The organism is Paenibacillus sp. ACRRY, from assembly GCF_022346995.1.
Lineage (GTDB): Bacteria > Bacillota > Bacilli > Paenibacillales > Paenibacillaceae > Paenibacillus.
Genome location: NZ_JAKRNM010000002.1, coordinates 519,044 through 633,596, shown reverse-complemented (window position 1 = coordinate 633,596; position 114,553 = coordinate 519,044). Strand labels below are relative to the sequence as shown.

Here is a 114,553-nt window from a genome sequence, read left to right as displayed (position 1 = left end):
GCGCCCCTCACCCAGATACCTTCCGTTATTCATCTGCGTTGCATAATCGCAAGCCTTCCGTTTATTCATCGTTATGCGCAGACATGTGCACAAAATCCATATACGGTGCAACAGTACGATCCGCAAACCCGCGCCCCGCCTACGTTCACGAGCGTTGCATAATCACGCGTTATACATCGCATATACATTTCCAGTTATTAACGCGTACAACCCGCAGTACTATGCGGATTATGCCCGTTAGTAGCTGGAAGAGTATACGGTCATTTCCCGTACCCTTCCGCGCACTATATACGGCCGTTATACAGCGGTAAATTAGCGTCATGCATAAAACTTCGTACGCTAACGTAGTGAAGACGAAAAGATTCGGAGAGGCTGCGCGTCAGGAGCGCGTTGTAGGTAAAACGCAGTCCCAGTCGGAACCCGTCGCCTACCCTCGCGCATTTCCCTACATATAATGGCGCACTATTCCGCCTCATCCGACTTTACCCGTTTGATCGTACTAATCCGCTGCATCAACGCATCCAGATCGGTAGCTCCGTTGTCCTTCGTTTCCACTTCGACCTTATCCGTAAGCAATCCGTTAATCTGTAGCGCAAGCTTCGCCATTGCTGCGTTACCATCCCGTATAGCAATCGTAGATAACGACTCGATTAGATCCGGTAGCTTATCCTGGCTATTGCGGACCATCTGACGTTTTAACTCCGCTTCGAATACGGGGTTCTTCTTCCACTCGAATAACGTAGATCGGTGTACTCCGATTATCTCCGCAAGCTCATCGTATGTCTTACCACCGCGCTTAGGTTGTGCCATCCAAGCGATAGCATCGTACTGTTCCTGCGTTAATTGCTTCGCCAATATTACGTCCTCCTTCCGTGTAATTAACGTTAATAACGCGCCTTCCTACGCTCAGGCAAGGCGTAAGATAGACGCGCTAATACTACGGTGATTCTAAGTGTTTCCTGCGTTCTCTTCCGCCTTCATCCGCGCTAGATAATCCGCTTTGTTAGCGTCTATATAAGCGATCGTGTCCGCTAAAGTATGCGTATCGTCTTCCTCGAAGTTTAACGTGTGTTCTACGTAACCACACGGAATTAGCGTTACTGTTACGTCCATATTAACGTTCTACCTCCGCTCACTTAGCGTTCGCTTAACGTAATTGAATCCGCGTTATTTTGTACTACATGAGATACTTCGAAGAGTATGCTTCATGTTTCTTACAAGCAAAGGTTTGAGCTCTAAACATTGACTTCGGCCGGCGGCCTTGCCACCTTCGCCTATTCGGCTCAGGGAAATGTAATTGATGACGCGCTATTCCTTTACCTTAATGATCCCGCGAGGTTTAGTTTGCGAAGCAAAATCAACCGAAGCGGTAGTAAGTTACGATCTCGATTGGTATCGATTTGGTCACATAGCTTCGTAAATAACCCCTTTAGTAACTGCGCGGACACTACAAGACTAAGATATAATTTAACCCCTAAAACGCCGGAAAGCCGCGCCACTCTAAGGTGGAACGGCATTTTCCGATGTACGAATAAGGTTACCTTTTTCGCTAAAATGTACGAATAAGGCTACCTTTTTACGCAGCCTCACCGTTAAACATGGCGATGAGCAACGCGCTTGGCTCCTTCGTACTACGGTAGAATACGAACGGATTGAACACGAACTTGCCCGCCTCGCCCTGCACTTTTACGCGCGCAACGATCGGAACACCACCCACGTTGATAGCCGGTAGCCGTTTCGATAGCGTCTTTTCGTGAACTCCGATAGCCTCCGCCAGTTGTTTAACGTTAAACCACCGTATACACCGCGCGTCTCTTTCGAAAGGATTTGCGCACAGCGCATTACTCTCGAAGTGGACAAACTGTAACATGCGATATATTAAGCCGAGGTCAGCCGCCTTGTTCTCGCGATATGACCGTTTTATCATCGTTGAATACGTTCGGACAACGCTGCGATTATTAGTTGCTCCGCGGAAGTGATAGCGCGGATTAACGTAGTAAACTCCGTCATCGTCACGTGTAATTATCGAGTTTTCTTCGCATTTGCCCATGAAATCGTAGAATGTCTGACGTTTACGCTTAAGGCGTAGAACTTCGAGTATTTCCGCGGTTTTCATGGCGTCACCTTTTGCGTTAACGAGCTTACCGTTATCAAAGTCAACGTAGCACTGAAGTAGGAGTAGATATCCGCATTGTGCCGTAGTAAGAACGTCGATGATCTCGTGTAGCTCATGCATATCAGCGAAAGTAAACTCCGCTTGGCGACCGATGAAGTCTTGCCGTTTGCTATGCGAATCGTATTGCGCAATACTTACGACTTTGTGCGTATCAGCTCGCCCATATACGAGTGCCTCGCCCGTTTCCGGATCGTAAGCGGAGCCTGTTCCGGTAAACGCAATGTGCTCAGCGGTACTCATCGTTCAGCCACCGCCTTTTGCGCCTGTTCAAGCTCACGCAATGCCTGCGTAGCCTTCTTAGCCTCGCGTTGAATCGCTTTGAGACCGGTTAATGCCTCCGATACGTCTACGTTGATGCGCGCGCTGATTTCGTTAATAGCCGCCATAATCACGTCACTCCTTCGAGTAAAATATTCGGAGAAAAGTACCTTAAACCTCCGGTTGTAACGTATAGCCGTAAAACAGACCAAAAAACAACCTTCCCGGAAGGATTTTACGCTAATTTGCCGAGTTATTTTCGTGCCCAAAGCGGAGACACGAAAAAGACCGGATTAGCTCCGGCCCCTCTTAAATATTATCCGCAATATCTCGCGCCACCTACGCCTAATTCCTGTCTGCCTAACGATCTTCCGAACATCAACGCGCTTTTTCATCCGTCACCGCCGCTTTTACCTCGACCCACTCACCGCCTGCCGCCCGTACATAACTCCGCCCACCCATCCGTTTTCCTACCGCAAGCATCCTCTTATTCATCCGCAAGTACCTCCTTACGCGCGTCATTGAGATTACGTATCTTCGTTATTTTCTGCGTGGCTGTGTAATCTGCGTCATTTACGATCGATTCAACCATGCCGACGAATGTTGCGTGGATCAGCGCCCGGCGTCGGTCAGGCGCGTCATCCTCCGTGTAACTGTTGCGTAATATTGACGCGTATGTCGCTTTGCTCATCTGCGCGGCACCTCCCGGAAATATTCGTTAACCTGGCGCTCAAGTAACGTATGGCCGCGGATAATCCAGCGAGTTTCGTCCGTGTAAGCAGACGGCGTTGTCATGCGCGCGATTCCGTAACTACCTCGGCGGAAGTTAAACTTTGCGAAAGGCTTAACGCATTGTACGCGCTTGGTCGGTGTGTTAGCGTTGCCCGTGCCGGCACATCCGAAACAAGTGTACGTGGAGTTATATCGGCCGGTTCCGTCGCAGCGTTCGCACGTCTTCGTATCAGTCAAGTGGCAACCCTCCTTAGACTCGTTTAGCGTGTCTTTTGTTGAACTAAAGATACCACAGACTCGTTTAGAGTGTCAACAACAATTTGACACGTTTTTCGAGTCGCGATAAAATCGCATTATAAACGGAGGTGTAACGATGCAAATACGCTCAAATCTGCGCCAAATTATCGATCAGCGCGACATTAAAATAAAAGAGCTCGCGCGAGCAATTGACTACCGCTTCGAATCGGTACGGATGATGTACCACGACGAAATGGAGCGCTATCCGCGCGAGCTATTAACGAAGATATGCGTTTACCTAAACGTTAATATTGACGAACTCCTTACGCTGCGAGAGGCGGAGTAATTTCCGTCTCCCTTGCGTAATATTCCGCTACAATTCGATCCTGCCACGTAAAGTCAAACGAAGACTCTCCGTTAATCTCACCGCCGCGTCCTAGCGTAAGCACGTTCCAATACGCCATGTTTCCTACCTTTTCGTTCCATTTCTCATGCTCCGGAATCTTTACGTTAAACGCGTGGAATAAATCCGCGGACTTCTCAATACCGTCAAACGGTCCGACGGGATCGGTATTCTCGCGCATTAACGTATTCTCGAACGCTTCAATTAACTCGTCGAGCTGCGTTTGACCGTCGCCCCATTTATCAGTAGAATTGCCGTCCTTGTCGTATCCAATATCATTAATCTGCGCTTGGAGTACCGGCATTTGTCCTTCGAACCAGAACGTATCAGACACGCCCTCCTCCGCTTGTTTAACGATGTCTAACGGGCACCTAGAACTGCCTATCTGCGAATACTTTACGTATACTTTACGCGTGTTAGGTGTAGTCTTGCGTAAGATGTGTATATCCGTCGGAATTGATGTACCGGTTAACGCGAACGTCGTGCCCGGAAGTTCTATGCTAGCGATGTGCCAACATGTTTCACGCATTAGTTCGCGTATTTTAACCATCAGAGAAGTTTGCCCGATCCCTTTTGGAAGCACGAACGCAATGTACCCGCCTGGCTTAGCGGCTTTAATCGCCAGCTCGATAAACGCGGATTCCGACTTCCCTTTCGCGCGTCCTTTCGTAATCCTCAACGTCTCGTATTCATCCGGAAGATCCTCTGCCGCGATATCAATCGACACGCCATACGGAGGATTACCGATCACGTAATCGTAATAGTCTCGTAGGACATGACGGAAAGCGTCGCCCTGTATAACATTAGCGTGCGGATAGATTAGCGACGTAACCTTTGCGCTAGTCTCATCGAGTTCTAGCGCGGTTATCTCGGCGTCTTGCGGCATATGCTCGATAAAGACTCCGGAGCCGGCCGAAGGTTCGAGAAAGCGCGAGCCTGGCGCAAATTCTCCGCCAGAAAGCCCGCGTAAAGCATCGATAACAAACCGCGCAACGTGAGTCGGAGTATAAAACGCGCCGCCCGCGTATGCATTCGGGAGAAGTCCGCCTGTTGATGTGTAGTTTTCGCGTAGAAATGCGACGTCCTCTTCCGTAATTTCATCGCGCGGTTTCGCTACAATCGCCATCGATTTAACGTTGCCGTCCCACCGCTTACGATCCGCTTTTCCCATTAAGCCGCCTCCTGTACGTAAATTTCGGTTTCCTCGCGTACAATCTCCGTTTCATTCATCGCACCCATCTCGTTAGCCCAACGCTTGCCAATTCCGACGCAATTAACGAAGGGCTCCGTAAGCTCGCCGCCATTTTCGTAAAGGTTATACGTAACGACTGCGCCGGGAGATGTATCACGTTTGTATTGCGCCTTACGTGCTGCATTTTTTGTACGAATACCACGGTCCATATATGCGTTTTCCCATTTACTACGCATACGCTTTTTCCGCGGCTTATGATCAATTCCGTCTGCGCCCATGTTCTCTGCTACCCATAATGAAACTTCTTTGTCGTGCCGTCGCTCAAACTGGCGATCACTCAGAAAAGGGTACTCGTTGTGCTGAATCTTGTGTGCGTCCATGTCTGACAGTTCCTCTTTTAGGATCAGGTTAGTCAGGCGCTCAAGTGCGTCAATATCCGGACGCTCTCCGTTAGCTTCTATATACGAATCGGTTAGCGCTTCAACCGCGGCCATTCGCTCACCGCGATCCTCGATATTTGCTTCCGACAACTCTGTAATAACTTCGTGAAATGCCCATTTATAGTTCTCCATTAGGCCGCAACCCCTTCCGATTCGTGTTCACTATCTTCCGTATATTCAACGCTAACCTCACCGTACTCCCACCGCTTATAAACCTCCGCCATCTTCTCCGCCGCATCATTGATCAACTTCGCGACGCCCTGCTGCGTGATCCCCATCTGACGCGCCGCCTCCGCCTGTGTAACGTCAATTCCGTATACGAACGCAATGGCCTCCGTCTGCCTATCCGTTAAGCTTGCGCTGTTAATTGCGCTGTGTAAATCGACGAGGATGTCACAGGCGGCATAATCTCCGCGAAAGCGCGCGGAACTAATCCGGTGGCGATCGCGTAAAAGCGCCTTAACTCCGACCGCGTCGTTTAGCGAGTATTTAACGTTGTAGCTGTGTGAACCCTTTTCGATATCAATTTTGACCGAACCCATACGCAAATCCGCTCCCTTTTTACGATGAGAAGGCGCAGGCCATACGGATAATCTCGCGTTCACAAGACACCGTCGAAGCCTGCCGCAACTCTATCGTGAATTATTTGAATACTTACGTTTTCATACAATTAAGCGGACTTTTTCTGACGCTGCTTAACTACGCCTACTCCGTCAAATACGCACGGCTTCCATTCGATGACGTCTTCTAGGCGGTCAAGCACGGCCTCTTCGGTCTTTTCCGTAATAATTCCAAATCCGTTTAGCTCATCGAGCAATTCACGCCGCTGATCCTCGGGCATCTCTGCGATAAGAACGCGTGCGAATCCGAGCTGGAACAGCATCGAGCGGTATACTTTCGGAAACGTTGTCCGCAAGTACCGGAGATATCCGCGCTTAATCGGAATTGGACACGCCATACATCCAGTACGCGGCATGAATACGTTGTAACCTTTCGCGACCAGGTACTCCGCAGTCACACGGTCAACAACAACGTCCTTACCCGTGTAAGAATCGTCGATCACCGCGTTCATATCGTAAATCTCGTTGTACGGCATATCGTGCTTGCGAACGTAATTCCAAACGTCCTCTTGGCGGTTGTTTCCGTAGTTGAACGAGTCTGATAGCGCGGTCCACCACAGTATCGGGCGGCAGACCCACGTTTTCCACGTATGAGACGAGTAAAAGAGATCACCGTCGCGGCGTGCGCTCATCCAACGTTGGCGAGATTCACCGGCGCGAACTCCGTTAAACATAATGTGCCATCCGTTTTCCTTAATCGCCTTCTTCATCGGCTTGTGTTTGAGCGCGCCGCAACACTTCTCTACGACCGGTTCCTTCTCACCTTTGCCGCCGCTGCGGTCACCTTTACGTTTGAATAGCGAGTCGACTCCGTTTTCTTCGTAAATCTTGCGTAGAGTCGTCGTCGGGCGCGCCTCAATTAAGTTAAGCGCCCACTCTTCCGTCATGCGCTTTGCGTACGCGCGGGTTTGCGGATATTCGTTGAGCGTGTTATTCCAAACGACGTCGAACGAGATGCCCAGCTCTTGGGAGACACGTCGAACGAGATGGAGCGTTAACATCGAGTCAATTCCAAACGAGCACGATACGACTACTTTTAACTCGGCCCCATATCGTTCGCGCCCAGCGAGCAGTGCCTCTCTTATTAGGTTGAGTGCGCGCTGTTCTTTCCAATCTAAGCTCGCTGTTTTGTGCCACTCCTCCGCCTCAACGATTCTCTCTTTAGGAATTCGCGTGTTAGATGTCGTTAGATCACCGTAATATGTCTGCATTAAACCGCTCCTCTCGTTATCCCCAACTCGTTCTCTACGTACTGAACCTCGCAAAATCCGTCATGTGTCTGCGCACCGCTTGCGTAAGATGTAACGGAATGGCAGCGCTCAATCGGCTCGCCGCAGTAGGCGCAATAACCGACGATCTCCACACGCTCATCTGGCGGCTGGAACCGGTCATAGTTCGTGCTCATCATCAGCCGCCACCTCCTCTTTCCGCTTCTGCAGCGGAGTCCGATCGTCATATTCACGTCCTTCTAACGCGTCGATCCGTCCGTTTACGTAGCCGGCCTCGTACCCTTTACGCCACTCTTCCGCGATGTTAAGCGTCGTTTCGGTACTCATTCCGGCCAGTCACCGCCCAGGAACGCGCTCTTATCCGGCGAGCGCAGTGAGTCGATGATATCGTCAATCTGCGCATAAAGCTCCGACAGCCCTGCGTCATTCGTAACGGTAAAGTCTGCCGCGTAATCATCAAGCGCCGTTTCCGTGCCGTGCGCGAGGTCACGCAGGTTAAAGCGGTCGCCGGACGAGACGGCGCGCTGGATACGGAGGGCTTCCGGTGCTTCTACGCGGATGAGGACGTAATTACTACGTTTGAGTGCGCCATATTCGTTGGGCTGGCGAACGTCCGTGATTGCGTAGCCTGCCGGACTCTTGTACTGTGCGAGTACGTTTCCGTCTTTGTCGTGAAACGCCCAACTGTTAAGCGCGTGTATCTTCGCTGTTTTCGCGATCCTATCGAGGCACTTCCGTACCCATACGTCAGGATCACGCTCCCGAATCGCCTGGCCGAACCATTGGTAGCCTTCGCGTGGCTTTGCGTCAGTCTCGCCGAACAATTCGTGATAATAACGTTTTAGTTCGTCACCGAATGCGAAGCGCGAGTATCCGTACTTTGATGCGAGATAATCGGCCGCTGTGTCCTTTCCGCTACGAAGACGTCCAATTAAACCGATGTTAGGTAGCGTAGTCATTCCGCAATCACCTCGTTTTCAGGATGCAGATCAAACGCATCAAGAACGGAGCTCATATTCGTTTGAGAACGTTGCGCTACCGTACCTTGCGTAAGATTCTCCGCGCTGTACCACGACGCATATACGCCGCCTCCTGACGCGCCTGCCATCGCCTTCATTACGGTGCTGAACCGGACTCGATCGCCAATGAGCCAATCTGCGAATGTTTCTGCGCGTGTCTTACGTTTGATTCCGGTGATTACATAAACTTCGCTATGCAATCGGATCATATTACGCCACCTCCTTCCGCGGCTCTGCGCTGTCTGATTCGCGCGAGTCGTCTAGAACAGTTAACGTACATTTGTCGTCGAAATATCCGTCGGACAGCCAGCATTGGTCGCCTTCGATCTTTGTTAACGTTAATACTTCCGTATGATCGTCTCTGTATGCGTTCGTCCACCTAACGACATCCCCAACGCGAACCTCAGTCGGATTTGGCGCTTCGAAATACTCCGGAGGAATTGGTTGATTGAGCGCTTTTCTTAGCGAAATTGCGCGTCCGAGGTGTACGTTAAACACGTCATCCGGACTGCAGACCGCCCGACCAACCGCGTACACTTTCCGAGAGTTTACACCGCGTAGAATAGCTGTAACTTTGCGCTTATCTCGAGTAACAACGAACTCTACATCACAGATACGACCGAGACGTGTGCGCGGCTCTCTAAAGATGTAATTTCCGTATCCGTTCGATAGTTCGTTTAGGTCCTGCTTCGCACGCTTAACGATGTCATCGCGTCTTCTCTGGCGCGCTTCCTTCGCACGTTGCGCAAGGTCCGCGGTAACTTCCGCAACTGTTACGGACGTCCGTTCATTTATACTCTGCGCAGCCTTAGCGAACGCGTCCGCAGCTTCCTGCGCTCTAACTCCTACGCCAGAGAACCGCGGAGCAATAGGCGGAGTCTCCAACGCTGCCACGCGTTTCTCAAGCGAAGCCACTCGCGTCGTCAACTTCGCGATAAGTTCGGCCGCTTGGTCCGGCGCGGTCTTATCGGAGAGGAGCGGCGCAGGTTCGGCGGAAGTCACCGGTTCGAGTACGCGAAACTTAGCGCCTACGGTTCCGTACTCTCCGTCTAAATAGTTGATCACGAGGTCCGACGCATATTCTGCGCGTTTATGAAACGGGATCACCGAGCCTTTTTCGTAGAATTCGCTACCTTCCGTAATAAGTACGGAGTCGCCCACCGCAGCTCTCCGATCGACCATGCGGAACCTTTCGCCGTTGATGCGGATGATGTCGGTCTGTTCGAGCGTTACGTACTCATGCTGCTCAACGTACATCTCGCTATCTTCCGTTCCATCTGGACGGATGTTAATTTCATGCATGCCGTCCGAGGAAATAACCGTATGGATTTCGCCATTATCGTAGCCCCACGTGCCACCATTAATGTCGTACTCTGCGGCTACGATCTTAATCCGCTCACCAGCACGGGCCTTCCGCTTAACCTCGCGATACTCACGTTCGATCCCGCCGAGGCTTTCGTCTTTCAGTACGGTAATGTTACCCAAGCTTCGCAACCCCTCTTCGATAATAAGATAACGTTCATTGTGCGCGGTCTCAACGACCCAGATCGGTTCAGGATATATGCCGTTCTCGTGGTGTCCAGTAGCTAGAAGTTTTACAATATCGCCGTTAACAAGTCTTCTACGCGTATCTTCGTCATCGTACTTCACAGCCGCGTCCGGATATCCGAGCTTGTGCGCCAGCCCTACGTATGACGAGAACGCTTTTCCTTTATGGGTAACTACCGCTTGGCTTCCGATCACAAAATTCGTCATATACAAATCCGCTCCCTTACCGTTTAGTTTTCGATTTTAACGCGTACTTTCTGGCGGCCGAACTGGCGCGCTTCCTTTTCCGTCGCGACTAATACGTCAAGCTTGCGGCCTTTAATCAAACCTCCGGTGTCCTCCGCGATTGCCGCGATCTCCGTTCCGTCTGCCAAACGGATTGTGAGCGGTGTATGCAGCGGAATCACGCGAGGATCTACGGCTACGACGCGGCGCCCTTCGTATGTGATCGTGTTGCGTACGTCTAGTTCCGTAAAAGTAAAGCCGGTGCAACCTTCGGAACACAGTGCGATATAAGCGGTCGCTTCGAACGTTGTCCATGCGTTCGACTCCGTCTCACTTATCGCTTTACTCTCCGCCTGTTCCTTCGCAGATTTGCCTGTTACCTGCGAAGTTTTGGCGGGTGGTTGCGGCGATTCGTTCGGTGGGATTCCGTTAATAGCGCTGATTCCAATTGACATTGCGATGATGATTTGCGCGATAGTATTTAGCGAGATTACTCCGCCTCCTGTCTGCCGAAATGTGCGTCAATCTTAGCGATGAGTAAAGCGCGGGCTTCGGTTGGCGTGATTTTGGTTAGCGATGCAACCGCGAACCATTCGCCTTTGTCGCCTAAAACGCTGTCTCCACAGAGAGGGTAGTTCGTATCGTTCTTGATCCGCATTATTTTAACGATGTCACCTTCGTCGAAATCATCGACTGACGTAATATCTGTAACCCGCGCATAATCTCCGACTGTCAACCGCGATTCCTCGGCGAGCTGCGCTTCGAGTTGCGCGATTTCGGACGTGAGAGTTGCGAGTTGGGTGCGTTTGGCTGCGAGGGTGTCTGACGATGCTACAACCTTACGAAATAGTACGTTCTCGTCGGAGTCGTAATCGTGGTAGTCTCCGTCTTCGTCGCAAAGTCTTCCGCTTCCGTTAAGCACGTAGTAAGCACCTTCGGGAAGAAACGTGTAATTCTCGACATTCCTTACGATATCTCCTTCTTTAGGCTGCGGATAAAAATCGGTTTCCTTCTCATAACGCGCCCCACCGTACTCGATAACGTCCTCCGATACCGTCAAAACACCGTTCAATTTAGCCATTTAATCCGCTCCTTTATCGTTAATTCACGATGTTAAATGTCGTAATCATAAAAGCCAACCTCGCGCATCTCTTCGATCAATAGCGTCCGTTCCCGCGTGTTTAAGTTCATGTACTCCGCCATGATCTCGCCGGTAATTACGTTATCCTTCGTCTTAGCTGCGATAATGACGCCGGTAACTTCGCCAGCTCGCGCCAGTTCCGCGTAACGTTCCAGGAGCGTAATGACGGCGGCCTGCGCCTCTTGTTCCGGAGTTGGACGCGGTACGAACGGGAGGACATCGGCGAGCTTGCGTTGGTCATCCGTTTTGACTTCGCTCATCTGCGATCACCTCCGCCGTAATTTGTTTCGCGAGAATCCATCCGAGAGTATACGCGATAAATCCTTCCGCCGGCGTTGCGTCAAACATGTGTAGCGCTAGCTGTTGCGCAATTAGTCCGCCGATCAACTCTCCTATAAGTCTCATTCTGCGTCCTCCTCTACAAACTCTCCGGTTAGGATACGGACCGGCTTGAGTATCTTTCCGGGGAAATTGCGCTTGACAGCGTTGATTCCATTACGGCATTCTGCGAGGCTCATGTAGACGCGGTAAGTCATCGGCCTGCCGGACATTACGTAGTTGTCTATCGTTCCGTCTTCGTCTGTAATCGCGAGCATATACAAGTCGATCGAGACGTCCTCCGTTACGTAAGGAGACAACGTTACTATCCGCCACTTTTTACCTTGCATGCGCATCTATGCGTCCTCCTTTTTCGTAAGTAATTCGCCAATCGATACGGGGAATCGCGCTTCAATCAGCGTGAGAACCGTTTTGGCGTACGCTTGAATTTCGGCCTGAGCATCATGTTCGAGACGTTGCGCCAGGAAGTGCGCGATACTCTGTAGGCTCGCGGTCCAATACCAGCGGACGTACATTCCGTAGGCCGGCAGGAATAGGCGCGCTTGTTCTGCGCAGACTCCGTTCTCTATCGCGTAAGTGTAGGCGGCCAATCCCTCTTTTACGTGTAACTCAAGTGCTTCGGTAGCTCTCCGTCCAAAATGCGTGTCGATCGGCTCGCCGCTACCTTGCTTCGAGTTCTCCGGAGCACTACGCCATTCTCCCGCGGCCGGCACGTAGAATACCGGTTCCTCCGTAATATAGCGGCGGCTACTTTCGTTCCATGCGTCAAGACTATCACCAGTACCTTCTTGATGCGCGGACCCTACGATGTACTTCCACCATTGACGCGCAACCATTAATGGCGCATAGATTTCGAATTGAGCGATCGCATGGCGGAATGGACTCGTATGTCCTTCGCGCGCCAGGAACTTAATGAGGCGTACGTCGCGTTCCGTGAGTTCCTGCGATTCCTTTGCGTAAGAGACGCGGGCGGCATTAACCGGAGTCAGGTCCGTTCCCATTACGTCGACCAGGCGAACATATCCGTTGTCGAGTACGTTGATTTTATCGTTCAATTAGCGTCATCTCCCTTACGTGTAATTTTCGCTTTAATTCCGCCGAACAGAACGAGCGGCAACCATAGTAGCGCGACTATCAACAAGAACATCCGTTGCAATTGCGGAGACCTTTCGAGTTCCCGCGCACCTTCCTGATCCGGGTCAATTACGCCGAACCGGGCGAAGGCAATCGCGATAATCATTCCTATCGCTAGATAAACGCTGATTACGATCATGTGCGACCTCCTATCGTATAATCGTCCGGATCGCGACTCCGACCCAAAACGTCGTACAGTATGCGGTGATGATTGCGTAGGTAATACGTTTGATCAAATTACGTTCACTCCTTATTGCGCGATACCAATTCGTTGTATTCTGCGATCCATTCGAGCGGAATCGGATGATCCGCGCAGATGAATCGGTTGATTGCCTTGTGAATTTCGTCAATACGGTGACATTCGTGGATGTAGCGCGGCTGTATACCGAGCGGTGGTTTAGGCGCTGGTTTCATTGCGCATTCACCTCGCTCATCTGACGGTCAATCTCCGCCTGCAGTAACGGTTCCGGCCGGATAAATGTTGGCGGCTTAACGACTTTATTCGTAATGGGATCGTAATGGACCGTACCGTCCGGCCACACCTTCGACATGTTCGCGTCATGTACGATATCGAATAGCGCGGTAGGTTTGACGCCGATTTCTACGAGAGTGCCGAGCGCCAGGTATATAAGATCGATCATCGCGTCCGCCTGGTCGACGACCGTTTCCGCTTCGTCAAATTCGTTCAACTCTTCGGACATATACAGATATCGTTCCGTGCGGCGTTGTGCCGACATAACTACGGGCTTATCCGCATGTGGTACGCCGAACTTATCGTGAAACTCGCGCACCTTTTCGTGTTGTACGTTCACTTAACCGCCTCCAATATCGTTTTAATCGCGTAGTATTCCGGATTGAATATCGACATGATTGCGTCAGGAGTCGTTACTGCACACGCGATGAATATCCCTCCGCAGACTACTCCGCCTAATATCCATATAAGGACTGCGTAAAACTCATTGTCATCCGAATACCAATCGTCCCATCGATCTCGTGAGTAGCGCCAACCTTTTCGGAATGCTACGTAAATCGCGATCATAATAAGAACCTGCACCACCGTGTTAACAATTCCGCTAATCACCGTTTGTCTTATTACGACTTCGTATACGTGAGACGCGGCGACTCCGAGCTTTGCGGCCATCTGGTCGATATACTTCGTTAACTCTTCGTTCAAATACGATCACTCCTTCGTTTAAATTAGCGTCCACACTACGATTAATCCCGCAACCACTATCGCCATTGCCGCCCAATCACGCGCAGCCTGTTCGCGTTCGATACGTTCGGCTGGCGCTGTCTTAACGGAATAGCCAGTCGGCGTGCGTTCTAGTTTATACGCCATCGGTTGCGCCTCCTTTACCACGTCAACTTATCCGCATGTGTTGCGATCTGGCCGCGGAAATTAACGGTTAATTCGCAAACATTTACGTACGGCTCCGTCCGGAAGTGTTCGATGTACGGGACGAATCCGGATTTCTTCGGATCGGGCAGATCGCATTGGCCGGCGTGGCCCTCGACGATAACGGTGCAGTCGTCGTGCAAACGCGTAAGAACCTTTTTGAGCTCGCCGCGTGTAAAGTTTTGCGCCTCCGAAATGATTACCGTTTTCCCTTTAACGTTAGAGCCGCGGATATATACGTGAGATTTCGGATAGACCCATACGTCGCCGCGCTTCTGAGCTTCGATGTTCTCTTCGTTGAATATCGCTTTGCGCGGGTCTTCGCCGATCTCATATAGCGCGTCTTCCAACGGAGTGAAGTAAACGGACTCTTTCGCTTTGACTCCGCCGGGTAGATAGCCCATGCGCTTCTCTTCGACCGGACTTATAACGTAGACGAGCGGCTTGTTGAGAAGCTTTGCAACTGCGACGGCCATCGTAGTCTTACCGGTTCCTGCCGCGGCGTTAACGAACGTGATGCGGTTATCGAAAATGCTATCGACATATATGCGTTGCTCAGGCGTTAACTTTTCGCGGAATCCGAAGAACATCGTATCTTTGGGTAGCGGCATGGCTTGCGGCCTCCTTAGCGTTATTTGTCTTCCGTTTGTTCGCGTTCCTCAATTACGTAGATTGCGCCGCGCTGATCGATAACTTCGTACTTAACCGCGTCAATAACGTGGCCTGGGCGAAGAGTAACTTCGTGGCGGATCGGAGCTTTCTGGTTCACCATTACAAGACCAAGTACGATGCTGATTACTGCGCATACCCAAAACACGATTCCGAAGAAGTAGAATCCGTCATTTATCGCGTCGAAGGCGCTGTATATCACGTAGGCCGCGAGTCCGAAAAGCATTATCCCGAGCACAACTACGGCCCACTCGGTACCGCCGCCGTACGTATTCAACACGTCCATTTACGCGCCCACCTCCTCGATTATGATCTGACCTGCGCCAACCTCGCGAAGTTGAATATCCGTTGTTAAACGCTGTCCTTGCGGCCGCCATACGAGTATTTGCGCATCACCGGGCATTTCTGAACGTTGGAGCAGCGTTATGAGATCCGCTTTATTCACGCGGCCTCACCGGCTTCCTGCGCATAGTCTGCGTCTGTGTCGTCGATTACTGTTCCGCGAATGCCTGTGTACGATAAGATAGTCGCGGTGTTATCGTCAATTACGAGTTCGTCTCTAGTAACGAGTTTATACGGATGTCCGGAACGGTTAACGATCATTCCCGCAACTTTTTCCGTAGGCTTTGGCGCATTCACGAACGCATCCGTCAGCGTCAGGCCGAGGGCACGTTCAGCCGCGATTGCCTTGCCGATGTCTGCGTTAAACACGTCGTCCGGCGCGCACTTTGCGATGCCTACTGCGTCGGGCTTGCGGTGTTTGCGAGCGTATGAGAAGCCGTTGAGTTCGTACACTAGCGCGGTGACTGCGCGTTTATCTCGGTTAACTACGAAGTCAATCTCGTACCAAGACCCGCGGAATTTAGCGCTGCCTTCTAATCTCTCGTCATCATCACGCCCGATCCGCTCCAACTCCGCCACCCTTTCGCGAGCCATTTCGATAACCTTGGCGCGTGTTAACGGGGCTGGCTGCGTGGATTCTACGACTGCCTCCGCGCTCTCAACCGGATCAATTTCCGCCAGGTAACTGCGCACGGCCGGCGCATTGTCACGGATGAATTGCGCGAAGAGGTCCGGGAGATTAGCGGTTGTTGGCGTGGGAGCTGCGGTAGGTTCGAGGACTACGTATTCATCAAGTCCCGCGAACATGATACCGTCCGGATTATCAGTCCGTTTCTCTACCGGGAAGTACGCGTCACCATTCGAATCAGTACGGGTTACTTGCAGTACGTCACCATTGCGGTAGTGACCGAAAGTGCAGCGCTCCTTAACGATCTTAATGCGCTCACCTGCGTTGGCTTTACGTTTGACTTCGCGGTACGATTGAGTTGCGTTGGACATCGTATCATCTCCGTTTCGTTTAGTGTGTTGCGACCTTACACTATATATAGGGACACAAAAACGCGAAGTTGGGACATCGTTACGAAAAAAAATTTTAAAAAAAAAAATAACGGAGCAGCCCGAAGGCCCTCCGTCAGTGTCCGTTTTATACCGCGAAATCCGCGTCAGTAAGGGGTACGATATTGACCGCCTTCTGATATCCGTTACCTTTCTTCGAAAAGAAATCGTGTATCTTCGTTTGCGTATTGATCCCGTTAAGTACGATCGGATTGATATCCTCGTCGGGAAAATGCGTGGGCCGTCCGAGGTTCATTAACGCACGGTTAAAGTTATAACGTAGGAACCGCAGCACGTCCTCCTCAAGTCCGATTGGCGCGTATAAATCAACGGTGTAGCCCGCCTCGTTATCGTAGAGTCTCCGCAACAATGTCGCTACCTCACGATCAAGCTCCGCCTGCGTCTCCGTTGGCAGCTCCGCATATACTTCGCGCGCCAACGTTCCGATATACTGACCATGTACCGCCTCGTCACGCATGATCAAATCGATAATCTCGCCACTGGCTGTCATCTTTCCGCGTCCTGCGAGTAATAGCGGATAGTAGAATCCGGAATAGAACAGCGCGGATTCCAAGAACACCGACGCAACCATCGCCATGTATAAGCGTTCGGGCGACGTGATGGAACGGTAGTATCCGCTGATGATTTCGCCCTTGCGCCGCAGGAACGGATTGGCTACGGTCCATTCGAATACGCGGTCGGATTCCTCCGTTGATGTTAGCGTTGCGAAGATCGCGCTATATGACTTCGCGTGGATGTGCTCCATCATGCCCATGAACGACAACACCGCCTTCTTCTGCGCAGATTCTACGTGCTGCATGATTAGCGGCATCCCTTCGGAACCTTGCTCCGTATCCAGGAACGTCAGGCCGCCGAGCACCTTCTTGTATATGTCGCGTTCCGTATCACTCAGCGCCATCCACGCCATCTTATCGTCATCGAGCGGGATTTCATGTTCGCGCCAAATCTGCATAAAGTTCTGATCGAGGAAATCCTCGGAGTAGTCATCGTCAGGTCGGTTCCAGTTAACAGCGCGGATAATGTTCGTCATATATTCGTCTCCCTTCGATTAGACAGCGCAAGATGTGCATTCAGCTACGGACAGCAATTTGTTACGCGTATAGTACAGCGACTTAAGCCCGAGTTTGTGCGCGGTCAGGTAATAACGGACGAGCTCGTTAGTCGGCGTTTTGGAGTCTACGTAAAGGATCGTCGATATACCTTGGTCAACGTGGCGCTGAATTGTCGCAACCATTTCGAGTATCTTACGCTGATCCATATTGAACGCGCTGGTATACGAAATCATGTTATCGCGCGCCAGAAATGGAGCCGGATAATATGTCGTTGAGTTTCCGTATGTCCGCGTCTCCATTACGTCTGAAATCGGCAATACGGAGCTCGTTGCGTTTTGCACGTACGAGATGCTTTGCGTTGGTGCGATCGCAAGTCTATACGCGTGCCACAATCCGTATTGTTCAACGTCAGCCGCCAAACGTTCCCACAAGTCCGGCCCCGGCAATTCGATGCCTGCAGCCGCGAATAAATCCGCTACCTTTTCGAACTTCGGACGGAAGTCACTTTCGATATACTGCGTAAAGTACTCGCCACTCGCGTAATCAGAACGGTCGAATCCGTAGAACGTACCGCCGCGCTCCTTAGCGATCTGCATCGACCGTTCAATCGAATAGTAGTTAATCGCGGCAAAGAATGCATCGGCAAAGTCGCGTCCGATTTCGGATTGATACGAGATACGGTTCTTCATCAAATATCCGTGAAGGTTCATTGCGCCGAGCCCTACGCTATGCATCAAATCGTTAGCCTTACGGACGCCAGGCGCATTCTCAATAGCGGTCATATCGGATACGGCGGTCAACGAATCCATTGCGGAATGAACTGCGCGGCGGAGGTCTCCGGATGCCATTGCGGTAACGATATTTAATGACGCGAGATTACATGAGATGTCGAGGCCGATTTCGTCCGGTTGTCCGTAGTCGTTGATAACGCTGGTTTCTTGTAATTGGAATATTTCGGTCTTTACCTTCGCGTGGATTCGCTAGGTCCACACCGCCTTTCGGCTGCTGCATATCGCTATGCAGAAGAGACTATATCTTCGACCACGAGGGCCGCCCACCGTTTCGAGCGCCAATCGCTTGCGCCCTACTCTACTCCCTTCCGCGCTAGGCGTGGTTTCGATAGTCGTTCGGCATTTCTTCGTCAACGTAGATCCACGTTTTGTACTTATCTGACTCAGCCTTAAGTCGGTAACTCACCGTTGAAATTTTGACCCCAAGTGCGGCAGAGGCTTCCGTTAAGCTTCCGTAAATAATTCCGTTGATGGAAACTTTCTTGGAGTTAGCTTCCTTGACACTCGCGATCATGCGCTCCGACTTTTCTTTTCCGAACATGGGATTTCCTTCACCGCTGAATATCCTGCTTTTGAGTTCTCGTATCTCCTCTCGCCGAGGGTTGTGCGTAAATGTGTCTCCTCCCAATGTTGAATTAGCGATGTTATACGATACTCCTCGGGTGTAGTCTATGAGTTTCTGCTCTTTTTCTAAAGATTCTTGATAGTCTGAGCAGAGTTCGATAACCTCAAAAACAAAGGCGTCCTCCCCGAACAGGTTCCAGTCGAGTTGCAGCTCGGAGTTACTGTGGCTATTTTTGCGCAGCATATTACGATGAGAACGCCAACGCTTAACTACCTCTTGGCTTCTTCCGTAATACGTACGGTCATTTGACTTGCACGTGATCTTGTAAATTGTGTACATTTAGCATCGCCTCCGCATTTAGATTCGGGGCTACGCTGACGAAGTTTTAGCACGGGATTGTCTCCGAAGAGGGTTTCCCCGTTTAGGTGGGTTTGCGCTCCTGGATCGCTCCAAGAGGGTGCTATATCAACACAGGTTAGACATTTTTACTTGGCCGACGCCTTTCAGCGCATGGCCGTCATTCGCGTTATCTTTGAACATGAGATACGGATATCCCGATTCGAGTTGCGTCGTCGCAATTTTCGTTAACATCTCGCGCGCATTTAGCTCACGCTTCTTAACGGATGGATTCGCAACCAACTCGTCATACATCGCGCTAATATCCATATCGTCCAGGTGCGTTCCGTACGCTTTGTACACGGTATACGGAGCGAATACGTAGTACGGCTCGTTAGTCTCCGCAAGCTCGATAAACTTGGACGGAACGATCAGTCCAATGGACAACGTTTTAAGACGCGACCGTTCATCCGCGTTAATCTTCTTCGCGTCAAGCAGCTCCATTACGTCCCATCCGAAGATGTTGTAATAGACCGCGCCGCTACCTTTCCGCTGTCCCATTTGATCCGCGTAAGAGAACGCCATTTCGAGTTGTTTGGCGACCGGTAGAATACCTTTCGCTACTCCTTCCTCTTCTTTAATCGCCTCGCCACGTCCGCGCAGTTTCGATAAGTTAAGCGCAACGCCGCCGCCAATCTTCGAAAGCTGCATTGCAGTAGTATGCGCGTGTCCGATCGCGTTAAGACTGTCGTCTACTTCCGTAAGGAAACACGATACCATTTCGCCTCGTCTCGCTTTCCCTGCGTTAAGGAACGTAGGCGTGGCCGGCTGAACTCCGTTAAGGTAACCCCATAGTAGCTCGCGCGCCATATCGTAGTTACCTTGCGCCAGATAAAGCGCAGTGATTGCGTAACGTTCTTCCGGCGACTCCAAGTACGTTTTCTTGTCGCGTGTCTTAAGCGCGTAGTCCGTATAATACTTGAACGCGGCCATATACGATGCAAATCGCAGGTTAGCGTCGTCGGCCATTCGGTGAATCTCCGCAATCTGTTCCGGAGTATACTGCGTCAGTACTTCCGGATAGTAGTATCCGTTGTCAACCATGTATTGAACGCGATCCATTGCGGAGTCGAATCGCATCTTGTTGTCGCGGATGAAACGCATGAACTCCTCGACTGCCTCCGTATCCTTTTCGAGCTGATAAAATCCGTCCTTCATTACGGTAACTTCGTTATTGAGTTCGATATATTTATACGTTTGTGACAAGCGCGCTCACTCCTTCGGTGAATTTTTGTATGTCGGTAGGCGTGCCCGCCAGTTCGAACTTGCAAACGATCGGCACTCCGTATTGCTTCGCTATTTGATCCGCGGCGAGTGCGTAAGCCGGTCCGAAATTACGGTTGCCGGACGCAGCCACGCCGCGTAAGTATTCGTTGTTATACGTGAGGAAAGCGCGCGTCTTGGACGGAACCTCACCGATCTTATCCGTATATGTTACGAGGATAAACGGTTCGGCTACGCGCAGGTCTGCTGTAAGCTTAAGCGTAGGATACGGGAGTCGCCGCGCGAATAGGCCGACGTTTCCTGTACGTGATGCATAAACGACTAACATTCGCGCTCGCTCCTTTCGTATAGTGCGCGTGCTTCGGTAAGTCGGCGTTCATACTTATCCGCGAGCCCTCGGTAGATCATGACGGACCGTTCGAGAGCTGCGATTTCCTGGCGTTGGTGGGCGACGAGGCGTGCGGCTAATTCGCTCATGCGGCGGCCACTTCCGTATCAATTAAGTTCTCGCGTATCAAGTACGCCAGAATGACAGCTAACGCATCGCTGTCATCGTAACCGGCCGCGAACTTATAATCCGGTCCGAGACGCAATATCCTCCGCACGGCCTCCGCAACTACGTCCTTTTCCGCGCGTCCATTTCCGGTGACCAGCTTCTTCACGTTTGGCGGTGTTAGGTTGTCGGCTACCTCGTAGCCTAAGCGCGAGAGTGCGCGGTCGACCGCCGACCATGCTCCGTGAACCTTATCGTTCTGATCGTAGTTTCGCGCCGGCGGCCATACCTCGCGGATGATTTCGGAATCTGGCTTATGTTCGCGGAAGAATAACAGCGCGTGAGCTTCGATAACTTCGTAACGTAAGGGGCGCGCCTCTCCTGCGTCAGTCTTAACGATGGATGTCGCGACTAGCGTAGGGACGCGATTCTTTACGTCCACTACTGCGAAGCCTGGACTAGTCAAACTAAGATCCAACCCTGCGTACCTCTTCGGCTTTGCGCGTTTCCTTTCCACGACACCACTCCTCAAATTGTTCTCTAGTGTTTCCTCCGTATCCGTACGTGAGGTGAAAATCTTTATGGCAATCTGTACAAAGCGTCACGCCATTTTCCGGGTCTAGTCTACGTTCAATGCACCAATCGTAGCCATCAAGGTGGTGTGAAACAAGGTTTCCGCCGCGTCGATCCCCACACATGACGCATGTAAATTTGTCCTTAAATTTGACTGAGATGGACCAGTCCTTATTCTCTTGTGTGTCTCTTCGCAATACTCGTGTTTCATTTGTGAGTTTGGGATTCCAATTATAGTGATTAGGTCCGGCGTAGCGGCGTGTTCCACAATACCGGCACCGCTGACCGAGTCTGAATCTGTGAAAAGTAATTTTACTACTAAGCCCACATGAGCAGATATAGTCTAAATGTGTTCTTGAGTCTTTGTACGTTGTGCTTGTTAGAACACATCCGTTGCTTAAAAAGTAGTCTCTAACGTAGTTGAAATCGAATGTTCTCTCCTTGCGGAAATTATAACCGCATCGCTTACATCTTTGTCCTTTCAACACTCGTTTAACTGTGATTAACCCTAGAGAACCGCAAGAGCAAACGTAATTTAGTGGTTGGGTGTTATTCAGATACTCGGTTGAGAGTAAGGCCATTCCTCTCGATTCAAATATCTCCCTCACTTCCTCCAACGTGTATCTCGTGTTACGTTTCACTTACGCAGCCTCCTTCGTTTGGCTCTCCGCTCTAATCCGTTCAATATCCGCTAACGCCTCCGCAGGTCCGCGCTTCTTCCAGTCCGGCAAACTCGATCGCATCAATGCGCTGACCTTACGTTGTAGCAATTCGAGCTCGCCTTCCGTCAGAGATAGCGCGATTGTCCGTTTGAAGTCGTTGAATGTCCACTTATCGAGATCCGGAAGAGGCGCGTTCCCTTCCGCTGCATTTTCGATAATCTCCGCGAAGTCATCCAGGATCTCACCGCGCATTGCCTCCGTAATGTGCAGGCCGAACGCCGCAATGTCCGGATACTTTTCGATATCCGCGTCAGGCATACCCCACGCCTTCTTACTCGCATTAACGTAGAGAATTACGTAATAGTCGACGTCATACATGATCGAATAGCACACGCACTGTTTAACGTGATCCTCCTTCGCACCGTTCCTCATGGAATAGCCGGATGTCGCGGAGTACGTTCCTTGCTTCGATTTAATTTCGAGTCCGACGCGTACGGTACGTCCGAGCTCCGGTACATATACGTTCATGATTCCATCGCAGGTACCGTATAACGCGAATGTCTGACCGTTGTGATTAACGATATGGCCGCGTTTAGCGAAGTCTTCGAATACCGGCTCGCCGCGTTCATTACGATCGAATGAGAAGCTCGGATTCTCTCCGTAATAACGTGCGTAATGTTTCTCCGCGAACAGAATATCGCGCTGAATCACGTCGCCAATTGCGGTACCTATCCGTACCCAGCGTCCTTGGTGCGCAGGCCGATCGGATGACTCACGCTTGGCGCCGCGCATCTTTTCGTAAAGGCCGCGTGCGTCGGAGTTGGCGGAGCTTGGCGAGAAGTACGGAATGCCTCGCGGCGGCCACACTTTGCGTGATTTGTCCGTAAGTACGTTTTGATACCAGCCGTGAATCTGCGCATCCAGAGCGTCGTCGTACACTTCTGGCGCGGAATGCCATGCGTTGAGTTCTTCCGTAAATTGCTCCGCGATTCTATTTGCGATTAATTGGTTAGTATCCGTAATTTAAACCGCCTCCTTAGTTTTTGCTGCCTTGATAACGCGTGCTCCTATTGGGATGAAAGTTAGCGGACGTTCTTCGCTATCGACAACCACGCAGCTATAATCAAACTCTGTTGCCTCAGCTCGGTCTCGTAGGATAGCATATAACTTAAGCGTCGCTTCAACGTCATTCATCGCGCGGTGATGCCCATTGAGTGGGGTGCCATATCGTAAACAGGTTGACGCTAAGCTTGCGGACTCTTTCGGATCAAGAACACGCGTCATAGCCCGCGTACATGCAAACGATCTAGGAACAAACCCTTCCCGTGTACAACTTGCTAAGAAAGAGAAATCAAACGGAGCATTATGCGCAACTACTCGTGACCCGCGGATAAAATTACATAGCGCAAGATAAGCATTGTGGATCGCAGCCCCACCGTACAAATCGTCGTCCTTAATTCCGGTCAACTTCGTAATCTCTTCCGGAATACTCTTTCTATATGGAAGGGCAACGTACGTCTGGAATCGTCCAATCTCGCGAATGTAACCACCAGGTCCAACTTCCGCACGGATGGCGGCGATTTCCGTAATGTGATCGTTTTGCGGGTCTAGTCCGGTCGTTTCGATGTCAATTACCGTTACGATTTCGTTCATTTACGCAGCCTCCTTTTGTTTGAACCAGTCCTCCGGCGTCATGCCTTTGCCCCAACGTTTCATGATCGCGATATCCGTTCCGTTGGCAACCGTTCCCCATGCGTAAGATTGCGTCATAATACGCTCGATGACCGCGATATCCTCCTGCGTAAAGTCTTCCGGAATCTCGAATACGAGCTCGTCATGGATCGTTCCCCACAGCGCCCACCCTTCACGCTGTTTACACTCTTCATGAGCGCGGATCATCGTTACCTTCGTCTGGATCGCGGAGCTTCCTTGGACGCGTGCATTCGTTCCCTGACGCATCGCGCGGTTAATCTTACCGTTATGCTTGCGGTGCTCTTCATAGCGCGGATCCTTCCACTTGCCGAACGGAATTTCCTTGCGCCTAAGCTTACCGTCAGGTAGGCGCCGTTTACGTTGTTGTTTATCCGCCCACACAAATCCGTACTTGGCAACGTGCTCCTCGTTCTCTTTGAGCCACGCGCTAAGCTTCGGCATTCCGGCGAACAACTCTTCTTTAAACGCGGTCGCTTCCGGTTTCTTCAATCCGAGCATATCCGCAAGGGAGAAATCGCTCATACCGTACAATGTCGCGAGCCATACGACTTTCATCGCCTTACGTTCAGGCGTATCCTCTCCGTTGGGCAACTTATTGACTTCGTGGTACGGGCGCTTGTAATACATGCTCGCCATGTTTGCATACGGATCGATTCCCTTTTCGAACGCTTCGATCAGTACGGGCTCTCCGGATAAATACGCGGTACACCGTATCTCTTGCGCTTTAAAGTCCGCCGATACGAGTACCTTTCCCGGAGGAGCAACGAACATTTTACGCGCATCCTCCGGCTGGTTTTGAACATTGAATTGATTGGAATCCGCAGCCTCTTCGTCCTTACCGGAACTGAAACGCCCCGTAACGGTTCCGATCGGATTGAAGCGTGAGTGCCAGCGTTTAGTCGTCGGATTCTGTTTCGTTGGAAGCGCGTCGATATACGTTCCGCTGAGTTTGGTAATCTTCCGGTATTCCAGGAGATCCGAGATAACTTCGAAATCCCGCGCCATTGGCTTAAGCGTCTTCTTAGCGTCCATGTTTGGGAGCTCTTTTCCGATCTCTTTGGAAAGCGCTGCCTTCATTTGTGGACCGGAGTTGAGGTTAAGTTCCGCGTCTCCTACGTGATGTTTCGATAGGACTCCGATGAGCTTGGCGTGAAGCTCTTTTGCACGCGCCGCTAATTGCTCTCCGTATTCTTTTGCGAAGTCCAGATCGAGGATGTATCCGTTAGCCTCCATCTCAACGATTACGTACAGCAGCGGAACTTCGACCGTCTGGAAGTATTCAAGCACCGTCGGCATCTGCGCAAAGTGCTCGTACTGGAACTGATATAACTGCCACGTTAAATCGGTATCCTTGCCCGCGTAAGCCAGCGCAATATCTAGCTTGATCTCATTAAACGGTGTCTTACCGAATAACTCCGCGAATGTGTCGGACTCAACTCCGAGATATTTAGGCGCGAGGTCTTTCAAGCGGAACGACGGTTCATTCTCGTTTAGCAAGTGCATCGCGACCATCGTATCCCAAGTAACTCCGCGCAGATCGTAGCCGTGGCGTCTGAACATCGCTATATCGAATATTGCGTTATGGAGGACCTTGCCGATGCCTTCGTCGTATAGGAATCCGCGCAATTCGGACAATACGTAATCACGCGAAAGTTGCTCGCCCTCATCGTGCTGCACCGGAATATATACGTGCATTCCTTTTTCGGCTAGTGGCGGAATACTTACGGACGGCAACGTTAGCGATATGCCGACGATCACATCCGTATAAACATCTACGCCTGTTGTCTCCGTATCGACCGCTACTTCTGTCTGCTCACATAACCTTTCGATTAGCCGCGCCAACAGCTTCTCGTTAGTGATGAGGAAATAATTGCGCGGAGTCTTCTCGACCATTTCGCGTAACGTCTTCTCCCGTAGCATTACGCGCAGATCGTTGTAGATGCGGAGAGCTTCCGCTTTGCTGAACCGCTTGCCGACGCCGGACGGATGTCTGCCTGTTACACCCGTCTCCATGGCGTCCTTAACCGCAAGCAACTTTTCGGTATCCGAATCGCTATTCTTCATCGCAAGTATGCGTACCCACGCGTCCTCTACCGTTTCCTGCGCCGCCTTCTTCCGTTTAGTCGCGTCGGCCACCCGTTCGGCGGCTCCGTCATCCGCAGGCGGACGTAAGTTAAGCGTTAATTTTGGCGCGATAATACGTCACTCCTTCCCTCGCGTATTACTCGTGTATTTGCGCTGGATTGCGTGAAGCTAGCGCTTATGCGGCGTCCACCTCCTTCGTATCGAAGCGTTGTTCTACCGGTACGATTAATTTAACGAAATGGTAAAACGTCATCTTTCCGTCTACTTTAACTTCGATGGACGAAGCATCTCCGCTACGAGACGCGATTCCTACGGTTCCGACCGGATGTCCACACTCCTCCTTGTACGTTTGAACAACGTCACCCGCTTTAATCTCGTTAACCTTACGTCCGATCGCCGCCCATTTCGCCTCTTCCGCTTGCTTACGTTCGATTTCCGCGACTTCCTCTGCGGTGAGTTTCGTAAGTTCCGTTGGGTCCGCCATCCATGCGTCATGTGTCGGGAAGTCTACGATGATTTTATCCCCGCTAGTACGCGTGACTTTACCGATATCTCCGTTACTTACACTGGCGTAGCCAAAGCGCGGACGTTTACCGTCTTCTACCGTCAATTTAACGCTATCGCCTACGCTGAATTGCGCGATGAGAGCTGCGCGTTTAGCGGCCGCCACCTCTTGTTCTGTTGCGTGGACTAATTTAACCGCTTGCGTCCACGCCTCCGCCCCATCAGCCAGACGCTTAGTTCGATAGGGAACGTCGCTCGAGTCAACCACAAGAATTTCTACGATATCTCCGGTCCGCATTACGGTGGCTCCGTCTCTTACAAACCGCGCATAATCTCCGACGGCCAGGCGTTCCGCTTTCTTCGTAGGCTCCGCGTTTACCGGTTCAAGTACGACGTATTCGCGGTGGAATAATCCTGCGCCGACTTCCTTAACGGATACTCCCGTCCCATCACCCCAACGATCCGCATTGATGACGGTGAGCTGTGTACCGATATGGTAGTCTCCGTGCTGCTCCTCTACCGTCTTAATCCGCTCGCCTACGTTAGCTTTCCGCTTAACCTCACGATATTGAGGCGTAGAAACCGCAACCTTTTCGTAGACTTCGTAATCATCACTACCTGCGTCGTAATCGTCACCATCATCGTCCGATACTTCCGGATCTCCGAGACTGTCTACGTAATTTACAACGTACAGCTCCGATTCTGTCACGTAGCTAGAACGGTCCTCATCCGTAAACTTAATCGCATCTCCTTCACGGACATCGCGATCGACTTTGCGCCATTTTGCGCCCTGAAACGTGATAGTTTCCGGTGTTGATTCGTTGACTGGCGCGTAGACATCGAAGTCTTCTCCGGCGGTATCGTAATCGTCGTCGCCGTAATCGTCAGTAATCCGCGCGTCACCGAAACTGTCAATTCTATTAACCGCGTAAAATCCTCCGCTTGTGATTTCCTCTACATCAGTTTCGCTATCGAACCGGATAATATCGCCCGCTTGAGCCTTACGTTCAACCTTACGATAAGTCACGTCGCCCACCGTTACTTCTACTGCCGGAATTACCACGTTAAGTTTCGCCATCTTTTACGTTCTCCTTCGCTTGGGCTGCCGTTTGGCCTCCGCCCGGTCTTGCGTTAATATATGGTCGATTCCGCTTAAGCCGCCGCAATAACTTCGCGATCCAGCGTAAGAGATAGCTCGACCCAACGTTCGGTCGCGCTTGCCTCTTTGCACCAGTACTCGCCGATCATGCGGTTCTCGAACATGAATACACGCGGTCCGGCTTCCGTAACCCAAACGCCTACTATGAAGTCTGCCTCGGATAAATCATACGTTGTGCCGTTACCTTTCTTCGCGTAGACTACGAGGTCGCCGCCGCGGTCTATGCGCTGTCTTACCGTCTTCACCTGAATCTTCGCGTAATCACCCGTTAGAGGATCGCGCGCCAGGATATCGTAGGCTTCGTCCGTTTCCGCTTGATGCACGGTCCATCCGTTAGCTAACAGCGCAAGACGCGCCGCCAGCTCCGAATACTTGCCCGTTATTTCTGATTGGTGTGCGATATCAATCACTCTCCCTTTCCGGTGTAAATACGATTTCAAATTCGCTTTCTTCCGGCGGCATCTCCGCAGCGCCGAACGCCGTATATTGCGTAGGCTCCACGCTGAGCGCAACCTCTACGGTAAACAATCCGTGATCCTTCGTGAGCGCCGTAAGAAACTTCGCGAGATCGCCACCGACCTGCGGAAGCCTCTTCGCGTCTGGTACGTTGATTAAGACGGTTACCTTGCGTGTTTCCGGTCCGGCTACGTTCATGTTACCGCCTCCTTAACGTTTAATTAGAACGGTAAGTCCTCTTCCGTGATATCGAGTGGCGCGTCATTATCGGATGGAGTTTGCGCGTTACTTGCGCTGGCACCGATCGAGAGACCGAGACGTCCGATATCGAATCCGGCGATTACGAGATTCTTCGTTTGCTCCTCTTCGTCAGCTACATACAAGCACGTTTCGAATGCCGCGAAGTCAAATTCTGCATCCGCCAGCTTAGCGAAGTTCTTACGCTCCTCTTCCGTCAGGTCTTCGTCCATATCGATGATAGGAGATAGCGCGACGACTGCGTTGGTGCCTGCGCCGGTCTTCGTAAGTTCGAACGCGATAGTGCCGAGTTTCTTCGCGTACTTCTCGATGACCGCTTTAAGCGTCTTCTCTTGTTTCGGCGACAAGTCGACTACTATGTCCTTTCCGGTAGTCAAATCGAAGAATGCGCGGAGGAAACGTTGCTTACCGCGATACAGATACGCCTCGTCCGTAATCTTCTTGACCGCATCTTCGGTAGCGCCGGCTTTTTTCGCTTTGTCAGCATCCGCGTAAAGTAACGATGCAGCTTCGTCCCATACCGTAGGGTTTGCGTCGATGTAGCCGCGGGCATTACGTGTTGGCGGATTCTTCGGTACGAACGTGTTCACTTTTTTGTAGATGCTGTAACCGTAGTACTCCGCGACGTTGAATACGGATTTGACACCGACTTTGAACGTACTTCCGGATTTGAACGATACGATCGGACTTTCCTGCGCGCCTCCGTCGTTATTAGTTGCTGCCGCTGCTGCTTCGCCGACTTTAGTGAAAATGCTCATTCAATCACGTTCCTTTACGGTTTATTTGTTCGAACGGGGATTGCGCTACTGGATACGTGTGCACTCCGTATCGTTCGCGGCTTACTCTTCGCTTGTGCTAAGCGGATCATTGTCCGCTCCTGTTCCACAAGTCCCACGCCCGCTGCACGGCACTAACCGGAAGTTTCCGCAGCTAATACCGCGCAGCCGACGCAGGGCCGACTTGTTACGCCATTTAAATAGGAAATGATACGGTTCAAATTACCGCGGCATAACTCTCGGCCGCCTTCAAAACGTCACGTCTCACACGGTTTATATCGCGTTCCACCTCTGTTATACGCATAGTCAAAGCGTTAACTCTCGCATGGTATGCGTTTCGCTTCGCTTCGGATCTCGCACCTAAAGCCGCCGTCCGTAATTCGCATACCTCCGTTTCCATCCGCGTACGCATATCGAGCAGCTTGCGTTCTTCCTGCAGAGCCCGCCGCTTATGCTTGCGCAACTCCTTATCCGCCAGCTTTTCGATAACGCCGCGCCATTCACGTTGTACGCTCGCCTCACGAACGGTGATTACAGCGTTATCCGCAATGGCGACGAAGATAACGACCTTGCCGGAAGTGTATGCGCGGCGCATCTTGCCGGAGTCATCCGGAATACATCCGATAAACGACGCGGTATCAAGTTTCTGCGCAATCCATTCGTTGATTTGCGTATCGCTTCCGCGGACATTGAACCGTTCACGGACGCGTTTAATTGCGTGAGAAGTTGCGGACCATCTTAGCGGAGTTTTCACGCGATCACCCGGCCTTTCATAACTGCGCGGACATCGACGTAATCGGCTGCGTCTTCGTATTCGCGCACGCCTCCACGGTACTCTACGTCAGGGTAACGGCGAGTCGGCGGGTAAATTTCGTTAAAAAAGCGTGAAACTTCGTTGTTAGACGAACGTATATTTTTAGTAAGAGCGCGTTTCATACGGCGCACCTCCGGGTATAATATAGTTAGATAGCGTTGACAAGCGTTATCAACCATGGTAATATGCTAATTGTGAGTTGGACATGTTACCAAAGATTTACAACATACATATTGTCAATTTGTTAAGAAAGTATGATATACTCTTTTTGAGAAAAGGTCGGGCTTCGTGCCTGAAACTCCGACCGAACTCAAAGTGAGAACTACAATTATTAAGTCAGATTGCGTGTGCTAACACTTTCTGGCAGTCTTTTCTTAATCTTTGGATAAACTTGCGGTGTGTGTCTACATTCTTACCGTCCTGCTGCGCCAACAGCCGTGCGGTACTAGACTCACTGTAACCGGGGTCAATCATAAAGGTTAAGACTCTCATTTTTCTTTGGTCACCGGCCGCCAAGCTGGTGATCTTTTCTTTAGTTAGGAAGTTATCGTCTACGATCGCCAAATCGTCTACGAACTCCATTTCAACAAAACCATCTTCTGACTCTCTGCAAGGTAGCGACACCGTCTCTATCCCTTTACATTTAACAGAGTGCCTTTTTTTCGTTCTCCCGAGCCTTCGCTTTATGTTGTGCACAACAAGTTGGGAGAAGTCTCCGAGAGTGCCATCGAAATCCATTATCGTTTCATCAATTAAGTCGAAGCATTGTTCTTCGAAATGCTCTTGCTTGACTCTATTCCTGTTCGCTTCCGAGAGACTATGTATCATCTTTTGAAAGTGTGCTTTCACTTCCCAAAGTGCTGCGTCATCTCCATTGCGAGCTGCGATAGCCATTGTATTCAATTGTTGCTTATTCACCATTTACCATCTCCTTATTGTTGTCTACACTATATATAGGGACAAAAAAATCAAAAGTTGGGACATCATTTCAAAATCTTTTTTTATTCTTGTTGTTGGAGGGTTTTATGTATGAAGTCGGTAAGTGCCGACTTCGGGAGATACTTAAGTCCAAAAGGATGACGCAAGTTAAGTTGGCTGAACTTACTGGTATAAGTAAGCAGCAGATCAACAACTATATTAATCGTCAGCATATTGTCGGTGTAATGGGCTTAGGCACCCTACGCACCATAGCGGAAGCACTTAACCTTGATTCCCCTTATGAGCTGTACGAAATGAAGAGAGTTGCGCGTTCTCCCGAAGAGGCTGCAAGCGATTAGTTCGCTTGTACCGACGAATAGTACACAGGTTTGTGTACTGCCTAATATTACATTATTTGACGATACGTGTCGATACTATGTTGCGCTCTCTTGAAAATATTTCTTCTAACAGCGCAAGCAACCGTATTCCTCACCGTTTCTTCATCGCCAACCTCATTCGCATCCTTCGCGCCATCCGGCCACCTTACGTCGTACAACTCGCAATATCCGCGCATCTTAGCCGCAGCTTCCTCACGCAGCTTCTCGCCCGCCGCATCGTTATCCGTACCGATCACAAGCGCAGTTACCGGAGACATCCGCAGCATTTCCGCCTGGGCATCTGTAAACGTAGAACCGCCGACTGCCACCGCAGGTATACCGCAGCTCCATAGATACATCGCGTCTGTTTCGGATTCGACGATAACAATCCGGTTTATCCTCCGCGCGTAAACGAGGTGGATACCGTATAACATGTTACGGACAGGCGCGCCGCCCTTAGCATACCAAAACGCCTTAGACCAAGTCGCACGCCACTTCACGTTTATTACAGTACCGTCCGGCGCATGCCACGGCATTACAACCGCGTTCTTCTCGCCGTCGTACCCGCAATCGAATGCGCGTTGTACTTCCGGATCGACTCCGCGGCCTGTTAGATACGGAACGACTACGGTCTGATATGCGCTAACATCGATCGGCTGCGGTTTAGGCGGGGGTCCTGGCGGAACAAGTTTGATGCGTAGTTTAGGCGGACCATCTTCCGCTACGTCTCCGGTCAGTAGTTCCTCGCGCGCCTCTTCGTACGTGATATTTCGAAGGAACGCGTAGAGCTTAACGGGTCCACCGCGCGCCCATTCCGGATCGTTTGCGCCTGAGTCACGCCAGCAACCGAAGTCCGGCGAGTCGGGGTCAGTAATTACGCTAAAGGACGGCGTCTTATCTACGCGATTACCAAACGGGGATGAGGCGTTGAGGCGGCCGCGAGTATTCGGTTGAATATTACGCCAGTCATGCGCTTCGATTGCGGCTAAGAACGTGTCAACGTTTATGACATTGCGGATAGAGTTGTCCTCCTTTCCTATTGAACACTTCTCCAAAACGTGCTATAGTGGATAAAAATACCGATTCACGTTTTGTGTATCCCCATCCTAATACACGATTCGTGAATAGTCAAGGAGAAATTTGCATGAGTTATGAAGAGATTGTTGCCCGAAATATCCGACTTCTTATCGAACAAAACAACGTAGAGCAAAAGGAGCTTTCCGCCGCACTCGGTATCACACCGCAGAGCCTTAGCAACTACCTCTCAGGAACTCGTAAGTTTCCAATCGGACTTATTCCAGTGGTCGCTGATTACTTTGGCGTTACTATCGATCACTTGTACGGACGGAGCGACGAGCGGTAATTAAAAACCGCTCACGTCCGCAAACTGTGCCGCCTGCCCTTGCGCATCCAACTCGCGTACCACGCCGTAATTCGGCAGATATACGATTTCAACACGCGTGTCCTCGCCGCCATTACGGCCCTTACCCAATTCGATAACTCCGCGTCCTTCCTGCGCAAGTGTATCGATTCCGAATACGTTAGCCGCGTCCTCAAGTATCGCCTTCGACTTCTTAATACCGGCTCTCGGCGGAGGGCTAAGTTCTCGCGTTCCGTCTTCGTTCTTCTCTTTCGCGTCTTCTTCCGCTTGCGTCACGACATGTATTACGGTTTTCGTTTGGCCGGCTAACCGCTTGAGCTTGACGCTAGTCGCCGCGACATCTCCGCCCGCCACATGCGACGTATTCTTCTCGTAGTCCATCAGATAAATCGGATCGATTATGACGACATCCGCATCGATCTCGTTAATGTCCGCTTCAAGCTGCGAGATCGAACGTTGCGAAAACCCTTCGCTATCTGCCGCACGCAATACGATACGTCCCGGTATAATCTCGCTGAGCATTTCGATAAACGCTACAAGTCCGCGTTCATACGCTTCGTCCAGCTTACCCATGAGCATCGCGCGGTTATCGAAGCCAACCGTATAGTCCACGCCTTCAATTCGCTTAACCGTTTCGCTGATCCTGGCGCTGATCGACGAGTATGCGCGCGCCATCCATTCGTACTCCGACATTTCGAGCGCCCATACGAGGACTACAGCACCCTGGAACGCCGATTCAATACCGTCTTCCATGACCATTACGGATTTACCGCGGCCAGATCGCGCATACCAGGCGTATGTGTTTCCTGAAAAATAGCCGCCGATCTGTGTGTTAATTGTACCGAATTTGCTGCGCCATATTTTAAAAGAAGTGCCTGCTTTTCGTGCGCGGAACTCTTCTAAAAATCGCTCACCCGATGTGGAAATATCAGTCATCTTCGGAACACTCGTTCGTGTTTTAATCTTAATCTCATTTGCTCGCGTGGTCAAGCTATTAATGAAGGATTCTGTCGACATTTGGCCGAAGTCCCGCTCTAGGTCCGGACTATTCAGCAACGCCGCCAATTCCCGCTTACCTGTCGCATCTTTTAGCTGCCCCGCAAGGTACTCGAACGAATCCGTAACCTCCGGAATGTACGTCACGTTTCGTACATTTGCGACAAAGGTTGCGAGTGAAGGCGTAGCACCTCCGTTCTCCTTCGCGTAGCTTTCAATAAAGTCGTATGCGCTCTGCTCAGGTAGCGTAGGAAAGTCCGATCGCTTAACGTTATACTTCGTGAGTGCCTGCGTAGAGCCTGCGTCAATCAACTTAGATAGCAATTGCTGACCTGTAACTGCCATTGTACTATACACCTCCTGTTTTACACTGCATGTTATATTACGTCAACTCGCGTTTAGGTCAAAATTCCCATGTGCGCCATTCGACACCAGTTCCAGTAAACGTAAATTTTTGGACACATTTAGGTAAATAATCCGCAAAAATGTGAGCTATATCACTGCGGTCAAGTCGCAATTTGTCGAAGATGAACCACTTTATTTATCCCCATCTCCCGAATACTCCCGAATGCTCACTTTTTCGTTTTTACGCTCGTTTTAATCCGCGATGACTTATTCCGACAAACTCGCGCTCGATACAGAGATCCCGCATCCGGTCGACGAGTCGCGGCTTCATTTCGCGAAACACCGTATTTAAGTCACGCAGCGGAATATTACTCGTATACACCGTGACCATTCCGTTAGTCACGCGGTGATTAATAATCGTGTGCAAATCTCCGCGGAAACCTTCCGTCACGTCACGTACTCCGATATCGTCAAGGACCGCAAAGGGTGCCACCTCTGCTGCCGTCATCCATGCGTAATATTGGCGTGATGCTGGCTCCGCAACGTCGGCGGGTACCGTTGGTCGATTGAACTTGTTATATAGCGTCTGCCACGCGTTCACATCGAGGAAATACGCCGGTCGATCAAGCGCTTGCCTGTTGCGCAGGATTGATCCGATATAATGCCGCGTAATGTATTCCGTAAGGACTGCGCTTGCCGTCGTTGTCTTACCGGTGCCTGGCGAGTCGCTATAAAAGTACAGCGATTTGATCGGCTTTTCCGGATGCTCCTCGAATTGGCGCGCAAACGTCGGTACGTAGCCTTCTAGAACGCGGTATATGGACGCCTGTTCTTCGCGTGCTGGCGAGTTGGCAAGCGTTACTCCGCGGTATTCTAACGGTAGGTTTGCCGCGCCTACCCGTCCGCCTGCGCCATTCAGTCCGTGGTTTGCGATATAGCTCGGACATAGCTTCGTACATTGCGCGCCACCTGCCAGCGAACAGTGCTGCGCGAGTATGCAGTTTTTAGCGTTCGACAATTGCGTTCCTCCTTACTGTATCGCGTTTATAATTATCATGCGGATGATTTACGGCTGTTTTTCGGATGATTTTCGTCTGATGTTTTCGGGCTCTAATTTACACCCTCATGGTCATCCTATCTGTTTGCGCAAAACTTATGACGCGTTAGAATAAATCGATAATCTCATCGTCAGTCAGCGCGTTGTTATCCGAATTATCACCGCAATACTCCGCCTGTTTCGATGCCCGCGCCTGTTCCGCCAGCACTTGCGGCATGATCCTCGGCAATAGATACGCGATCAAAAATCCGGCCGTCAATTGCGGATACTGTGGCGTCACCCGGTGCTCCCGAAATGCTCGCGTAATTGTCTCGCGTAAGGCTTCCGCTCCGTATTGCGTAAGTGCGCGTTTGATGACGCCTTGCTCGAACGCCCAGCCACGCAGAGGAATGTACGTCTCGACTCCGTATTGCTCGCGGTTGAGATCGGAAATCATGGCGTGTACGGTCGGCGTCTTCCATTCGGTGAGCGGAATGTTGCGCCAGTCCTTACGTTGGTCTGCGGTGATTTTCGGTTTAGGCGGTTTCTTAGCGCGAGGCATCGGCGGACACCTCCGTTAGTACTAATAGCGCCTCTCTGACGCGTTCCTCTCGTAAATAATAGATCGCTTGATGTACGGCGGACGAGTAGGAATCCCGCGCTTTGTTCACTTCTAACGCCCGCGAGAACATCGATTGATACCTCGCGTCTAAACGTTCGACCTCCGCCTCAGCCGCAATCGCCCTGCACAAAGCTTCCGGCCACCCTTCTCGTGATTCTGCGATGAACTCTTCGTCTTCACACGCAATACTTACGTAAGCTAGCTCGCTTCCACGCGCGGTTACTACCGACTCCCGCTCAGCGACTATCGGACGCTCATCCTCTCCCGATGCGAACCAAGGTCCCGCTGTTGCAGCCTCACATAGCGCAAGATCCGCCTGCAGATCCCGCTTCGTCTCCGTTGTCATATCGTTGACACCTCCGTAGTATAAGTGGACTAGCGTATTTTGGTAAAACGCCATATTCGGCGATTACGTGGTTGAATGTCGATTTACAAATATTGTTTAAAAGCAGGTTAATGTGTGCATCAAGTTAGTTTTTGTCGACATTGTGCTGATTTTCGTCAACATTAAGCCCAATTAATTCAACATTAACCGATTTTCCAAATAAAACGTTATCTACGATTATCTCCATAATTCTCCCGTTTCCTTACAAATTCATTCCCGGAATTGTTCCGTTGACAAACGCGTAAAACCATAGTGCTACGAGAAGCGGCCAGATGATAACGATTACCCAAAACGCATCATCCGGGAACGAAAACCACACGCATAGTACCGTTGCGAACACTAGCCCGACTAATGCATGCTGGACGTATAAGTTCCGTACTAAACGATGGACGAGCTCCTTTATCACGCGTTCACTCCTTCGATTTTGATGCTTAGCGTATCAAGTGCGTAGCGCATTCCGTTCGCAAAGCTGATCTCTTCACTACTCCCGTCAAACAGGCAAACCTGATACTCATCGCGTATGTTTCGATATGCCTTCGCTAAACGCTCCTCCCCCGTCAACTCACGCTCATACCCGTTAACCAACGCGGCCAGCAACGTGTCGAACGGGATTAAACGTAACGCTTCCGCTGCTCTTACACGGCACTCCGCCTTTCCGCCGGTAGCACGCAGCAGCAAGATATTCTCGTTACTATGTGGGACCTCGTCTTCGCGTAGTATCTCGATCGCGTCCGCAACCTCTACGGGAATAACCGGTTTGTTTACGTTACTCATTCGCGTCAATCCTCCCGTCCCAGCGCTCGAACTCCGCGTAAGATTGTTCGCGTTCGATACCGCTCATCGTCTCCTCCTCAACACGCCTTACAAGAGCTATTGCACGCTCGACCACGTTGGTAACTTGATGCTCCCAGTAGTTATCCGATTGCATCAGAGTTCGCCGTTGCTTAATTCTTCCGAACAAACTCACGTACGACTCGCGCTTATATATCCGGAAACGCAAACCCATATTGCCTAATCCCGCGTATCTGCGTACTACTTCGACCTCATACTCACGCCCACTACCCGCGGTTACCGGAAATTTACGTAGCCTCATTCGCGTCATCTCCTTCGTTTTGTTTGCGATACCATTCGATGATATCGTCAGGTGTTTCGAATGTTACGTCGTTCATGTGTAATCCTCCGTTTAATATCGTTCCTTACGTCATCCACCGTAATAATGCCGCTCCTAAGTAACTCGATCCGGCTCGAATACGATTGGAATCCGCATAGGTGCTGCGTTTCTTCCGATTCGATTGCGCGGATAATTTCGATGTCAGTATCGTTGAAGCCGAAGCTGCGGAGATACTCGTTGTCCTTCCGCTCAACTTTCGCGAGGTACTCTTCTGCGCGTTGAATCTCTTCCGGCGTTGGTGCGAATGCTCTGCGGAAATCTGCGAACATGGCGCTCAGTCCTCCCGAGCTAATTTCGCTACGATAGCCGCAAGTCCAATTGCTTCTGGCGCTGTATCCGCGTTTATATTCTGAGCCACAATCGGATCGTTTTCGTGGTCCAGGTCAACGAACCATCCGTATGGAGTCGCATCCGATAGATACAGGAAATGATCTTTTCGAAGTTCCTCGACGACGAGCCATGCCGCAGATATATCGGTAGTATATTTCGGGACTAATACGCGCACATCGTTAACTAACCGGAACTCGTCGTATGTAGCTCCTCCAAACACTGCCTCTTCTACCCACGCGTCTCTTTCTCGCGCAGACATCGCATGCCACTTTATGATGACTTCTGAGAGTTTCATACCGCGCCTCCTTCATAAGACATTACGTAATCAACTACGCTAGTTGCGATATCCTCCGGATCAACAATGGAACATCTACGCGCGTCAATCTCAAACGTAGGCTCCGAGCATCGGTCGCAGTCCAAATGCTCAAGCTCTTTCGGCAGCCGTAAATATAGTTTCCGCGTATAAAATTCCTGGCCGATGCAGGCAAACATCTTGCGTCCGTCCACCTTTACGATCTTGCCGCGGTAATCATCCATACGTATCCCTCCCGTAATTTAACCGTGATATAAGCGCCTTTCATCCGTACCCTACCGAATACCCTCCGCTCGCCCTTACGCGCCTATATTGACGCTAAATCCAGGCGCTAAGCCCGCGTTAACAGCCGCAATAATCTCCGCCGTCGTCTCACGTATAGCCTGCGCCAGGTCCGCGATGCTTGCGTACTCCGAATCGGTTGCCTCGCGCAATCTGACGTTATCGATTAGCGCGGCTAGGTTGGCGCTCGTTAGCGGGTAATATGCGATTTCGTCCCACCGTTCTTTTAACGCGGGAAGTTCGGCGCCTTCAACCGGTTTATATCCGGGCGCCTTCGTAGGGTCAACGAGTTTGCGTTGCAGGACGATGAAGTTGTGCGCGTCCGTTTTGATTGCGTAATTTTGCGTGAGTTTCACGTGGTTTTTCACTTCGGAAACACCTCCGGTATATTTGTGACTAGCGCGCTGTAATCGGCGGAAATACACGCAATTATTACGGCAGCAGCAAGGAGATAAACGGTAATGACAGCGTAATACATGCGCCCTTTGCATCTCATAGGCGGCCGTCCCACGCTTGGAATGCGTCGATGGCGGCGGACTTGCGTTGTATCCGCGGTAGAATGTCGTCCGTGAAATCTCCGCACACTTTCCGCGCAATTGAGATGTAGTCCGGATAGTCAGCTTTGTACACTCCGTATCCGTCGTAAAACTTACCGTGAGCTACACCAGCAAATCCGAAAATCTTGCGCCGCACGAACAGTCTTACGAAAACGTACTTACCGTCAACGTCCTCTCCGCGCTTTATCGTAACGCGGTACTGCGTGCCGTCTGCGGCAATGACGGGAAATTTCGTGAGCTTGCGGTTAGACATAACGTGATTCCTCCGTTTCTTTTATAAGTGCGTATATGCTCGCGATTCGCTACGCTCATACTCGCCGTCGCCTTTGGCTCCGTATAACTTTCTGCGCGCAATCAATTAGGTTAGTAATTAATCGTCCCGCGAAGTTTAGTTTGCGAAGCAAAATCAACTGAGCGGTAATGTTTAATCTAGTTATAAAGATGGTTCTAGTTATTACTGGTTCTTCTTAGTGTGATGCCGAGCCTTGTAAGCTCCAAGCTATGTGGCGTTAACGTCACCTGGCTCACTTATCGAATATCCGCAAGCCGCTGACCGGCAGGATTTTGTACACGGTGTTCTCCCACTTCTTACTATCCGGATGGCGCGTCCGCTCCCGTAACATTAGCGGTTGTCCTTTCCACCGGTAGTCTGCGAGTGCCTTAACGCGCCTGGCCGCCGTCTCCCGCGCCACTCCGAGACTGTTAGCGATCTGCCATTGCGTAGGGTAACACGTTCCATCCGCGCCCATATACGAGGCGAGGACGATAAGCGTCTGCAGACGCTCCGGTCCGAGATCCGCAATCATCCCGGAGCGTACAGCCTCAACGTAGAATTTAACGAAGATGCGCGTTTCGGTTGCGCCGGACGTAACGGAGTATTCCGTTTGGGATTCGACGGAGACTAAGCGTTGAGTATCCGACATTATGCAGCGTCCTCCTTTCGCGAAATTTCGTTGTTAAGTGTCGTATTGCCAAAGTCTATTGCGAATGGAAACGGTAACCCCGTCTGTTCGCGCCATATTTCAAGCGATGACTTTTTGTAACCGTAGCGTGCGTTATCGGCCGCAATCTGTTCGACGGTGCGTGGGTTATCGAAGCACCAATACGTAAATTTGCGAAACTCTTCCGGAGTCAATCCGTTCTGTGCCGCCAGTTTGCTGACTAGCGCATCGAAACGGACTTGATCGAGTTCAAAGCGTTGCCTGTTCGCTTCGAACCATTCGAAAGGGTTTGCGGCGCTCTTATTAGCGTTCAGCCACGAAGCTAACGGGCGCATGTTGCCGAGATATGTTCCGCAATGTCCGGTCGCTATCGGAATGAAGTGGTCGTCGTCACATTCGGTTTCATCCGTAAGATCGCACGTACCACCTCCGTCGAGTCGCATTGCTAGTCGGTGAGTGCGTTCCCAATTCGTAGGGAGACTTAGCAATAGCGTTCGCCTACGATTTGCTGCGGCTCTTACTACGTCATCGTTACGCTGATCTGACGTGCACTCCCTGCAACGCGAACTTACTCCGAGCAGACAGTGACTCTTTTGTGTAAATTGTGTAAGCGATAGGAACTGCCCACAACCTGTGCATACCTTTAAAAATTGGGCTCGAAGACGGGTTATACCTCTCTTCCGTATCCATCCGACTACTCCGTCATAATTCTCTCCAAGATACTGATACAACTTCGTAGTTACCGTGCTGTTTCGATTTGGAGGTGGGACATATACCTCCTCACCGTTGAAGGCGGTTCTCCACCAGTCGTCCAATAGATCCTCTATATCCCAATCCGTCAATTTCGGGATATCCATTTCGACGTCTTCATCGTAAGCAACGTACAACTCTACGTGTCCGCGGTGAATCTCTCTACGGATAACTTGGTGATGGACGTTAAATGCACGAGCTACAACCGCTATTGAAGCTCCGCTATCTAACGCGTCTTGTAAAAGCTCGACGTTCAGTTTAGGACTACGCGTCATTAATCATTCTCCTTTCCGTTTTGCTTCTCGTATTATATAGGGACACAAAATTGCGGAATTGGGACATCGTAAATAAAAAAAAAATAACGCACATCCCCGAAGAGACATGCGTCAGTGTTTTCGTTATAATTTCGTATTCCGTTTCGCTTTAGGCTTCGAGAGTAACCGGTCGATCGGACTGGCCTTCGCATGTTCCGCTTTTAAGTCGTTGTTAACTAGCGATACATATCTGCGCGTCATTTCCATTGTAGAGTGTCCCAACGATTTCTGGACCGCAAATGAGTTCGCGCCATTACGCAGGAACTCCAACGCGAATACATGCCGCAAATCATACGGGCGGATATGTACGCCGATCTTCTTGCAATATATCTCCATGCGGTCGCCCCACGTATGCCGATTGAGTGGACGCCCTTCATACGAACAAAATATCGGAGTATCCGGACCCCACTCGTCATCTCGAACGGAAATTAGCTTGCGTAATGATTTCGTAGTCATATCCGACAGCGGCAATGTCCGCGCACTACGATTCTTTGCGACCTGCGCCGGTATATGAATCTCCTTCAACGATAGCTTAAAATCCTGCGGTATTAACTTCATCGCCTCGGACGGACGGATGCCAGTATCGAGCGTCAATACGATTAACGTGTAATCGCGTAGGCCGACAAATGTACGCTGATCCGGCGCCGCTAGTAACGCCTGAAGCACTTCGGTCTCAACAGCTACTGCGCGGTTGCCTGTCCTCCGTTTCTTCGTATGCTCAAGCGGATTGACTGTTATATAACCTTCGCCGACGCAGTATTTAAAGAATGCGCGGAGATAGACCAGACGGTTATTGAACGTAGACGGCGACATCTCACCGGACATATGCGCTAGGCACCCGTCCTTTAACGCAGCCTCCGTATCCCACGCGTCCGGATACCGCTTAAACAGCAGCTCTACGGCGCGCGTATAGTCCGTTAATGTTTGCTCCCCTATTCCGTCATCAAGCCGCTTATGCGCCAGAAAATCCGCCATTATCTCGCTCCAACCTGGACGCGCATTTCCGTAACTCTTTTTAATTTCGCGTAATCGCGCCAATGCAAAAAGCACCCCTTCCGTTAGGTGAACGGTGGGATGCTCCGATGTGTTTGCGCGGCTCCTGTGTACCTGCGGATTACTCCGAGACAAGTACGCAGGACCCATCGCATTTTGACGCTCATTTAACGCTGTGTTTGCGGGTAAAACCGCTAGGATGCCGAGGACCGGGATCGAACCGGTACGGTAGTCACCTACCGCAGGATTTTAAGTCCTGTGCGTCTGCCAATTCCGCCACCCCGGCATATGTATGTATTACTTTATCACTTGAGGCGACAAGAAATATCTTATCATAGGATTGAACATTATGCAACATATAATTTAATTTTTTAATACGACTACTATAAAAATGTGAAAAGGCACTACCAGCGTCAGCTGGCAGTGCCTAGAAAGTCCGAGTTGCGGTCCCGGACTTTCTATAAACCATCTATATTAAGGGAGGTGTGAGATCATAATACCGCCCCAACATTAAAGAAACCTAAAATCAGGCTTAAATTAAACTAAAAAGTTGCAAGAATCCTGTTCTATGCATCTTTCTCCTTCACAATGGGTGCAATGCGGGCAGCATCTTCCTCACTACATTCCACCACGATAAGGAAGTGATCCTGAAGAAGCCACTGCTCATAGTACTGGGCATCTTCTTCGGCAATGCCGGCTTCTGCCAGAGTAAGGACGAGATCATCCGTTTCTCCTCCAATTTCATTACCAGCCAATCGGCGAACCGCTTTGCCCGCAGAGATCGTCTGGTCCATGCGTTTTCCCAATGCTGCGAGCACACCCTTAAAGACACCAAGTGCACCATCTGATCCCGCACCCTTCAACGGTTTGTCCAAGCCAGCTTTTTCGCTGATCAAATCGAGATCCAAATGCTCCTTCGCCACAACCCCCATCGCATCCGTTTCCACCCCTGCTTCCTTGAGCTTGTTAAGCATGATAATCGCCTCGTTCTCTGTTTGAACCAGTCCAACCAGTAATTGTGTCATTCCGTTCCCTCCCTAATAGCACATGTTATAACCCAAAATGTTTAATACCTATTGGATCAAGACTAAAAAAAAAAAAAAAATCTATTCCATAAGTCAATTCACCTAAACCTGAAGGATTTAATTCTTTCTGGAAATCCATACCTAGTTCTGATAGACTAGATAAAGAAGCCAAATTAACCATTGAAATTATTGACATATTAAGCAACCATCTCATAACCAGGAGCAATGTCTTATGAAAAAAGAGGTAGAAATTGCCATTCGTCGTAATCAACAAATTGTAGTTCGCAATACCAGTGGTCAAACGGTGACCGGATTTCCCGAGCGTTCTGCTGACTCATCCATTCTTACCCTGCGTACGGTCCAGGGAAACCTTTGGATTCCTTTTGATGAGGTTGAGCAGGTTACTCGCATACTGAGTATCCGTTCTCATCATATGAAGGGCCTGCAGTTGAGTATTGCAGATCTGTAGCTCCATCGCTGACCAAACCAAAAACCAGACCCTCACAGGTCTGGTTTTTGGTTTGGTCTATGGTCTGAATGTTCAAGCTACTTCACAACAAACTTCACCCGTGTTCCATCCGGATATGTACTCAGCTGATTACCAACCCATGAACCCGCTCCACGGTTGTCCTTGGGCGTAATGTACTCGATATCTGCATTTGACCCGCCTTCAGCACACATGGCCATTGGCCACTCATCCCGATCCTTCCCTTTCTTCACGGGTACACCCTTGAGTGACAGATCGCGATTGGCGTCTGCGCCTTCACGATCAATCGTGCATACATCCGAGTGCCCTGCCTTGATGGCGTCCTTGATATGCTTCGCCGTCTCCGGATACCGAGCAGAGGGAAAGGTGATAGTATGATCCACGCCCTGACTGCTCCCATTAAACGGCGATGGCAGATCGAGCGGCAATTCTCCCTCGAACCAGGCAAAGACAGCCAGAACCATCAGCGTTACCAGCGTAATAAACGATTTCTTAAGATTGCTCCAACCTTTGTTTTTCTTCTTCCTTGTGCGCTTTCTCTTCATGCTGTCTCCCCCGTTCCCTCTTGCATTATACCAGAACGTTCGTTCGTGAAACAATACCAAAAAGACAGTCCGCATCACCCCGAACTGTCTTCTTTCCGTTTATTCTTATTAACCGCTTGTTATCCCACATTTGGGATAACCTGCTGCCTTAAAAGCGGTAGTGTCACATGGAAGTGCGTTCCCTCCCCTGGTACACTCTCTACAGCAATATCCCCCTGCATCAATTCAAGCAGTTCCTTACAGATGGTCAATCCCAGTCCACTACCACCAAATCTGCGGGCATGAGAGACATCTGTCTGGGTAAAAGCCTCAAATAACTGATGTAACTTCTCTTCGGGAATACCGATTCCCGTATCACTTACGGAGAACAACAAGGTAACGGTGTCCCCGTGTTGTTCCTTCACATCAAGCTGCAATAACACTTCACCTTGCTCCGTGAACTTAATTGCATTGCTTAACAAGTTATCCAGTACCTGACGCAAACGTAACGGATCTCCGACCAAAACGTCCGGTACCTGCATGTCAGCCTGACAGCGCAGTTGAACCTTTTTCTGTTCAGCCGCAGGCTCGTGTGTTCTAACGATCTGTTGAATGAGCTTAAGGGGCTGGAATTCGACCTGCTCAACTTGCATCTTGCCGCGGCCCAGCTTCGCCATGTCAAGGCTGTTATTCACAATATTCAGCAAGGCTTCACCGGACTGACGGGCAAGGTCCAAATATTCTTTTTGCTCCTCACTGATCTCACCCATGCTCGTTAACTCGATCATGCCCATTATTCCATTCAGCGGTGTGCGCAGTTCATGATTTAATTTCCCGATAAACTCCAGATGTCCCCTGCTGTTCATCTCCGCCATCCTGGCCGCCCTGCGAAGCTGCTCTTCGGCATATTTCCGTTCAGAAATGTCATATTGGATGCCAACAAAGAAGAGACACTGTCCTTCATCATCAAATATGGGATCAATGTTCAATTCGTTCCAGAATTGTTGACCACTTTTGGTATAGTTTAAAATATCGATTTTAATGGACTCCTGCCGATTAAGAGCCTTACGGATTTTGCTTACAGTCTCGGAATTCGTATCCCTGCCCTGAAGGAATCGGCAGTTCTGTCCAACCACTTCTTCGGAGGTATATCCTGTCAGAGCAGTGAACTGTTCATTGACATAGATCAATGGTTGCTCTGGTGAAGTTGCATCGACCACAGTTACGGAAGATTTAAGCTTGGATATTAAAAACTCCCACTGAATGGGTATGGAGTGCTTATTTTGGATGCTCATGCTTCCCCTCCTGTTTCTTATGGTCCGTATCGTCAAATGCATATAAAATTAAAATGATAACAATTGGGTATTGGATCAACCGAAATCAATATATTTAATTGTAACACAGTTATTCAAATGATGTGGTTTGTGGGTAAAATACGCTTAACTCACACTAATCCGTCAGGAGGAAAACATCATGAAATTTCTGTTGATTGTTATTATTGTTATTCTGGTATTGTATTTCTTCACTAGACGCAGACGTCGTTAATTTCGATTCGGGTCATGCAAACAAGGAAGGAAGATTGGGCATGAGAACCCTCTTTTTTATTTTCATGACACTTTGCATTATCAATCTCTGCTTTCCCAAGTTCGGATGGTATCTCCGTTATGGATGGATTTCCAGGGGAGAGTCCGAACCCAGTAAGCCTTATATGACATTCACCCGAATGACCAGTTTGGTTATGCTGTTTATTGCTTTTGCACTCGCATCAGCTTGAAGAGCATATACTTATGAAGCAGTTGTCTATCCGGATAACTGCTTTTTGAGCTATCAATGAACAGAAAATGATAATTTTATTTGTGGTGCATTGCCCTCCATCCCTTTACTATTAGTATTGTTATTCAGCAAGTACTGAATATATATGAACCTAGAAAGGGCATCTATGCATGAACATCATTTTCTATCCATACTGGGCTGCGAAGACACTCCTATCCTTTATTCATGTATTATATATCATGGTTATCACTTTACTGGTCTATGGACAGACCGGATCGGTACTCTATGCCGCACTATTTCCGTTCATTCAGATGACGACACGAATTGTGGCAGCATTAACCTCTCCCTGGCTTGTGAGACGTTTCGCTGTGGCCAAACTGCTTATCGGCATTCCAGTAGCTAAGACGCTTATGTTCACCGGAATTGCCATAACGCTTACTTACCTGACTTTACATATCCAGGTCTTACTGGCCGTTATCACCGTTCTTTCCTTACTGGAGGGCTGGGAATCGCTGGTGCTTGACACAATCACCCCCCGCCTTGTACAACACGAAGAGCTCGCAAAAACGAAACGCCTGTTATCCTTCTCCAGCCAGACCGCAACCATAGTTGGTTATGCGATAGCCGGTTTCGTTGTCAGTCACTGGGGAGCTTCACAGATATTCTGGGCGGCTGCAGCCATGTCATGGGCTAGCTTGACGCTTATGTTCGCCATCACTTTACTTTTGGACGACACTACTGAAAAGAAGGACCCTAGATATCCTAAACGCCCTAAACGAAATATCCTTCGGGAGGGCTTGCTAATGACTGCAGCCTTCAGCGTGTCTGCGATCTTGTTTGGGTGGGTTGCAGATGAGTCGGGGATCTGGCTGGTCTATCTCATCGGAGGAGCCATGGTCATTCTTTCATCCATGTTCTCATCCGGACTGATTCAAGCACGCCAGCAGCGCCGTTCTATCCGAGCATAGGCATTTTTAACTATAAAAAAACGAGCAGATCTCTGCTCGTTCCAGGCTGTTCCGAACATTGGCGGAACAGCCCTATTTTTGTAAACCATATGCACAGTCGTATCGTTACTTAATCTAACGGGTAATCGGTTAGCGGCTTGCCTTGCTTGTAATATAAAGTCGGTGACAGGATGTTGAAGAAAATATGAGCATCAGAAAGACCTTCGTCTGCCAGAATACCATGAATGGAAGATGCGATGCGGTTATGAATCTCCTGATCACGCTGGAACATCAAGATCTCAACCGAGGCGGGAGATGGAGTAAGGGCTTGTACATCATAACGCTCTGCCTTCAATCTTTCTCGTGGAATATTACATATGAGAGCCATCTGCTCAGTAATCCGGGGGACAGTTTCCTCCAATTGGTGACCTGTGAATCCTCTAAAGCGAATAAACGGCATTACGATCCCTTCAATCTCTAATTTAGTGTCTTATGTGATTTTAAGCACATTGTTTTCGCTTGTCAAATGTAAGGCTCGCTGCTGCTTACTTCTCTAATCCATAGGAAAGGCCCTGCCGAGTTCTCAGCAGAGCCTTGAATGATTCTTCCGTTTCATTACCAGATACGAATTAACACCAGAACGATTTTGTGATGATAACGAGCAGAATGAAGAGTACCAGAATTGCCGCAGTAGAAGTACACATACCGTATCCTACTCCACCAACATTGTTACAACCGTATCCGACTTGACTCATTTGATTGGCCTCCTTTGAATTTCAAGATATGCCATAACATATGCCAAATCAGTACAAATGACCGGGCATATCCCCAATCTGCTACGCCCAAAACAAATTAACTATTCCAGGCAAAATACACTGATATTCAAGTCAGCCGCCTTCCAGTCCTGCCCTTTCCCCACTGACTTCAGCTCAATAACGCGTGAGCGAGTATCATTTCTCGATTCGATCAGAATATCGCCATTCGGAGCAACGCAGTAGGCTATTGGAATACTGATGTCCGAGTCCCGATAAGCTCCGTCAGCATGGCTTGTCCCCATGATCACACACTGCTCCGCAATCGCAATCTGCCGCGCCTCTTCCAGCCATTCCGTATATTGCTCCTCACTGAACATCCCAACACCAATGGAATGCATGATCAGATGCACCTGCCCATCAAATTCCTTACGAAAACCTTGCCGCACCAATTCGTCACACAACAAAGTACTGATTAACCAGCCAGCCTCCTCAACCGTAGTGGCAGGTGTGTATTTAGCCTTTTCAAGCACGATGTCTCCAGCCTTATTCATAATAATCGCTCGATCCTTGGGTCTCTCATCCAATCTGCGGTGTCCGGATACAATTATCGTTTCATACTTCGCGGCCAACCTGCGTGCCTCTTCCACATTCTGATTCAGATAACCCTCTGGGTACAGCACAATATCTACTTCAGGATTGAAACTAAGCTCTCTTTCCAATTGGTCAAGGGCTTGCTCCAGTTTCGGTTGTCCAATCAGGATTTTCATCTCATGTGGTCCCCCGTTCATGAATAAAAGAATAACGATCAGCTTTCCAAACTTTGAAGCAACGAACGCGCTTCTTCATGATCAGGCTCCATCACAAGTACTTCTCGGGTGTAATTCAAGGCTTCGTTTTCAAGCTCCAGTTCATAACAGCATACGGCCAAATCATACAATACTGCCGTGCTGCGCTTCACTTCATCTGCGTCCAGAGCGAGTTCAAGAAAATGTTTCGCGTCCTCATACATTTCCATTTCATTCAACAATTGCCCTGCTACAAATGCAATATCCCCCATCTGTTCCATGGTGTAATAGGAGGACCACATGATCTGAATTCCATGCTGGATATCCAACATCTCTTCATCACTTGCCTCAGGAAGGAGATCAGATATTCTCTGGGCACTATGTATCAAAAATTCGGCATCATACCCGCCCAAACGCCAAAAGGGCAAGAGCTGCTTAAGTTCCATTCTGCTTAGCTGATGGTCGAACCATTCTTTTATACTGAAGAAGTCATCTGGTCCAAAACGCTCAATCTCTCGCAGGTATGCCAGTCTTATATTTACGTAGGTCATTGGCTCTTCTACCATCAACATACATCCGATATTCAGATCTTTGTAATGATGTGATGTAAAACGAACATGAGCTCCTCGCTGCTCATAAACATGTTGAATGGCATGATAGTTCGCCGTTAATGAGAAGCTGCCATGAAGAACAAATTCAGGTGGCTCTGCAAACTTCCAATTATCCAGTCGATGATCCCCTTTATCAGCTGTGATTAGCACAAACCCGGATTGGGATAATGTCTCCAGTCGTTCCAGGCAAGCAAGTCCCGCGACCGGAAACAAAATATGAGAGTCTTCCAGTTCTTCCTGGTATATTGAGATAACATCTCGATACGGAAAGTCCGGTTTACTGTACTCCGGTGCAGGACGATACACATAACTCAGCTCCATGTTTTTCAACATTTCATTAGGTTGAAGGTTCGTGGAGATATCGGCGTTCGAGATCATAACATCACATTCAAAGATCTGTCCTTCACCGACATATATTAATTCTTGAGGAATGCTGTCAAAGAAGTAGTTGGCAATAATCAGTATTGGCTGACTCAGCTCACCCGGGCGAATAACCGTATCAGCTACCGTCAAATTTAATTCCGTGTCCTGCATGGCATCAAATTGCGCAAAATCAAGCAATCCTTGCTGAATCAACGGCTGCATGGACGGATGATTCCTCCACCCCGTAACATTGTCAGCGGCAAGATCCGTCATTACATAACGGAAGGATGGCAGCGTTGTTGCAGCATAGTCCCTGAGCTCGCATAGTTTGGTCAGAATTTGAAAAGCCAAGCGTCCTACGCCAGCACCTAACTCTAGTATGGTTACCGTCTCTGATATCTGTCCCTTGGCAGCCAAGTCTTGAAGAAAGCCAAAGATCATTTCCGCGTATGCAGTCGCAATCATGGGATTGCTTGTAATATATTGTGGAACCTGATTATCCGTCCAAGCCTGCAACCCCTGTTGTTCGTAATACGCTCGCTGCCATTCCCATACGGGAGCCTCACTGAAGCGGAAGCGCTGTCCATCGTTTTCAATCATGTCATCTAAAACCCGCTTTCTATCCATGAATTCATTGGTTTTCATTATATCATAAGCGTGCCACAACCCAAGAAACTCAGTCCTCCCCCAACTATAAAAAAGCCTGCCTTATCAGGCAGGCAGTGATAACCCCAAACTACTTCGATCTCGGTCATCATTTTGATAGCTCTTTTGAACCTCAGCAAGCAGGTACGCGATTAGTCGGAGTACAATGCTCCATCAAAGTTCTCAGGGCCTACACGAACCGTACCCAGCAAGTTCGAGCTGATAAAAGCAGTGTACGTCAGTTGCGGAAGAACCGGTGGGTTGTAGTCATCCGCGGAGAACGTAATAACCTGAGGTGCCAGAACGCTCAAGCTGAATGTAGACGTTGCGGAGTATACAATCGGATCCGTTGGAGCGGTACCACGCACTACCGTAATCGTGATTCCAACGAGTGCCAATGGAAGTTGCACGGATACCGTACCTTTCATCTGCACACGCGGATTCGCTCCCATGCCAGCCGTCGTTACCAAGCCAATCTGTCCAAACAATTGCGGCGTATTTGCTACAAGAATAGGAACAGCAATGGAGTTAGCCAAACTGGCATTCTGCGAGGTTCTCGCATCAATAAATTGACTCATGAAATCTACCTCCTATAGTTGGAATAGGATAGTATATGCGAGATACTAGAGATGGCATGGACAGACAAGGATATCCGAAAAAAAAGGGCACCTCATCATCTGCTGCTTCCATTTTGATTAGACCCGCTCTGAAACTGTGCAGGAGGATCTGCCTTCATCGTTCTGAGCGAGGATCAGACAACCGTCCGGCTCATCTAATTTTTACCGTGTTTAATCCCTCAATAGTATGATTAAATATGGTAATGACCGTTTAGGAGGTGATTCGTATGTGTGGCAGATTTACTATAACTGACCCTCTAGAGGAATTAATGGACAGGTACATGGCTTCCATAAGTGATGACTACGAGTACCAACCCAATTATAATGCTGCACCCATGCAGCATATCCCAGCCATCATTGGAAGCTCCCAAGGAAACCGTCTGGGTTCCCTTCGCTGGGGCCTCGTCCCTACGTGGGCCAAAGACGACAAGATCGGAAATAAGATGATCAACGCACGTGCAGAGACATTAGACACGAAACCTTCGTTCAAACGCCTCATCAGCTCCAGACGCTGCATCATTCCCACGAATGGCTTCTATGAGTGGAAGAAGGAAGGGACGCATAATCAGCCTCTCCGTATTCTGCTGAAGGACGAACGAATCTTCTCCCTCGCTGGATTATACGACATTTGGGCAGACTCGGAAGGCAACAAATTGAGTACATGCACCATTATCACTACTGAACCTAACGAATTGATGACAGACATACACAATCGGATGCCGGTTATTCTACACCCACAGGATGAAGAAGAATGGCTGGATCGAAATCATAACGATGTTCCTTCCCTGCTCGCGCTTCTGAAGCCGTATAAAGCTTCTGAAATGAGGGCCTATAAGGTCTCCAGGGATGTGGGGAATGTCAGAAACAATTCGGAAGAACTGTTGAAGGAAGTGGATTAGCAATAGCGACCATTATTCCATAAGTTAAACGCCATATATAAAAAAGGACAGAAAAAAACCCTTGCTGCGCAAGGGTTTTAAGAGAATGGGCCCTGAGGGACTCGAACCCCCGACCAATCGGTTATGAGCCGACCGCTCTAACCAACTGAGCTAAGGGCCCTAGACATAATGTATAACGTGCAGATGATGGCTGTGAATCATCCAAGTGAAACTAAATTGCGGGGGCAGGATTTGAACCTGCGGCCTTCGGGTTATGAGCCCGACGAGCTACCGGGCTGCTCCACCCCGCGTCAGTAAAAAATATTAAAACAGCGACTTAATTAATATACACCATGCTACCCTAATAAGTCAAGGGGTAATGTCAGGGAATAAAACGAACGCCATATCTTCCTCTTTTTGAACGATATACTTCTACTTCTGCTGGTTCATTATGACCGTAAATCCACCCATCCTGCTCCATACGTTTGGCAAGACATCCTGCCTGAAATTTAGTTGCATATAGCTTGCTGAAATATACCCAGCGCATCCTTCTCTTCCTTTCCGGAGTTATAATTCATCTCTGCTTGTTGTAGAATACCCCATTTCCCAAAAAAATAGCCGCCAGAGGTTGAAAACTCCAGCGACTATTTTGTGCTATGCCAATATCGAACCTGTCTATTTCCTTGTTAAAGCTTAAAACGTGGCCTTTGGATCTTTCTTCAACTTCTCTAACATTTCATTACCTTTGGCTGCCCACTCACCAAGCGCTTCTTTTGGCGTCTTCTTGTTCTCAAGCACCTGAGTGAAGTATTCCATGCCTTTCTCGCTCACTTGCCAGAGGCTCGGCATTTTTTGGTACAGTTTATCCAGGTTAGTATTGGTAGGAGGCACAGGCTTCAACGTATAGAACGCCTGGATATTGTAATCCAAACCGTCCTTCGGTTTAATGAAGCTCTTGCGGGATACCATCTCGTAGCTGCTGCGTGCCTTAATCTTAGCCCAATCTTCGCTGTTCATATATTTGATCAATTCCCAGGCATCATCCGGATTTTGAGCGGAACTATTGATCGCCATTAGGCTGCTGAGATAGATATTGCCACCAATTTCAGGCGCTTCCGGATGTACCGGTGGTGTTACCACGTCCCAGTCCACCTTGGTGAAGCCTTCCATTTTATCTGCATTTTTGTTTGCGTCAATTAATTGGTTGATGTAGCTGTAATCCCCAATAACCATAGCTGCCTTGCTGCTGAGGAACAGATCGCCTTGAAGCGGGTTATAACGTCCGTTCGGATCCTGATCCTGTGGTTCGTCTCCTTTAGGGATGACTTTATCGATAGCAAGTTTGCTGATGGTACTCCATACTTTCTCCCATTGCGGCGAATCTACGGTCATTTTCTCTGCTTTGTCATCGAAGATCTTCAATTGCAGAGCACTGTAATATTGCTGCATGGTGTAGTAAGGCGAACCACCCTGGTACGTAGAGAATGAGAATCCGAACTCGTGATCTTTTCCTTCACCTTTGGTCAGACGTGTTGCCAGGTTGAAAATATCATCCCACGTCATGTTATCTGTAGGTGGCTCTACGCCTGCTTTTTGGAACATCGCTTTGTTATAGAACAGCGCAGACGAGGAGAAGGTCGGTGTCAGTGCATAGATGCTCTGATCTCCCAGATCCTTGATTCCTTCGATAACACTTGGCACAATATCACTGGTATCGAATTTATCCTCCTGCATCAGTGGGTCCAGCTGTTTCACCATATTCTCCTGGATGAGCGATTTGATTGTAGCCGTGTCAGCCACAACGACATCCACAGGATTATCGCCAGTCATGATTTTCTTCAGGTTTTCCAGGCTATCCGGCATTTCCTGCTGTTCTTCCTGATTGCCATAGCCATACATGCTGCCCTGATCTACTGCAGCCACCACTTCAATCGTTACATTTGGGTGTGTCAATTCAAATGCATCCGTAAACTGCTGACGGAAATAGCTGTCATCCTGGCTTCCCCACAATGTAGCCACACGCAATACACGCTGCTCTGTGTCCTTCGCCTCACTTGCTGTACAACCCGCAATCAGAGGCAATGCCAGACTGGCTGTAGCCAGCACAGCAAGCACACGTTTTCCCCAAAACCTGTTCTTCATCTCCCAATTCCCCCTCAAATTTATCTTGGCGGTGTAATCACAATACGCTCACCGTCAAATTCCAATGTTGCCCTGTTGTCAATGGCCAAGGCCTCCAAATACTCTTTGGGTACCTGAAGGCGTCCCGCCCGGTCAATAATGACAAAGGCTTCATGAATATCCGGTGCTCCCGCTTCAGATAATCCATGTTCATCATCCAGGTTCGGATTCCGTTTTACAAACTCGGTACTGGTCAAGCCATCACGTATCGCTACAATACGATCCACCTTGCCTGCAAGCGTTAGATCATGGGTAACAATAACGATCGTTACGCCCAGTTCCTTGTTCATTTTGCGAAAAATGTTCATGATCGTATCACAAGTCTCGGAATCGACCGAGCCTGTTGGTTCATCTGCAAGCAGAATCTTGGGACGATTGGAAAGCGAGATGGCGATAGCCACCCGCTGCTGCTCCCCTCCGGATAATTGATGCAGCTTGTTGTGCATCCGATCCTTCAGTCCAACCCATTCCAGCAGCTGCATCGCGTATGCGCGATCCCGCTTGCCCCCAAGAATCATGGGTGTTTCCACATTCTCCAGTGCCGTTAGATACGGCAGCAGGTTACGTCCGTTATTTTGCCAGATAAAGCCTACGGTATGACGTTTGTACTCTACTAGCTGGGCATCTGTCATTTTCAACAAATCCCAGTCTCCAACAACCGCAGTACCGGCCGTTGGACGGTCCAGTCCCCCCAGAATGTTGAGTAATGTGGATTTACCGCTGCCGCTATTGCCGATGATCGCCATCATTTCACCTTGATTAACAGTCAGGTTGAGACCTTGAAGGGCAACGACTTCCACATCACTGGATTTAAAAATTTTCACAAGTCCTTCGCATTGGATCACGTTTACCTCTCCTCTCCCATTTTGACCGCTTGGTGAACCCGCAATCTGCGAATCTGCCACAGCAGCATCGTTGCTCCAACAATCAGCATGACCACGGTTACGCCGTACAGCTGCAGCATGTCTTGTTGTTCAAATACAATCCGGAACGGAGGTACCTGTGCAGATACATTATCTGTCGTTTGCAGGAATGGCAGGAACAGACGACTGGATACCTGACCGATCCCGATACCGAGCAGAATGGAAAGACCTGCTGTGAACACTTGCTCCAGGAGCAGCATTCCGCTCAGCTGTGCACGTGATAATCCCATGGCTCTTAATACACCGAACTGTACAACACGTCCTGACAGGTTAAAGAACCAATACAGGATGTACCCAATCAGGGATATGATGACCGAGACCAGGAAGCCCAGACTCAGGATCCCGAACACACCGCCACGAGACGGATGTTTGCCCTGGGATACCAATTCTGTACGTACATCGCGTACGGAGGATAACTCAATGCCCTCTGCTGCCAGCTTCTCCATTAATGGAGCCACCTTGGCATCAGGTTCCATTTTCAGCCAGACCTCATATGGAATCAGCGGCACCTGATCATAGATATAGTCCAGATTGGCCACGAAGAATGGCGTCTGATCCGGATACTGTGCAGGCCAGTATGGGATAATGCCGAAAACCACGAATTCTATGGCCTGACCCTGAACGCCAATAGAGAGCAGATCTCCAGTTTTGAGTTTGAACTTATCTGCAAATTTGGATGAGATCAGCACTGCCCCTTCATACTTGCCTAACAAGTCAAGATACTTATATGGATGTGCCGGGAACAGGTCGTTACGGAACCACGCCACCTTAGCAAAATCCACATTATCAATCCCGACCAGCATACCCTGGCCGCCGGATTTGCCGGATACAATGATATTCCCTTTCGTCTGCAGCACTCTCGCTGCATGTTCCACACCGTCCAGTCTGCGGAATACTTCAAATGGAGGTTCGGAGTAAATGACTTTGGAGGGTTGTGAATTCCCACCGCCCCCACCTGGAGCACCTCCACCGCCATTGCCGCCTCCGGCAGCACCACCGCCACCAGAACCTCCGCCACCGTTTCCACCGCCTTGCTGACCTCCGCCTGAACCACCGTTCTGACCGGAACCGCCGGGCTTAACTTCAGGTGTTCCTTCCCATACCGTCTGCATAATGACATCGGAACCGTACCGGTACAGCGTACGCTCAGTGGAGTTCAGATCAATTGTCCGAGCTGCAGCCGAGTTGTACACGCCAAGCCCCAGTGTCAAAACAAGCAAGATCATCAACGGGTAGTAAGATGATGATGACCGCGACAACTGTGTCAGGGTCAAGTAGAGTGGAACCGGCAGGAATTTGCGCCCTATCCACTGAATGACCTTCAGAATCCACGGGAACAACCGCAGGAAGAACAAACCCAAGGCAAAGATCGCAAGCGCAGGTACAAAGAATAGAAACGGCTGCACCTGCAGCTGATCTGTCGTCATGCCCGTCTGGAACGTCAGCATCTGACGTTCATAGAACAGGTAGTATCCATATCCTGCAAGACCCAGCAGCAGGATATCCAGGAACCAACGCTGCCATACGGGAGCACGATCCGTACGTGCCTGGCGGCGCTTGGCCGAAACAATTGTCGCTCGTGCATAGGTTATTGCCGGAATAAGTGAAGCAATAATGGCTACAAGTACGGCGACAAGACCCAGCAGGATGGCTTCTTTGGACACACCGATCGGAATCGACTTGCGATCCACGAAGGACAGGAACCCACTGGCTGATCCGATGCTTTTGGCCATAAACCAGCCAAGCAATGGACCAATCACGAGCGCAATTGCCCCCAGAAAGATACCCTCCAGCAGATATAGGGAGAAAATTTGCCGTGCTGAAGCTCCGCGACTTCGCAATACCGCAATGTCACTTTCCTGCTTCTGCAGGGACTGCCTTGCATTCATCGCGATAAAATAAAAAACCATCGCAATCATCGGTGCTGCCAGTGTAAACAGCATCGTCTGCAGCTGCAGACTCTGACTGCGGAATTGCTTCAACAGATCACCAAAGGTGATATCTACCTTCGTATCCTTGAGCCGCTGGTACAGATCAATATCCAAACGTTCCAGCATGGAAGTCAGACCCGGCAGCTGACTGGTTTGGATTTCCTTCAGATCATACGCATAATACCAGCGCGAATTCTGAAGCGGGATTCCTTTTTCCTTCAGCAACACATCATTGAACACGGACTCATCCACATACAGTCCATTCATCATGCCGTCGAATCCCTGAACCCAATACAGACTGTTCAGATCATCTGCCTTGAAGGAACCGGTAATTTTGACACGCAGTGTTATATCAAGCCCGCTGTACACGGGGTATTCCAGAATATCACCGACATGCAGATCGTTCCGGTACATACCTTCTTCCAGCATAACCGCTTCAATAATGTCATCCTTCACTTGATTGCCTGGCTTCACGCCGGCAGTATAATTCACCTGTGCATCCAGCCCGCTCATCGTTCCGAGCGTCATGCTCCGAACCCGGCTGGCATCCACCTTGGTGGGATCCTCCGGATTCACCTCGGTGCTCCGAATGGATCTGGAATTCACATACGTATGAAATGGAAAACCGATATCGCGAGGCACATCCTCCCGAATATAGCGATCCACCTCATCTAGTCCACGCGTGTCGGTCTTAACCCCGCCCGGAGCTTGATAACTCATAAGTAACGAACCTGCAGGCAGCCCCTCACTGTTATCCTGCAGGGTCTGTGCCACCACCCGTTTCAGTGCACCGTCGGCATACATTGGAATACTGACGGTGAATGCTACCGCCACAATCAGTCCGATCAGTGTACTGAATGTCATCCAACGGGTGTTCCACATTTTCCGGAACAACAGTCTGAGCAATGGCAGCCCCATTAGCGGCCCACCACTTTCTGTCCAACGGTCAGACCCTTCAGAATCTCAACATCCGTAGACGTCTGCTGCCCCACTTCAACGTCCACTTCGCGCTTGCTGCCATCACTTTCAACGACCTGCACGTATGTTCGTGAACCGATGGAGCGCAGCGCCGATACAGGAATGACAACGGCATCCTCCGTACGCTGGGTTACAATCGACACTGACAGAGGGGTCCCGCGTTCCACACCCTTGGGCATTTTCGTCAGGGAGACGATAACATACTGGTCGAGGGTTTCTTTGACTGGCGGGGTGCCACCTTCACCTGAACCTCCACCGTTTCCACTTCCACTTCCAGCAGCCTCAGCAACAGGCATCACTTTAACTCTGCCGGATACCTTCCCCGCTCCATTGATGTCCACATCTGCCTTCATGCCAGCCGAGAATTTCTCCAGATCTTCCTTGGCAAATGTCGCTGCAACAACCAGATTTGACGTATCCGCGATCGTTGCAATCGGATCATAGGCTTTGACTGCTGCACCTTTCTCCACCTGAACCGCAATAATCGTACCTCCGAATGGAGCGGTCAGCGTCGCTTTACCTAACTGTTCCTCCAGATCAGCCAGTTCCTGGCGCAGTTCTTCAAATGCAATGGTGGCCTCTTCGAACTCCACCGGATCCATCTCATCTCGTTTACGAAGCGTTTCTTTCATTTGTACTTCAGATTTGCGAATCTGCAGCTTTTTGGCTCGAATTTCTTTTTCTACACTCTCCACGTCGAGCTCGGCTAGGAGCTGGCCTTTCTTCACTTTATCCCCCGGTTTCACGTTCAGTTCCTTGATGTGCATGCCGTCCAGCGTGAAATACACCTTCTCTTCCCGCTGACTCATCATTTTACCGCTGCCGCTAACCTTTTTTTCCAGCGTTTCTGTCCGGACTTCATATTCCGGCTTTTTGGAAATCGTAGGCGGCGTAATCGGCGGAAGTACTTCTTCCTCTGTTTCTGCCGGCAGCAAAGAGCAGCCTGACATCGTTGCAGCCATAATTGCACCAATCACAATAAGCGCTGCACGTTTCCCCCTTTTCGGAGCGGCCTCTTTACTTGATAAATCTGCCGTCCGCCATTTCATAAACATGGTCCGCAACCTCCAAAATCGTAGGATCGTGTGTTGTCATACATATCGTTACTTGTTCTACTTCAATAATATTGCGAAATACGGACATAACCTGTGCTCCCATCTTGGAGTCCAGCTCAGCTGTTGGCTCATCCGCAAGCAGCAGTCTGGGTCTATGCGCAATGGCCTTGGCGATCGCGACCCGTTGCTGCTCCCCCCCGGACATCTCAAACGGCCTGTGCTTCACCCGTTTGGTCAATCCGACCAGATCCAGGCAATGACCTACCCGGTCCTTCCATTCCGAGCGGGGCACATCTGCCATCCGCAATGACAGCTCCACATTTTCCCAAGCCGACAGCAAGGGCATCAGTGCATAAGCCTGAAAAATAAACCCGATTTCCTTACGCCGCAGAGCGGTCCGCTTCCGGTCACCCCAATCCTGCAAAGGCTGTCCGGAGAACAATATGTCCCCACTGGATGGTTGATCCAGCCCTCCAAGCATATTGAGAAGTGTCGTTTTGCCCGAGCCTGATCGCCCTTTCAGCATTACCAGCTGCTGCGGGTTGACTTCCATGTCGATGCCCTTGAGTACATGGATAATTCGGCTGCCCGTCTGAAAGCTCCGATGTACATTACGAACTTCCAACACAGGTCCATCGTATGGAGGCAGCAAGCTGGTTTTTGCCTTGGGCTGGGACTTCACTTCGGGTTCGGCAGCGGCAACGGCCACCTCATCCTGGTTTATTCCCTCACTTATGGATTGCGAGTCGATGGAAGGACGATCGGGCTCACTTATGTATGCCGAGGCTTCCTGCCCGGCTGTGTTCTGCTGTTCCGTGTGCCCTTTTGCATGCTTCCCTCCTGACTGGCTTTTGGCAGATTTCATACTGGAAAATAATTTCTTCATGCCAGCAATCACGCTCATCCTTTCTTAACATCCCAATCATTTCTTTAAGGGTACTAAAAATAGAAATCTATTCCATACTACACTGCATTATAAACGACCGATCCCAACTAAAAGTTACAAGCTTTTTACAACGTAGCCGGGAAAAAGTTAATATTTTGATGAACAAACGAAAAAAGCACCCCAACGTGCGGGATGCTTCTTGCCAATTCTATGAATTTGCCTCTGTAGCGCGAATCATTACAATTTTGATACTGTTCACAAGTCGAACAGCAGAAGATACGTAGATGATATTATTTACCAAATGAAGAAGGATCTTCACGCCAGGATTTGAGCAGCTCGAAATCACTCTCCTGGATGGTTCCCTGGGCCAAAGCCACATCCATTAGGGCCGTATAGTTGGATAGGGTTTGCAGCTCAATGCCAGCTTCTTCAAATGCTTTTACCCCTTTATCCAGCTGATAGCTGAAAATCGCCAGCACGGCTAGAGGCGTCGCCCCTGCTGCACGTACCGCTTCTGCGGCTTTGATTGAACTGCCTCCCGTAGAGATCAAGTCCTCAATAACAACCACGTTTTGACCTTCGGTAATGATGCCTTCAATCAGGTTCTCCTTACCGTGCCCTTTCGCTTTGTCGCGAATGTAAGCCATTGGCAGATTCAGCTTTTGTGCCACCCAGGCTGCATGCGGAATACCCGCTGTCGCTGTACCTGCAATAACTTCTGCATTCGGGTACTGTTCACGAATAATGGCAGCGAAGGCTTCGGCAATATCGTTACGAATCTCCGGATAGGACATCGTCAGGCGGTTATCACAGTAGATTGGAGACTTAATACCGGATGTCCAGGTAAATGGCTGCTGCGGGCGCAGTGCCACAGCGTTAATTTTCAACAGTTGGGAAGCAATATGGTTAGGAATTTCATTCAGTGCGATCATGCGTTCAACATCTCCTTCAAAATGGTTTCTGCTGCTTCACGTGGATTGGGTGCGCCTGTAATCGGTCTGCCTACAACAATGTAATGGCTGCCTCTGGCAATGGCTTCACCCGGCGTCAGGACACGTGTCTGATCACCAAGACCGCTGCCTGCCGGCCGGATTCCCGGAGTAACGGTGTGGAAATCACTACCGCAGGCTGCCCGGATTGCCGGCACCTCGAGTGGAGAAGCCACAACGCCATCCAGACCCGCTTCATGAGCCAGTCCAGCATAACGAACCACTGCTGCTTCCACACTTCCCTCGATGCCAATCTCGTTGTTCATCGTTTCCTGGCTTGTACTGGTAAGCTGGGTAACAGCGATAATCTCTGGTCTGCTTAGAGAAGGATCAGCAGCCAGTGCCGCTTCCGCCCCTTCACGTGCAGCACGCATCATGCTCGTACCTCCTGCAGCGTGTACATTGAACATGTCTACGCCGAGGCGGGTTATACTTTCGGCACCACCGCGAACGGTATTGGGGATATCATGCATCTTCACATCGAGGAACACCGAGTACCCTTTCGCTTTCAGCTCCCGGATAAAGTCCGGACCCGCTGCATAGAACAGCTGCATCCCCACTTTCAGATAACAGGGAATGCCCTCAAGTGCCTGTACCAGATTCTGTGCCTGCTCTGCATCAGGATAATCGAGTGCGACCATCAAACGTCCAGCCATTTCATTGAAATTAGAGTGATTCATCCAGTCCGCTCCTTCCACATGCTTGTTTTTTCCGTTTTTGCCCGATATAAAGGACATCCCGCCAACCCTCAGGCTGACTGATGTCCTTCATCAGTAACTATTTATTTTACAAAGGCAGGCATTGCCTCCGAAGAGAAGTTGATCGTTTGCAGCATGATCAGCAGCGCACGAATCGTATCCAGTGAAGTCATACATACAATGCCGTTCTCTACCGCTTCACGACGAATTCGGAATCCGTCACGCTGCGGTGTTTTGCCTTTGGTGAGTGTGTTGAAGACAAAGTTCGCTTCGCCGCTGCGAATCATATCAAGAATGTTCGGCGAACCTTCACTTAATTTGTTCACAGTCGTTACCGGAATGTTCGCTGCTTCAAGCGCAGCTGCTGTTCCGCCGGTAGCCATGATTTTGTAACCCAGTCTGTAGAAACCTTCGAGCAAAGGAACTGCTTCGTCCTTGTCTTTGTCTGCTACAGTCACTACAATCGCTCCAGTTGCGGGAATTTTCATTCCTGCACCGATGAGACCTTTGAACAACGCTTTAGCGTAATTCGGGTCACGACCCATAACCTCACCTGTGGATTTCATCTCTGGTCCCAGGGTTGGTTCAACACGACGCAGCTTCGCGAAGGAGAAGACCGGAACTTTGACAGATACATGATCCGACTCAGGCCACAGCCCGTCGACATAACCAAGATCTTTCAGTTTCACACCCAGAATGGCTTGTGTTGCCAGGTTCGCCATCGGAATGTTGGTTACTTTGCTCAGGAATGGTACGGTACGGGATGAACGCGGGTTCACCTCGATCACATACACTTGGCCATCATGGATGACGAACTGGATGTTGACGAGACCAATCGTTTTGAGTTCTTTTGCAATTTTGATTGTGATCTCAATGATTTTTTCTTTCAAATCCTGGGACAGGTGTTGTGGCGGATATACCGCGATGGAGTCACCGGAGTGCACCCCTGCGCGTTCGATATGTTCCATGATTCCTGGAACCAGTACCGTTTCACCATCACAGATGGCGTCTACCTCAACTTCTTTACCCAGCATGTAACGGTCAATCAGTACCGGATGTTCCGGATTGATTTTAACCGCCTGTTCCATATATGTCAGCAATTCGGCATCGGAGTATACGATCTCCATGGCGCGACCGCCAAGTACATAGGAAGGACGAACCAGCACAGGGTAACCCAAACTTTGTGCCGTCTCTACTGCATCATCTACGGATGTTACTGTTTTGCCTTTCGGCTGTGCAATTTCCAAACGGGACAGAAGGCGTTCGAATTTCTTGCGATCTTCTGCCTCATCGATGCTCTCCAGATCCGTTCCGAGTATCGTTACACCTGCATTACGCAGTGGTGCTGCCAAGTTGATCGCCGTTTGACCACCGAACTGAACGATAACCCCTACCGGCTGCTCCTGCTCAATCACGTTCATGACATCTTCGAAGAACAGAGGCTCGAAGTACAGACGATCGGATGTATTGAAGTCCGTGGATACCGTTTCAGGGTTATTGTTAATAATAACCGCTTCGTAGCCTGCCTTTTGCAAGGCCCATACTGCGTGTACTGTTGAGTAGTCGAACTCGATCCCTTGACCGATCCGGATTGGTCCCGAACCCAGCACTACGACTTTTTTCTTATCCGAAGGGATAACTTCATTCTCCGTTTCGTACGTCGAGTAGTAGTATGGCGTTGTTGCTTCGAACTCCGCTGCACATGTATCAACCATTTTGTATACCGGACGAAGGTTTTCCTGCTCACGACGCGCTCTAACCTCTGCTTCTGTTGTCAGCGTGCTTCCAGGTTGGCCTTGTGCACGCAGTTCAGCAATCGCACGGTCCGTGAATCCAAGACGCTTCGCTTGATACAGCGTTTCGGATGACAGCTCGGATTCCTCGCGGATACGATCTTCGAAGCCGACTAAACCTTCGATTTTGTCCAGGAACCACCAGTCAATCTTCGTCAGATCCTGCAGTTGTTGTAATGTATAGCCTCTGCGGAATGCTTCGGCTACTAGGAACATGCGCTCATCATCCGCTTTGACCAGACGTTCGTTCAGCGTAGCTTCATCCAACGCTTCTGCCTCTTTCAAGTACAGACGGTGCACACCGATCTCCAACGAGCGGACTGCTTTGTGAATCGACTCTTCGAAGGTACGGCCGATGGCCATAACCTCGCCTGTTGCTTTCATCTGTGTACCCAGCTTCCGGTTCGCGGAAGTGAACTTGTCGAACGGCCAGCGAGGGATTTTGCTCACGATATAATCCAGTGTTGGCTCAAAGCAAGCATAAGTTTGGCCTGTTACCGGGTTGACAATCTCATCAAGCGTGTAACCCATGGCGATTTTGGCAGCCATTTTCGCAATCGGATAACCGGTCGCTTTGGAAGCCAGTGCCGAGGAGCGGCTTACCCGTGGATTCACTTCGATAACATAGTACTGGAAGCTGTGCGGATCCAGGGCGAACTGTACGTTACATCCACCTTCAATGTTAAGGGCACGAATGATTTTCAGGGATGCTGAACGCAGCATTTGGTATTCACGGTCAGACAGCGTCTGGCTTGGTGCCACCACGATACTATCACCTGTGTGAACGCCTACCGGATCAAAGTTTTCCATGTTGCAGACTACGATACAGTTATCGTTTTTGTCTCGCATGACTTCATACTCGACTTCTTTCATGCCTGCAATACTCTTCTCGACCAGACATTGCCCAATCGGGCTGTAACGAAGTCCTGCTGCGACGGTCTCGCGCAGCTCTTCTTCATTCGCACAGATCCCGCCGCCTGTTCCGCCAAGTGTGTAGGCTGGGCGCACGATGATGGGATAACCAATTTCTCCTGCAAACTCAAGGGATTCCTCAAGTGTTGTTACGATAACACTCTCAGGCACAGGCTGTTCCAATTCACGCATCAGGTCACGGAACAGGTCACGATCTTCCGCTTTCTCAATGGATGTCAGCTGTGTTCCGAGCAATTTCACGTTTTCACGTTCCAGGACACCGGCACGAGCCAGCTCCACGGCCATGTTCAAACCAGTTTGACCGCCAAGCGTAGGCAGCAATCCGTCTGGGCGTTCCTGACGAATGATCTGAGTGACGAAATCGAGTGTAATCGGCTCGATGTACACTTTGTCAGCCATGTTGGTATCAGTCATGATGGTTGCCGGGTTGCTGTTAATGAGTACAACTTCCACGCCTTCTTCTTTCAGTGCCTGGCAAGCCTGTGTGCCGGCATAATCGAACTCGGCCGCTTGACCGATGACGATTGGACCGGAACCAATCACCAGGATTTTTTTGAGATCTTTGTTAATCGGCATGTTATTGCGCTCCTTTCACTGCGGCTGCCAATACGGCTTGACGCGGCTTTTGCGGGTTAGTGATTTTGTGCTCACGAATCATTTCAATAAAACGGTCGAACAGATAGCTGTTATCATAAGGACCTGGCGCTGCTTCCGGGTGATATTGTACCGAAAACGCAGGGAATGTTTTATGTTTCAGACCTTCAATGGTCTTGTCATTGTTATTGATGTGTGTAACTTCCAACCCAGTGTTCTTCACTGACTCTTCGTTAACCGTGTAACCGTGATTCTGGGATGTGATGAAGCAGCGTCCGCTCTCCAGTTCTTTCACCGGATGATTACCACCGCGGTGTCCGAACTTAAGTTTCTCCGTATCCGCACCTGCTGCCAGGGCAAAGAGTTGATGACCGAGGCAGATACCAAAGATCGGATACTCGCCAAGCAGTTCACTGATCATTTTCACGGCATGTGGCACATCTTTCGGATCTCCAGGGCCGTTAGACAGCTGAATGCCATCCGGATTCAAACGACGAATCTCGTCTGCTGTAACATCATGAGGCACAACAACAACGTCACAGTTGCGTTTGCTCAGTTCACGCAGAATTCCTGTTTTCGCACCATAGTCCACCAGAACGATACGTTCTGCCGTTCCCGGGCTGTTGTACACATGCTGTGTAGACGTCAGAGGAACCTGGTTGCGCAGCTCGGCGATGCTTGTGTCTCCCATCATCTCCAGCAGCTCTTCCACAGGCTTCGATCCTGTTGTGAGAATACCCTTCATTGTGCCGTGATGACGAATCCGGCGAGTCAACATGCGTGTATCAATTTCGCTGATGCCTACAATGCCGTACTCTTTGAGCAGATCGTCCACGCTGTATTCTGCGCGCCAGTTGCTCGGTACCGGTTCATGACGACGAACCACGAAGCCGTGCACGAATGGACGGATGGATTCGAAGTCGTCACGCGAAATCCCGTAGTTACCGATCAGCGGATACGTCATGGTTACGATTTGACCGCAATAAGAAGGATCCGAAAGCACCTCTTGGTAGCCTGTAATTCCCGTATTAAAAACGACCTCACCTGTAGTTTCACCTTCAGCACCGAACGCTTTTCCGGTGAACAGTGTGCCGTCTTCCAACAATAATCTTGCCTGTGCCTGCATCCCATTTCACTCCTCTGTGTTTATCAACGTTGAATGCATTTTGAGTTGAACATGGAGTTACGTTCGTGCGGCTCCGCGGACAGAAAACCTTTCGATCGCTGTTACCCCCGGATTACTTTTTGATCCATTTTCAAATGGGGTAATCCGAGGATAAAGGCGAACACTTCGTTTCTTCAGGTCTTTTCGGTCCACTCCGCAGTTACGCTAGTCTCCAAATTCAAAAGCATGACATCAACTTTGCTTGTTTCGTATGTTTACACTCTCGACATGATCGGCCTCGAGTTCGTTGTAAGATTTATTGAATTAAAGAGTTAATGATTCATTTATATACCGATTTACTGTTGTACCGTGTTATTCCATACGCTTTTGCCATCCACCCAAGTCTGTACCGGCCAGCCTTTCAGCTTCCAGCCCGTAAATGGTGTGTTTCTTCCTTTGGTAGCAAACGCTGCAGGGTCAACTGCCTGTTCCTGATTCAAATCAATCATGGTCAGATCCGCAGGGGCTCCCTCTTCCATCTTGCCTGTATCCAGTCGGAATACCCGTGCCGGATCGGCTGTCATGCGTTGAACCAGGAAGTCCAGACTCCAAAGTCCTGTTTCCACAAACTTGGTGTACAGCAGCGGGAAGGCGGTTTCGAATCCAACGATTCCGAATGGTGCCAGTTCCATGCCTTTGGCTTTCTCCTCTTCACTATGCGGCGCATGATCCGTTACGATCATGTCCAACGTTCCGTCCAGCAAGCCTTCAATGCAAGCCTGCACATCACGCGGTGAGCGAAGTGGCGGGTTCATTTTCCAGTTGGCATCCATGCCCGGTATGTCCTCATCGGACAGAACCAGATGATGCGGACATACCTCAGCCGTCACCTTAATGCCGATCGATTTTGCCAGACGAATCAGGCGAACCGATTGCTCCGTACTTACGTGGCAGACATGGTAGTGAACACCCGTTGCTTCAGCAAGCAGAATATCACGGCCAACGTGAATCGCTTCGGATTCATTCGGAATGCCTTTGATACCATGGCGCTTGGAGAATTCTCCTTCAGTCACGTATCCACCTACAACCAGAGAGTCGTCTTCACAGTGAGCGATGACTGGCATATCCATGCTTGCCGCGAGGCTCATCGCGTCTTTCATCATTTGCGCGTTCTGCACGCCAACGCCGTCATCCGTGAATCCGATGGCGCCTGCTTCCTTCAAAGCGGCAAAATCCGTAAGCTCTCGACCAAGCTCGTTTTTGGTAATGGCTGCATACGGCAGAACTTTTACCAAATCAGCTTCCTTGGCTTTATTCAGAACCAACTTTACTACATCCGGACTATCTGTTACGGGTCTTGTGTTTGGCATGCAGGCGATTGTTGTAAAACCACCTTGTGCCGCTGATCTGGCACCTGTCTCGATGGTCTCTTTGTGTTCGAAACCAGGTTCACGCAGATGTACGTGCATGTCGATCAAGCCTGGAATCACCAATTTGCCTGAAGCATCCGTAATGCTGTGCGCAGACTGCTCTGCTTTTAGGACGGCTTCGTCTTCCACACTGACGATCTTTTGAATCTTGCCTTCATTTATAATGATCGTTTTCCGTTCGAGTTCCCCTTGAGCATTCAAAACATTCGCATTTTTAATAATCTGTAGCATAATTGCCCTCCGCTTCGGTTCTAACCCGGATTCCCAGAGAATCCGAATGATCTGGATTTATCGTATACTTTACCGTCCTAAAGAAGATCCGCCCTGTCAGCCTATGACCCATAGCCAGACCCTGTTACAGCTTTAACGCGCGTTCCATGACCGCCATGCGAATCGGAACACCGTTCGCCATCTGCGGGAAAATCCGCGATGCTGTACTCTCTACAACCGCGTCGTCAATTTCAACGTTCCGGTTAACAGGAGCAGGATGCATGATAATGGTGTTTGGATTCAGGCGTGCCGCCCGTTCTTCCGTCAATCCGTAGTGTTCGCGATAATCCTCAGCCGAGGTAATAAGACCATGTTTATGGCGTTCCAGCTGAACCCGCAGCATCATGACTACATCTGCATTCAATGCTTCTTCCAGACCTACATAAGGAGCGTGCTCTGCCAATTCCGGTGCTTGCATCGTTTGCGGAGCACAGAATCGTACATCTGCTCCGAACTTTTGCAGCGCCCACAAGTTCGAGCGCGCAACCCGGCTATGCATGATGTCTCCAATAATTGATACACGCAAACCTTTCAGTTCACCGAATGCTTTTCGCATGGTGTACAGATCCAGCAATGCCTGGGTTGGATGTTCGTTATTTCCGTCTCCCGCATTTACCAGTGGAACATTCACCTTCTGAGCCAGCTGCTGCAGAACACCTGCTGGCTTCAGCCGAATCACTCCCGCATCAATTCCCATGGATTCAAGTGTTCGTACGGTATCATAGATGGATTCGCCCTTCTCTACACTGGAAGCAGCTGCCGTGAAGTTCAGTACTTGTGCACCCAGTCGTTTCTCAGCCATTTCGAATGAGAAGCGAGTACGCGTACTGTTCTCGAAGAACATATTGGCAACAAAGCGTGATTCAAGTACAGGTACCAATTTATCCTTCTGAGCCTCCCAGTGGGCTGCTCTGTTAAGAATCGCTTCAATCTCACTGCGACTAAGTTCTTTCAGTCCGAGCAAGCTCCGGTCTTTCAATGCTGTCTGTGTAATCATCATGCTTGCTCCCCCCGGTTCTGAATGATTTTGACTTCGTCCTGTCCGTCCGTTTCCATCAGCGCTACTTCAATCTCCTCTGATTTGGAAGTCGGCACGTTTTTGCCGATAAAATCAGGTCGAATCGGAAGTTCCCGGTGTCCGCGATCCGCGAGTACTGCAAGCTGAATGTTCTGCGGTCTTCCACAGTCCATCAGGGCATCCATCGCTGCACGAATGGTACGTCCGGTATAGAGCACATCATCGAACAAAATCACTTTTTTGTCATGAATCGAAAGTGATTCAGGTGTCATTATCAACAGTTCCTTGCGATTCGCTTTGTTCTCGTCCAAGCGGTCATCGCGGTAAGGAGTTACATCCAGTTCTCCCCAGGGGACTTTGGCGCCTTCGATTTCTTCAATCTTCGCAGCGATCCGTTCTGCGAGATAAACGCCCCGCGTACGGATACCGACCAGCACACAACCGTCAATCCCTTTGTTTTTTTCCAAAATCTCATGGGCAATCCGTGTTAATGCGCGGCGGATCGCCGTTTCATCCATAATGACATGTGTTTCTGTGCTCATGCGTTCAGCCTCCTCAGGATTTCCCTCCAGATCATGGCCCCGTGACAGGAGAACAAAAAAGACTCCTTGCCGTATTTATTGGCAAGGAGTCTCCGAACTTCAGACCGCTCTGAAGAAAGTTTACTCTCGGGATGCACCGTCATATTGCCGCAGCAAAAAACGATGTATCATTCACGTTACCTTGCCAGTCTCACGGGACTGATTTAAAGGTGCTATTCATGTCGAACATACTGAAGTGCCTCACAGGGCGCTATGATCAATATGTCCTTTTATCTTCATGAATTATGACAGAAAGACAACCCCCTGTCAACACCTCACCTTAGCAGGCGAACTCCCCCTGCTGTATTCCCCTTAGAATCAACAGGTTGGCTGAAAAACATCCATGCACATCACATTTCATTCATTACTCATAATTATACAATAATTCTGTATATTTATCCATAGGTATTTGCAAACGCGAATCGATCCAATATAATCCTTCTATTTATAGCAGCTTTAATTACAGGAATGTTCGATTATTCATCCAAGAACGGGGTAAAACAACTTTAAACCGAGCCCGTTCACATTCCCATACATAGGAACCGATATACATATAGATTTGTATCTTCCTGAGATGGGAATGATATTAAACCTGTAATTTGTATTTGAATTAGGAGGACATCATGCGTAACATATGGCAGATTTACAAAACAGACTGGCTTCACATTTTAAAAGTACCAACCGGCATATTCTTAATTGCAGCCATTATTTTGCTCCCCGGGGTATATGATTGGGTCAACGTCAAATCAGTTTGGGACCCATACAGCAACACTCAAGGAATTAAAATCGCGGTAACAACGGAAGATCAGGGAGCAACCGTCGCCGGAACAACGGTTAATATAGGAGACGAATTAGTGTCCAGCCTGAAGCAAAATAATAAGCTGGGTTGGACATTTGTGGATCAGGCGGAGGCCAGCCGTGGTGTGCAGACTGGTGATTATTATGCAAGTCTGCTTATCCCAGGTGACTTTTCATCCAAAATCACTGGTATTGTTGATGGAAAACTGGAACGTCCCGAAGTCGTCTATACCGTGAATGAGAAAGTCAATGCCATTGCTCCCAAAATCACGGGATCAGGTATCTCTTCTATTACAACGCAAATTAACGAAAGTTTTACCGAAGCGGTCAGCGAGGCAGTATTAACCAAATTAAAAGAAGCTGGTGTGGAGATCGATGCTCAGCTGCCTACCCTGCGCAAAATGGAAAATGGAATCTTTACACTGGAAAAGAACCTTCCTGCCATCCAGTCTGCGGGACAAAAAGTGTTGGAAGTCGAAAAAGCGATGCCGGAAATCGTAAAAGAAGCCCAAAAAATTGTAGAAATCGAGAAACGATTGCCGGAGATTAATGAAGCGGCACAGTATATACTTAAGGTTCAACAATACTGGCCACAGATCATGAATGCCTCTGCCGAGGTACTAGCCATACAGGAGCGAGTTCCGGATATTCGAAAAGCAGTCGAACGTATTCAAGAAGTGGATGAACATTTCGGTGAAGTATCCGGTGTCATTGATACGGCTTTAACCAAAACGGACAAGGCTCTAACTATCGTCACCGCTGCTCAAGATGAACTTGTCACTGTTGCAGACATTACAGAAAACGGAGTAGAACTCGCTGAAGGCATGAATCGTTTTGTGGATGCCAGTGAAGAAGCATTTCAGACGATCGGACCGGTTATCCGGCAAAATCTATTGCTGGTGCAGCAGATCGCGAATGCTGGCGGAGATCTGTTTGAACGACTTCAGAATACGGACCTTAGCGCACTCCCAACAGCGGACGAACTGGACAGCATAGCCGCTCGGCTTGCAGTTGCCGTAAAATTAGTTGACAGTATGGCCGATCTATTGGGCAAGATGGACAATCTTCTTCCAAACCATCCGTTAGCCGATAAAATCGCCAGATTGAATACCATATCGGACAAGCTACAGCTGCAAATGAAGCTTGCCGGTATCATCAGCGATGCATTACGTCGCAATACCACTCCACCAGCTGATATCATTGCTCAGCTGAGCACGTTATCAGAGGAAATCAACAGCGGTTTGAACCGAATCGTAGGAGCGTACAATGCTGAAATTGCGCCTGCTCTTACTACCGGAGCAGATAAACTAAGATCTATTCTCTCGGCATCAGCAGATACTTTACAAGGTGCACGAGACCGAATACCGGATGTTGCGGACATCCTGTCAGCTACCAAGGAAGGTATTTCTTTTGGACAGACGGAATTAAGAAAAATCCAAAGCGACCTGCCCCAAATACAGAATAAGATTCATGAAATCTCACGGACACTCCAGAACAAAAGTGAAGCTTTTATTCAGGCACTGAACACAGTAGCACCTTTAATTAAGAATGACCTGTCTAAAGTCGGGGCCAAGCTGAACGAAGCAGCCGATTTTGTTCGAAACGATCTGCCTCAGGCGGAGAAGCAGATTGGCAAAGCCTCTGACTTTGTACAACATCAGTTACCAGAGGTTGAAAAAGGTGTGCACCGCGTTGCCACACTTGTGCGAGAGGACCTGCCGGCCCTGGAAAGTGCAATTAGCAAGGCGGCGGATAAACTCAGAGAGGTGGAAGGCAATAATCAATTTGCCGAACTTGCCAAACTGCTGCGCGGGGATATTGAGGAAGAGAGTGCCTTTCTTGCGAGTCCCGTTCAAATTAAGGAAAATCAATTGTATCCGATTCCCAATTACGGATCGGCCATGTCGCCATTTTACGGCGTACTGTCCCTGTGGGTCGGCTCCACGCTCCTGATTTCCCTGCTTCGGGCTGAGGCAGAAAATCCGGACGGTAAGTTCCGAGGGTACCAATTGTACCTTGGACGCTTGGGTACGTTCCTGACCATAGGGTTGCTTCAGGCTGTGTGCGTAACGGTGGGAGATATGCTGTTCCTCGGAACATATGTTGCAGATAAAATATGGTTTGTCCTGTTTGCCATGTTGGTCAGCGCCGTGTTCGTCACGATCACATACACCCTATTGTCCGTATTTGGAAATATCGGAAAAGGAATTGCGATAATATTCATGGTGTTTCAGTTCTCAAGCTCGGGAGGAACATTCCCAATCAGCATGACTTCTCCCTTCTTCCAGGCATTGAACCCGTTTATGCCCTTCACGTACGCGATCAGCCTACTTCGTGAATCAGTGGGTGGCATTTTGTGGCAGGCTGCTCTCAAGGATATTCTATGGCTATGTATATTTATAGCTCTTAGTCTTATCCTTGCACTTGTGCTGAAACGTCCGCTTAGCAGTCTCACCAAGCGTTCAGCCGAGAATGCAAAGAAGACCAAAATCATAGCCTGAACCAATGAAACAACCCTCTGCACGATGCTGCAGAGGGTTGTTACTTAGGAGCCACACATTGAATTACAGATTAAATTCAAAGAAAGAGAGACAAGCCGAGTGGATATCATATCCATATGACTTGTCTCTCTTTTACTATTTACATCAATTCGCAGTCTGAGCCTGCTGCAATTGTTCGTATGACTGTTTGATCGTGGTCAGTGTTTCTACATGACGGTAGATATTATTTGCTGCCATCACCAGTACACTAATGAAGAGTAAACCGAGCATTATTTTTTTGCCGATCCCTGGACGAAGACCAACTACCCACCTTCCACCCAGCAGGAAAAAGGCAAACAGATAGTGACCAGCATACAGGTACATATCGTATTGGAACACAGCCAGTCCGAAACCAACTACGATATGCAGCAGAAATGCAAACAAAATATAAGGTGCAAGAGTCCACACTTCCCGTTCACGGATCCCCTTGATGAACCCGATCAGCGCCAGCAGCAATATCAAGATGCCGACAAGCTGAACATGAATCGGATTGGAGCGTGACAGATCCGTTACAAAAGCGACCAGCCCCGGATCCAGCAAATGAACTTTGGGAGAGAGCATTGGATTAATCGTCAGCAGAATCAGTGCCTTCCAATGAGCCGCAAACTGGAAAGGTGTAGCATAGCTCGTCCCTCCGTTCTGAATTCCGAGCAACCAATTGCTAACCCAACTTCTCCCCCCGAAAGCGACATACTGAATGCCTGTTAATACAATTATGAAAGCAACTGCCAGTGCCATGATTCCAATGTACTTTTTCCATGTGGAAGCCTTGCGCCAGGTACGCCAATTGAAAAACATAGCAGCAGCCAATGGAACAATGTTCGTTGAGGTCAGTCCAAAATTGATCGTAGCAACTAGGGCATTTGGCACATAGCGCACGTCATCCCGTTCACGTGAATATTTCATATAAAGAACGGACCATAGGATAAAGAACTGCACATACGGATAGGAATCCGGAATCAAAGCCGTGAACATCAGGTATGAACTCAATCCAAATACCACCGCGAAGAGCAGTGGTGTTGCGATTTGTCTATCTTTTTGACTAAGAAAAATAAAAACCAGCACTACGGATCCGGCGTTGATCAGGGATTGCAGAATGAGGAAGAACCAGTTCCCTCCCAGCAATTGCGATACTGCACCAAGCGTGACGACAAGAAATGATATTAACGGATGAATAACCGAAGAACTGTTCGCCCCATAGTACATGGACGGATCAAAATTAAATATATTCAGTGGAAATTGTTGCGTGTTAAATGGTGTATGCGCTCCAAGAACATGCGACTGATCCGCAATGTAGAGAACATAAGGTGCGTTCATTAGAGCATAAAAAAGGGTGAATCCCGCGAACAGGCATAGTGCCGTCCAATTTGTTTTACGATCATACCATATGTAGTCCAGAAATTTCATGCATTCACATCCAATATGTCATTTTTCAAAATTCTCTGTGCACTTCTCCATTTTACCAAACCAAGAAACACAAACCACCCATAATACAAACCACACCCAGCCAGCGAAGCGGTCCCACCTTCTCCTTGAATGCAAACTTGGCAATAAAAAGTGTCCAGACATACGTCAGCGCATTGGCAGGCAAGACCACCGTTAAGGGAAGGAACTTCAGCAGCACAATGTTCAGAAGTGCACCCATACCATAAAAACCGAGGCCCATGAGGAAATGCAGCTTTTTGCGACTTGTCGCATAGGCTTTCAAACCAGCACCACCCATAGCACCGCACAATGTCATTACAATCAGCACAACCACCATCCAGCTATCGGTCAACACTGGTTAATGTCACCCCGATTCCGAGCAGCACAACGGCTGCAAGCTTTTGTATCGTGAGATCTTCTCCCAGCAGAAAGTGACCGTAAATGAGCGCAAAAACATAGCTTGCACACATCAACGGATAAGCCACAGACAGCTTTTCAAGAGCAAAGGCCTTAATCATCAAGATGGCTCCCAGTCCATAACACACAAATCCAATGCCCAAATAGATCCACTCGGTCAGCCCCCATTTCCAGAACAACTGTCCAGTGGCCGTGAGAAAAGCGGAAACAAGCATTAACCCCTTGCCCGTATGACGTCCCTTCATTTCCCCCACGATAATGCCTCCATATCCGGAACCCTTCTGTTAATAAAATAGCGCTGTGCCACAAGCTGCATCACCGGCAGATCGGACAGAGAATCAGAGTATGAGCAGGACTGTTCGTAATCAATAACCATGTTTTTCTCACGCAGGTAAGCTTGTATCCGACGTACCTTCTCTTCTCCTTTGCAATTGACGCCCTCGATCGTACAGGTATACCCATTCTGATGTCGCACGAGTTCAGTTCCAATGACATGATCTACCCAAGGGAAGTTATTAAAATATTTCATATAAGCATGCGGAGACGCAGTCACCAGCAACACATGATAACCAGCTTCCTTGCGATGCTGCATTTCCACACTGGCCTCTGCAAAAACGGCGGTACGCAATCGGGTATCAAAAAAATGCTCCAGATCCTGTTCGGTCATGCGCTCAATACTCTTAAAGTACGAACGCTTGACTTGTTCCACACTCATTAGGCCCGCCTTGAACATCGCGGTATGAAAGGCAATAAGCGGAAGCCTCCATACCTGCCCAGGGTAACGGCGAACGCCGTAATGGACAAACTGAAACATCGAATCCCGGCGTATAATCGTTTTATCAATATCAAAAATGGCAATTTTACTGCTTCTCACCCTGATCCCCCTCAAACTTTTTAATCCATATATTCTTCATTCAAAAATCGCAAAGATGGCAACAACACTAACCACGTACAGAATTACGGTAACCAAAATGGGCTTGTCCTCAAACAAAACACGATCCGGTGACCCTCCCTGGTTCTTCATATGAATAAGATACAGATATCGGAACATGCCGTAGATCACCAGCGGAATAGTCCACATCAGGTGAACTGTACGGTCAGAGGTGAAGGTGAACAACGAATAGCTAATAATTGTTGCTGTCGTCACGATGGTATTAAACTGATCCAGCAATGTGACGGAGTAGTTATCCAGAACCTTACGATGTGAACCGGTATTTCCCTCAAGCAGAGTAAGCTCATTTCTCCGTTTGCCAATCGCCAGAAATAAGGATAGCAGCATAGTGCAGATCAGGAACCAGGGTGTAAAAGGTACATGAATCAATACACCGCCCGCTATGGCACGAAGAACGAATCCTGCTGCGATGGTCATCATGTCCACAATAACGAGATGTTTAAGCACAAAAGAGTAAGATACGTTCAACAGGAAATAAACAATGCATAGTCCACCAAAAAGTGGGTTCATCACAAAAGCAATTCCTACAGAAAGAATCAACAGGAAAATGCCAAACAGCAGGGCATGGCCAGGCTGAACCTGTCCAGAGGCAATCGGCCGGAACTGCTTCACCGGATGCTGTCGATCCCTCTCCCGATCCACGTAATCATTTAAAATATAAACACAGCCTGCAACAAGGCTAAACAAAATAAAACCAAGCAATGTTGATAAAATGGTTTCCGTGCGTATTTCCTCAAAGGAAAACAATAGCGCAGCAAATAACAGCAAATTTTTGGTCCACTGCTTCGGTCTCAGCAGCTTGAACAACCCTGAAAGGGTATTGCCCGTTCCTACTGTATGTGAGGACACCGTATTCGTTCTTGAAGACAACAATTTCCATAACTCCCTTCCAAACCTACTTCTGTCTATAAAAATAACGTAAAGACCTAATCATAAGTTGGTTGGTTAATTTTGTAAAGGGATAAAACGGAATTCATTATAAAAATACGGACATAAAAAAAGAGACCGTCTCCGGTCTCTCGATTTATTTCATTCACCTGTATTGGTGAATTCCATTAGAATTCGAATTGCACGTCACTCAGACGACGTTTGATTTCAGCGATAACGCGTTTCTCTTCCTCTTCCCCTTTGGCTTCAAAGGTAACTGAGAAACGAACAAAGTTACCGGCATCATCCCAAGGTACAGAGGAAATCAATTTTTCACGAATCAGGAATTGGGAGAAGTCTTCCCCGGACTCGAAACGACGTCCACCTACTACACCTTTTGGAGCTTCAACATACAGGAAGAAGGAACCTTTCGGTTTCTCAGCCTGGAAGCCCAGTTCATTCAGCGCAGCAACCAGCAGGTCATGACGACGGGAATATTTCTCTGCGATTTTCTCCGTAATTTCCGGATGGTTCAGACCATAGGCAGCAGCCTTCTGAATTGCGATGAATTGACCCGAATCGTTGTTGTCCTTCACATCACTGAAAGCTTTAACCACGAGCGGATTCCCTGCAACAAAGCCAATTCTCCATCCTGTCATGTTGTAAGACTTGGACAAGGAGTGCAGCTCAACGCCTACATCCTTCGCTCCAGGTACGGACAGGAAGCTGAATGGTTTATTACCGTCATAAGTCAGTGCAGCATATGGAGCATCATGTACAACAACAACGCTGTACTTTTTCGCCCATTCAATCACTTTCGTGAAGAATTCAACCGTAGCGCCAGCACCTGTCGGGTTGTTTGGATAGTTCAAATACAGCAATTTTGCACGTTTTGCAATATCCTCAGGGATGGTTGTCAAATCAGGCAGGAAGTTGTTTTCCTTCGTCAGCTGAATGTTGTAGACTTCTCCGCCCAGATATTTGGTGTGAGTACCCATAACCGGATAACCAGGAACCGTCATGATCGTTACATCACCTGGATTAATGAAGCAGGAAGGCATCATTGCCAGAGCTGGCTTGGACCCAATGGAGTGCACAATTTCTGTTGCCGGATCAATGCCTTCAACATTGAATACATTTTTCAGGTAAGCGGCTGCTGCTTCCTTGAATTCAGGGATCCCGTTATCAGCATAACCACGGTTCTCCGGTTTGGAAGCTTCTTGCGCGAGTGCAGCTACGATGCCTGCATCGGCCATCTCATCCGGTTCACCTACGCCAAGGTCGATCAGTTCAACATTGGGGAAATCTTTCTTTGCCGAAGCTTTGGCACGTTTGATTTTCTCGAATTTATAGATGTTGGTGTCTTTACCATAGTTGGAGCCGCCAATACGGTCGGCAAAATTGGTTTGAATGTATGTTTCTTGGTATTTATCGATACTCATACTCATGTTCATCTCCTCATTTGACGCAAATTTCTACAATCTAATATGAAGCATTTGCCCATGTTTAGCCATGGACAAAGTATCCGAACATTTGTACTTTCCCGAGTGGTCAGCGGCTGCGCAGTGAAGCTAGGACATCTTCCATGTCTTGTGGAAGCGGAGCTGAGAATTCCATGTACTCGCCTGTTGCCGGATGAACAAAACCAAGAACAGCGGCATGCAATGCCTGTCCGTTCATTTTAATCCCCTTGTTACGTCCATAGATTGGATCTCCCACAAGCGGGTGACCAATAAACTTCATATGCACACGTATCTGATGCGTTCGACCTGTCTCCAGTTTCAGTTCAAGCAGTGTATAATCGTTAATTCTCTCCGTAACATTGAAATGTGTTACAGCATGTTTGCTGTTACGTTCAGTCACGGTGTACATTTTACGATCATTCGTATCGCGCCCAATAGGCGCATCGATCGTTCCCTGATCATGACTCAAATGACCATGAACAAGTGCGATATACCGGCGGTTTACACTGTGATCCTTCAACTGAGCAGCCAGTGAGGCGTGAGCACGGTCGTTTTTGGCAGCCATCAGCAAGCCTGAAGTATCCTTGTCGATCCGGTGCACGATTCCAGGACGCAGTTCTCCATTAATGCCCGAAAGATCTTTACAGTGATACATGAGTGCATTAACAAGTGTACCTGATGTATGTCCCGGTGCCGGATGCACTACAAGACCACGTGGTTTGTTAATGACGATGACATCGCTGTCCTCATATACCACTTCAAGCGGAATATCTTCGGCAATGATCTCTACAGCCGTCGGTTCAGGAATCTGAAGTTCAATCAGATCACCCTCAGCCAATTTGGCATTAGCCTTTACACCAGCTCCGTTTACGGTAACCAGACCGTCTCCGATCCATAGCTGGACCTGAGAGCGGGAGACATCATCCATTGCTTCAGTAATATATTTGTCAACGCGTTCCTTCTTATGTTCAGCAGAAACAGTCCATTCCAATCGTTCATTGGTCATCAGGTCATCGTCTTGTACAGACGTATCCCCAGTAGTTTGTTCTTCATTGTGCATTTTACTCATGATGTTCATTCCCTTCAATCTTCGCGGCTGCCTTCTCGCGCCGCCCCTCAAGAAACGTCTCCACAATAATCAGTGCAACCCCGATACAGATAGCTGAATCGGCGATATTGAAAATCGGAAACGTGTAACTGCCAAAATTAAGCTGGACAAAATCCACGACTTCACCCGTCAAAGCGCGATCCAGGAAATTCCCGATGGCCCCACCAAGCACCAGACTAAGTGCTACTGGCAGCAATTTATGCGGGGAGTTTTTCACTTTTTGCAAGTACCAAATCAAAGCAATTACCACGATCACCGTAACGACGATAAAGAACCAGCGTTGGTCCTGCAAAATACCGAAAGCTGCGCCCGAGTTACGATGTGAAGTGATAACAAAGAAATTGCCTATAACCGGAATTTCTTCCCGAAGCTCCATTTGGGTCGCAATTAAATACTTTGTTCCCTGATCCACCAAAAATACGATAAAAGCGAGGATATAATACACCACGTTTGTTCGTCACTCCGTTCTTGTCTTTTCCAAACCATACCAGGCTATACGCCAGACTTGTTCATTGTAGCACAGCTGTTTGGAAGTCGTCCACGACAGGCATTTTCCCTTTCTTAATGGCAAATTCGATAACATTTCCCTTCTGTAATCAAGGGCTGATTGGCACATCCTAGACCAGAGACCAAATTCGGATTCCAGACGGACAGAAAGGGGAAAACGATGTCACAACTTACTTCAGAACAAATCCAATCCTTGCGTTCCCAATTGCTGGCTGAAAAAAGTGGTATTGAACATCGGCTTGAGCAAAATGACCATTACGGCCTCAGTGGGTCCATGAGATTTCAAACGGGTGAATTATCTCCTATCGATAACCATCCCGGTGATGTGGCTACCGAAATGTATGACCGGGAGAAAGATATTTCCCTTTTGGAGCATGATGAATTCCAATTGGAGCGTATCGACTCTGCCCTACATTCCATCGAAGAAGGCCATTACGGAACTTGTGCAGTTTGTCAGCAGCCCATTCCTTATGAGCGTATGCAAGCCGTTCCTTACACCAAGTATTGCAAAAAACATCAGCCTGAAACCGTTGTATCTGATAACCGTCCAGTTGAAGAAGAGTTTCTCGCTCCGGCCTTTGGACGCACGAGCCTCGATGAGCGCGATGATCAGAACGGCTTCGATGGTGAAGATGCGTGGCAGATCGTTGAAAGTTGGGGCACGTCGAACACACCAGCCATGGCTGAAGGCCGCGATATTGACAGTTACGATGTGATGGCCATTGAAGCTACAGATGAGGTTGAAGGCTGCGTCGAAGCCTACGAGAGCTTCGTAGCAACCGATATTTACGGTCATGATGTATCCATCGTTCGCAACAGACAGTACCGGCAGTATTTGGAGAATCGTGAAGGTGAAGGCTTGCTCGAAATTGACAACGATTCGGATCCATATGACATGTACTAAACATGCTGCGCCTCTAATATGTGTTCAATTCAAGCTGACGCTGTACGATACGGACGATATCTGCGATATAATCTCCTACGATCGGCAGATTGAGGGCTCCCAGCACCTGCAACACATAAATGATGGTTGCCGCAAAAAATGTAAAACCGATGGCAATTCCCACTCCTCGCGCTGCGCCTGATAACAGGTTCAGCCCGATCAATTTCCACGGGCGATTCAGCAATTCCGTATACTGTGCGATACGTGAACGTTCAAGCTCGTTAGCGAGCCGATTAGTCAGAGTATGGAGTTCCTCAATTTTGTCATTATCGCTACGTTGGGGGTTAGATTGTGAAGCGGACGATGGCTGCTTGTCTTCATTCATGAATTCGCTCAGTTCCTTTGGTTTCCATAGAGTAACTGCACAATAGAAATCATTGCCCATTTGCATAAAAACCAAACGAGCCAAGATGCAGGGATTATTCCCTGAGTCTAAGGCTCGTTTGTCTATACTCTATATCCTTTCCTAAATGGAATAGAGATACTCTACTTCATTTAGGATCCATTTGTAACTTGAGTTCAATCAATTCATCTGTATCGAAAAGGAATGGGTTACACCTCGATATAAACGCCCATTGCTTTACCGCTAGCTTCAATGCGTTCCATAGCTTCATGGGTACCAAATGTGACTTCAGTAACGAGTACATTCTCACGCAGAACTTCATCAAATGCCTCAATTGCAGCCTGGAGCTCAGGATCAACATCCAGTGTCAGGCGTACTCTCTTCTCAATCGGCAGGTCCAATTTCTTACGTGTGTCTTGTACGGAACGTACAACTTCTCGTACCCAACCTTCCTGTTCCAAAGCTGTTGTGATTTCGGTGTTGAGCGCTACTGTCAGACCGTAACCTGATGCCGAAGCAAAACCGGATTTGGCTTGTTTCTCCACCAGCAGCTCTTCACTTGTCACTTGCAGTTCTTCTCCTTCCGGAGAAACCACATTCAGCATACCTTCCGTCACCACTTTGCGTGTCTCATCTGCTGACATGCCCTTGAAGAAGTTCTGCAGGAAACCTACGTTCTTGCCGTATTTTTTCCCCGCTACTTTCAGATTCAGTTTCAATGTGAAATCAACGAATTCGGCATCGTTATGCTCGGTACGGATACCTTTGACATTGATCTCATCCTTGATGATCTCTTCATAGCTCGCCAGATCAAATCCTTTATCGAGCGATACAATTAACTCGGACAACGGCTGACGATTCTTGATACCTGTTTCGTTACGCACGTTACGAGCGAGTTCGACCACTCGGCGAGCTGTCTCCATATCTTGTTCCAGATCCAGATCGATCAACGCTTCATTTGCTACCGGGTAATCTTCCATATGAACACTTTCACCTGTAGTCAAGTTCAGATAGATATCCTCCGCAAGCATCGGTGTAAATGGCGCAACCAGCTTGGCTGTGGTCACAAGCACCTCTGTAAGGGTGCGATATGCATCCAGTTTATCCTCGGTCAATCCACTGCCCCAGAAACGGTCACGGGAACGACGGATGTACCAGTTGCTCAGCTCATCAACAAAGGCTTCAATCGCTTTGGATGAATTCAGATAATCATTGACGGACAGCGCCTTTTCCACAACGATGATCAGACTGTTCAGTCTTGACAGGATCCAGCGATCCAGCTTATGCGCTGAAGGCTTAAACGGATGTTCCTGTGGATCAAAACCATCAATGGTCGCATACAACGTCAGGAATGCATGCGTGTTAACCAATGTATCCACCATTTTGGATTTAGCTTCGCCCACAATGCCTTTGGAGAACCGTTTGCTGTTCCACGGTGCACTGTCAGACAACAGGGCCCAACGGAACGCATCTGTACCATATTCTTCAATGACTTCCCATGGATCAATAACATTGCCTTTGGATTTGGACATCTTCTGTCCGTTCTCATCCAATACGTGGCCTGTTGCCATAACCGCTTTGTAAGGTGCTTTGCCTGTCAAAAGAGTAGATACAGCCAGCAAGCTGTAGAACCAGCCACGTGTTTGGTCAATCCCTTCGCAGATCATATCCGCAGGGTATTGCTGTTCAAACGTTTCTTTGTTTTCAAACGGATAGTGCTGCTGGGCAAATGGCATGGAACCACTGTCAAACCAGACATCAATCACTTCCGGAGTACGTTTCATTTCATATTTACCACAGGAGCTGAGTACTTTGACTTCGTCTACATATGGTTTGTGCAGTTCCAGGTTCTCTGGTACATCTCCAACGGCACGTGCACGTAGTTCAGCGATGCTGTGCGGGGCGAACTGTTCGCCAGTCTCCTCACATACCCAGATGTTCAGCGGTGTTCCCCAGTAGCGATCACGGCTGATATTCCAATCCACCAGATCCTCCAGAAATTTTCCGAAACGTCCTTCACGAACGTGGCCTGGGTACCATTCCACTTCACTGTTGTTTGCAATCAGTTGATCCTTGATCGCTGTGGTTTGGATAAACCAACTGTCCATTGCATAGTAGAGAAGCGGTGTATCACAACGCCAGCAGAATGGGTAGCTGTGCTCATATTTCTCTTTGCTGAACAGGCGGCCTTTCTCGGACAGACTTCTCACGATATCAATATCGCAATCCTTAACGAAACGTCCCGCGAAATCCGTAACCTCTGCCACAAATTTACCTTCAAGGTCTACCATGTTGACAAAACTGATGCCATTCTCGCGACATACGCGGTAATCGTCCTCACCATGTGCCGGTGCCATGTGTACAATCCCTGTACCACTTGCATCCGTTACGAAGCTCGCACCAAGAATGACGTTTGTTTTTTCAGCCTGCACGTAGTTGAATGGAGGATCATACGTTTTACCAACTAAATCAGAGCCTTTCAGTGAACCGATGACTTCATACTCGCCTTTCGAGTCCTTCATGACTTTTTCCACGAGATTGGTTGCCATGATGTACACTTCTTCACCTTGACGTACACGGGAATAATCCATGTCTGGATTAACTGCGAGTGCAACGTGTGAAGGCAGTGTCCAAGGCGTAGTCGTCCAGGCAAGCACAAATTCACCGCTGTCATCCAGCTTAAATTTGGCTGTGGCACTAAGGTCTTTGACATCCTTGTACCCTTGGGCAACTTCATGGGAACTCAGGGTAGTCTGACAAGATGGACAGTACGGACTCACACGATGTCCGCGGTAGAGAAGTCCTTTTTCATGAATTGTAGCAAGGATATTCCATACACTCTCAATGTAGTTATTGTCCAACGTGATGTACGGGTTATCCATATCCGTCCAGTAAGCAATACCTTCTGTCAGATCACGCCATTGCTGCTCATATTCAAATACGCTTGCTTTACATTCGTTGATGAATTTTTCCACGCCATAATCTTCGATCTCCCACTTATGGGAAATGCCGAGTTTCTTCTGTACTCCAAGCTCAACAGGCAATCCATGTGTATCCCAGCCAGCTTTACGAACCACACGGTAACCTTTCATCGTATTGTAACGTCCTACAAAGTCCTTAATAACGCGACCCAGCACGTGACCGATATGCGGCTTGCCGTTTGCAGTCGGCGGTCCTTCGTAAAACACGAAATTCGGTTTACCTTCACGGTTCTCGATTGATTTCTTAAATGTATTTTCCGTTTTCCACTTGTTTAGCATGCGTAGTTCTCTAGCGCGTGCTTTCTCTTTGACATCCACTCTTTGCATCATGATCTTCCTTTCAATAATTGGATTGTGGACCGTCCACAATCCACATTTTTGGACACAAAAAAACCCCATCCCTGGAAAGGGACGAGGTTGTGCTCGCGTTACCACCCTAATTCTGTTCATCACAAACCATATCCAATCACATGGGTATGCTTTGTCATTAACAGCACTTGTGCCCCGCTTCACTACAGCAGGGTGCCGATATAACGTTCGGCTTACGGTTTCGCTTACGCACGGCCATTCATTGCCGCTTCAGCGTCACTTCTCCGGGGAGATATTCGGCTATAACTCATCCATTGGCTTGCACCAAACGCCAACTCTCTGAGGGATGAGATCATAACGTACTTGAACCCGTCATGGAATCATTATTCATTATGAATATAGTTATAGCCTCTTTGGAGCCAAAAGTCAACCGGGCAGGCAGACTAATAAATTTCCTTCATTTCCCGTTCACGGTCACGCACTTCCTGTTCGCGACTCTCCAGTGCTTCCCATCCATCCTGAGACAACAGTTCGAGCTGAGCTTCAACAAGCGTACGGAAACGGGCTCGGTAGATCGAAGCCTGCTTTTTCAGTTCTTCCACTTCCAAAGCAATCTTGCGGGATTTCGCCAAAGACTCGTTCACGATCCGGTCAGCATTTTTCTCTGCTTCCTTCACAATGAGCTGTGCTTCCTTCTTCGCATTGTTCTTCACATCGTCGGCTGCTTCCTGCGCTATGATAATCGTTTTGCTGAGCGTCTCTTCAATTGTGGCAAAATGATCCAGTTTCTCCTGAACGGACAGCAACTGATTGCTCAGCTCTTTGTTCTCGCGAATGACGCCTTCGTAATCTTTGATGACTTGATCCAGGAATTCATTGACTTCATCCTCGTCATACCCGCGCAAGCGTCGGGAGAATTCCTTGTTATGTATGTCCAGCGGCGTTAATGGCATGCTGTCCACCTCCTGTTAAAGTTCCTTCCCGTCCCGAGAAGGTTTGCAGCACATGGGTATCACCCAAAGGGTCGTATGCAAGATGTCATATAGCAACTTGAACGACTTGCACTTGCAGAATCGACGTTCTGATTCCAATACGGTTATATCGACTATGCACTTCAATGTATATCGGAAACAGCGAATGTTTTTTACACCTTTATCTTAAACATTTCGACAAGAAAACGGGTTTTCCTGCAATGCCGCTAAGCAAATTTGCCGATTTTTACACGACAACGTCCCTTTTTGGTCATCCCATCCTGTTCCAGTACCTTGAAACGGCCAAAACCTTGAATGGAAACCACGTCCCCGGCTTTCAGAGCTTTGGACGGATCTTCCTCGACTTTCCAATTTACCCGGCATCGACCCGCTTTGATGGGAACTAGAACTTTACTGCGACTCAGTCGGTACACATCCGCACAAATTCCGTCCAGACGCAGGGATGCAACAGTGATATCCATCGTCTCCAGTTTGCTCTCTGACCACTTCATCTGATGCAGAGGAAGCAGCTCTGTAAACACATGAACCCGATGAACCTGGTTCAATTGAAGCGATAAAAAAGCGCCGGTCTCCGCTGCCACCACGGTGTGGCATCCGTCATCCAGCACTTGGATATCTCCGATCTTGCCGCGTTTCAGTCCAAGCCCGAGCAAGGCTCCCATGTAGTCCCCATGCTCCAGCTCTGTAATTTTCTGATCATCTGACGTGATGCTAAGCACCTGCATACCTATATCCTCATCATCGAGATACCGATAATCTGGTGCAATCAGCGCACGTTTGCGTTCAGCTGCCTCGTAGCCTCCGTCCAGACGAATCTGGACGTCATTGCGACGATTGACAAGCGTTTGCAATATAAAAGCCTGTCTTGGGTCAAGAAAGTCCGTTAGCTTCATATCATGGAGCTTGCCTGCACGTTCCACCCAATCCGAGGCTTTATCCACGAAGTCACGCTCATCATGGCTAAAATGTTCGTAAATTTCACCACTCATCTATGTTCACCCTACCCTATCAGAAGTAGCTGATGATCGAGAGCAAACCTGATCTCGCCAGTTGAAGAGTAATTAACGCAACAATTGGTGAGATGTCCAGCATGCCGAACAAAGGCGGAATGAAACGTCTGAAAGGACTCAGATAGGGTTCTACCAATTTGGCAAGCCACTCACCAATGACGCTCTCCCGCGCGTTCGGAAGCCACGACATCAATACATATCCAATAATCATGTAGAAATAAATCTCAAACAGGTAAAACACTACGACTTGAAGTTGATACAAAAGCGGCTCACCTCATTCTGTTGTAATCTTGCTCGCTGTCAGCCAGTATTTCCGTAATTGCTCCTTGAATTTCAACGGTATCCGGCGTACAGAGAAAAATGTTGCCGCCAATTTTAGAAATTCCCCCGCCCAGTGCGTAGACTGTACCACTCAAAAAATCAATGACGCGCAGTGCCTGATCTTGGCGCACCCGCTGCAGGTTCACAACAACTGTACGATGTGAACGAAGGTGGTCGGCAATTTCTTGAGCTTCGTCATAGGAACGCGGTTCATAAAGGACAACTTTAACATTTTTCTGGGAATGAATGCTCACAACATTATTCCCCCTTTGGTTTCTACGTTTATCTAGACTGGAGGTTTCAGCTTCCTGTTGTTCAGTTTCGGCCTCCTCTTGTGCTGCCAAACGTTCGCGTTCCACAATTTCTTCCTCTTCTTGAAGACCAAGGAAATTCATGAACTTATTCATTACGCCCATCGTGAACCCTCCTCTTTTCCTACGAGAATTGATCCCAGCCGTACCCATGTTGCCCCTTCTTCAATCGCCACTTCAAAATCATTGGACATTCCCATCGATAGCTGAGTCAATGGTTCCGATGTCAGAGCTTGTCCATTCAAATGGTCTCTCAGCTCACGCAGTCCACGAAATACGGGACGCGTAAGCTCCGGATCCTCCTCATGGGGAGCCATGGTCATCAGACCGACGACCTTCAGGTTGCTGAAGCTGCTGATCTCACGCAAAAATGAACTCGCCTGTTCGGGCTGCAATCCATATTTGCTCTCTTCACCTGAAATATTCACCTGCAAAAATGTTTCCACTTGTGTCCCCAGAGCAGCTGCCTTTTTGTCCAGCTCCTTGGCCAGAGACAAACGATCCAGTGAATGTATGTAGCGGAATTTGCCAATGACGTCTTTCACTTTGTTGGTCTGCAAGTGACCGATAAAATGCCATGTTCCTTGCTGACCAAATGCTTCCCACTTGGCTTGTGCATCCTGCCAGCGGTTTTCTCCAATATGCTCAAGGCCACTTTCCAGCACAGCGCCTGTCGTTTCAAGGGAGACGTACTTCGTGACCGCAATCACATTTACGTCTTCACGCCGACGGCCACTGCGCTGGCATGCAGCTTCGATCTTCTGATTTACCTGTTGAATTCGCTCCTCCAATGACACAGAGGGTCACCTCTCTTCCAGCCCAATCCAGCTCGCCATTCTTCCGGTCGTTCCATTTTCCTTGCGATACGAGAAAAACAGTTCCGGGTGGCAGCTTGTACACCACGTTGTACATTCGATATGATCCGGCAATATTCCTGCTTTCATCATAATGTGTCGATTACATTCTTTCAAGTTTAACATCGTCTTTCCGTTTCCAGACGAATGATACGCTCGGCCCTGCACAGAGTTGTTGTATTCATCATTACCCGGCGTAGATTCAAACCAAACCCGCACATGCTGCATAACTGCCTCATCCACTTCATAACAGCAATCCCCGATGGAAGGGCCTATTGCTGTCCGGATATCCTGCCGCCGGCTTCCATATTCCCGTTCCATTGTTTCAACCATCGACTGGGCAATGCCGGCAACGGTTCCTTTCCACCCCGCATGAGCAAGCCCCACAGCTTGTTGCACCGGGTCGTAGAAATATAGTGGAACACAATCCGCATAAAAGGAAGCAAGCAGCACACCAGGTACATTGGTGACCAAGCCATCCGTGTCCTGCAGCGCTGACTGCCGATCCATCAGACCTCTGCCTCGATCCTCAGCTTGTATAACAGCTACATGTTTGCCATGGACCTGTTCACCACACGTCCAGGCTCCCACGGAGAAGCCAAGCTTTTCGGCCACAAGACGACGATTTGCCAAAACGTCTGCAGGATCATCGCCAACATGATAAGCGCAGTTTAGGGTGGCATACGGTTTACTGCCCACCCCGCCCTGCCTTGTCGTAAATCCTGCCGTCATTCGGCTGAACTGTTCTCTCCACGGCTCCACATATAATAACAACGGATCTGGGCTTCCATTCACCACTTGATCTTCAGTCCGTTCAAAAAGTTGTTTATTCAGAACAAAGGGTTCCATCTTATCACCTCACAGCTTCCAGTGTACCAAATGAGCCACGTTCTGTCTTGATTATATCGTTCGACGCTGGCTTCGGTCCAATCGTTCAAGGCGTTCAACCCGCTCCACACGGCTGCTTTGCTGTTCATCGTACATTTTTGCTTCGCGATCTCGCTCATCATAGCTCGTTTCCCTGACTTCATCCAGTTTAACCAAAATAACGTCGGAACCGATCTTAACAATGTTCCTCCAGGGAATAACCAGATCCGTTCCGCCCCCGAACAACCCCATGAACCGGCTGTATCCGGGTACCACGATGGCTTCGATTCGTCCCTGCTTTAGATCCAGTTCCAGATCACTAATCTGCCCCAAACGTTTACCATCCGTAATGTTAATGACATCCTTTGTCTGAAAATCCGAGATCTTCATCCCTCTTTGTGCCGACTCACTTGCGCTTACTTTCATCTGTCGCTCGCCCCCCGCCTAGTCCGCTTATACCGTTCAACGCTTCTATACAATATATGTTTTATAGGCGAAAAATGTCCTGTTTTTCGGGGTATCCCTGAAATTAGTACAGCTTAATTCGAAACTGGGCGTTCTCGTTAAAAGCTGCTCATTCGATCGCAGTTCTCTCCAGACCTAATCGTATGTCTTAAAAATAGAAAAAGACGACCAACGGATTCAACCGTTAGATCGTCCTTGTGAATGAAGTGATGTTACGTCTTCACATGTTTCTGCATCTGCTGTATAGCCGATTTTTCCAGACGGGATACCTGAGCTTGGGAAATTCCAATTTCGTCGGCAACTTCCATCTGTGTTTTGCCTTCAAAAAATCGCATGGACAGAATCATTTTCTCACGCTGTCCGAGACGATGCATAGCCTCGCGCAGTGCAATTTCCTCAATCCACGACACATCCTTGTTTTTGTCATCACTGATCTGATCCATCACATAGATTGGATCTCCACCGTCATGATAGATGGGTTCAAAAAGTGATACCGGATCTTGAATGGCATCCAGTGCAAAAACAACATCTTCCTTGGGCACGTTCAATGCTTCGGAAATTTCGAATATGGTCGGTTCACGAGAATTTTTGTTGGTCAGGCTGTCACGAACCTGAAGCGCCTTATATGCGATGTCCCGTAATGATCGGGATACCCGGATCGGGTTATTGTCACGCAGATAACGACGGATCTCACCGATAATCATCGGTACTGCGTACGTTGAAAATTTGACATTCTGGGATAAATCAAAATTATCAATGGCTTTCATCAGGCCGATACAACCAACCTGGAACAGATCATCGACAAACTCCCCCCGATTGTTAAAGCGCTGAATGACACTGAGTACAAGCCGCAGGTTGCCATTCACTAATTTCTCTCTTGCTGAGCGATCATGGTGCTGCTGTAGGGAATGAAACAATTCCCGCATTTCTGTGTTGGTGAGGACAGGCAATTTTGCGGTGTCCACGCCACAAATCTCGACTTTGTTTCGGGTCATCGTGATTTACCTCCCAAGGAGAAACATTAATGTACATTATCTCCGGGGCAGGCTTTTTTATTCGTCCCTGGCATCCTTGCCATTAATACCCATTATATAAAAAGCACGCGATCAGACCATTTTATTAAACTCCTTGCGGAGTCTTTTAATGATTCTTTTTTCCAGACGAGAGATGTAGGATTGGGAGATTCCAAGCAAATCTGCCACATCTTTTTGTGTCTTTTCCTCCCCGTCCGTCAGGCCAAAGCGAAGCTCCATAATCATCCGCTCACGTTCGGTCAATTTTTCCAAGGCCTTGTGCAGAAGCTTCCGATCTACCTGTTCTTCAATATTCCGATAGATTGTATCGTTCTCGGTACCCAGAACATCCGATAATAATAGCTCATTTCCATCCCAATCAATGTTGAGTGGTTCATCAAAAGAAACTTCTGTCCGAATTTTGCTATTACGCCGCAAGTACATCAATATTTCATTTTCAATGCATCGCGAGGCATATGTTGCCAGCTTGATTTTCTTTTCCGGGTCAAACGTATTGACAGCTTTGATGAGCCCGATGGCTCCAATGGAAACCAGATCCTCAATGTTAATGCCTGTGTTTTCGAATTTGCGAGCGATGTATACTACCAGGCGAAGGTTTCGTTCAATCAGCATGGCGCGAATCGCAGCATCCCCTGAAGAGAGCTTTTGCAGCAAAAATTCCTCTTCTTCCCGCGTAAGTGGAGGCGGCAGGGCTTCACTGCCTCCAATATAATAGATCTCCTCACTCTTCAAACCAAGCAGAAATAACAGACGGTAATACTGCAGCTGCGCCACCAGTTTCCATTTCACAAGCATGTACGTTCCTCCTATACCACATTCAGCGGCTTTTCTGTTGCTCCCGCAGAGAGAGCCGTAGACTGCGCAGAGGCAGCGTCTTGCACAAGCTCAGGGTGAATGACCGCGCGGTACTTTCCTTCTGACGACAACACTCCGCCATCCAGCCCGATTAGTACTTTGGTTGTCTCGTAACTCATTTGATCCAATGTCACTCTCACCAGATCAGGCTTGATTGCCAGCATAAATGCCGTCCCCTTATTGATACCACGATAGGGTACCAGTCTTAGTCGACCCTGCCAGCGAAAATCCTCTTGGTCCAGCTCCATAATGAGGTTGTCCGGTGCTTCTTCCTTCAACCGGCCTTTCCAGGAAGCTGGCAGCATGTCTTGCCACAGTGAAACCTCCATCACCATAACTGGCAGACGGGAAAGAGGGTCCGTAAGTTGATTACCGGTATCGACAAGGCCTGTACAAGAAATATTTACATCATCGATATAAACCTGCACTTGTCCCAGATAGGTTGTCATACGGTCTGATTTTCGCTTGGAACTTTGCACAGCTTTGAATAAAAACAGCACTGCAAAGAATACGATAAAAGTAAACCAGAAGGCGATCTTCAGATCAAAAGACATTCCGCCCGAGGCCGTATACCAAATTCCGTTAAACAGCTCGCCCGAACTCTGAAGCATGTAGTGTATACCTAAAATGCCTCCGGCAGCGACGAAGTTAATGACGTAGAAGGTACCCAAATTCCTCATGAACACCTGGAGGCCCTTAAAACCAAATGCGATAAACAGCATCACGAGTGACAAACCAAACTTGATCAAAAAGGTAAACATGAAATCAAACTCCGGCACAAACATCATGACGACATAGAGGGCGCCCACAATGGAAGACAGCAACCATCTCCACCAGACCAGCTTCGTTTTACGCATCCAGGCTGTGAGTCCGATGAGTGCACCGTCAATACACAGGTTTGTCAAAAAAATAAGATCAACATAAACGACCAACTCTTCACCTGCCTCGTACCAAATATCGGTATAGCGTTGTTCCGATATTCTATGAGCATACACACAAGTATAAGGAGCTTCCTGTTCAAAGTCTGTCTAATCATGGGGGTGTCATCTCAACTTTTTTTGTCGTAATTCCTCGTGCCCTTTGTTCAGAATTTGTTCATTTCTGTTTGATATGCTGTAGATAAAAAAACAGAAAAACCCGGTTTCTCCATAAGGAGAACCGGGTTTGAAATTAAATATGAGTGCTGCTTAGTCGTTGTTGTTATTACGCGAGCGATTGCGCAAAAATGTCGGAATATCCAGCTGATCACTGCTCGGCTGGTTCCCGAACGGGCGAAGATTAGGCGAGCGATTCTCAGCAGGCTCACTCGTTGGTTGCGGTTTGCGTCCTGGTGGTGGTGAGACAGGCTTGTCTTCAAAACCAGTAGCAATAACCGTAACCTTGATCTCTTCTTTCAGATTTTCATCAATGATGGCACCGAAGATCATGTTCACTTCGGGATCGGATGCCGATGTAACGATCTCGGCTGCTTCATTCACTTCATAAAGTGACAGGTTGATGCCACCTGTGATGTTCATGATTACCCCGCGCGCACCTTCAATGGACGTTTCCAGCAATGGGCTCATAATCGCTTTGCGAGCTGCCTCAGCCGCACGATTTTCGCCTGTTGCTTCTCCGATTCCCATCAAAGCGGATCCGCGTTCAGTCATAATGGTTTTTACGTCTGCAAAGTCAAGGTTGATCAGACCCGGTACAGCAATCAGGTCGGAGATGCCTTGTACCGCTTGACGCAATACGTTATCTGCTTGACGGAATGCTTCAAGCATCGGTGTCTTTTTATCTACGATTTCAAGCAAGCGGTCATTTGGAATGACAATCAGCGTATCCACTTTTTCCTTGAGAGCTTCAATCCCTTGCTCTGCATGGCTGGAACGTTTGCGTCCTTCGAAAGTGAATGGACGTGTAACCACACCTACGGTAAGAGCTCCGCACTCTTTGGCAATCTCAGCAATGACTGGAGCTGCACCAGTACCTGTACCACCGCCCATACCGGCTGTGACAAATACCATGTCCGCACCTTTCAATGTGTTCATGATCAAATCGCGGGATTCTTCCGCAGCTTTCTTACCTACATCCGGGTTGGCACCTGCGCCAAGACCACGGGTCAGTTTATCACCGATTTGCAATTTATGTTCGGATTTCGCCAGATGCAATGCTTGAGCATCCGTGTTCACCGTTATAAATTCTACACCTTGTACACCATTTTCGATCATACGGTTGACTGCATTGCTTCCGCCGCCGCCTACACCGATGACTTTTATTTGAGCCAAGCTCTCCATCTCGAAATCAAATTCCAACATATTATTCCATCTCCCCCTCAATGTGCATGGATGGCCCGTCCAATTTTTGATTGAACCGAATCAATTTCATATATCGACGATCGAAAGCGTATATATTAATACCAGCGCATTCAGACGGCTTCTAGAAGTATGAAATAGATTCAACCTGTTATATAAATTCGCTGAACATATTTTTCAGCCGTTCGAACAAACCCGGTTTTTGCTCCGATTCCGGAGACGCACTCGGCTTAACACGGTTGGTCGGTTTCTTGTTGTTGTTATTATTATTGTTGCCACCGCCGCTGCTGACCGATGGACGAATGCGCAAACTACGAATTACGCTGTGTAAAATGCCGACCCCGCTTGTGTAGCCCGGGTCGCGAACACCGATGTAATCCGGAACTGCAATTCGTACCGATGCAGCAAGCTCATGCTGAGCTACTTGCAGAACACCTGGCATCGAGACAGTCCCTCCCGTTAGTATATAACCTCCGGGAAGCTCCGTGTAACCGAGGCGCTTCACTTCTTGGGAAATCATCTGGAATATTTCCTGAACACGCGGCTCGATAATAGCAGCAAGATCCTCCTGCGAGAATTCCTTGTCCACATTGCTGCCGATTCGCGTGACTTTGAACATGACGTCAGCCGCAGCATCATCAAGCCATGCGCAGCCATATTTCAGCTTCACCTTTTCGGCTTGATCTGTTAAGGTACGCAATCCATACGCAATATCGTTGGTAACAAATTCTCCACCGATCGGCAGGGTTGACGTTGCAACGAGACTGTCTTCTTCAAAGACAGCGATGGTTGTTGCACCTGCTCCAATATCAACAAGAACAGATCCCATCGTTTTTTCGTCTTTAGATAAAGCAAGCTGACCTGCTCCAAGTGACATGAGCACCAGATCGCTTACCTTCAGACCCGCTTTTTCCACGCAGCGCAAAAGATTATGTATCGCGGTTTTTGCACCCGTTATGATTGTTGCCTCAACTTCCAGTCGAACTCCAATCATACCACGGGGATCCTGTATGCCCTCCAAGCCGTCTACAACGTACTGCTTGGCGACAACATCAATAATTTCCCGTTCCGGCGGAACCGCAATCACCTCGGCTGCTTTCAACACCCGTTCCATGTCTTCTTCTCCGATTTCACGATCCTCGTTAGACACTGCCACGACGCCGTGACTGCTCATCAGTCCGATATGATTTCCTGAGATTCCAACATATACTTCGGATATTTGAATACCTACCATACGTTCTGCATGATCCACTGCATTGCGGATCGACTGCACCGTCTGATCGATATCTACGATTACACCTTTGCGAATTCCCTCCGAGTCGGCAGATCCAACTCCAATAATATTAAAGGTTCCATTATTAATTTCCCCAATAATAGCGCGAATTTTGGATGTACCGATGTCCAAACTAACAATGATGTCATTGTTGCTCAAGTCTGTGGCACCTCCTGACTCCAATAGTAAAATACGTTCGGGTTTAAACACTCTTAAAACATATTCAACACACGTTAGGCTTTCCCTCTTTTTTCTACAATTTTTTTGGGTGCCAAGATCTGGTTGCGAGACATAAAACCTTGAAGAAAAAAGAAGGAGACAACTTATGTGCCATAAGTTCAAGTGTATCATTTTTTCTCCGTCTCAGAAAGAACAACTTTCACGGATGAAACAGGGCCAAACCCCGACCCTGCTTGGACTTTTCATTAACTGTCATACGTGATTAGCAAGAGGATCAGGGCGTTGCACCTGGCTCTTCACCATCTTCAGGGTCATCTGCAATAAAAGGCACGTACGTGTCTGCCTCAAGCATCGTGATTTTCCCTGGCCGCTCCGTCTCAATAACCTGATTCAAGTACTCCACCTTATCCGGGAGCTTGGAGATCGTGGTAATCACTTCAAACTGTGATTTGGTATACAACCGGATCTGATCCGGGAACGAAGGCGTAGGGTTAGGAATAATCTCCGATATATCCGTTGTCAATTCGTTTGGAATCGTGGCAAGCGTCTCACTCAATTGTTCTTTGAGCGGATCGTCTGCTTTCCACTGTGTCAGAATAGGCTTCTCCACAGCAACTCCGATATTGGCCGGAACATTCAAGCTTGTCCCACTCGCCAGGATAGCCTGGAGTGTACCATCCGCACCAAGTTCGTAAGCTACGGTCGGATACTCCTGAACCTTAATATGAATGATGCCTGGAAACTGTTTATCCACTGTCACGTTCGCTACCGCTTTGAACGTCTTCAAACGCTCAATAACCTCAGCGGAGCTTGTCCCAAAAAACTGATCGCCTTCCTTCAGACCACTTTTCTCCAGCAGTTCGGAAGTTGTCGTGTATACATTACCCGTAATCTCAATGCTCGAAATCCGGCTCATGGAAGAGCGGAAGAACAGTACGGCAAGCAATACAATAAAAAGAAGTAACAGAATAAGAACAATTTTACGGCTTGTGTTTCCTTTAGGCCGATTCTTCTTCAGAACCGGAATTTGACTTTTAGGCATAGGTCGCGCTCCACAAAGCCTTCGGTCCCCTCCCACATCAATTACCGAAGAAGGGGACTCAAAGGACGTTAATTGGCAAAATCCAGCTGCTTCGAAACGGGGGACTGTCGCTCAACCGAAGCTCCAAGGCTCTGGAACAACTTTTCGATGCGGTCGTACCCTCTGTCAATATGATGCACTTGCTCAACAACCGTTTTACCCTGGGCAGCAAGGCCAGCAATAACCAGAGCTGCACCTGCACGCAGGTCGGTTGCTTCAACTGTAGCTCCGTACAAACGCGGGACTCCTCGGATAAAGGCTGCATTCAGATCAACCGAAATATCTGCGCCCATGACGTTAAGTTCATCCACGTGCTTGAAGCGTCCCTCAAATACCGTCTCCTTCATTACACTGAACCCATCAGCCAAACTGAGCAAGACCATGATTTGCGACTGCAGGTCAGTTGGAAACGAAGGGTAAGGTGACGTTACAATGCGATCCACGGATTTGGGACGGCTCATACAGCTCACCGTCATTATATCATTGCAGACCGTGATTTGAACACCAGTGCGCTTCAACACATGTATAAGGGAAGTAAGATGTGCCGGGTTGCAGTGTGTCAGGGTAACATTACCTCTTGTCGCTGCTGCTGCAATCATGACGGTGCCGGCCACGATCCGATCAGGTATGATCTCGTAGGAACAAGGCTTCAGTTTCTCTACACCGTTAATCGTAATTGTATCGGTGCCGGCTCCAATTATACTTGCACCCATCGCGTTGAGAAAATGCTGCAAGTCCTGAATCTCGGGTTCTCTGGCTGCATTGAATATCGTCGTTGTGCCCTCAGCCATAACCGCTGCCATCATGATATTTTCCGTGGCACCCACACTTGGAAAATCCAGATGAATTTCCGTACCCACCAGCTTACGGCCCCGGCAGATAATCTGTTGATCAAGCTCTTCAATTGATGCTCCGAGCGCTTCCAGGCCCCGGAGGTGAAGATCAATCTTGCGTTCTCCGATGGCACAACCACCTGGCTGGAATACGGATACTTGCCCAAACTTAGCCAGCAATGGCCCCATCAAGAAAATGGAAGAGCGCATCTGTTTCATCAGATCCTCAGGCACATCATATGACCGGATAGACGATGTATCAATCGTCACTGTTCCCTGTTCATGCCGACACGTGCATCCAAGCCGTTCCAGGATATACAGCATTACTTCAATGTCCAGCAAGTGTGGAACGTTGTGCAGCGTGACTTCTCCATCTGCCAACAAACTTGCAGCCATGATTGGTAAAGCGGCATTTTTTGCTCCATGGATGCGTATGGATCCTGAGAGGGGTTTCCCGCCTTCAATCACCAATTTGTCCAATGTATCACCTCCGGGGTTTACCGCTCACCCACTGGAAAGACTTCCGGTACCAGGTTATACCGTTTTGAGATGATATAGTTGCTCTGAATTTGCTGCATAAGGGTGATAACGTCCTCTGCTGTAGCTTGACTGGACTGACAATTAAATCGGCATGCAAGATGGATACCTGTAGGCCTCCCGTGTTTACCCTTTGGCTCTGCTGTTTGAAACAGCCGGGCCGCTCGGTCACTGGGCGGATTTCGGAATACGTTGCCTGCGTACGCATCTGCAGTGGCAAAACGTCTGTGATTTTTGGCAAGCCCCATCACTTCCGAAACGACTTTGCGCTCGTTATGCCTAACTGAATATATACAGCTTCTGGCACAATGCCTCTCCGTTAATGCAGCACAGAGTGGCCATACGCAAATTCCATGTCCTCCTTGCTGTAACGTACCCATTCACCTGTCTCCAGCACAATCTCAGCGGATTGAAATATACGTGACACATCCGATCCATAAGCACCAGCGTTAAATGTACACAACTTCTGCCCGCAGGGCCCACTTCTTTTGGTACTAACCACAATCACCTTTGATAGCATGTAATGCTCCTGCCGTTACGCATGAATCATGCTGCTCAAGCATCCATAGGAGTCATCCCCTGCTAAACGACAAAAACCGTGATGCGGCGCCATGGAACGATTGTCACAATTTATACGGTATCTTATGTCAGTCCTGCCTTGTTTGTGACAATCGCCCAGAACACACTTTACTTGCGTACAGCAAGCCTTTGAATCTCCTTCACCAGCACCTCGGCTGCATCCGGCTTGCCAAGTTCCCGGGAAGCTGCGGCCATACGTTTGCGGGCCGCCTCATCATTCATGATACGGGCAATAGCCTCATATAGCGCTTTTCCCGACAGATCCTTCTCCAGCATGGTGACAGAAGCTCCGCCACCTTCCAGTGTACGTGCATTCGCTTCCTGATGATTGTTCGTCACGTTAGGTGATGGTATCAAAATGGACGGAATGCCGAGCGATGTAATTTCGGCGAGGAATGACGCGCCTGCACGATTCACAATCAATGAAGTACAAGCCAGAACTTCCGGCATATTATGCACATAAGGAAGCACATGCAGATGGTTTGGCATCGTTCCAAGTGAACTGCGTATCGCTTCCCGTGTTTCGTCAAAATAGGATTCACCGGTAACATAAACCACGTGTACATCGTCGAGCTTCTCCAGCATGGGAGCCATGTCCACCATCGCTTTATTGATGGCCTTAGCCCCGCGGCTGCCACCAACAACCAGCACTACCCGGCTGTCCATTGGCACGCCCAGTGTGGCAAAGCCTCGATCACGGCTGGCCTTGGCAACCGTGGTTGCCCTCGGATTACCCGTGTACACCACTCTTTTGGCTCCCGAGAAAGCCTTCTCGGAACCTTCAAAGCTAACTGCAACGGTATCCACATAACGAGTAAGGAACTTGTTAGTTAAACCAGGGATCGCATTTTGTTCATGAATGACACTTGGAATCCCCAGTTTGGCAGCTGCATAAACCACGGGTCCACATACATAGCCGCCTGTTCCGATGACCACATCAGGTTTGAATTCCTTCAACATTTTCTTCGATTTCCGGACGCCTTGAATAAATCGCATAACCGTCTTCAGATTGTCCACGGACAACTTCCGCCGAAATCCTGTAATATCAATGGATTGAAAAGGAATGTTCTCCTGTGGCACTAACTTGCTCTCCAGGCCACGGGTTCCTCCAATATATAAAAATGTCGAGTCGGGATTCTCCGCCTCACATTGCCTTGCTATAGCAACGGCCGGATAAATATGTCCACCGGTACCGCCGCCGCTTAGTACGACTCGCATCGCATAGTCACCTCGCATAACGTGATAAGTTTAACAATATCCCTAGTGCTGTCAGCATCAAGGTCAGAGATGATCCGCCATAACTGATGAGCGGAAGGGTTATTCCGGTAACGGGCATGAGCCCAATGACTACGCCAATATTGATAATGACTTGAACAGCCACCATACCGATAATGCCTACACCGAGCAAACTGCCAAAAGCATCTGGCACTGTCATCGCTACCCGCATACCTCTCCAGACCAGCACTAGGAACAATAGAAGTACTATTAGTCCTCCAATAAACCCGAGCTCTTCAGCCAATATGGAAAAAATGAAATCCGTTTGTGGTTCGGGCACATAGCTGTATTTTTGCCGGCTCATCCCAAGGCCCAGACCTGCCAGTCCACCCGGTCCGATTGCGTATAACGATTGTATGATTTGATAACCGGCACCAAGCGGATCGGACCAAGGGTCTAGAAAAGCCGTTATTCGCTTCAGTCGGTAGGGAGCAGCTGCAATCAACGCGGCAAATCCCACAGCTCCGCCGAGAGCAAGCAGCAGCAAATGTTTCATTCTCGCGCCTGCCGTAAAAATAATCAGCATGGATGCGCCCATCATGACGGTGCCTGTCCCCAAATCGGGCTGCAGCATAATAATGCCGAAGGCGAGACCTATTAATCCAAGCGGGGGCAACAATCCGGTTGTGAATGTTTTAATTTTCCCAGGTTCCCTGCTTAGCCAGTGTGCCAAAAACAAAATCATGCCCAGCTTCATGAATTCAGAGGGCTGAATGCCAAACGATCCAATGCCGAGCCAGCTTCGTGCTCCGCCGCGGACCACACCGATCCCGGGAATTAACACCGCGATCAGCATAATAAAACAGGCGATCAATATCGGTTTCGCATATTTCCGCCAAACCCGGTAATCCACATTGGCCGTGACAAACATGGCAGCCAGTCCGAGTCCTGCGAATAACAACTGTCTTTTGACAAAATAAAATGAATCGCCATAGTCATGAAAAGCAAGCACCGAGCCCGCACTATAGACCATAATAATGCCGATGGCAAGCAATGCCACAATACAAATCAGGAGCCAGATATCCGGCGCCGGTCGCGTCTGTTTCATCAGGAGGCCACCCCTTGCATGGAAGTAGGGGCTTTTCCACCCCCCTACTTACAAGTTATGCGCCGCCTCTTTAAAAATGCGTCCCCGCTCCTCATAAGAAGCAAACATGTCCCAACTTGCACACGCCGGTGAGAGCAAGACTACATCACCAGGCGCTGCAAGCCGCGACGCTTCCTGCACTGCAGCGGTTAACGTCTGGGCAGCATCATCCTCATTATCGACGACCTTAATTTGCTTTAATCCCGCCAGTTCCGCGACCTTGGCGATTTTCTCCCGTGTTTCTCCGAGAGCAACAACCGCTTTTACCCGTTCCTGGAACAAGGGGAGCAGCTCCATCATGTCTGAACCCCGATCCAGTCCTCCGGCGATCAGTACGACCGGATCCTTGAAGGAGTTCAATGCCATCACGGTTGCCTTCGAATTGGTAGCCTTGGAATTGTTGTAGTACTTGGCGCCATTGTGCTCCAGCACATACTCCAAACGGTGCTCTACCGCTTTGAATTCGGACAGGGGTACATCAAGCACTGCTGGATCGGCACCTGCCGCTACTGCAATGGCTACCGCAGCCAGGGCATTCCCAACATTAAATTGTCCTGGGATTCCAATGTTTTCAACGTCTATAACGATGTGATGGTTTCCTTGACCGTCGGCATATACCACCTGGCGTTTCACATCGTCCTCTTCTCCATCCACGTAAGGAGGATCGGCGTATACACCCACTTCCAGCTTCTCTGTCATGGAGAACGGAAGCAGCCTGCTTTTAATATAAGGAACCAACTCCCGGCATACGGGATCATCCCAGTTCAGTACAGCTACATCATCCGGAAGCTGATTGGCAAAGATTTTAGCTTTGGAAGCAACATAGTCATCCATATCTCCGTGATAATCCAGATGCGTTTCTGTAACGTTAAGCAGACTTGCAATCCGGGGACGGAAATGAACCGTTCCCTTCAGCTGGAAACTACTTAGTTCAACGACCATCCAGTTATCGGCCGTAGCTTGTTCTGCTGCCTCGCTGAGTGGCGTACCAATATTGCCGGCAACAATCGGCTTCAAGCCTGCATGCTCCAGCATTTTGCCAACCCATGTCGTTGTCGTTGTTTTCCCGTTGGAACCCGTAATCCCGATCATCGGTGCCGCGCAGAGGTGGTAAGCCACTTCCACTTCCGTTACAACCTCGATTCCGAGTGAAAGGGCCTGCTGTACTGGAGGCGCCTGATAAGGAATGCCCGGGTTTTTGACCACAAGCTTCACGCCCTCATGAATCAGATCATCGGGATGGCCCCCGCATACAACAGAAATTCCCAAAGCCTCCAATTCGGATGCTTCGGGACACTGTTCCCTCTCTTTTTTATCATTCACTGTGACTTTCGCTCCCGCACGATCCAGCACCTTGGCAACTTGCACGCCACTTTTTGCCAGTCCGAGCACAACAACCTGTTGACCGCGATATGATTCAGGATGGTTCATGATTTACAACCCCTTGTTGAGATAAAGTCCAAGCGCAGCCAAAATAGCACCAACTGCCCAAAAAGTAATAACAACCCGCCATTCCGACCATCCGCTTAATTCGAAGTGGTGGTGAATAGGACTCATTTTGAATACACGCTTGCCCCGGGTCTTGAACGATACCACTTGAATAATAACGGATAAAATCTCGATGACGAACACACCACCAATGATTACAAAAAGAAGCTCCGTCTTCGTAACAATGGCAACGGCACCGATGGCTCCACCAATACCTAGCGAGCCTGTGTCTCCCATAAACACTTTGGCCGGGTGCGCATTGTATACAAGAAAACCAAGCACAGCCCCAATCATGGCTGCTGCACATACCGCTGCCGGCATTGACGTTGCCTGCATCGCTACGATGGCAAACGCCCCAAACGCAATAGCGCTGATTCCGGACAGCAAACCATCCAGTCCATCCGTAAAGTTAACGGCATTGGTGATCGCGAGCATCATGAACACGACAAACGGATAATAGAACCACCCCGTCCAGTCGAAGGAGACGGATGTTCCTGGGATGGAGATGGCTGTGCTGTGCCCATTCTGAATGAGCAAGAAACACATTACGGCACTGAAAAACAGCTGCCCCAGCATTTTTTGTCTGGCGGTCAGTCCCAAAGATCGTTTGAATACAATCTTGATATAGTCATCCAAGAAGCCGATCAGTCCAAAACCGAGCGTAGCTACGAGCAGGACATAGAAATCCGTATTCTTGACTGCTGAAAACTTCAAAAAGGCTAATGTAAATGCAAGCAGGATCACAACCCCGCCCATCGTTGGAGTCCCGCTCTTTTTCAGATGGCTCTGCGGCCCGTCTTCCCGAACTTGCTGTCCGAATTTCATTCGGCGAAGTAATGGAATCAGAAGCGGTGCGGCAATCACCGCCAAAATAAATGAAACGCCGATTGTTAACAGTAATACCTGAAAATCCATGGGTCCACCCCTCTAGTCTACTCAATTCTGTAATGATGCTATTTTTAGTGATTCGACCACGTCCTCCAGCTTCATGCCCCGGGAGGCCTTGAACAAAACAACGTCTCTGGGATGCAATTTTTCCAGCAGGTAACGGGTCATCTCTTCCTTGTTTTCAAATGCATGTACGGCTTCTGCCGGCATGTGCAGTTTTGCACCCTCAGCTATGTTCGCCGATAACGGTCCATAGGTTAGCACCGTATCCATTTTCCCTGGTGTAATATACTCTCCAATGCCACGGTGAAGCTCCTCTTCCTGAGGTCCAAGTTCCAACATGTCTCCAAGTACGGCTACTCGAGAACGATATCCCTTGAGTCCTTCCAGCACATCAATAGCTGCTTTCATCGAAGTTGGACTTGCATTGTAGGCATCATTAAGCATCGTTAGTCCGCTGACTCCTTGAATAACCTCAATACGCATGCCAGTCAGTTTCAATCGCGATAACCCAGAAGCAATCTGTTCGGCTTTCACACCAAAGTGACGTGCAACTGCAAGGGCAGCCAGACAGTTGACTACATTGTGTGTACCAAGCAGAGGAAGCGTAAGTGCTTGCTCCCCCAACTGTTTGGTCGTGAAAACAACGCCGTTCTGCGCATTCATGAGTCCTGTTGGGTAATCATCATTGTCTGTCTGAAGGCCAAACGTAAATCGGTTCAGTCCCTCGGGCTGCTTCGTTTCCGCTTCAGCCAGAACCCGCTTGATCAACGGCTCGTCTCCGTTATAAATCAACAGGCCACCTGGTTTCATGCCTGCAGCAATTTCGGCTTTTGCTCTGGCAATCTCCAGCCTGGAGCCAAGCTGCAGCAGATGGGATTCACCAATATTCGTAATGATGGCGATATCCGGCTGGGCAATCAAAGACAATGCCTCGATTTCTCTGCGGCCGCTCATGCCCATTTCCAGAATCACAATCTCGGTATCTTGTTCCATGCTTAACACTGTAAGCGGAAGTCCGATATGATTGTTGAAGTTGCCCTGAGTCTTATGCACCTTGAAGGTGGTAGACAATATGGCATCCACAATGTCCTTGGTAGTTGTTTTGCCATTGCTTCCGGTAATGCCCACCACGGAAGTTTGGCTCTCAGCCAGATAAGCAGATGCAAGCCCCTGCAGGGCTGCCAGTGTATCTTCAACGACGATGACCGCTCCGCCCTGCGGGGGAACACCATGGTCATTCTGCCATAACGCCCCTGCGGCTCGCTTTTCTAAACAGGCTTGCACAAATTCGTGTCCGTCAAACCTCTCGCCGACAAGCGGGATGAACAAGCTGCCTTCTACTGGCTTGCGTGAATCCGTAAATACACCTTCAACGTGGATTTCTCCGTAAGCAGTGGAATCGTTTAGTGTTCCTCCGCACATTTCGGCCAATTGCCCTAATGTTCTTTTTATCAATTGGATTTGCCCCTTATCGCCTCTTTGGCTATGATCCGATCATCGAAATCCGTTTTGGTTGTTCCGATAATTTGATAGGTCTCATGACCCTTGCCCGCAATCAATACTACATCGGCTGGGCTTGCCATTTCAATAGCTTCATGTATTGCCTGACGACGATCGACGACCATGAGATACCGATCAGATGATACGCCTTCTTCCACCAGACCTGCTTCAATATCTTTGAGAATCAGATCCGGATCCTCCGTGCGTGGATTGTCGGAAGTTACAAAAACAATGTCACTATACTTCGCTGCAATTTTCCCCATTAATGGACGTTTGGTCCGATCCCGGTCTCCCCCACATCCGAACACACAGATAACGCGTCCTTCAGCAAACTCTTTTACCGTCCGCAATACGTTTTCCAAGCCGTCCGGTGTATGTGCATAGTCCACAATAACTGCAAATGACTGACCTTCGTCTACTGCTTCAACACGTCCATCTACACCAGGAACCGTCTCAAGACTGCGTTTAATTTCTTCCAAAGGTACTCCTTCAACAAGTGCAGCAGAGATAGCTGCCATGGCGTTGTATACGTTGAATTTCCCAACCATGCGCAAATTAATGTCTGTACTGCCTGCGAATGTATCCACATGGAAAGACGTGCCCTGCGATGTAATCGAGATTTTGGATGCCCGTACATCAGCGTTATCTTCCATGCCATATGTAATGACTTCAGCTGCAGTCACTGATTTGAAATAATCAGCCGATGGATCATCAGCGTTAATGATTGCAAATTTGCGACGGGACGCATCCTCTGTATACTCGTTGCCAAGTCTTGCAAAGAACAGGCCTTTCGCTGCACGGTACTCTTCCATGGAATTATGATAGTCCAAATGATCTTGGGTCAAGTTGGTGAATACAGCAGTACGGAAATCGGTTCCTTTTACACGTCCCTGTTCCAGAGCATGTGATGAAACCTCCATTACGCAGCAATCCGTGCCCGCTTGAACCATATCATACAGACTGCGCTGCAAATCGAGTGCTTCTGGTGTAGTTCCCGACATTGGATAGGTCCGGCCGTCGTAACGCATTTGAATGGTACCAATCAAACCTGTCTTCTGTCCATGATCACTCATGATCTTTTCAATCAGATAGGTGGTGGTTGTCTTGCCGTTTGTTCCCGTTACACCAATCATATTCATCTTATGGCTTGGTGAGTCAAAGAAAGAGTCTGAAAGGACCGCCATTGCAAAACGACTGTCTTTTACTAGCAACTGCGGTACAGGTAGTTCCAGTTGTCGTTCCACGACCAGTGCTACCGCTCCGGCATTCACAGCTTTTTCCGCATAATCATGTCCATCTACCGTATGTCCCGGAAGACAGATAAACAGATCTCCCGGTTGAACCTGGCGGGAATCTGTCTGTAAGTTTTGGCATTCTGTATTAGGCTCGCCAATCAGGCGGGCAGTTGTCAGCTTCGATGCAAGTTGTTTTAAAAGCACATGAATAACCTCACTTCTCCAAGTTTACTTCTGCACAAGGCATTTCTTTTTATTAATATCGTCCATATAGCCATTTAATGAAACGCAACTTTTTGAATTTTGTTGCGCTAGGACTCGGAGCCGGTTAAGGCTCCTGTCCTGCTTCCCCTGTATGATCGTGTGCTTCATTCAGCACATCGCTCATATAGATTCGTATGGTAGAGCCCTGTTCCACCCTTGCTCCGGGCTTTGGAGCCTGGTTAATGACGTACTTTCCGCTGCCGGACTTAGCCAGCATAAAGTTCATGTTGAGATCTTCATACAGATCTTCTACCGTTGCACCTGTGAGATCGGGAACCGTAACAATTTTGGTCTCTCCATACTTGTATTCTTTCGCAACCTGGTCCTTGCGCACAGGAACATTCATATAATGCAGCGAGTCTTCAAGAATATTCTGTACAATTGGAGCAGCAACGACGCCCCCGAACTGAATTCCTTTTGGATTATCGACAGCCGTGTATACTACGATCTGTGGATCATCTGCCGGAGCAAAGCCAATAAAGGATACAATATGCTCGGTAGAGGAATAACGTCCGTTAATAACCTTCTGGGCTGTACCTGTTTTGCCGCCTACCCGGTATCCGTCGATGAAGGCCGGTCTTCCTGTGCCTTTTGCAACAACACTTTCCAGAGCCTCACGAACCTGCTTGGATGTGTCTTCGGAAATGACCTGCCGCACAAGTTCCGGCTTGACTTCTTCCATCACTTCACCCGTTTCAGGATGAACCCACGCTTTGGTTACATAAGGTTTGTAGAGCTTGCCTCCATTGATGGCAGCCGATACGGCCGCCACTTGCTGAATGGGTGTAACGGAAACCCCTTGCCCAAAGGCTGTTGTCGCAAGTTCCACAGGCCCCACTCGGGACAGCTTGAACAAAATACCACTTGCCTCCCCGCTAAGATCAATACCTGTTTTGGTTCCGAATCCAAAGTCTTTGATGTAAGAAAACAAGGACTCTTTACCCAGCTTTTGACCTAGCGCCACGAACCCGGGATTACAGGAATTTTCCACGACTTGCAGGAAGGTTTGACTCCCATGGCCGCCTTTTTTCCAGCAGCGCAGCCGGGCACCTCCAACTTCAACATATCCTGGGTCAAAGAACTGATCCTGCTGCAGATTCACCTTTTTCTCTTCCAATGCTGCCGCCAAAGTAATGATTTTAAAAGTTGAACCCGGTTCGTATGTCATCCAAATCGGTAAATTCCGGTTATAGATTTCAGACGGATACTGCTGGTAATCCGCTGGTTCATACCCTGGTCTGCTGGCCATGCCGAGGATTTCACCCGTCTTCGGGTTCATGGCGATTGCCAGAGCGGAGTTCGCCTGGAATTTGACCATGGCCTGATCCAGTTCCCTTTCCATAATGGATTGAATCGATTTGTCGATCGTCAGCTCCAGGTTAAGACCATCTCTTGGTTCCACATACTTCTCAGATGAGCCCGGCATAAGCCTTCCGGCCGCATCGGACAAGTAGGACACACTGCCATTTAAACCGGTCAACTTCTCATCATATCTTTTTTCGACCCCGGTCAATCCCTGGTTATCAATACCCGTAAAACCGAGAATGTGAGCGGCCAAATCATCATAAGGATAGAATCGCTTATTATCCTCTGCAACGACGATACCCGGAAGCTTCAAATCACGAATGCGCTGAGCTTTCTCCATCGTAATTTTGCGGCCGCCGGGTTGTAGTCTTACAATCAGTTCTCTTTTCTTGATGGTTGCCAGCACTTTCTCTTCAGTCATTCCAAGTAAAGGGGCTAATGCCTTCGCTGTAGTCTCCGCTTCCTTCACTTGAGCCGGTATCGCCATAATCGTTGGTGTAGTTACATTATAGGCAAGAGAGGTACCATTGCGATCCAGAATCTCTCCCCGTTTGGCTGAATACGGAATGTTCCGCCGCCAGGACTCCTCCGCTTTCGCAGACAATTCCGGGCCTTTCCCGAGTTGTACATAAGCAAGCCTGATCACCAGGGCCGAAAATAACAATACCAAAATGAGCAAACTCCATAACAGCCTGCGCCGTAGATTTACGCTTGAACCCTTCACGAAAAGATCCCCCCACTCGTCCCAAAATCATGATCTCGTTCATTCATGAATATTCGGGACAACCGGGGGTTAGAACAAGCTATAATTCGATTACTATGGGAGAACCGGATCAATCGCGTCATCTGAAGACGATTCCGTCTCATTGGTTGAAGCCTCGGTCCCATCAGAGTTCCCAGTTTCTTCTGTCTTGCTGGAATCTTCTGCTGTCCCCTCTTCCTCCAATGCAGCATCAGAAGACTCAGGATCTTCATCCGCTATCCCGGTTACTGCCGCCTTGGCAGTCTGCAATATGAGCTGTATGGTCCGCTGTTCCCCAGAGACCTGCTCCTTTTGACTCACGACATAACCTTCACCCTTGACAATCACTCCCACTTTCATCAGCGAGAGAACTTCCATGGCATCCCGAAGTGATTCGCCAGTTAGATCAGGCACTTTCATCTTGCTGCTGTCTTCGGTAAGCAGATAGATTCGCTGACCCGGATTCATAACCTCTCCTGCAGCAGGATACTGGCGAATTACACTCTCGCCCTGTCCAAGAGTCTCATAGGCAATGCCTGCGTTCAGCAGCTGGCTTCTGGCCTGTTTCGCCGTTTTCCCAGCGAGGTCCGGAGCCTTCGTCTGAACGACAGCAGCTGCCTTTTTGTCCGTGGTCTTTGTTGTATCTTTTGGAACACCCATGTATTGCAGAGTCTGGCTTGCAATTTTTTTGAATACAGGAGCTGCTGCTGCACCACCACCAATATTGGTTCCACTCGGTTGGTCAATGACGACCAGCATCGCAATTTTGGGATTGTTTACAGGAGCAAATCCAATAAACGAAACGACGTCTTTGGTTTTACTATATTCCCCGTTCACCCATTTTCTTGCTGTTCCCGTTTTACCTGCAACGCGGTATCCTTCTATATAGGCATTGCGCCCGGTACCGATCTGCTGGTCTGCTACAACCTGTTCCAGATAGCCACTGACCAGTTTTGCAGATTCCTTGGAGATGACCTGACGAACCTCTTTTGGCTTGATCACTTCAGTTGTTCCGTCATTTGGATTGATGATTTCCTTCACCAGATGTGGAACCATCAATTTTCCGCCGTTAGCAATGGCCGAGATTGCTGCCACCTGCTGAATCGGGGTAACTTGAACCAAACCGTGACCATAGGCTGCCGTTGCAATTTCCGACTTATAAACCAATGGTTTGATCGGTGAAGCCGACTCGCTCGGCAGATCAATTCCCGTTTTTTGGCCGAATCCGAATTCGTCTATGTAATGACGCAGACGTTCGCCGCCAAGCATGTTGTAACCGAGATTAACAAAAGCAACGTTACTTGAACGTTTGACGCCTTCGAGATAGGAAATCGTACCATAAGCGTGGCCATTATCACTAATCGAAAATCCCCCAATGTTGATCCGTTTGGACTCAAACGTCGCGTTTGGATCAAACAGCTTCTCTTCTACAGCCCCAGCCAATGTAACAATCTTAAATGTCGAGCCTGGTTCGTAGATGGACTGCGTGGCATGGTTGATGAAATCTTTTTGATCCGGGGTTTCCCAGTAAGTATTCGGATTAAAATTCGGCCAGTTCGCCATGCCTAAGATCTCCATTGTGTTCGGATCTGCTGCAATGACGGTCATACTGAGCGGATTATACTGAGCAACTGCTTCTTTAATAGCATCTTCAATGTAAAATTGAATGGTATCATCAATCGTCAGCTTCAGATTGTTCCCGTTTTGAGGTGGAAGGTAGTTATCCTGGGAATCAGGAAGCTTGATGCCTTTGGCATCCTTTTGATAGTTCAGGTAGCCATCGGTGCCCGTCAGTTCCTCATCGTACGAAACTTCAAGCCCGTTTACAGCTTTGCCGTCACGACTCATGTAACCCAGAAGGTGTGAAGCAAGTGTCTCTTCCGGATAGAACCGCTTCGATTCCTGTGCCATTACGATGGCGTTCTGAGCCTTGTAATCTTCCTTCAGTTCTTCCCTCAGTGCGGTTACTTTAGCTGCCAGTTCCGGGCTGATTTTGTAACCCTCACTTCGCACCTCGCGTTGCTTGTAAAATTTCCCATTTTTATCTTTGGCAGTCACCAAAGCACGCATTTCACTTTCATTCTTGCCAAGTATTGCTGCGAGCTTAGTCGTAACGACATCTTCAATCCCAAGTTCATGGATCATCTCGGGATTGACCGATACCGTATACGCCGGTGCATCCGTTGCCAAGATGTTGCCGTTCCGATCCGTAATAGACCCCCGGCTTGCTTTAATCGTCTGCTCACGTTCCACCAGCTCGGATGCATATCCTTGCCAGGTACTGCTGTTTACAACTTGAATAAAAAAAATTCGGGTTATCAGTACAAGAAAAAAGAGGGTAATACATCCCCCTATAAGCAGCGTGCGCATCTTTATTCTTTTTACCATCGGTACACCTCTTTACTTACTTGCTGTATCCGAAGACGACTCTGTATCCTGTGAGCTCGTTGCACTTGTTGTACGAGGCACATAGATTACATCCTTGCCGGAGGCCTCCACATAGCCAAGTTTGCGGGCATTTTCAATAACCAGATTGTTCAGCTTTTCTTTTTCAACTTGCAGGTCTGCTATGGTTTTCTCAGCTTCTCTCGTCTCGGACAACGTTGATTGAGCCTGCTTGTTCAGATCGTAGATATGAGCATAACGCCACATCAATGCACCACCGATAACGATACAGACAATCAATGTCATCAGATACAAAAACTTCTCTCGTGCAGGAAGACCCGTACGACGAGTCACCACTTTGGTGGTTTCCTTGTACCGCTGCTGCGTCACACGTTCTTGGGTCGCTTTTTCTTTCACTGCAAGGTTACCACGTGTATATGCCATACAAAGACTCTCTCCTTCGCTCTTGGTTTACAGTTTCTCGGCTACGCGCAGTTTAGCTGAACGTGCACGGGAGTTCTCGGCCAGTTCCGTTTCCGTCGGAATCAGCGGTTTTCTGTTGACTAAACGCAGTACACCTTTACCGCCGCACACGCATAACGGAAAATCAGGCGGGCACGTACACTTCTCCAGATAACTGCTGAATATTTGCTTGCAAATCCGATCCTCAAGCGAGTGAAAGGTAATAACAGATACACGTCCACCTGGTGCAAGGCACCGAACCGCCTGATGCAATGCTTCCTCAAACGCGCCCAGCTCATCATTCACTGCAATCCGCAAAGCCTGGAAACTGCGTTTCGCAGGATGTCCACCTGTACGGCGAGCAGCAGCCGGGATGCCTTCCTTAATCAATTCCACCAACTCACCTGTGGTCTCGATAACAGCCTGGCTTCGTTTTTCCACAATGACGCGGGCAATTCTTCTTGAAAACTTTTCTTCACCGTAACGATATAAAATTCGGGCAATCTCCTCTTCAGGCCATTCGTTGACAATCTCTTTGGCTGTCAGAAATGCATCCTGATCCATTCTCATGTCCAGCGGAGCATCGTGATTGTAACTAAATCCACGTTCTCCTTCATCGAATTGAGGTGATGACACACCCAAATCGTACAAAATTCCATCCACTTGCGGCACGCCATCCTTCATTGGGACATCCAGTTCCTTCAGAACCTGTTCCAGATCACGGAAATTCGTTTTCACAAGCGTGATGCGATCTCCATACGAAGCAAGCTTCTCGCGTGCATTATCCAAAGCCCAATCATCCTGATCCAGTGCGATTAGCCTTCCCCCTGGACCGAGCTTGGAAGCAATGACGGAACTATGTCCTCCTCCACCTAAAGTGCAGTCCACGTATATACCGTCCTGCTTGATGTTTAATCCCTCTGTTGCCTCTTCTTTGAGTACGGTTATGTGGTGAAACAACCTGCACCCCTCCTGACTTTATAGATCAAAATTAAAATCGACTAGCTTTTCGGCAATGTCGTTGAATGCTTCCTCGGATTGATTGAAATAACTCTCCCATATGCCTTTGCTCCAGATCTCCACCCGGTTCGACACGCCAAGAACAACACAATCCTTGTCCAATTTGGCATACTCCCGTAAATTGCCCGGTAAATTTACCCTGCCCTGTTTGTCCAATTCACATTCGGTAGCACCCGAGAAAAAAAAGCGGGTAAACGCACGTGCATCCGACTTCATCAAAGGCAGTGCTTTGAGCTTCTGTTCCATGACCCCCCACTCCTCCATAGGGTACACGAAAAGACACTGGTCCAAACCCCGTGTGACAACGAAAGACGGCCCCAGAGATTCGCGGAATTTGGCCGGAATAATAACCCGACCCTTGTCATCAATGCTATGTTGGAACTCCCCCATAAACATTGGCCCACTCACTCCTCACCCGTTTCTCCCACTTTGCCCCACTTTCCACCACCTAAGCATAATAGATTCGCACTAAAAAATCAAAACCCTTCTTGCTTGCCTGATTTTTTTCAATTTGCTTCATAAGAAAAACGCCCTTGATCCTCTTGCTCAGGATCAAAGGCGTTTCCCCGGTACCGGTTATTCTACTTACAACCGCTAATGAGCCATATCATCAATACACTATTTTAAACCCTTTGAATCAGTTCATCAGCTTGTAATTAATGGGTTACCTTAAAACTTCCAGCTATCCAAATATTTTTCCTGTTCAGCTGACAATGAATCAATTGAGATATTCAGGCTTTCCAGCTTGTAGCTGGCAACTTGCTGGTCAATTTCATAAGGTACATTAACAACGGTTTTACCCAATGCAGCGTAATTCTCGCTAACATAACGCAATCCCAAAGCCTGCAATGCAAACGTCGTGTCCATAATCTCAGCAGGGTGGCCATCAGCTGCACCCAGATTTACGAGCCGTCCTTCTGCAAGAAGGTACATTTTACGTCCATCTTTGAAACGATACTCTTCAATATTGCGACGCACAGTGCGGATGGACTCAGAACGTTTGGCGAGCTCAGGTTTGTTCACTTCCACATCGAAATGACCTGCATTGCTCAAAATTGCTCCGTCTTTCATCACGTCAAAGTGTTCACCCGTGATCACGTCTTTGTTGCCGGTAACAGCAATGAAGAAATCGCCCAACTTGGCTGCTTCTACCATCGTCATGACACGGAAACCGTCCATATGCGCTTCAACCGCTTTGATTGGATCAATTTCAGTTACGATAACATTGGCGCCAAGACCTTTGGCACGCATCGCCACACCTTTACCACACCAGCCGTATCCTGCTACAACAACATTTTTACCAGCTACCACCAGGTTGGTTGTACGGATAATGCCATCAAAAGCGGATTGGCCTGTGCCATAACGGTTGTCGAACAGGTATTTGCAATAAGCGTCATTAACCGCAACCATCGGGAACTGCAGTTGTCCTTCTTTCGCCAAAGCTTTCAGACGGATAATACCTGTTGTCGTTTCCTCTGCGCCTCCACGAATCGTAGCCGCAAGGTCAGGACGTTCGGAAGCGATAATGGTTGCAAAGTCGCCGCCGTCATCAATAATCAGGTCAGGTTTAACTTCCAGTGCACGAAGCTGGAGCTCCTTGAACTCTTCTGGCCCCGGATTGTATTTGGCATACACTGTAACACCATCTTCTACAAGAGCCGCACATACATCATCCTGAGTTGACAGCGGGTTACTGTGTGTAATGGTCACTTCTGCGCCGCCAGCCTGAATGACTTTTGCCAGGTAAGCTGTTTTAGCTTCAAGGTGAAGGCAAATGGCAACCTTTAATCCTTTGAAAGGCAGATCCTGCTCAAATTGGCGACGAATGCGGTTCAATACAGGCATATGTGCTTCAACCCAGTCGATTTTCAAGTGTCCTTCTGAAGCGAGTCCCATATCCTTAACAATACTGTTTTGCAATGCAGGTGTAGTCATGCCCCGTCCTCCTCGTTTATCTGTTTCTTCTATTATAAAGGTCTGCTGCGAACCACACAGTTACAATTCAATTACTTGATGTTGACCCCGGAATTCACGTCCGTTCTCAATGAGCTCCTGAATCCACTTGGTTCCGTAACGGTTCAAGTAGAAAAGTGCATTGTGCACTCGTTCCTGTGGTTTGTTCATAGGAAAGAGGGAGTTCTGTATGCCGTTCCAATGTCTGAGTCCAACCTCATGTTTATCTGCGATCGCCTTCTGTGTTTGCTTTTGCAGATATTGAATCTGTTCGTTGATCTTCCTCAGATTCGTATCTCCGATCCGATCCAGTCCAGCGTGAATTTGCGCAAGCTGATCAAGCAATGGACGATAAAGCTCAGCAAAGGATTGCTGGACTTGCTCAAATTGCTCCTCGACTTGGAACGTTTCCTGTCCTGCAAGCCACTTCTCTCTTTTTTCTTCCATATGATATTGCACATCTTGGAAGGAAAGCTGATATTGATTCATGTGCTTGTGATGGACATCCTCCAAAATGGTGAAGGACAACCTCGGCAGCAAGATAGGCATTTGCAGACCAAACTGGCGGAATGCGGTTCTGGTTAATCCCCAGTAAGCAATCTCACCTTGTCCTAATATCACCGCAGCTACAGGCAGCACGGAATCCTGCATTAACGGCCGAGTGAGCACGTTATTACTGAATCTCTCGGGATGTTCCCTCAGCTCCTGAAGCAATCGTTCTTCCGTAAAAGACACTAGCCCTTTTCGATCCGTATACAAACCATCCTTCAGGAACAGGAGCAACCGGGTTTTATCATGGATATAAAACAAATTTGCTCCGTCTTCAGCGACTTCTGCCGGCATTGGATAGCCCGCTTCCTGAACCACGGAAGCACCTTGCAAATAAGCTTCACGCAATGAGCCATTCTCGCGAATCAATCGCTCAAATACGGGTTGTTCCAGTTCTCTTAATCCGGAATCCGCGGCATCCATAAGGACAAGTCCAGTACTGCCAAACAATGCTGACACCATTCTCGCAAAAGCATCACTAAGATTCGAGCTGGACTGATGGATCGAGATGAGCATCTCCATTAATCCTGGTTTATGTACAGTATCCGGCAGAAGATGCTCTACCTGCTCGATTACGTTCATCCATTGTTCCGTTTCAACCGTAACTCCACTCACCGAATTTCGGCCTTCGAACCGTCCATGCAGTTTGACCTTGGTCATTTCACCGTTGTGACCGGGCAGATATGTGTGATTCACTTCATCCCAGTCATGGTCTTCACCAGCGATCCAAAATACGGGAACCACTGGGCGCTGGAGCTTGGCTTCAGCTTCACGGGCAGCTGCAACGACACTCGCAGCTTTGTAGATGACAAATAACGGCCCTGTCAACAAGCCGCTCTGCTGCCCACCAGTAACTACAAACGTACCTTTCTCGGCCAAACGTGCGATAGAATGATGTACGGCTTCGTGATCATTCAAACGTTTGTTATATATACGTAAATACTCTACCAGGTTCTCGCGATCCACACGTGTGTTCTCCGATTGATCCAGCCACTCGGCACGCGCATGAAGTCCGGACTCCCAGTGAATGTCATACTCGTAAAGGCCCCGCGCAGCATCACGTGAGCAGATATAATCTTCTGCAAGTTGTGTTCCGCTGCGGAGTGCCTCGGTAATACCTTTCATGAGGTCTGCCTCCTATTCTGCTTCAAAGAGCCTTTCTTGATTGTACCGAACTACAGGCCACTTCGTCAAAAGAAAGTCACCTAAAAAATTAAAAAACCGCCGAACAAGCCGGCGGTTTAATAACATCAATAAGTCCAAACGGAATATAATTCCTTAAACGTATGGTTCGGAAACCCAGTGACCTTTGGAAATCTCGATCAATTGAGCATTCTCCAGGTTATACGGATCGTTTACAGGACCAGTTGCTCCATTTTGGATTGGTCCAGACTGTTCGTCCGGCAGCAAAATGCGGCGTTTGTTTGCTTCCACTTCCGGATCGGGTACAGGAATAGCAGATAGCAATGTTTTGGTGTAAGGGTGAACCGGGTTAGAGTAAAGTTCTTCACTCTCTGCCAGCTCAACTACTTTACCCATGTACATAACAGCAACGCGGTCACTGATATGTTTAACCATGGACAAGTCATGCGCAATGAAGAGGTAAGTCAAACCAAGGCGCTGTTGAAGCTCCTCGAGCAACTTAACCACTTGAGCTTGGATGGATACATCAAGTGCAGACAAAGGCTCGTCACAGATGATGAATTTAGGATCCACAGCAAGCGCACGGGCAATACCAATCCGTTGTCTTTGACCACCGGAGAATTCATGCGGATAACGAAGCGCGTGGCTTGGATTCAAGCCTACGAGATCCAGCAACTCCTCTACACGTTTCTTCCGCTCTTTACCGCTGGAAGCCAGTCCATGGATATCAAGTGATTCGCCGATAATATCCATAACGTTGAAACGTGGATTCAGTGATGCATATGGATCTTGGAAGATCATCTGCATGTCTTTACGCATTTCTTTCATTTTGCGTGGAGACAGCTTATAGATATCCGTTCCGTTAAAGTTTACATTTCCGCCCGTTGGCTCATAAAGGCGAAGAATCGTGCGTCCTGTTGTGGATTTA

Annotated in this window: 127 protein-coding genes, 3 tRNA genes, 2 pseudogenes and 1 other annotated feature (1 of these 133 only partly in view); of the genes and pseudogenes, 9 read left to right on the top strand and 123 right to left on the bottom strand. The window is 48.9% G+C overall.

What is annotated here, in order from left to right; all coding sequences use genetic code 11:
* Positions 1–462: 462 nt before the first annotated feature.
* The 5 genes from MH144_RS12150 to MH144_RS12130 all read right to left on the bottom strand — a co-directional run bounded on the left by MH144_RS12150 (position 463) and on the right by MH144_RS12130 (position 3,125).
* Positions 463–855 carry a phBC6A51 family helix-turn-helix protein gene (locus MH144_RS12150; protein WP_275440067.1) on the bottom strand — a complete coding sequence of 131 codons (393 nt, stop codon included), beginning with the start codon at positions 853–855 and terminating at the stop codon, positions 463–465.
* Between the two features lie 93 nt (positions 856–948).
* Positions 949–1,113 (bottom strand): hypothetical protein, encoded by a 165-nt coding sequence (locus MH144_RS12145; protein WP_239300114.1) that lies wholly within the window; start codon positions 1,111–1,113, stop codon positions 949–951.
* Between the two features lie 463 nt (positions 1,114–1,576).
* The gene (locus MH144_RS12140) at positions 1,577–2,416 is read right to left on the bottom strand and encodes a hypothetical protein (protein ID WP_239300112.1); all 840 of its coding nucleotides are present in this window, start codon (positions 2,414–2,416) and stop codon (positions 1,577–1,579) included.
* Positions 2,413–2,703, bottom strand: a complete 291-nt coding sequence (locus MH144_RS12135; RefSeq protein ID WP_239300110.1) for a hypothetical protein — start codon at positions 2,701–2,703, stop codon at positions 2,413–2,415. The genes MH144_RS12140 and MH144_RS12135 overlap by 4 nt, the downstream gene beginning before the upstream one ends.
* A 218-nt stretch (positions 2,704–2,921) precedes the next feature.
* Positions 2,922–3,125 (bottom strand): hypothetical protein, encoded by a 204-nt coding sequence (locus MH144_RS12130; RefSeq protein WP_239300108.1) that lies wholly within the window; start codon positions 3,123–3,125, stop codon positions 2,922–2,924.
* 414 nt (positions 3,126–3,539) lie between these two features.
* Between MH144_RS12130 and MH144_RS12125 the strand changes: the two genes are divergently transcribed.
* On the top strand, positions 3,540–3,749 hold the full coding sequence (locus tag MH144_RS12125; RefSeq protein WP_239300106.1) for a helix-turn-helix domain-containing protein: 210 nt from the start codon (positions 3,540–3,542) through the stop codon (positions 3,747–3,749).
* On the opposite strand, the gene MH144_RS12120 is transcribed toward MH144_RS12125, so the two are convergent.
* The 39 genes and pseudogenes from MH144_RS12120 to MH144_RS11930 all read right to left on the bottom strand — a co-directional run bounded on the left by MH144_RS12120 (position 3,727) and on the right by MH144_RS11930 (position 30,616).
* Positions 3,727–4,977 carry an HsdM family class I SAM-dependent methyltransferase gene (locus MH144_RS12120; RefSeq protein ID WP_239300104.1) on the bottom strand — a complete coding sequence of 417 codons (1,251 nt, stop codon included), beginning with the start codon at positions 4,975–4,977 and terminating at the stop codon, positions 3,727–3,729. The genes MH144_RS12125 and MH144_RS12120 overlap by 23 nt on opposite strands.
* Entirely contained in the window at positions 4,977–5,570 is a 594-nt protein-coding gene (locus MH144_RS12115) for a hypothetical protein (RefSeq protein WP_239300102.1), read from the bottom strand. Before MH144_RS12115 ends, MH144_RS12120 begins: the two co-directional genes overlap by 1 nt.
* Positions 5,570–6,043, bottom strand: coding sequence for a sigma factor-like helix-turn-helix DNA-binding protein (locus MH144_RS12110; protein WP_239300100.1), 474 nt, complete (start codon positions 6,041–6,043; stop codon positions 5,570–5,572). Before MH144_RS12110 ends, MH144_RS12115 begins: the two co-directional genes overlap by 1 nt.
* A gap of 65 nt (positions 6,044–6,108) precedes the next feature.
* Positions 6,109–7,269 (bottom strand): phosphoadenosine phosphosulfate reductase family protein, encoded by a 1,161-nt coding sequence (locus MH144_RS12105; protein WP_275440066.1) that lies wholly within the window; start codon positions 7,267–7,269, stop codon positions 6,109–6,111.
* A complete protein-coding gene (locus MH144_RS12100) occupies positions 7,269–7,466 on the bottom strand; it encodes a hypothetical protein (RefSeq protein WP_239300098.1) in 198 nt (65 codons plus the stop codon). Before MH144_RS12100 ends, MH144_RS12105 begins: the two co-directional genes overlap by 1 nt.
* On the bottom strand, positions 7,447–7,614 hold the full coding sequence (locus tag MH144_RS12095; protein ID WP_239300096.1) for a hypothetical protein: 168 nt from the start codon (positions 7,612–7,614) through the stop codon (positions 7,447–7,449). Before MH144_RS12095 ends, MH144_RS12100 begins: the two co-directional genes overlap by 20 nt.
* Positions 7,611–8,246: a nucleoside/nucleotide kinase family protein gene (locus MH144_RS12090; protein WP_239300094.1), complete on the bottom strand. Its 636-nt coding sequence runs from the start codon at positions 8,244–8,246 to the stop codon at positions 7,611–7,613. Before MH144_RS12090 ends, MH144_RS12095 begins: the two co-directional genes overlap by 4 nt.
* Complete coding sequence (locus MH144_RS12085) at positions 8,243–8,515, bottom strand: hypothetical protein (protein ID WP_239300092.1); 273 nt, start codon at positions 8,513–8,515, stop codon at positions 8,243–8,245. Before MH144_RS12085 ends, MH144_RS12090 begins: the two co-directional genes overlap by 4 nt.
* A 1-nt stretch (position 8,516) precedes the next feature.
* Complete coding sequence (locus MH144_RS12080; protein WP_239300090.1) at positions 8,517–10,061, bottom strand: hypothetical protein; 1,545 nt, start codon at positions 10,059–10,061, stop codon at positions 8,517–8,519.
* A 23-nt stretch (positions 10,062–10,084) separates the two neighbouring features.
* A complete protein-coding gene (locus tag MH144_RS12075; protein WP_239300088.1) occupies positions 10,085–10,534 on the bottom strand; it encodes a 3D domain-containing protein in 450 nt (149 codons plus the stop codon).
* A gap of 35 nt (positions 10,535–10,569) precedes the next feature.
* Positions 10,570–11,160 (bottom strand): hypothetical protein, encoded by a 591-nt coding sequence (locus MH144_RS12070; protein WP_239300086.1) that lies wholly within the window; start codon positions 11,158–11,160, stop codon positions 10,570–10,572.
* A gap of 32 nt (positions 11,161–11,192) precedes the next feature.
* Positions 11,193–11,480 carry a hypothetical protein gene (locus tag MH144_RS12065; RefSeq protein ID WP_239300084.1) on the bottom strand — a complete coding sequence of 96 codons (288 nt, stop codon included), beginning with the start codon at positions 11,478–11,480 and terminating at the stop codon, positions 11,193–11,195.
* A complete protein-coding gene (locus MH144_RS12060; protein WP_239300082.1) occupies positions 11,458–11,625 on the bottom strand; it encodes a hypothetical protein in 168 nt (55 codons plus the stop codon). Before MH144_RS12060 ends, MH144_RS12065 begins: the two co-directional genes overlap by 23 nt.
* Positions 11,622–11,894: a hypothetical protein gene (locus MH144_RS12055; RefSeq protein WP_239300080.1), complete on the bottom strand. Its 273-nt coding sequence runs from the start codon at positions 11,892–11,894 to the stop codon at positions 11,622–11,624. The genes MH144_RS12060 and MH144_RS12055 overlap by 4 nt, the downstream gene beginning before the upstream one ends.
* Positions 11,895–12,560 (bottom strand): FAD-dependent thymidylate synthase, encoded by a 666-nt coding sequence (gene thyX, locus MH144_RS12050; protein WP_481857358.1) that lies wholly within the window; start codon positions 12,558–12,560, stop codon positions 11,895–11,897.
* Positions 12,561–12,610: 50 nt separating this feature from the next.
* On the bottom strand, positions 12,611–12,832 hold the full coding sequence (locus MH144_RS12045) for a hypothetical protein (protein ID WP_239300076.1): 222 nt from the start codon (positions 12,830–12,832) through the stop codon (positions 12,611–12,613).
* Between the two features lie 104 nt (positions 12,833–12,936).
* Complete coding sequence (locus MH144_RS12040; RefSeq protein ID WP_239300074.1) at positions 12,937–13,107, bottom strand: hypothetical protein; 171 nt, start codon at positions 13,105–13,107, stop codon at positions 12,937–12,939.
* Positions 13,104–13,505, bottom strand: coding sequence for a pyrophosphohydrolase domain-containing protein (locus MH144_RS12035; protein WP_239300072.1), 402 nt, complete (start codon positions 13,503–13,505; stop codon positions 13,104–13,106). The genes MH144_RS12040 and MH144_RS12035 overlap by 4 nt, the downstream gene beginning before the upstream one ends.
* Positions 13,502–13,867 carry a hypothetical protein gene (locus MH144_RS12030; protein ID WP_239300070.1) on the bottom strand — a complete coding sequence of 122 codons (366 nt, stop codon included), beginning with the start codon at positions 13,865–13,867 and terminating at the stop codon, positions 13,502–13,504. The genes MH144_RS12035 and MH144_RS12030 overlap by 4 nt, the downstream gene beginning before the upstream one ends.
* Positions 13,868–13,885: 18 nt before the next feature.
* A complete protein-coding gene (locus tag MH144_RS12025; protein WP_239300068.1) occupies positions 13,886–14,032 on the bottom strand; it encodes a hypothetical protein in 147 nt (48 codons plus the stop codon).
* A 14-nt stretch (positions 14,033–14,046) separates the two neighbouring features.
* The gene (locus tag MH144_RS12020; protein WP_239300066.1) at positions 14,047–14,700 is read right to left on the bottom strand and encodes a PhoH family protein; all 654 of its coding nucleotides are present in this window, start codon (positions 14,698–14,700) and stop codon (positions 14,047–14,049) included.
* Between the two features lie 20 nt (positions 14,701–14,720).
* Positions 14,721–15,044: a hypothetical protein gene (locus MH144_RS12015; RefSeq protein ID WP_239300064.1), complete on the bottom strand. Its 324-nt coding sequence runs from the start codon at positions 15,042–15,044 to the stop codon at positions 14,721–14,723.
* A gap of 155 nt (positions 15,045–15,199) precedes the next feature.
* Positions 15,200–16,099 carry a hypothetical protein gene (locus tag MH144_RS12010; RefSeq protein WP_239300062.1) on the bottom strand — a complete coding sequence of 300 codons (900 nt, stop codon included), beginning with the start codon at positions 16,097–16,099 and terminating at the stop codon, positions 15,200–15,202.
* Positions 16,100–16,244: 145 nt separating this feature from the next.
* Positions 16,245–17,195: a class 1b ribonucleoside-diphosphate reductase subunit beta gene (nrdF, locus tag MH144_RS12005; protein ID WP_481857357.1), complete on the bottom strand. Its 951-nt coding sequence runs from the start codon at positions 17,193–17,195 to the stop codon at positions 16,245–16,247.
* Between the two features lie 30 nt (positions 17,196–17,225).
* Positions 17,226–18,188: pseudogene (locus MH144_RS12000) on the bottom strand (ribonucleotide reductase large subunit); the annotation flags it as partial.
* A gap of 145 nt (positions 18,189–18,333) precedes the next feature.
* Positions 18,334–18,924, bottom strand: a complete 591-nt coding sequence (locus tag MH144_RS11995; RefSeq protein ID WP_239300058.1) for a GIY-YIG nuclease family protein — start codon at positions 18,922–18,924, stop codon at positions 18,334–18,336.
* A gap of 129 nt (positions 18,925–19,053) precedes the next feature.
* Positions 19,054–20,187 (bottom strand): annotated as a pseudogene (locus MH144_RS11990) (ribonucleotide reductase N-terminal alpha domain-containing protein); the annotation flags it as partial.
* Entirely contained in the window at positions 20,171–20,533 is a 363-nt protein-coding gene (gene nrdI, locus MH144_RS11985) for a class Ib ribonucleoside-diphosphate reductase assembly flavoprotein NrdI (protein WP_239300056.1), read from the bottom strand. The gene nrdI and the pseudogene MH144_RS11990, both read right to left, overlap by 17 nt.
* Positions 20,534–20,678: 145 nt before the next feature.
* Positions 20,679–21,176: a crossover junction endodeoxyribonuclease RuvC gene (locus tag MH144_RS11980; RefSeq protein ID WP_239300054.1), complete on the bottom strand. Its 498-nt coding sequence runs from the start codon at positions 21,174–21,176 to the stop codon at positions 20,679–20,681.
* Between the two features lie 736 nt (positions 21,177–21,912).
* Positions 21,913–22,872, bottom strand: coding sequence for a hypothetical protein (locus MH144_RS11975; protein WP_239300052.1), 960 nt, complete (start codon positions 22,870–22,872; stop codon positions 21,913–21,915).
* An 84-nt stretch (positions 22,873–22,956) separates the two neighbouring features.
* Complete coding sequence (locus MH144_RS11970; RefSeq protein WP_239300050.1) at positions 22,957–23,586, bottom strand: 3'-5' exonuclease; 630 nt, start codon at positions 23,584–23,586, stop codon at positions 22,957–22,959.
* Positions 23,587–25,782: a DNA polymerase gene (locus MH144_RS11965; protein ID WP_239300048.1), complete on the bottom strand. Its 2,196-nt coding sequence runs from the start codon at positions 25,780–25,782 to the stop codon at positions 23,587–23,589.
* 124 nt (positions 25,783–25,906) lie between these two features.
* Positions 25,907–27,313, bottom strand: a complete 1,407-nt coding sequence (locus MH144_RS11960; protein ID WP_239300046.1) for a hypothetical protein — start codon at positions 27,311–27,313, stop codon at positions 25,907–25,909.
* A 74-nt stretch (positions 27,314–27,387) separates the two neighbouring features.
* Positions 27,388–27,834 (bottom strand): hypothetical protein, encoded by a 447-nt coding sequence (locus tag MH144_RS11955; RefSeq protein WP_239300044.1) that lies wholly within the window; start codon positions 27,832–27,834, stop codon positions 27,388–27,390.
* Entirely contained in the window at positions 27,797–28,048 is a 252-nt protein-coding gene (locus tag MH144_RS11950; protein WP_239300042.1) for a hypothetical protein, read from the bottom strand. The genes MH144_RS11955 and MH144_RS11950 overlap by 38 nt, the downstream gene beginning before the upstream one ends.
* Positions 28,049–28,071: 23 nt before the next feature.
* Entirely contained in the window at positions 28,072–28,866 is a 795-nt protein-coding gene (locus tag MH144_RS11945; RefSeq protein WP_239300040.1) for a hypothetical protein, read from the bottom strand.
* Positions 28,867–29,101: 235 nt separating this feature from the next.
* Positions 29,102–29,638: a hypothetical protein gene (locus MH144_RS11940; protein ID WP_239300038.1), complete on the bottom strand. Its 537-nt coding sequence runs from the start codon at positions 29,636–29,638 to the stop codon at positions 29,102–29,104.
* Positions 29,635–29,820, bottom strand: a complete 186-nt coding sequence (locus MH144_RS11935) for a hypothetical protein (protein ID WP_239300036.1) — start codon at positions 29,818–29,820, stop codon at positions 29,635–29,637. The genes MH144_RS11940 and MH144_RS11935 overlap by 4 nt, the downstream gene beginning before the upstream one ends.
* 214 nt (positions 29,821–30,034) lie before the next feature.
* Positions 30,035–30,616: a hypothetical protein gene (locus tag MH144_RS11930; RefSeq protein ID WP_239300034.1), complete on the bottom strand. Its 582-nt coding sequence runs from the start codon at positions 30,614–30,616 to the stop codon at positions 30,035–30,037.
* Between the two features lie 107 nt (positions 30,617–30,723).
* Between MH144_RS11930 and MH144_RS11925 the strand changes: the two genes are divergently transcribed.
* Positions 30,724–30,975, top strand: a complete 252-nt coding sequence (locus MH144_RS11925; RefSeq protein WP_275440065.1) for a helix-turn-helix domain-containing protein — start codon at positions 30,724–30,726, stop codon at positions 30,973–30,975.
* A 47-nt stretch (positions 30,976–31,022) separates the two neighbouring features.
* On the opposite strand, the gene MH144_RS11920 is transcribed toward MH144_RS11925, so the two are convergent.
* Complete coding sequence (locus MH144_RS11920) at positions 31,023–31,529, bottom strand: toprim domain-containing protein (protein ID WP_239300030.1); 507 nt, start codon at positions 31,527–31,529, stop codon at positions 31,023–31,025.
* Positions 31,530–32,137: 608 nt separating this feature from the next.
* Between MH144_RS11920 and MH144_RS11915 the strand changes: the two genes are divergently transcribed.
* On the top strand, positions 32,138–32,356 hold the full coding sequence (locus MH144_RS11915) for a helix-turn-helix domain-containing protein (RefSeq protein ID WP_239300028.1): 219 nt from the start codon (positions 32,138–32,140) through the stop codon (positions 32,354–32,356).
* On the opposite strand, the gene MH144_RS11910 is transcribed toward MH144_RS11915, so the two are convergent.
* From MH144_RS11910 to MH144_RS11835, 16 genes are all read right to left on the bottom strand, one after another.
* Positions 32,357–33,715, bottom strand: a complete 1,359-nt coding sequence (locus tag MH144_RS11910; protein ID WP_239300026.1) for a DnaB-like helicase C-terminal domain-containing protein — start codon at positions 33,713–33,715, stop codon at positions 32,357–32,359. It lies immediately after the preceding gene.
* A 241-nt stretch (positions 33,716–33,956) separates the two neighbouring features.
* A complete protein-coding gene (locus MH144_RS30975; protein ID WP_343226051.1) occupies positions 33,957–34,316 on the bottom strand; it encodes a P-loop NTPase family protein in 360 nt (119 codons plus the stop codon).
* 562 nt (positions 34,317–34,878) lie between these two features.
* On the bottom strand, positions 34,879–35,313 hold the full coding sequence (locus tag MH144_RS11900; protein ID WP_239300022.1) for a hypothetical protein: 435 nt from the start codon (positions 35,311–35,313) through the stop codon (positions 34,879–34,881).
* On the bottom strand, positions 35,300–35,773 hold the full coding sequence (locus tag MH144_RS11895) for a hypothetical protein (protein ID WP_239300020.1): 474 nt from the start codon (positions 35,771–35,773) through the stop codon (positions 35,300–35,302). The genes MH144_RS11900 and MH144_RS11895 overlap by 14 nt, the downstream gene beginning before the upstream one ends.
* A gap of 387 nt (positions 35,774–36,160) precedes the next feature.
* On the bottom strand, positions 36,161–36,532 hold the full coding sequence (locus MH144_RS11890) for a hypothetical protein (protein ID WP_239300018.1): 372 nt from the start codon (positions 36,530–36,532) through the stop codon (positions 36,161–36,163).
* Complete coding sequence (locus tag MH144_RS11885; protein ID WP_239300016.1) at positions 36,525–36,851, bottom strand: hypothetical protein; 327 nt, start codon at positions 36,849–36,851, stop codon at positions 36,525–36,527. Before MH144_RS11885 ends, MH144_RS11890 begins: the two co-directional genes overlap by 8 nt.
* Before the next feature lie 47 nt (positions 36,852–36,898).
* The gene (locus MH144_RS11880) at positions 36,899–37,198 is read right to left on the bottom strand and encodes a hypothetical protein (protein WP_239300014.1); all 300 of its coding nucleotides are present in this window, start codon (positions 37,196–37,198) and stop codon (positions 36,899–36,901) included.
* Between the two features lie 5 nt (positions 37,199–37,203).
* Complete coding sequence (locus MH144_RS11875; protein WP_239300012.1) at positions 37,204–37,554, bottom strand: BC1872 family protein; 351 nt, start codon at positions 37,552–37,554, stop codon at positions 37,204–37,206.
* Positions 37,551–37,796: a hypothetical protein gene (locus tag MH144_RS11870; RefSeq protein WP_239300010.1), complete on the bottom strand. Its 246-nt coding sequence runs from the start codon at positions 37,794–37,796 to the stop codon at positions 37,551–37,553. The genes MH144_RS11875 and MH144_RS11870 overlap by 4 nt, the downstream gene beginning before the upstream one ends.
* A gap of 75 nt (positions 37,797–37,871) precedes the next feature.
* The gene (locus tag MH144_RS11865; protein WP_239300008.1) at positions 37,872–38,222 is read right to left on the bottom strand and encodes a hypothetical protein; all 351 of its coding nucleotides are present in this window, start codon (positions 38,220–38,222) and stop codon (positions 37,872–37,874) included.
* Positions 38,223–38,346: 124 nt separating this feature from the next.
* A complete protein-coding gene (locus MH144_RS11860) occupies positions 38,347–38,547 on the bottom strand; it encodes a hypothetical protein (RefSeq protein WP_239300006.1) in 201 nt (66 codons plus the stop codon).
* A 388-nt stretch (positions 38,548–38,935) separates the two neighbouring features.
* Positions 38,936–39,334, bottom strand: coding sequence for a helix-turn-helix domain-containing protein (locus MH144_RS11855; RefSeq protein WP_239300004.1), 399 nt, complete (start codon positions 39,332–39,334; stop codon positions 38,936–38,938).
* Positions 39,334–40,377 (bottom strand): helix-turn-helix domain-containing protein, encoded by a 1,044-nt coding sequence (locus MH144_RS11850; protein ID WP_239300002.1) that lies wholly within the window; start codon positions 40,375–40,377, stop codon positions 39,334–39,336. Before MH144_RS11850 ends, MH144_RS11855 begins: the two co-directional genes overlap by 1 nt.
* 123 nt (positions 40,378–40,500) lie before the next feature.
* Positions 40,501–41,229 carry a tyrosine-type recombinase/integrase gene (locus MH144_RS11845; RefSeq protein WP_239300000.1) on the bottom strand — a complete coding sequence of 243 codons (729 nt, stop codon included), beginning with the start codon at positions 41,227–41,229 and terminating at the stop codon, positions 40,501–40,503.
* 380 nt (positions 41,230–41,609) lie between these two features.
* Positions 41,610–41,695: transfer RNA gene (locus MH144_RS11840), tRNA-Leu, on the bottom strand.
* A gap of 280 nt (positions 41,696–41,975) precedes the next feature.
* Positions 41,976–42,434 carry a general stress protein gene (locus MH144_RS11835; protein ID WP_239299998.1) on the bottom strand — a complete coding sequence of 153 codons (459 nt, stop codon included), beginning with the start codon at positions 42,432–42,434 and terminating at the stop codon, positions 41,976–41,978.
* A gap of 232 nt (positions 42,435–42,666) precedes the next feature.
* Here MH144_RS11835 and MH144_RS11830 point away from each other — a divergent pair, with 232 nt between their 5' ends.
* Complete coding sequence (locus MH144_RS11830; RefSeq protein WP_095290050.1) at positions 42,667–42,903, top strand: hypothetical protein; 237 nt, start codon at positions 42,667–42,669, stop codon at positions 42,901–42,903.
* 77 nt (positions 42,904–42,980) lie between these two features.
* On the opposite strand, the gene MH144_RS11825 is transcribed toward MH144_RS11830, so the two are convergent.
* Both MH144_RS11825 and MH144_RS11820 read right to left on the bottom strand, forming a co-directional pair.
* A complete protein-coding gene (locus tag MH144_RS11825) occupies positions 42,981–43,466 on the bottom strand; it encodes a NucA/NucB deoxyribonuclease domain-containing protein (protein ID WP_239299996.1) in 486 nt (161 codons plus the stop codon).
* Positions 43,467–43,585: 119 nt separating this feature from the next.
* Positions 43,586–44,740 carry a sensor histidine kinase gene (locus MH144_RS11820; protein WP_239299994.1) on the bottom strand — a complete coding sequence of 385 codons (1,155 nt, stop codon included), beginning with the start codon at positions 44,738–44,740 and terminating at the stop codon, positions 43,586–43,588.
* 290 nt (positions 44,741–45,030) lie between these two features.
* Between MH144_RS11820 and MH144_RS30970 the strand changes: the two genes are divergently transcribed.
* Both MH144_RS30970 and MH144_RS11815 read left to right on the top strand, forming a co-directional pair.
* Positions 45,031–45,219 carry a DUF6199 family natural product biosynthesis protein gene (locus MH144_RS30970; protein ID WP_343226058.1) on the top strand — a complete coding sequence of 63 codons (189 nt, stop codon included), beginning with the start codon at positions 45,031–45,033 and terminating at the stop codon, positions 45,217–45,219.
* 169 nt (positions 45,220–45,388) lie between these two features.
* The gene (locus MH144_RS11815; protein WP_239299992.1) at positions 45,389–46,186 is read left to right on the top strand and encodes an MFS transporter; all 798 of its coding nucleotides are present in this window, start codon (positions 45,389–45,391) and stop codon (positions 46,184–46,186) included.
* 109 nt (positions 46,187–46,295) lie between these two features.
* Here the strand turns inward: MH144_RS11815 and MH144_RS11810 are convergent, their stop codons facing one another.
* The 5 genes from MH144_RS11810 to MH144_RS11790 form a co-directional block, all read right to left on the bottom strand.
* Positions 46,296–46,625, bottom strand: a complete 330-nt coding sequence (locus MH144_RS11810; protein ID WP_239299990.1) for a DUF1904 family protein — start codon at positions 46,623–46,625, stop codon at positions 46,296–46,298.
* 169 nt (positions 46,626–46,794) lie between these two features.
* The gene (locus tag MH144_RS11805) at positions 46,795–46,920 is read right to left on the bottom strand and encodes a sporulation protein YjcZ (RefSeq protein ID WP_095359426.1); all 126 of its coding nucleotides are present in this window, start codon (positions 46,918–46,920) and stop codon (positions 46,795–46,797) included.
* A 101-nt stretch (positions 46,921–47,021) separates the two neighbouring features.
* Positions 47,022–47,687: a hypothetical protein gene (locus MH144_RS11800; protein ID WP_239299988.1), complete on the bottom strand. Its 666-nt coding sequence runs from the start codon at positions 47,685–47,687 to the stop codon at positions 47,022–47,024.
* 38 nt (positions 47,688–47,725) lie between these two features.
* Complete coding sequence (locus tag MH144_RS11795; protein ID WP_239299986.1) at positions 47,726–49,279, bottom strand: tetratricopeptide repeat protein; 1,554 nt, start codon at positions 49,277–49,279, stop codon at positions 47,726–47,728.
* Between the two features lie 197 nt (positions 49,280–49,476).
* Positions 49,477–49,902 (bottom strand): hypothetical protein, encoded by a 426-nt coding sequence (locus MH144_RS11790; RefSeq protein ID WP_239299984.1) that lies wholly within the window; start codon positions 49,900–49,902, stop codon positions 49,477–49,479.
* 266 nt (positions 49,903–50,168) lie between these two features.
* Between MH144_RS11790 and MH144_RS11785 the strand changes: the two genes are divergently transcribed.
* Positions 50,169–50,840, top strand: coding sequence for an SOS response-associated peptidase (locus tag MH144_RS11785; RefSeq protein WP_239299982.1), 672 nt, complete (start codon positions 50,169–50,171; stop codon positions 50,838–50,840).
* A gap of 86 nt (positions 50,841–50,926) precedes the next feature.
* Here MH144_RS11785 and MH144_RS11780 read toward each other — a convergent pair.
* From MH144_RS11780 to pyrR, 15 genes are all read right to left on the bottom strand, one after another.
* Positions 50,927–51,000: transfer RNA gene (locus tag MH144_RS11780), tRNA-Ile, on the bottom strand.
* A gap of 56 nt (positions 51,001–51,056) precedes the next feature.
* Positions 51,057–51,130 (bottom strand) — tRNA-Met (locus tag MH144_RS11775).
* Between the two features lie 71 nt (positions 51,131–51,201).
* The gene (locus MH144_RS11770) at positions 51,202–51,366 is read right to left on the bottom strand and encodes a hypothetical protein (protein WP_164764226.1); all 165 of its coding nucleotides are present in this window, start codon (positions 51,364–51,366) and stop codon (positions 51,202–51,204) included.
* Between the two features lie 146 nt (positions 51,367–51,512).
* Positions 51,513–52,961: an ABC transporter substrate-binding protein gene (locus tag MH144_RS11765; RefSeq protein ID WP_239299980.1), complete on the bottom strand. Its 1,449-nt coding sequence runs from the start codon at positions 52,959–52,961 to the stop codon at positions 51,513–51,515.
* 20 nt (positions 52,962–52,981) lie between these two features.
* A complete protein-coding gene (locus MH144_RS11760; RefSeq protein WP_127537808.1) occupies positions 52,982–53,845 on the bottom strand; it encodes an ABC transporter ATP-binding protein in 864 nt (287 codons plus the stop codon).
* 2 nt (positions 53,846–53,847) lie between these two features.
* The gene (locus tag MH144_RS11755; RefSeq protein WP_239299978.1) at positions 53,848–56,772 is read right to left on the bottom strand and encodes an ABC transporter permease; all 2,925 of its coding nucleotides are present in this window, start codon (positions 56,770–56,772) and stop codon (positions 53,848–53,850) included.
* Complete coding sequence (locus tag MH144_RS11750) at positions 56,772–57,887, bottom strand: efflux RND transporter periplasmic adaptor subunit (protein ID WP_239299976.1); 1,116 nt, start codon at positions 57,885–57,887, stop codon at positions 56,772–56,774. The genes MH144_RS11755 and MH144_RS11750 overlap by 1 nt, the downstream gene beginning before the upstream one ends.
* Positions 57,850–58,773: an ABC transporter ATP-binding protein gene (locus tag MH144_RS11745; protein WP_239299974.1), complete on the bottom strand. Its 924-nt coding sequence runs from the start codon at positions 58,771–58,773 to the stop codon at positions 57,850–57,852. The genes MH144_RS11750 and MH144_RS11745 overlap by 38 nt, the downstream gene beginning before the upstream one ends.
* Before the next feature lie 290 nt (positions 58,774–59,063).
* Positions 59,064–59,705 carry an orotate phosphoribosyltransferase gene (pyrE, locus tag MH144_RS11740; protein ID WP_239299972.1) on the bottom strand — a complete coding sequence of 214 codons (642 nt, stop codon included), beginning with the start codon at positions 59,703–59,705 and terminating at the stop codon, positions 59,064–59,066.
* Positions 59,702–60,442 carry an orotidine-5'-phosphate decarboxylase gene (pyrF, locus tag MH144_RS11735; protein WP_275440093.1) on the bottom strand — a complete coding sequence of 247 codons (741 nt, stop codon included), beginning with the start codon at positions 60,440–60,442 and terminating at the stop codon, positions 59,702–59,704. The genes pyrE and pyrF overlap by 4 nt, the downstream gene beginning before the upstream one ends.
* 101 nt (positions 60,443–60,543) lie before the next feature.
* Complete coding sequence (carB, locus tag MH144_RS11730) at positions 60,544–63,762, bottom strand: carbamoyl-phosphate synthase large subunit (protein ID WP_239299970.1); 3,219 nt, start codon at positions 63,760–63,762, stop codon at positions 60,544–60,546.
* Between the two features lies 1 nt (position 63,763).
* Positions 63,764–64,906 carry a glutamine-hydrolyzing carbamoyl-phosphate synthase small subunit gene (carA, locus tag MH144_RS11725; RefSeq protein ID WP_239299968.1) on the bottom strand — a complete coding sequence of 381 codons (1,143 nt, stop codon included), beginning with the start codon at positions 64,904–64,906 and terminating at the stop codon, positions 63,764–63,766.
* A gap of 335 nt (positions 64,907–65,241) precedes the next feature.
* A complete protein-coding gene (locus MH144_RS11720) occupies positions 65,242–66,546 on the bottom strand; it encodes a dihydroorotase (protein WP_239299966.1) in 1,305 nt (434 codons plus the stop codon).
* 124 nt (positions 66,547–66,670) lie between these two features.
* Entirely contained in the window at positions 66,671–67,582 is a 912-nt protein-coding gene (locus MH144_RS11715) for an aspartate carbamoyltransferase catalytic subunit (RefSeq protein ID WP_481857356.1), read from the bottom strand.
* On the bottom strand, positions 67,582–68,145 hold the full coding sequence (gene pyrR / locus MH144_RS11710; protein WP_239299962.1) for a bifunctional pyr operon transcriptional regulator/uracil phosphoribosyltransferase PyrR: 564 nt from the start codon (positions 68,143–68,145) through the stop codon (positions 67,582–67,584). Before pyrR ends, MH144_RS11715 begins: the two co-directional genes overlap by 1 nt.
* A 662-nt stretch (positions 68,146–68,807) precedes the next feature.
* Here pyrR and MH144_RS11705 point away from each other — a divergent pair.
* Entirely contained in the window at positions 68,808–71,483 is a 2,676-nt protein-coding gene (locus MH144_RS11705) for a YhgE/Pip domain-containing protein (protein ID WP_239299960.1), read from the top strand.
* A gap of 144 nt (positions 71,484–71,627) precedes the next feature.
* Here MH144_RS11705 and MH144_RS11700 read toward each other — a convergent pair whose 3' ends face one another.
* The 8 genes from MH144_RS11700 to lspA all read right to left on the bottom strand — a co-directional run bounded on the left by MH144_RS11700 (position 71,628) and on the right by lspA (position 78,202).
* Positions 71,628–72,929 (bottom strand): DUF6080 domain-containing protein, encoded by a 1,302-nt coding sequence (locus MH144_RS11700; RefSeq protein ID WP_239299958.1) that lies wholly within the window; start codon positions 72,927–72,929, stop codon positions 71,628–71,630.
* Positions 72,930–72,981: 52 nt separating this feature from the next.
* On the bottom strand, positions 72,982–73,302 hold the full coding sequence (locus tag MH144_RS11695; protein WP_239299956.1) for an EamA family transporter: 321 nt from the start codon (positions 73,300–73,302) through the stop codon (positions 72,982–72,984).
* Positions 73,289–73,609: an EamA family transporter gene (locus tag MH144_RS11690; RefSeq protein ID WP_239300628.1), complete on the bottom strand. Its 321-nt coding sequence runs from the start codon at positions 73,607–73,609 to the stop codon at positions 73,289–73,291. The genes MH144_RS11695 and MH144_RS11690 overlap by 14 nt, the downstream gene beginning before the upstream one ends.
* Positions 73,606–74,238 (bottom strand): HAD family hydrolase, encoded by a 633-nt coding sequence (locus tag MH144_RS11685; protein ID WP_239299954.1) that lies wholly within the window; start codon positions 74,236–74,238, stop codon positions 73,606–73,608. Before MH144_RS11685 ends, MH144_RS11690 begins: the two co-directional genes overlap by 4 nt.
* 36 nt (positions 74,239–74,274) lie before the next feature.
* Positions 74,275–75,165: a decaprenyl-phosphate phosphoribosyltransferase gene (locus tag MH144_RS11680; protein WP_239299952.1), complete on the bottom strand. Its 891-nt coding sequence runs from the start codon at positions 75,163–75,165 to the stop codon at positions 74,275–74,277.
* Between the two features lie 206 nt (positions 75,166–75,371).
* Positions 75,372–76,625 (bottom strand): LL-diaminopimelate aminotransferase, encoded by a 1,254-nt coding sequence (locus MH144_RS11675; protein WP_110821237.1) that lies wholly within the window; start codon positions 76,623–76,625, stop codon positions 75,372–75,374.
* A 109-nt stretch (positions 76,626–76,734) separates the two neighbouring features.
* On the bottom strand, positions 76,735–77,652 hold the full coding sequence (locus MH144_RS11670; protein ID WP_481857355.1) for an RluA family pseudouridine synthase: 918 nt from the start codon (positions 77,650–77,652) through the stop codon (positions 76,735–76,737).
* A 55-nt stretch (positions 77,653–77,707) separates the two neighbouring features.
* Positions 77,708–78,202, bottom strand: coding sequence for a signal peptidase II (lspA, locus tag MH144_RS11665; RefSeq protein WP_095290000.1), 495 nt, complete (start codon positions 78,200–78,202; stop codon positions 77,708–77,710).
* A 219-nt stretch (positions 78,203–78,421) separates the two neighbouring features.
* Here lspA and MH144_RS11660 point away from each other — a divergent pair, with 219 nt between their 5' ends.
* Positions 78,422–79,165: a TraR/DksA C4-type zinc finger protein gene (locus MH144_RS11660; RefSeq protein WP_239299948.1), complete on the top strand. Its 744-nt coding sequence runs from the start codon at positions 78,422–78,424 to the stop codon at positions 79,163–79,165.
* A gap of 13 nt (positions 79,166–79,178) precedes the next feature.
* On the opposite strand, the gene MH144_RS11655 is transcribed toward MH144_RS11660, so the two are convergent.
* The 32 genes from MH144_RS11655 to MH144_RS11500 all read right to left on the bottom strand — a co-directional run.
* Positions 79,179–79,589 (bottom strand): DUF5665 domain-containing protein, encoded by a 411-nt coding sequence (locus MH144_RS11655; protein WP_481857354.1) that lies wholly within the window; start codon positions 79,587–79,589, stop codon positions 79,179–79,181.
* Between the two features lie 167 nt (positions 79,590–79,756).
* Entirely contained in the window at positions 79,757–82,855 is a 3,099-nt protein-coding gene (ileS, locus tag MH144_RS11650) for an isoleucine--tRNA ligase (RefSeq protein WP_239299946.1), read from the bottom strand.
* 77 nt (positions 82,856–82,932) lie between these two features.
* Positions 82,933–83,222: a binding site (T-box leader), on the bottom strand.
* A gap of 58 nt (positions 83,223–83,280) precedes the next feature.
* Entirely contained in the window at positions 83,281–83,790 is a 510-nt protein-coding gene (locus MH144_RS11645; protein ID WP_056696170.1) for a DivIVA domain-containing protein, read from the bottom strand.
* Positions 83,791–84,035: 245 nt separating this feature from the next.
* The gene (locus tag MH144_RS11640) at positions 84,036–84,818 is read right to left on the bottom strand and encodes a YlmH family RNA-binding protein (protein ID WP_239299944.1); all 783 of its coding nucleotides are present in this window, start codon (positions 84,816–84,818) and stop codon (positions 84,036–84,038) included.
* 19 nt (positions 84,819–84,837) lie between these two features.
* Positions 84,838–85,101, bottom strand: a complete 264-nt coding sequence (locus MH144_RS11635; protein WP_227779725.1) for a YggT family protein — start codon at positions 85,099–85,101, stop codon at positions 84,838–84,840.
* 7 nt (positions 85,102–85,108) lie between these two features.
* Entirely contained in the window at positions 85,109–85,576 is a 468-nt protein-coding gene (locus MH144_RS11630; RefSeq protein WP_239299942.1) for a cell division protein SepF, read from the bottom strand.
* Positions 85,567–86,268, bottom strand: a complete 702-nt coding sequence (locus MH144_RS11625) for a YggS family pyridoxal phosphate-dependent enzyme (protein ID WP_239299940.1) — start codon at positions 86,266–86,268, stop codon at positions 85,567–85,569. The genes MH144_RS11630 and MH144_RS11625 overlap by 10 nt, the downstream gene beginning before the upstream one ends.
* A gap of 6 nt (positions 86,269–86,274) precedes the next feature.
* Positions 86,275–87,174, bottom strand: a complete 900-nt coding sequence (gene pgeF / locus MH144_RS11620; protein ID WP_239299938.1) for a peptidoglycan editing factor PgeF — start codon at positions 87,172–87,174, stop codon at positions 86,275–86,277.
* A 51-nt stretch (positions 87,175–87,225) separates the two neighbouring features.
* Entirely contained in the window at positions 87,226–87,618 is a 393-nt protein-coding gene (locus MH144_RS11615) for a YlmC/YmxH family sporulation protein (RefSeq protein WP_239299936.1), read from the bottom strand.
* Between the two features lie 251 nt (positions 87,619–87,869).
* The gene (sigG, locus tag MH144_RS11610; protein WP_095289985.1) at positions 87,870–88,652 is read right to left on the bottom strand and encodes an RNA polymerase sporulation sigma factor SigG; all 783 of its coding nucleotides are present in this window, start codon (positions 88,650–88,652) and stop codon (positions 87,870–87,872) included.
* Positions 88,653–88,763: 111 nt separating this feature from the next.
* Positions 88,764–89,486, bottom strand: a complete 723-nt coding sequence (sigE, locus tag MH144_RS11605) for an RNA polymerase sporulation sigma factor SigE (protein ID WP_095289983.1) — start codon at positions 89,484–89,486, stop codon at positions 88,764–88,766.
* An 11-nt stretch (positions 89,487–89,497) separates the two neighbouring features.
* Positions 89,498–90,478, bottom strand: a complete 981-nt coding sequence (spoIIGA, locus tag MH144_RS11600; protein ID WP_239300624.1) for a sigma-E processing peptidase SpoIIGA — start codon at positions 90,476–90,478, stop codon at positions 89,498–89,500.
* Positions 90,479–90,733: 255 nt separating this feature from the next.
* Positions 90,734–91,846, bottom strand: a complete 1,113-nt coding sequence (ftsZ, locus tag MH144_RS11595) for a cell division protein FtsZ (RefSeq protein ID WP_239299934.1) — start codon at positions 91,844–91,846, stop codon at positions 90,734–90,736.
* Positions 91,847–91,994: 148 nt separating this feature from the next.
* Positions 91,995–93,275, bottom strand: coding sequence for a cell division protein FtsA (ftsA, locus tag MH144_RS11590; RefSeq protein WP_095359453.1), 1,281 nt, complete (start codon positions 93,273–93,275; stop codon positions 91,995–91,997).
* A gap of 295 nt (positions 93,276–93,570) precedes the next feature.
* The gene (locus MH144_RS11585; protein ID WP_239299932.1) at positions 93,571–94,338 is read right to left on the bottom strand and encodes a cell division protein FtsQ/DivIB; all 768 of its coding nucleotides are present in this window, start codon (positions 94,336–94,338) and stop codon (positions 93,571–93,573) included.
* 68 nt (positions 94,339–94,406) lie between these two features.
* Complete coding sequence (murA, locus tag MH144_RS11580; protein ID WP_239299930.1) at positions 94,407–95,690, bottom strand: UDP-N-acetylglucosamine 1-carboxyvinyltransferase; 1,284 nt, start codon at positions 95,688–95,690, stop codon at positions 94,407–94,409.
* A gap of 17 nt (positions 95,691–95,707) precedes the next feature.
* A complete protein-coding gene (locus MH144_RS11575; protein WP_239299928.1) occupies positions 95,708–96,127 on the bottom strand; it encodes a hypothetical protein in 420 nt (139 codons plus the stop codon).
* Complete coding sequence (locus MH144_RS11570) at positions 96,067–96,267, bottom strand: hypothetical protein (RefSeq protein WP_239299926.1); 201 nt, start codon at positions 96,265–96,267, stop codon at positions 96,067–96,069. The genes MH144_RS11575 and MH144_RS11570 overlap by 61 nt, the downstream gene beginning before the upstream one ends.
* A gap of 167 nt (positions 96,268–96,434) precedes the next feature.
* Positions 96,435–97,544 carry an undecaprenyldiphospho-muramoylpentapeptide beta-N-acetylglucosaminyltransferase gene (gene murG, locus MH144_RS11565; RefSeq protein ID WP_239299924.1) on the bottom strand — a complete coding sequence of 370 codons (1,110 nt, stop codon included), beginning with the start codon at positions 97,542–97,544 and terminating at the stop codon, positions 96,435–96,437.
* A 7-nt stretch (positions 97,545–97,551) separates the two neighbouring features.
* Positions 97,552–98,649: a stage V sporulation protein E gene (spoVE, locus tag MH144_RS11560; protein ID WP_239299922.1), complete on the bottom strand. Its 1,098-nt coding sequence runs from the start codon at positions 98,647–98,649 to the stop codon at positions 97,552–97,554.
* Between the two features lie 48 nt (positions 98,650–98,697).
* Positions 98,698–100,119 (bottom strand): UDP-N-acetylmuramoyl-L-alanine--D-glutamate ligase, encoded by a 1,422-nt coding sequence (gene murD, locus MH144_RS11555; RefSeq protein WP_239299920.1) that lies wholly within the window; start codon positions 100,117–100,119, stop codon positions 98,698–98,700.
* 3 nt (positions 100,120–100,122) lie between these two features.
* Positions 100,123–101,091 carry a phospho-N-acetylmuramoyl-pentapeptide-transferase gene (gene mraY / locus MH144_RS11550; RefSeq protein WP_095289967.1) on the bottom strand — a complete coding sequence of 323 codons (969 nt, stop codon included), beginning with the start codon at positions 101,089–101,091 and terminating at the stop codon, positions 100,123–100,125.
* 21 nt (positions 101,092–101,112) lie between these two features.
* On the bottom strand, positions 101,113–102,519 hold the full coding sequence (locus MH144_RS11545; protein ID WP_343226057.1) for a UDP-N-acetylmuramoyl-tripeptide--D-alanyl-D-alanine ligase: 1,407 nt from the start codon (positions 102,517–102,519) through the stop codon (positions 101,113–101,115).
* Entirely contained in the window at positions 102,519–104,006 is a 1,488-nt protein-coding gene (locus MH144_RS11540) for a UDP-N-acetylmuramoyl-L-alanyl-D-glutamate--2,6-diaminopimelate ligase (RefSeq protein WP_239299916.1), read from the bottom strand. Before MH144_RS11540 ends, MH144_RS11545 begins: the two co-directional genes overlap by 1 nt.
* 124 nt (positions 104,007–104,130) lie before the next feature.
* Positions 104,131–106,095 (bottom strand): stage V sporulation protein D, encoded by a 1,965-nt coding sequence (locus tag MH144_RS11535; protein ID WP_239299914.1) that lies wholly within the window; start codon positions 106,093–106,095, stop codon positions 104,131–104,133.
* A gap of 93 nt (positions 106,096–106,188) precedes the next feature.
* Positions 106,189–108,501: a penicillin-binding transpeptidase domain-containing protein gene (locus tag MH144_RS11530; RefSeq protein WP_239299912.1), complete on the bottom strand. Its 2,313-nt coding sequence runs from the start codon at positions 108,499–108,501 to the stop codon at positions 106,189–106,191.
* Between the two features lie 12 nt (positions 108,502–108,513).
* Complete coding sequence (locus MH144_RS11525) at positions 108,514–108,942, bottom strand: hypothetical protein (RefSeq protein ID WP_239299910.1); 429 nt, start codon at positions 108,940–108,942, stop codon at positions 108,514–108,516.
* Positions 108,943–108,969: 27 nt separating this feature from the next.
* The gene (gene rsmH, locus MH144_RS11520) at positions 108,970–109,920 is read right to left on the bottom strand and encodes a 16S rRNA (cytosine(1402)-N(4))-methyltransferase RsmH (RefSeq protein WP_239299907.1); all 951 of its coding nucleotides are present in this window, start codon (positions 109,918–109,920) and stop codon (positions 108,970–108,972) included.
* An 18-nt stretch (positions 109,921–109,938) separates the two neighbouring features.
* Positions 109,939–110,376 carry a division/cell wall cluster transcriptional repressor MraZ gene (gene mraZ, locus MH144_RS11515; protein WP_017687291.1) on the bottom strand — a complete coding sequence of 146 codons (438 nt, stop codon included), beginning with the start codon at positions 110,374–110,376 and terminating at the stop codon, positions 109,939–109,941.
* A gap of 273 nt (positions 110,377–110,649) precedes the next feature.
* Positions 110,650–111,915: an adenosylhomocysteinase gene (locus tag MH144_RS11510; RefSeq protein WP_239299905.1), complete on the bottom strand. Its 1,266-nt coding sequence runs from the start codon at positions 111,913–111,915 to the stop codon at positions 110,650–110,652.
* Positions 111,916–111,975: 60 nt separating this feature from the next.
* Positions 111,976–113,607 (bottom strand): bacillithiol biosynthesis cysteine-adding enzyme BshC, encoded by a 1,632-nt coding sequence (gene bshC, locus MH144_RS11505; RefSeq protein WP_239299903.1) that lies wholly within the window; start codon positions 113,605–113,607, stop codon positions 111,976–111,978.
* Between the two features lie 153 nt (positions 113,608–113,760).
* Positions 113,761–114,553, bottom strand: partial view of an ABC transporter ATP-binding protein gene (locus MH144_RS11500; RefSeq protein ID WP_095289952.1) — the end only. The gene runs 977 nt beyond the window's last position; the window shows 793 of its 1,770 coding nt (coding positions 978–1,770); the start codon falls outside the window, past its right edge; the stop codon is at positions 113,761–113,763.

What these genes read in the sequence shown, in the direction of transcription:
- MH144_RS11645 (WP_056696170.1), bottom strand. Translation starts at nt 83,790, where the DNA reads ATGCCATTAACGCCGCTGGACATACATAACAAGGAATTCTCCCGACGC.
- MH144_RS11640 (WP_239299944.1), bottom strand. Translation starts at nt 84,818, where the DNA reads ATGAGTGGTGAAATTTACGAACATTTTAGCCATGATGAGCGTGACTTC.
- MH144_RS11745 (WP_239299974.1), bottom strand. Translation starts at nt 58,773, where the DNA reads ATGAAGAAATTATTTTCCAGTATGAAATCTGCCAAAAGCCAGTCAGGA.
- MH144_RS11915 (WP_239300028.1), top strand. Translation starts at nt 32,138, where the DNA reads ATGAGTTATGAAGAGATTGTTGCCCGAAATATCCGACTTCTTATCGAA.
- MH144_RS11585 (WP_239299932.1), bottom strand. Translation starts at nt 94,338, where the DNA reads ATGCCTAAAAGTCAAATTCCGGTTCTGAAGAAGAATCGGCCTAAAGGA.
- pyrE (WP_239299972.1), bottom strand. Translation starts at nt 59,705, where the DNA reads ATGATCGCACTGAATGAAATTCCTAACCATATTGCTTCCCAACTGTTG.
- MH144_RS11800 (WP_239299988.1), bottom strand. Translation starts at nt 47,687, where the DNA reads ATGAAAATCCTGATTGGACAACCGAAACTGGAGCAAGCCCTTGACCAA.
- MH144_RS11770 (WP_164764226.1), bottom strand. Translation starts at nt 51,366, where the DNA reads ATGCGCTGGGTATATTTCAGCAAGCTATATGCAACTAAATTTCAGGCA.
- pyrF (WP_275440093.1), bottom strand. Translation starts at nt 60,442, where the DNA reads ATGAATCACTCTAATTTCAATGAAATGGCTGGACGTTTGATGGTCGCA.
- MH144_RS12015 (WP_239300064.1), bottom strand. Translation starts at nt 15,044, where the DNA reads ATGGACGTGTTGAATACGTACGGCGGCGGTACCGAGTGGGCCGTAGTT.
- nrdI (WP_239300056.1), bottom strand. Translation starts at nt 20,533, where the DNA reads ATGTTAGTCGTTTATGCATCACGTACAGGAAACGTCGGCCTATTCGCG.
- MH144_RS12130 (WP_239300108.1), bottom strand. Translation starts at nt 3,125, where the DNA reads ATGAGCAAAGCGACATACGCGTCAATATTACGCAACAGTTACACGGAG.
- MH144_RS11765 (WP_239299980.1), bottom strand. Translation starts at nt 52,961, where the DNA reads ATGAAGAACAGGTTTTGGGGAAAACGTGTGCTTGCTGTGCTGGCTACA.
- MH144_RS11850 (WP_239300002.1), bottom strand. Translation starts at nt 40,377, where the DNA reads ATGACGCGTAGTCCTAAACTGAACGTCGAGCTTTTACAAGACGCGTTA.
- carA (WP_239299968.1), bottom strand. Translation starts at nt 64,906, where the DNA reads ATGCAGGCACAGGCAAGATTATTGTTGGAAGACGGCACACTGTTCACC.
- MH144_RS11510 (WP_239299905.1), bottom strand. Translation starts at nt 111,915, where the DNA reads ATGACTACACCTGCATTGCAAAACAGTATTGTTAAGGATATGGGACTC.
- ileS (WP_239299946.1), bottom strand. Translation starts at nt 82,855, where the DNA reads ATGCAAAGAGTGGATGTCAAAGAGAAAGCACGCGCTAGAGAACTACGC.
- MH144_RS11830 (WP_095290050.1), top strand. Translation starts at nt 42,667, where the DNA reads ATGAAAAAAGAGGTAGAAATTGCCATTCGTCGTAATCAACAAATTGTA.
- MH144_RS12060 (WP_239300082.1), bottom strand. Translation starts at nt 11,625, where the DNA reads ATGAGACTTATAGGAGAGTTGATCGGCGGACTAATTGCGCAACAGCTA.
- bshC (WP_239299903.1), bottom strand. Translation starts at nt 113,607, where the DNA reads ATGAAAGGTATTACCGAGGCACTCCGCAGCGGAACACAACTTGCAGAA.
- MH144_RS11895 (WP_239300020.1), bottom strand. Translation starts at nt 35,773, where the DNA reads ATGGCGTTTTACCAAAATACGCTAGTCCACTTATACTACGGAGGTGTC.
- MH144_RS12020 (WP_239300066.1), bottom strand. Translation starts at nt 14,700, where the DNA reads ATGCCGCTACCCAAAGATACGATGTTCTTCGGATTCCGCGAAAAGTTA.
- MH144_RS11845 (WP_239300000.1), bottom strand. Translation starts at nt 41,229, where the DNA reads ATGTCGCCGTCTACGTTCAATAACCGTCTGGTCTATCTCCGCGCATTC.
- MH144_RS11630 (WP_239299942.1), bottom strand. Translation starts at nt 85,576, where the DNA reads ATGGGCGTAATGAATAAGTTCATGAATTTCCTTGGTCTTCAAGAAGAG.
- MH144_RS30970 (WP_343226058.1), top strand. Translation starts at nt 45,031, where the DNA reads ATGAGAACCCTCTTTTTTATTTTCATGACACTTTGCATTATCAATCTC.
- thyX (WP_481857358.1), bottom strand. Translation starts at nt 12,560, where the DNA reads ATGGGAACGGACCTGACTCCGGTTAATGCCGCCCGCGTCTCTTACGCA.
- MH144_RS11815 (WP_239299992.1), top strand. Translation starts at nt 45,389, where the DNA reads ATGAACATCATTTTCTATCCATACTGGGCTGCGAAGACACTCCTATCC.
- MH144_RS11660 (WP_239299948.1), top strand. Translation starts at nt 78,422, where the DNA reads ATGTCACAACTTACTTCAGAACAAATCCAATCCTTGCGTTCCCAATTG.
- MH144_RS11935 (WP_239300036.1), bottom strand. Translation starts at nt 29,820, where the DNA reads ATGAAACGCGCTCTTACTAAAAATATACGTTCGTCTAACAACGAAGTT.
- spoVE (WP_239299922.1), bottom strand. Translation starts at nt 98,649, where the DNA reads ATGAAACAGACGCGACCGGCGCCGGATATCTGGCTCCTGATTTGTATT.
- MH144_RS11900 (WP_239300022.1), bottom strand. Translation starts at nt 35,313, where the DNA reads ATGCCTCGCGCTAAGAAACCGCCTAAACCGAAAATCACCGCAGACCAA.
- sigE (WP_095289983.1), bottom strand. Translation starts at nt 89,486, where the DNA reads ATGCTTGTGAAATGGAAACTGGTGGCGCAGCTGCAGTATTACCGTCTG.
- MH144_RS11875 (WP_239300012.1), bottom strand. Translation starts at nt 37,554, where the DNA reads ATGAAACTCTCAGAAGTCATCATAAAGTGGCATGCGATGTCTGCGCGA.
- MH144_RS11655 (WP_481857354.1), bottom strand. Translation starts at nt 79,589, where the DNA reads ATGGGCAATGATTTCTATTGTGCAGTTACTCTATGGAAACCAAAGGAA.
- MH144_RS11795 (WP_239299986.1), bottom strand. Translation starts at nt 49,279, where the DNA reads ATGATTGAAAACGATGGACAGCGCTTCCGCTTCAGTGAGGCTCCCGTA.
- MH144_RS12080 (WP_239300090.1), bottom strand. Translation starts at nt 10,061, where the DNA reads ATGACGAATTTTGTGATCGGAAGCCAAGCGGTAGTTACCCATAAAGGA.
- MH144_RS12010 (WP_239300062.1), bottom strand. Translation starts at nt 16,099, where the DNA reads ATGTCCAACGCAACTCAATCGTACCGCGAAGTCAAACGTAAAGCCAAC.
- MH144_RS11525 (WP_239299910.1), bottom strand. Translation starts at nt 108,942, where the DNA reads ATGGCATATACACGTGGTAACCTTGCAGTGAAAGAAAAAGCGACCCAA.
- MH144_RS11530 (WP_239299912.1), bottom strand. Translation starts at nt 108,501, where the DNA reads ATGGTAAAAAGAATAAAGATGCGCACGCTGCTTATAGGGGGATGTATT.
- MH144_RS11720 (WP_239299966.1), bottom strand. Translation starts at nt 66,546, where the DNA reads ATGCTACAGATTATTAAAAATGCGAATGTTTTGAATGCTCAAGGGGAA.
- MH144_RS12090 (WP_239300094.1), bottom strand. Translation starts at nt 8,246, where the DNA reads ATGACTACGCTACCTAACATCGGTTTAATTGGACGTCTTCGTAGCGGA.
- MH144_RS12070 (WP_239300086.1), bottom strand. Translation starts at nt 11,160, where the DNA reads ATGGCTAAATTGAACGGTGTTTTGACGGTATCGGAGGACGTTATCGAG.
- MH144_RS12125 (WP_239300106.1), top strand. Translation starts at nt 3,540, where the DNA reads ATGCAAATACGCTCAAATCTGCGCCAAATTATCGATCAGCGCGACATT.
- MH144_RS12040 (WP_239300074.1), bottom strand. Translation starts at nt 13,107, where the DNA reads ATGAAACCAGCGCCTAAACCACCGCTCGGTATACAGCCGCGCTACATC.
- pyrR (WP_239299962.1), bottom strand. Translation starts at nt 68,145, where the DNA reads ATGAGCACAGAAACACATGTCATTATGGATGAAACGGCGATCCGCCGC.
- MH144_RS12095 (WP_239300096.1), bottom strand. Translation starts at nt 7,614, where the DNA reads ATGAGTACCGAAACGACGCTTAACATCGCGGAAGAGTGGCGTAAAGGG.
- MH144_RS11825 (WP_239299996.1), bottom strand. Translation starts at nt 43,466, where the DNA reads ATGAAGAGAAAGCGCACAAGGAAGAAGAAAAACAAAGGTTGGAGCAAT.
- sigG (WP_095289985.1), bottom strand. Translation starts at nt 88,652, where the DNA reads ATGACCCGAAACAAAGTCGAGATTTGTGGCGTGGACACCGCAAAATTG.
- MH144_RS11715 (WP_481857356.1), bottom strand. Translation starts at nt 67,582, where the DNA reads ATGATTACACAGACAGCATTGAAAGACCGGAGCTTGCTCGGACTGAAA.
- MH144_RS11920 (WP_239300030.1), bottom strand. Translation starts at nt 31,529, where the DNA reads ATGCCGTGGCATGCGCCGGACGGTACTGTAATAAACGTGAAGTGGCGT.
- MH144_RS11750 (WP_239299976.1), bottom strand. Translation starts at nt 57,887, where the DNA reads ATGTTTATGAAATGGCGGACGGCAGATTTATCAAGTAAAGAGGCCGCT.
- MH144_RS11870 (WP_239300010.1), bottom strand. Translation starts at nt 37,796, where the DNA reads ATGGATGATTACCGCGGCAAGATCGTAAAGGTGGACGGACGCAAGATG.
- MH144_RS11755 (WP_239299978.1), bottom strand. Translation starts at nt 56,772, where the DNA reads ATGGGGCTGCCATTGCTCAGACTGTTGTTCCGGAAAATGTGGAACACC.
- MH144_RS12115 (WP_239300102.1), bottom strand. Translation starts at nt 5,570, where the DNA reads ATGGAGAACTATAAATGGGCATTTCACGAAGTTATTACAGAGTTGTCG.
- MH144_RS11910 (WP_239300026.1), bottom strand. Translation starts at nt 33,715, where the DNA reads ATGGCAGTTACAGGTCAGCAATTGCTATCTAAGTTGATTGACGCAGGC.
- murG (WP_239299924.1), bottom strand. Translation starts at nt 97,544, where the DNA reads ATGCGAGTCGTACTAAGCGGCGGCGGTACCGGTGGACATATTTATCCG.
- MH144_RS12120 (WP_239300104.1), bottom strand. Translation starts at nt 4,977, where the DNA reads ATGGGAAAAGCGGATCGTAAGCGGTGGGACGGCAACGTTAAATCGATG.
- MH144_RS12085 (WP_239300092.1), bottom strand. Translation starts at nt 8,515, where the DNA reads ATGATCCGATTGCATAGCGAAGTTTATGTAATCACCGGAATCAAACGT.
- MH144_RS11570 (WP_239299926.1), bottom strand. Translation starts at nt 96,267, where the DNA reads ATGCTATCAAAGGTGATTGTGGTTAGTACCAAAAGAAGTGGGCCCTGC.
- ftsZ (WP_239299934.1), bottom strand. Translation starts at nt 91,846, where the DNA reads ATGTTGGAATTTGATTTCGAGATGGAGAGCTTGGCTCAAATAAAAGTC.
- MH144_RS11810 (WP_239299990.1), bottom strand. Translation starts at nt 46,625, where the DNA reads ATGCCGTTTATTCGCTTTAGAGGATTCACAGGTCACCAATTGGAGGAA.
- MH144_RS11925 (WP_275440065.1), top strand. Translation starts at nt 30,724, where the DNA reads ATGTATGAAGTCGGTAAGTGCCGACTTCGGGAGATACTTAAGTCCAAA.
- MH144_RS11890 (WP_239300018.1), bottom strand. Translation starts at nt 36,532, where the DNA reads ATGAGTAACGTAAACAAACCGGTTATTCCCGTAGAGGTTGCGGACGCG.
- mraY (WP_095289967.1), bottom strand. Translation starts at nt 101,091, where the DNA reads ATGGATTTTCAGGTATTACTGTTAACAATCGGCGTTTCATTTATTTTG.
- MH144_RS11820 (WP_239299994.1), bottom strand. Translation starts at nt 44,740, where the DNA reads ATGAGCATCCAAAATAAGCACTCCATACCCATTCAGTGGGAGTTTTTA.
- MH144_RS11705 (WP_239299960.1), top strand. Translation starts at nt 68,808, where the DNA reads ATGCGTAACATATGGCAGATTTACAAAACAGACTGGCTTCACATTTTA.
- MH144_RS11995 (WP_239300058.1), bottom strand. Translation starts at nt 18,924, where the DNA reads ATGTACACAATTTACAAGATCACGTGCAAGTCAAATGACCGTACGTAT.
- MH144_RS11885 (WP_239300016.1), bottom strand. Translation starts at nt 36,851, where the DNA reads ATGAGGCTACGTAAATTTCCGGTAACCGCGGGTAGTGGGCGTGAGTAT.
- MH144_RS12075 (WP_239300088.1), bottom strand. Translation starts at nt 10,534, where the DNA reads ATGTCAATTGGAATCAGCGCTATTAACGGAATCCCACCGAACGAATCG.
- MH144_RS11700 (WP_239299958.1), bottom strand. Translation starts at nt 72,929, where the DNA reads ATGAAATTTCTGGACTACATATGGTATGATCGTAAAACAAATTGGACG.
- MH144_RS11835 (WP_239299998.1), bottom strand. Translation starts at nt 42,434, where the DNA reads ATGACACAATTACTGGTTGGACTGGTTCAAACAGAGAACGAGGCGATT.
- MH144_RS11945 (WP_239300040.1), bottom strand. Translation starts at nt 28,866, where the DNA reads ATGAGCATTTTCACTAAAGTCGGCGAAGCAGCAGCGGCAGCAACTAAT.
- MH144_RS12055 (WP_239300080.1), bottom strand. Translation starts at nt 11,894, where the DNA reads ATGCGCATGCAAGGTAAAAAGTGGCGGATAGTAACGTTGTCTCCTTAC.
- MH144_RS12145 (WP_239300114.1), bottom strand. Translation starts at nt 1,113, where the DNA reads ATGGACGTAACAGTAACGCTAATTCCGTGTGGTTACGTAGAACACACG.
- MH144_RS11790 (WP_239299984.1), bottom strand. Translation starts at nt 49,902, where the DNA reads ATGAGTCAATTTATTGATGCGAGAACCTCGCAGAATGCCAGTTTGGCT.
- MH144_RS12045 (WP_239300076.1), bottom strand. Translation starts at nt 12,832, where the DNA reads ATGATCGTAATCAGCGTTTATCTAGCGATAGGAATGATTATCGCGATT.
- MH144_RS11960 (WP_239300046.1), bottom strand. Translation starts at nt 27,313, where the DNA reads ATGGCGAAACTTAACGTGGTAATTCCGGCAGTAGAAGTAACGGTGGGC.
- MH144_RS11805 (WP_095359426.1), bottom strand. Translation starts at nt 46,920, where the DNA reads ATGAGTCAAGTCGGATACGGTTGTAACAATGTTGGTGGAGTAGGATAC.
- MH144_RS11970 (WP_239300050.1), bottom strand. Translation starts at nt 23,586, where the DNA reads ATGAACGAAATCGTAACGGTAATTGACATCGAAACGACCGGACTAGAC.
- MH144_RS12105 (WP_275440066.1), bottom strand. Translation starts at nt 7,269, where the DNA reads ATGCAGACATATTACGGTGATCTAACGACATCTAACACGCGAATTCCT.
- murD (WP_239299920.1), bottom strand. Translation starts at nt 100,119, where the DNA reads ATGAACCATCCTGAATCATATCGCGGTCAACAGGTTGTTGTGCTCGGA.
- MH144_RS11575 (WP_239299928.1), bottom strand. Translation starts at nt 96,127, where the DNA reads ATGGGTACGTTACAGCAAGGAGGACATGGAATTTGCGTATGGCCACTC.
- MH144_RS11615 (WP_239299936.1), bottom strand. Translation starts at nt 87,618, where the DNA reads ATGAAAGTAAGCGCAAGTGAGTCGGCACAAAGAGGGATGAAGATCTCG.
- mraZ (WP_017687291.1), bottom strand. Translation starts at nt 110,376, where the DNA reads ATGTTTATGGGGGAGTTCCAACATAGCATTGATGACAAGGGTCGGGTT.
- MH144_RS11855 (WP_239300004.1), bottom strand. Translation starts at nt 39,334, where the DNA reads ATGTCGGATACTCAACGCTTAGTCTCCGTCGAATCCCAAACGGAATAC.
- MH144_RS12025 (WP_239300068.1), bottom strand. Translation starts at nt 14,032, where the DNA reads ATGGCGTATAAACTAGAACGCACGCCGACTGGCTATTCCGTTAAGACA.
- MH144_RS11880 (WP_239300014.1), bottom strand. Translation starts at nt 37,198, where the DNA reads ATGTTCGCAGATTTCCGCAGAGCATTCGCACCAACGCCGGAAGAGATT.
- carB (WP_239299970.1), bottom strand. Translation starts at nt 63,762, where the DNA reads ATGCCGATTAACAAAGATCTCAAAAAAATCCTGGTGATTGGTTCCGGT.
- MH144_RS11675 (WP_110821237.1), bottom strand. Translation starts at nt 76,625, where the DNA reads ATGAGTATCGATAAATACCAAGAAACATACATTCAAACCAATTTTGCC.
- MH144_RS12140 (WP_239300112.1), bottom strand. Translation starts at nt 2,416, where the DNA reads ATGAGTACCGCTGAGCACATTGCGTTTACCGGAACAGGCTCCGCTTAC.
- MH144_RS12065 (WP_239300084.1), bottom strand. Translation starts at nt 11,480, where the DNA reads ATGAGCGAAGTCAAAACGGATGACCAACGCAAGCTCGCCGATGTCCTC.
- pgeF (WP_239299938.1), bottom strand. Translation starts at nt 87,174, where the DNA reads ATGGAACCCTTTGTTCTGAATAAACAACTTTTTGAACGGACTGAAGAT.
- MH144_RS11670 (WP_481857355.1), bottom strand. Translation starts at nt 77,652, where the DNA reads ATGACCAATGAACGATTGGAATGGACTGTTTCTGCTGAACATAAGAAG.
- MH144_RS12100 (WP_239300098.1), bottom strand. Translation starts at nt 7,466, where the DNA reads ATGATGAGCACGAACTATGACCGGTTCCAGCCGCCAGATGAGCGTGTG.
- MH144_RS11690 (WP_239300628.1), bottom strand. Translation starts at nt 73,609, where the DNA reads ATGAAGGGACGTCATACGGGCAAGGGGTTAATGCTTGTTTCCGCTTTT.
- MH144_RS11950 (WP_239300042.1), bottom strand. Translation starts at nt 28,048, where the DNA reads ATGAACGTAGCCGGACCGGAAACACGCAAGGTAACCGTCTTAATCAAC.
- MH144_RS11785 (WP_239299982.1), top strand. Translation starts at nt 50,169, where the DNA reads ATGTGTGGCAGATTTACTATAACTGACCCTCTAGAGGAATTAATGGAC.